The organism is Mumia sp. ZJ430, assembly GCF_011751845.1.
In the GTDB taxonomy this organism is placed as follows: domain Bacteria; phylum Actinomycetota; class Actinomycetes; order Propionibacteriales; family Nocardioidaceae; genus Mumia.
The window spans coordinates 681616-794730 of sequence record NZ_JAAHFK010000004.1; the positions used below are offsets into that span (position 1 = coordinate 681616).

The 113115-nt window shown below is 70.1% G+C and carries 121 protein-coding genes, 4 tRNA genes and 1 riboswitch (2 of these 126 cut by a window edge); of the genes, 90 read left to right on the top strand and 35 right to left on the bottom strand.

Annotation, left to right across the window (positions count from 1 at the left end):
- Both ribA and HCT63_RS19430 read left to right on the top strand, forming a co-directional pair.
- On the top strand, positions 1–298 hold the end of the coding sequence (gene ribA, locus HCT63_RS19425; RefSeq protein ID WP_167008802.1) for a GTP cyclohydrolase II. 323 nt of this gene lie to the left of the window's left edge; the window shows 298 of its 621 coding nt (coding positions 324–621); its start codon lies beyond the left edge, outside the window; the stop codon is at positions 296–298.
- 152 nt (positions 299–450) lie between these two features.
- On the top strand, positions 451–642 hold the full coding sequence (locus tag HCT63_RS19430) for a hypothetical protein (RefSeq protein ID WP_167008805.1): 192 nt from the start codon (positions 451–453) through the stop codon (positions 640–642).
- 14 nt (positions 643–656) lie between these two features.
- Here the strand turns inward: HCT63_RS19430 and HCT63_RS19435 are convergent, their stop codons facing one another.
- From HCT63_RS19435 to HCT63_RS19450, 4 genes are all read right to left on the bottom strand, one after another.
- Positions 657–1046: a hypothetical protein gene (locus tag HCT63_RS19435; RefSeq protein WP_208322524.1), complete on the bottom strand. Its 390-nt coding sequence runs from the start codon at positions 1044–1046 to the stop codon at positions 657–659.
- A 75-nt stretch (positions 1047–1121) separates the two neighbouring features.
- Positions 1122–1193, bottom strand: a tRNA-Val gene (locus HCT63_RS19440).
- A 39-nt stretch (positions 1194–1232) separates the two neighbouring features.
- Positions 1233–1303 (bottom strand) — tRNA-Cys (locus HCT63_RS19445).
- A 43-nt stretch (positions 1304–1346) separates the two neighbouring features.
- A tRNA-Gly gene (locus tag HCT63_RS19450) sits at positions 1347–1418 on the bottom strand.
- Between the two features lie 94 nt (positions 1419–1512).
- On the opposite strand from HCT63_RS19450, the gene HCT63_RS19455 reads away from it, so the two are divergent.
- On the top strand, positions 1513–2346 hold the full coding sequence (locus HCT63_RS19455; protein WP_167008808.1) for an aminotransferase class IV: 834 nt from the start codon (positions 1513–1515) through the stop codon (positions 2344–2346).
- A 379-nt stretch (positions 2347–2725) separates the two neighbouring features.
- Positions 2726–2797 (top strand) — tRNA-Val (locus HCT63_RS19460).
- A 94-nt stretch (positions 2798–2891) separates the two neighbouring features.
- On the opposite strand, the gene HCT63_RS19465 is transcribed toward HCT63_RS19460, so the two are convergent.
- Positions 2892–3089 carry a helix-turn-helix domain-containing protein gene (locus HCT63_RS19465; RefSeq protein WP_167008811.1) on the bottom strand — a complete coding sequence of 66 codons (198 nt, stop codon included), beginning with the start codon at positions 3087–3089 and terminating at the stop codon, positions 2892–2894.
- A gap of 261 nt (positions 3090–3350) precedes the next feature.
- On the opposite strand from HCT63_RS19465, the gene HCT63_RS19470 reads away from it, so the two are divergent.
- The 3 genes from HCT63_RS19470 (at position 3351) to HCT63_RS20595 (ending at position 5002) form a co-directional block, all read left to right on the top strand.
- The gene (locus tag HCT63_RS19470) at positions 3351–3767 is read left to right on the top strand and encodes a hypothetical protein (RefSeq protein WP_167008814.1); all 417 of its coding nucleotides are present in this window, start codon (positions 3351–3353) and stop codon (positions 3765–3767) included.
- 103 nt (positions 3768–3870) lie between these two features.
- Positions 3871–4362: a hypothetical protein gene (locus HCT63_RS19475; protein ID WP_167008817.1), complete on the top strand. Its 492-nt coding sequence runs from the start codon at positions 3871–3873 to the stop codon at positions 4360–4362.
- Positions 4355–5002, top strand: coding sequence for a hypothetical protein (locus HCT63_RS20595; RefSeq protein WP_243843131.1), 648 nt, complete (start codon positions 4355–4357; stop codon positions 5000–5002). Before HCT63_RS19475 ends, HCT63_RS20595 begins: the two co-directional genes overlap by 8 nt.
- Before the next feature lie 761 nt (positions 5003–5763).
- On the opposite strand, the gene HCT63_RS19485 is transcribed toward HCT63_RS20595, so the two are convergent.
- From HCT63_RS19485 to HCT63_RS19535, 11 genes are all read right to left on the bottom strand, one after another.
- On the bottom strand, positions 5764–6312 hold the full coding sequence (locus HCT63_RS19485; protein WP_167008823.1) for a hypothetical protein: 549 nt from the start codon (positions 6310–6312) through the stop codon (positions 5764–5766).
- Positions 6313–6485: 173 nt separating this feature from the next.
- Positions 6486–8642 (bottom strand): GDSL-type esterase/lipase family protein, encoded by a 2157-nt coding sequence (locus HCT63_RS19490; protein WP_167008825.1) that lies wholly within the window; start codon positions 8640–8642, stop codon positions 6486–6488.
- The gene (locus HCT63_RS19495; protein WP_167008829.1) at positions 8639–9340 is read right to left on the bottom strand and encodes a hypothetical protein; all 702 of its coding nucleotides are present in this window, start codon (positions 9338–9340) and stop codon (positions 8639–8641) included. The genes HCT63_RS19490 and HCT63_RS19495 overlap by 4 nt, the downstream gene beginning before the upstream one ends.
- Positions 9341–9817: 477 nt before the next feature.
- Positions 9818–12934, bottom strand: coding sequence for a LysM peptidoglycan-binding domain-containing protein (locus HCT63_RS19500; RefSeq protein ID WP_167008832.1), 3117 nt, complete (start codon positions 12932–12934; stop codon positions 9818–9820).
- A complete protein-coding gene (locus HCT63_RS19505; protein WP_167008836.1) occupies positions 12931–13350 on the bottom strand; it encodes a pilus assembly protein TadG-related protein in 420 nt (139 codons plus the stop codon). The genes HCT63_RS19500 and HCT63_RS19505 overlap by 4 nt, the downstream gene beginning before the upstream one ends.
- Complete coding sequence (locus HCT63_RS19510; protein WP_167008840.1) at positions 13347–13784, bottom strand: TadE family protein; 438 nt, start codon at positions 13782–13784, stop codon at positions 13347–13349. Before HCT63_RS19510 ends, HCT63_RS19505 begins: the two co-directional genes overlap by 4 nt.
- Positions 13781–14191, bottom strand: coding sequence for a TadE family protein (locus HCT63_RS19515; RefSeq protein WP_167008843.1), 411 nt, complete (start codon positions 14189–14191; stop codon positions 13781–13783). The genes HCT63_RS19510 and HCT63_RS19515 overlap by 4 nt, the downstream gene beginning before the upstream one ends.
- Positions 14160–14336: a hypothetical protein gene (locus tag HCT63_RS19520; RefSeq protein ID WP_167007272.1), complete on the bottom strand. Its 177-nt coding sequence runs from the start codon at positions 14334–14336 to the stop codon at positions 14160–14162. The genes HCT63_RS19515 and HCT63_RS19520 overlap by 32 nt, the downstream gene beginning before the upstream one ends.
- A 52-nt stretch (positions 14337–14388) precedes the next feature.
- Positions 14389–15288, bottom strand: a complete 900-nt coding sequence (locus tag HCT63_RS19525; RefSeq protein WP_167008846.1) for a type II secretion system F family protein — start codon at positions 15286–15288, stop codon at positions 14389–14391.
- Positions 15285–16148 carry a type II secretion system F family protein gene (locus tag HCT63_RS19530; RefSeq protein WP_167008849.1) on the bottom strand — a complete coding sequence of 288 codons (864 nt, stop codon included), beginning with the start codon at positions 16146–16148 and terminating at the stop codon, positions 15285–15287. The genes HCT63_RS19525 and HCT63_RS19530 overlap by 4 nt, the downstream gene beginning before the upstream one ends.
- Complete coding sequence (locus HCT63_RS19535) at positions 16145–16972, bottom strand: CpaF/VirB11 family protein (protein ID WP_243843132.1); 828 nt, start codon at positions 16970–16972, stop codon at positions 16145–16147. Before HCT63_RS19535 ends, HCT63_RS19530 begins: the two co-directional genes overlap by 4 nt.
- On the opposite strand from HCT63_RS19535, the gene HCT63_RS19540 reads away from it, so the two are divergent.
- The 7 genes from HCT63_RS19540 to HCT63_RS20770 all read left to right on the top strand — a co-directional run bounded on the left by HCT63_RS19540 (position 16919) and on the right by HCT63_RS20770 (position 24055).
- The gene (locus HCT63_RS19540) at positions 16919–17377 is read left to right on the top strand and encodes a relaxase domain-containing protein (RefSeq protein ID WP_208322547.1); all 459 of its coding nucleotides are present in this window, start codon (positions 16919–16921) and stop codon (positions 17375–17377) included. The two genes, HCT63_RS19535 and HCT63_RS19540, sit on opposite strands and share 54 nt — an antisense overlap.
- Positions 17284–18357, top strand: a complete 1074-nt coding sequence (locus HCT63_RS19545) for a helicase C-terminal domain-containing protein (RefSeq protein WP_167008852.1) — start codon at positions 17284–17286, stop codon at positions 18355–18357. Before HCT63_RS19540 ends, HCT63_RS19545 begins: the two co-directional genes overlap by 94 nt.
- 114 nt (positions 18358–18471) lie before the next feature.
- Positions 18472–18792, top strand: coding sequence for a sulfate permease (locus HCT63_RS19550; RefSeq protein WP_167008855.1), 321 nt, complete (start codon positions 18472–18474; stop codon positions 18790–18792).
- 482 nt (positions 18793–19274) lie between these two features.
- Positions 19275–19997: a SprT family zinc-dependent metalloprotease gene (locus HCT63_RS19555; RefSeq protein WP_167008858.1), complete on the top strand. Its 723-nt coding sequence runs from the start codon at positions 19275–19277 to the stop codon at positions 19995–19997.
- A gap of 67 nt (positions 19998–20064) precedes the next feature.
- Positions 20065–22632, top strand: coding sequence for an AAA family ATPase (locus HCT63_RS19560; RefSeq protein ID WP_167008861.1), 2568 nt, complete (start codon positions 20065–20067; stop codon positions 22630–22632).
- Entirely contained in the window at positions 22629–23726 is a 1098-nt protein-coding gene (locus HCT63_RS20765; RefSeq protein WP_167008864.1) for a hypothetical protein, read from the top strand. Before HCT63_RS19560 ends, HCT63_RS20765 begins: the two co-directional genes overlap by 4 nt.
- Before the next feature lie 86 nt (positions 23727–23812).
- Positions 23813–24055, top strand: a complete 243-nt coding sequence (locus HCT63_RS20770) for a hypothetical protein (protein ID WP_167008867.1) — start codon at positions 23813–23815, stop codon at positions 24053–24055.
- Positions 24056–24818: 763 nt separating this feature from the next.
- Here HCT63_RS20770 and HCT63_RS19575 read toward each other — a convergent pair.
- Both HCT63_RS19575 and HCT63_RS19580 read right to left on the bottom strand, forming a co-directional pair.
- The gene (locus tag HCT63_RS19575; protein WP_208322525.1) at positions 24819–26003 is read right to left on the bottom strand and encodes a site-specific integrase; all 1185 of its coding nucleotides are present in this window, start codon (positions 26001–26003) and stop codon (positions 24819–24821) included.
- 596 nt (positions 26004–26599) lie between these two features.
- The gene (locus tag HCT63_RS19580; protein ID WP_167008871.1) at positions 26600–27466 is read right to left on the bottom strand and encodes a class I SAM-dependent methyltransferase; all 867 of its coding nucleotides are present in this window, start codon (positions 27464–27466) and stop codon (positions 26600–26602) included.
- Positions 27467–27673: 207 nt separating this feature from the next.
- On the opposite strand from HCT63_RS19580, the gene HCT63_RS19585 reads away from it, so the two are divergent.
- Positions 27674–29302, top strand: a complete 1629-nt coding sequence (locus HCT63_RS19585) for a helix-turn-helix transcriptional regulator (RefSeq protein WP_167008874.1) — start codon at positions 27674–27676, stop codon at positions 29300–29302.
- A 34-nt stretch (positions 29303–29336) separates the two neighbouring features.
- Here HCT63_RS19585 and HCT63_RS19590 read toward each other — a convergent pair whose 3' ends face one another.
- From HCT63_RS19590 to HCT63_RS19600, 4 genes are read right to left on the bottom strand one after another with little or no spacing between them, the layout of a single operon-like run.
- Entirely contained in the window at positions 29337–30077 is a 741-nt protein-coding gene (locus HCT63_RS19590; protein ID WP_167008877.1) for an ABC transporter ATP-binding protein, read from the bottom strand.
- Positions 30074–30745, bottom strand: a complete 672-nt coding sequence (cbiQ, locus tag HCT63_RS19595) for a cobalt ECF transporter T component CbiQ (RefSeq protein WP_167008880.1) — start codon at positions 30743–30745, stop codon at positions 30074–30076. Before cbiQ ends, HCT63_RS19590 begins: the two co-directional genes overlap by 4 nt.
- Before the next feature lie 13 nt (positions 30746–30758).
- Entirely contained in the window at positions 30759–31082 is a 324-nt protein-coding gene (locus tag HCT63_RS20315) for a PDGLE domain-containing protein (protein ID WP_208322526.1), read from the bottom strand.
- Positions 31079–31774, bottom strand: coding sequence for an energy-coupling factor ABC transporter permease (locus HCT63_RS19600; RefSeq protein WP_208322527.1), 696 nt, complete (start codon positions 31772–31774; stop codon positions 31079–31081). The genes HCT63_RS20315 and HCT63_RS19600 overlap by 4 nt, the downstream gene beginning before the upstream one ends.
- A 120-nt stretch (positions 31775–31894) precedes the next feature.
- On the opposite strand from HCT63_RS19600, the gene HCT63_RS19605 reads away from it, so the two are divergent.
- The 23 genes from HCT63_RS19605 to HCT63_RS19715 all read left to right on the top strand — a co-directional run bounded on the left by HCT63_RS19605 (position 31895) and on the right by HCT63_RS19715 (position 51473).
- Positions 31895–33466: a LuxR family transcriptional regulator gene (locus HCT63_RS19605; protein ID WP_167008883.1), complete on the top strand. Its 1572-nt coding sequence runs from the start codon at positions 31895–31897 to the stop codon at positions 33464–33466.
- A gap of 110 nt (positions 33467–33576) precedes the next feature.
- On the top strand, positions 33577–34728 hold the full coding sequence (locus HCT63_RS19610) for an NAD(P)-binding domain-containing protein (RefSeq protein WP_167008885.1): 1152 nt from the start codon (positions 33577–33579) through the stop codon (positions 34726–34728).
- A gap of 80 nt (positions 34729–34808) precedes the next feature.
- Complete coding sequence (locus tag HCT63_RS19615; RefSeq protein ID WP_167008887.1) at positions 34809–35000, top strand: hypothetical protein; 192 nt, start codon at positions 34809–34811, stop codon at positions 34998–35000.
- Positions 35001–35039: 39 nt separating this feature from the next.
- On the top strand, positions 35040–37037 hold the full coding sequence (gene thrS / locus HCT63_RS19620) for a threonine--tRNA ligase (RefSeq protein ID WP_167008889.1): 1998 nt from the start codon (positions 35040–35042) through the stop codon (positions 37035–37037).
- Positions 37034–37576 carry an HIT domain-containing protein gene (locus tag HCT63_RS19625; RefSeq protein WP_167008891.1) on the top strand — a complete coding sequence of 181 codons (543 nt, stop codon included), beginning with the start codon at positions 37034–37036 and terminating at the stop codon, positions 37574–37576. The genes thrS and HCT63_RS19625 overlap by 4 nt, the downstream gene beginning before the upstream one ends.
- A complete protein-coding gene (gene pgsA / locus HCT63_RS19630) occupies positions 37576–38184 on the top strand; it encodes a phosphatidylinositol phosphate synthase (protein WP_167008894.1) in 609 nt (202 codons plus the stop codon). Before HCT63_RS19625 ends, pgsA begins: the two co-directional genes overlap by 1 nt.
- On the top strand, positions 38181–39143 hold the full coding sequence (locus tag HCT63_RS19635; RefSeq protein WP_167008897.1) for a phosphatidylinositol mannoside acyltransferase: 963 nt from the start codon (positions 38181–38183) through the stop codon (positions 39141–39143). The genes pgsA and HCT63_RS19635 overlap by 4 nt, the downstream gene beginning before the upstream one ends.
- Positions 39140–40246, top strand: a complete 1107-nt coding sequence (locus tag HCT63_RS19640) for a glycosyltransferase family 4 protein (protein ID WP_167008903.1) — start codon at positions 39140–39142, stop codon at positions 40244–40246. The genes HCT63_RS19635 and HCT63_RS19640 overlap by 4 nt, the downstream gene beginning before the upstream one ends.
- The gene (locus HCT63_RS19645) at positions 40243–40845 is read left to right on the top strand and encodes a hypothetical protein (RefSeq protein WP_167008905.1); all 603 of its coding nucleotides are present in this window, start codon (positions 40243–40245) and stop codon (positions 40843–40845) included. Before HCT63_RS19640 ends, HCT63_RS19645 begins: the two co-directional genes overlap by 4 nt.
- A gap of 34 nt (positions 40846–40879) precedes the next feature.
- Positions 40880–41809 carry a pyridoxal 5'-phosphate synthase lyase subunit PdxS gene (gene pdxS / locus HCT63_RS19650; RefSeq protein WP_167008908.1) on the top strand — a complete coding sequence of 310 codons (930 nt, stop codon included), beginning with the start codon at positions 40880–40882 and terminating at the stop codon, positions 41807–41809.
- Between the two features lie 4 nt (positions 41810–41813).
- Positions 41814–42398 carry a hypothetical protein gene (locus HCT63_RS19655; protein ID WP_243843135.1) on the top strand — a complete coding sequence of 195 codons (585 nt, stop codon included), beginning with the start codon at positions 41814–41816 and terminating at the stop codon, positions 42396–42398.
- Positions 42395–42997 carry a pyridoxal 5'-phosphate synthase glutaminase subunit PdxT gene (gene pdxT / locus HCT63_RS19660; RefSeq protein WP_167008911.1) on the top strand — a complete coding sequence of 201 codons (603 nt, stop codon included), beginning with the start codon at positions 42395–42397 and terminating at the stop codon, positions 42995–42997. Before HCT63_RS19655 ends, pdxT begins: the two co-directional genes overlap by 4 nt.
- 133 nt (positions 42998–43130) lie before the next feature.
- A complete protein-coding gene (locus tag HCT63_RS19665; RefSeq protein ID WP_167008914.1) occupies positions 43131–43892 on the top strand; it encodes a YebC/PmpR family DNA-binding transcriptional regulator in 762 nt (253 codons plus the stop codon).
- A gap of 23 nt (positions 43893–43915) precedes the next feature.
- Positions 43916–44386: a hypothetical protein gene (locus HCT63_RS19670; protein ID WP_167008917.1), complete on the top strand. Its 471-nt coding sequence runs from the start codon at positions 43916–43918 to the stop codon at positions 44384–44386.
- Positions 44387–44424: 38 nt separating this feature from the next.
- On the top strand, positions 44425–44808 hold the full coding sequence (locus HCT63_RS19675) for a hypothetical protein (RefSeq protein WP_167008920.1): 384 nt from the start codon (positions 44425–44427) through the stop codon (positions 44806–44808).
- Between the two features lie 59 nt (positions 44809–44867).
- Positions 44868–45293 (top strand): hypothetical protein, encoded by a 426-nt coding sequence (locus tag HCT63_RS19680; protein WP_167008923.1) that lies wholly within the window; start codon positions 44868–44870, stop codon positions 45291–45293.
- Between the two features lie 60 nt (positions 45294–45353).
- Entirely contained in the window at positions 45354–45536 is a 183-nt protein-coding gene (locus HCT63_RS19685; protein ID WP_347877951.1) for a CsbD family protein, read from the top strand.
- Positions 45537–45689: 153 nt separating this feature from the next.
- A complete protein-coding gene (gene ruvC / locus HCT63_RS19690; RefSeq protein ID WP_208322549.1) occupies positions 45690–46304 on the top strand; it encodes a crossover junction endodeoxyribonuclease RuvC in 615 nt (204 codons plus the stop codon).
- A complete protein-coding gene (ruvA, locus tag HCT63_RS19695) occupies positions 46301–46924 on the top strand; it encodes a Holliday junction branch migration protein RuvA (RefSeq protein ID WP_167008926.1) in 624 nt (207 codons plus the stop codon). Before ruvC ends, ruvA begins: the two co-directional genes overlap by 4 nt.
- A 17-nt stretch (positions 46925–46941) precedes the next feature.
- The gene (ruvB, locus tag HCT63_RS19700) at positions 46942–48024 is read left to right on the top strand and encodes a Holliday junction branch migration DNA helicase RuvB (RefSeq protein WP_167008929.1); all 1083 of its coding nucleotides are present in this window, start codon (positions 46942–46944) and stop codon (positions 48022–48024) included.
- Positions 48025–48086: 62 nt separating this feature from the next.
- Positions 48087–48416 (top strand): preprotein translocase subunit YajC, encoded by a 330-nt coding sequence (gene yajC, locus HCT63_RS19705; RefSeq protein ID WP_167008932.1) that lies wholly within the window; start codon positions 48087–48089, stop codon positions 48414–48416.
- Positions 48416–48955 (top strand): adenine phosphoribosyltransferase, encoded by a 540-nt coding sequence (locus HCT63_RS19710; protein ID WP_167008935.1) that lies wholly within the window; start codon positions 48416–48418, stop codon positions 48953–48955. The genes yajC and HCT63_RS19710 overlap by 1 nt, the downstream gene beginning before the upstream one ends.
- Positions 48956–49235: 280 nt before the next feature.
- Positions 49236–51473, top strand: a complete 2238-nt coding sequence (locus HCT63_RS19715) for a bifunctional (p)ppGpp synthetase/guanosine-3',5'-bis(diphosphate) 3'-pyrophosphohydrolase (RefSeq protein ID WP_243843136.1) — start codon at positions 49236–49238, stop codon at positions 51471–51473.
- A 53-nt stretch (positions 51474–51526) separates the two neighbouring features.
- On the opposite strand, the gene HCT63_RS19720 is transcribed toward HCT63_RS19715, so the two are convergent.
- A complete protein-coding gene (locus HCT63_RS19720) occupies positions 51527–52771 on the bottom strand; it encodes a DUF349 domain-containing protein (RefSeq protein ID WP_243843137.1) in 1245 nt (414 codons plus the stop codon).
- Between the two features lie 155 nt (positions 52772–52926).
- Here HCT63_RS19720 and HCT63_RS19725 point away from each other — a divergent pair, with 155 nt between their 5' ends.
- From HCT63_RS19725 to aspS, 3 genes are read left to right on the top strand one after another with little or no spacing between them, the layout of a single operon-like run.
- Positions 52927–53637 carry an MBL fold metallo-hydrolase gene (locus HCT63_RS19725; RefSeq protein WP_167008941.1) on the top strand — a complete coding sequence of 237 codons (711 nt, stop codon included), beginning with the start codon at positions 52927–52929 and terminating at the stop codon, positions 53635–53637.
- Position 53638: 1 nt separating this feature from the next.
- A complete protein-coding gene (hisS, locus tag HCT63_RS19730) occupies positions 53639–54994 on the top strand; it encodes a histidine--tRNA ligase (protein ID WP_167008944.1) in 1356 nt (451 codons plus the stop codon).
- Positions 54991–56769, top strand: a complete 1779-nt coding sequence (aspS, locus tag HCT63_RS19735) for an aspartate--tRNA ligase (RefSeq protein WP_167008946.1) — start codon at positions 54991–54993, stop codon at positions 56767–56769. The genes hisS and aspS overlap by 4 nt, the downstream gene beginning before the upstream one ends.
- A 21-nt stretch (positions 56770–56790) precedes the next feature.
- Here the strand turns inward: aspS and HCT63_RS19740 are convergent, their stop codons facing one another.
- From HCT63_RS19740 to HCT63_RS19760, 5 genes are read right to left on the bottom strand one after another with little or no spacing between them, the layout of a single operon-like run.
- Positions 56791–57420 (bottom strand): hypothetical protein, encoded by a 630-nt coding sequence (locus HCT63_RS19740; RefSeq protein WP_167008949.1) that lies wholly within the window; start codon positions 57418–57420, stop codon positions 56791–56793.
- Positions 57417–57980, bottom strand: a complete 564-nt coding sequence (locus HCT63_RS19745; RefSeq protein ID WP_167008952.1) for a hypothetical protein — start codon at positions 57978–57980, stop codon at positions 57417–57419. Before HCT63_RS19745 ends, HCT63_RS19740 begins: the two co-directional genes overlap by 4 nt.
- Positions 57977–59296 (bottom strand): hypothetical protein, encoded by a 1320-nt coding sequence (locus HCT63_RS19750; protein WP_167008955.1) that lies wholly within the window; start codon positions 59294–59296, stop codon positions 57977–57979. Before HCT63_RS19750 ends, HCT63_RS19745 begins: the two co-directional genes overlap by 4 nt.
- Positions 59293–60624: a putative T7SS-secreted protein gene (locus HCT63_RS19755; protein ID WP_167008957.1), complete on the bottom strand. Its 1332-nt coding sequence runs from the start codon at positions 60622–60624 to the stop codon at positions 59293–59295. The genes HCT63_RS19750 and HCT63_RS19755 overlap by 4 nt, the downstream gene beginning before the upstream one ends.
- Positions 60621–60929 (bottom strand): hypothetical protein, encoded by a 309-nt coding sequence (locus HCT63_RS19760; RefSeq protein WP_167008960.1) that lies wholly within the window; start codon positions 60927–60929, stop codon positions 60621–60623. Before HCT63_RS19760 ends, HCT63_RS19755 begins: the two co-directional genes overlap by 4 nt.
- 154 nt (positions 60930–61083) lie before the next feature.
- On the opposite strand from HCT63_RS19760, the gene HCT63_RS20610 reads away from it, so the two are divergent.
- The 8 genes from HCT63_RS20610 to HCT63_RS19795 are packed head-to-tail and all read left to right on the top strand — an operon-like array spanning position 61084 to position 70279.
- Entirely contained in the window at positions 61084–62901 is a 1818-nt protein-coding gene (locus HCT63_RS20610; RefSeq protein ID WP_243843138.1) for an ABC transporter substrate-binding protein, read from the top strand.
- A gap of 22 nt (positions 62902–62923) precedes the next feature.
- Entirely contained in the window at positions 62924–64318 is a 1395-nt protein-coding gene (locus HCT63_RS19765; protein ID WP_243843139.1) for a replication-associated recombination protein A, read from the top strand.
- Positions 64319–64347: 29 nt separating this feature from the next.
- Entirely contained in the window at positions 64348–64896 is a 549-nt protein-coding gene (locus HCT63_RS19770; protein WP_167008966.1) for a hypothetical protein, read from the top strand.
- On the top strand, positions 64893–65183 hold the full coding sequence (locus HCT63_RS19775) for a DUF6167 family protein (RefSeq protein ID WP_167008969.1): 291 nt from the start codon (positions 64893–64895) through the stop codon (positions 65181–65183). Before HCT63_RS19770 ends, HCT63_RS19775 begins: the two co-directional genes overlap by 4 nt.
- A 15-nt stretch (positions 65184–65198) precedes the next feature.
- Positions 65199–67865: an alanine--tRNA ligase gene (gene alaS, locus HCT63_RS19780; RefSeq protein ID WP_167008972.1), complete on the top strand. Its 2667-nt coding sequence runs from the start codon at positions 65199–65201 to the stop codon at positions 67863–67865.
- A gap of 1 nt (position 67866) precedes the next feature.
- Positions 67867–68325: a Holliday junction resolvase RuvX gene (gene ruvX / locus HCT63_RS19785; protein ID WP_220471295.1), complete on the top strand. Its 459-nt coding sequence runs from the start codon at positions 67867–67869 to the stop codon at positions 68323–68325.
- Complete coding sequence (gene mltG, locus HCT63_RS19790) at positions 68322–69455, top strand: endolytic transglycosylase MltG (RefSeq protein ID WP_167008978.1); 1134 nt, start codon at positions 68322–68324, stop codon at positions 69453–69455. Before ruvX ends, mltG begins: the two co-directional genes overlap by 4 nt.
- Positions 69455–70279, top strand: coding sequence for a shikimate dehydrogenase (locus HCT63_RS19795; protein WP_167008982.1), 825 nt, complete (start codon positions 69455–69457; stop codon positions 70277–70279). The genes mltG and HCT63_RS19795 overlap by 1 nt, the downstream gene beginning before the upstream one ends.
- A 95-nt stretch (positions 70280–70374) precedes the next feature.
- Here HCT63_RS19795 and HCT63_RS19800 read toward each other — a convergent pair whose 3' ends face one another.
- Complete coding sequence (locus HCT63_RS19800; protein ID WP_167008985.1) at positions 70375–71775, bottom strand: HNH endonuclease signature motif containing protein; 1401 nt, start codon at positions 71773–71775, stop codon at positions 70375–70377.
- A 506-nt stretch (positions 71776–72281) separates the two neighbouring features.
- Here HCT63_RS19800 and HCT63_RS19810 point away from each other — a divergent pair.
- From HCT63_RS19810 to nusB, 7 genes are all read left to right on the top strand, one after another.
- The gene (locus HCT63_RS19810) at positions 72282–73052 is read left to right on the top strand and encodes an A24 family peptidase (RefSeq protein WP_167008988.1); all 771 of its coding nucleotides are present in this window, start codon (positions 72282–72284) and stop codon (positions 73050–73052) included.
- A 60-nt stretch (positions 73053–73112) separates the two neighbouring features.
- Entirely contained in the window at positions 73113–74291 is a 1179-nt protein-coding gene (aroC, locus tag HCT63_RS19815) for a chorismate synthase (protein ID WP_167008990.1), read from the top strand.
- On the top strand, positions 74288–74800 hold the full coding sequence (locus HCT63_RS19820) for a shikimate kinase (protein WP_167008993.1): 513 nt from the start codon (positions 74288–74290) through the stop codon (positions 74798–74800). The genes aroC and HCT63_RS19820 overlap by 4 nt, the downstream gene beginning before the upstream one ends.
- A gap of 38 nt (positions 74801–74838) precedes the next feature.
- Complete coding sequence (aroB, locus tag HCT63_RS19825; RefSeq protein ID WP_167008996.1) at positions 74839–75933, top strand: 3-dehydroquinate synthase; 1095 nt, start codon at positions 74839–74841, stop codon at positions 75931–75933.
- A 71-nt stretch (positions 75934–76004) separates the two neighbouring features.
- Entirely contained in the window at positions 76005–77081 is a 1077-nt protein-coding gene (locus HCT63_RS19830) for a Xaa-Pro peptidase family protein (protein ID WP_167008999.1), read from the top strand.
- Complete coding sequence (efp, locus tag HCT63_RS19835) at positions 77078–77644, top strand: elongation factor P (RefSeq protein WP_167009378.1); 567 nt, start codon at positions 77078–77080, stop codon at positions 77642–77644. The genes HCT63_RS19830 and efp overlap by 4 nt, the downstream gene beginning before the upstream one ends.
- Entirely contained in the window at positions 77644–78057 is a 414-nt protein-coding gene (gene nusB, locus HCT63_RS19840) for a transcription antitermination factor NusB (protein ID WP_167009002.1), read from the top strand. The genes efp and nusB overlap by 1 nt, the downstream gene beginning before the upstream one ends.
- Positions 78058–78110: 53 nt before the next feature.
- Here the strand turns inward: nusB and HCT63_RS19845 are convergent, their stop codons facing one another.
- A complete protein-coding gene (locus HCT63_RS19845; RefSeq protein ID WP_167009005.1) occupies positions 78111–78581 on the bottom strand; it encodes a hemerythrin domain-containing protein in 471 nt (156 codons plus the stop codon).
- A gap of 221 nt (positions 78582–78802) precedes the next feature.
- Here HCT63_RS19845 and pyrR point away from each other — a divergent pair, with 221 nt between their 5' ends.
- The 15 genes from pyrR to HCT63_RS19920 all read left to right on the top strand — a co-directional run bounded on the left by pyrR (position 78803) and on the right by HCT63_RS19920 (position 95429).
- Complete coding sequence (pyrR, locus tag HCT63_RS19850; RefSeq protein WP_167009008.1) at positions 78803–79402, top strand: bifunctional pyr operon transcriptional regulator/uracil phosphoribosyltransferase PyrR; 600 nt, start codon at positions 78803–78805, stop codon at positions 79400–79402.
- Positions 79399–80382 (top strand): aspartate carbamoyltransferase catalytic subunit, encoded by a 984-nt coding sequence (locus tag HCT63_RS19855; RefSeq protein WP_167009010.1) that lies wholly within the window; start codon positions 79399–79401, stop codon positions 80380–80382. The genes pyrR and HCT63_RS19855 overlap by 4 nt, the downstream gene beginning before the upstream one ends.
- Positions 80379–81692, top strand: a complete 1314-nt coding sequence (locus tag HCT63_RS19860; RefSeq protein ID WP_167009013.1) for a dihydroorotase — start codon at positions 80379–80381, stop codon at positions 81690–81692. The genes HCT63_RS19855 and HCT63_RS19860 overlap by 4 nt, the downstream gene beginning before the upstream one ends.
- Before the next feature lie 77 nt (positions 81693–81769).
- Complete coding sequence (carA, locus tag HCT63_RS19865) at positions 81770–82921, top strand: glutamine-hydrolyzing carbamoyl-phosphate synthase small subunit (protein ID WP_243843140.1); 1152 nt, start codon at positions 81770–81772, stop codon at positions 82919–82921.
- Positions 82921–86259, top strand: coding sequence for a carbamoyl-phosphate synthase large subunit (carB, locus tag HCT63_RS19870; protein ID WP_167009019.1), 3339 nt, complete (start codon positions 82921–82923; stop codon positions 86257–86259). The genes carA and carB overlap by 1 nt, the downstream gene beginning before the upstream one ends.
- Positions 86256–87101: a dihydroorotate dehydrogenase electron transfer subunit gene (locus HCT63_RS19875; RefSeq protein ID WP_208322528.1), complete on the top strand. Its 846-nt coding sequence runs from the start codon at positions 86256–86258 to the stop codon at positions 87099–87101. Before carB ends, HCT63_RS19875 begins: the two co-directional genes overlap by 4 nt.
- Positions 87098–88054, top strand: a complete 957-nt coding sequence (locus HCT63_RS19880; protein WP_167009023.1) for a dihydroorotate dehydrogenase — start codon at positions 87098–87100, stop codon at positions 88052–88054. Before HCT63_RS19875 ends, HCT63_RS19880 begins: the two co-directional genes overlap by 4 nt.
- A complete protein-coding gene (gene pyrF / locus HCT63_RS19885; protein ID WP_167009026.1) occupies positions 88047–88862 on the top strand; it encodes an orotidine-5'-phosphate decarboxylase in 816 nt (271 codons plus the stop codon). The genes HCT63_RS19880 and pyrF overlap by 8 nt, the downstream gene beginning before the upstream one ends.
- 149 nt (positions 88863–89011) lie before the next feature.
- Entirely contained in the window at positions 89012–89377 is a 366-nt protein-coding gene (locus HCT63_RS19890; RefSeq protein WP_167009029.1) for a hypothetical protein, read from the top strand.
- A gap of 201 nt (positions 89378–89578) precedes the next feature.
- Entirely contained in the window at positions 89579–89899 is a 321-nt protein-coding gene (gene mihF / locus HCT63_RS19895) for an integration host factor, actinobacterial type (RefSeq protein ID WP_167009032.1), read from the top strand.
- Positions 89892–90515, top strand: coding sequence for a guanylate kinase (gene gmk, locus HCT63_RS19900; RefSeq protein ID WP_167009035.1), 624 nt, complete (start codon positions 89892–89894; stop codon positions 90513–90515). The genes mihF and gmk overlap by 8 nt, the downstream gene beginning before the upstream one ends.
- Positions 90516–90524: 9 nt before the next feature.
- On the top strand, positions 90525–90803 hold the full coding sequence (gene rpoZ / locus HCT63_RS19905; protein ID WP_167009038.1) for a DNA-directed RNA polymerase subunit omega: 279 nt from the start codon (positions 90525–90527) through the stop codon (positions 90801–90803).
- A gap of 42 nt (positions 90804–90845) precedes the next feature.
- Entirely contained in the window at positions 90846–92066 is a 1221-nt protein-coding gene (coaBC, locus tag HCT63_RS19910) for a bifunctional phosphopantothenoylcysteine decarboxylase/phosphopantothenate--cysteine ligase CoaBC (RefSeq protein WP_167009041.1), read from the top strand.
- A 63-nt stretch (positions 92067–92129) separates the two neighbouring features.
- The gene (gene metK / locus HCT63_RS19915; RefSeq protein WP_167009044.1) at positions 92130–93323 is read left to right on the top strand and encodes a methionine adenosyltransferase; all 1194 of its coding nucleotides are present in this window, start codon (positions 92130–92132) and stop codon (positions 93321–93323) included.
- 81 nt (positions 93324–93404) lie between these two features.
- Entirely contained in the window at positions 93405–95429 is a 2025-nt protein-coding gene (locus HCT63_RS19920; RefSeq protein ID WP_243843141.1) for a primosomal protein N', read from the top strand.
- 6 nt (positions 95430–95435) lie between these two features.
- On the opposite strand, the gene HCT63_RS19925 is transcribed toward HCT63_RS19920, so the two are convergent.
- A complete protein-coding gene (locus tag HCT63_RS19925) occupies positions 95436–96488 on the bottom strand; it encodes a S66 peptidase family protein (protein WP_167009046.1) in 1053 nt (350 codons plus the stop codon).
- Positions 96489–96560: 72 nt separating this feature from the next.
- Between HCT63_RS19925 and fmt the strand changes: the two genes are divergently transcribed.
- Together fmt and HCT63_RS19935 are read left to right on the top strand one after the other, a co-directional pair.
- Positions 96561–97487 carry a methionyl-tRNA formyltransferase gene (gene fmt, locus HCT63_RS19930; RefSeq protein WP_167009049.1) on the top strand — a complete coding sequence of 309 codons (927 nt, stop codon included), beginning with the start codon at positions 96561–96563 and terminating at the stop codon, positions 97485–97487.
- Positions 97480–98865, top strand: coding sequence for a transcription antitermination factor NusB (locus HCT63_RS19935; RefSeq protein WP_208322529.1), 1386 nt, complete (start codon positions 97480–97482; stop codon positions 98863–98865). Before fmt ends, HCT63_RS19935 begins: the two co-directional genes overlap by 8 nt.
- 76 nt (positions 98866–98941) lie before the next feature.
- On the opposite strand, the gene HCT63_RS19940 is transcribed toward HCT63_RS19935, so the two are convergent.
- Positions 98942–99676, bottom strand: coding sequence for an SDR family oxidoreductase (locus tag HCT63_RS19940; protein WP_167009053.1), 735 nt, complete (start codon positions 99674–99676; stop codon positions 98942–98944).
- A 38-nt stretch (positions 99677–99714) separates the two neighbouring features.
- On the opposite strand from HCT63_RS19940, the gene rpe reads away from it, so the two are divergent.
- From rpe to HCT63_RS19985, 9 genes are all read left to right on the top strand, one after another.
- Positions 99715–100386 carry a ribulose-phosphate 3-epimerase gene (gene rpe / locus HCT63_RS19945; RefSeq protein ID WP_167009056.1) on the top strand — a complete coding sequence of 224 codons (672 nt, stop codon included), beginning with the start codon at positions 99715–99717 and terminating at the stop codon, positions 100384–100386.
- Between the two features lie 82 nt (positions 100387–100468).
- A riboswitch (FMN riboswitch) is annotated at positions 100469–100599 on the top strand.
- Between the two features lie 122 nt (positions 100600–100721).
- On the top strand, positions 100722–101726 hold the full coding sequence (ribD, locus tag HCT63_RS19950; protein ID WP_167009389.1) for a bifunctional diaminohydroxyphosphoribosylaminopyrimidine deaminase/5-amino-6-(5-phosphoribosylamino)uracil reductase RibD: 1005 nt from the start codon (positions 100722–100724) through the stop codon (positions 101724–101726).
- Complete coding sequence (locus HCT63_RS19955; RefSeq protein WP_167009059.1) at positions 101726–102334, top strand: riboflavin synthase; 609 nt, start codon at positions 101726–101728, stop codon at positions 102332–102334. The genes ribD and HCT63_RS19955 overlap by 1 nt, the downstream gene beginning before the upstream one ends.
- Positions 102331–103029 (top strand): nicotinamide riboside transporter PnuC, encoded by a 699-nt coding sequence (gene pnuC / locus HCT63_RS19960; protein WP_167009062.1) that lies wholly within the window; start codon positions 102331–102333, stop codon positions 103027–103029. The genes HCT63_RS19955 and pnuC overlap by 4 nt, the downstream gene beginning before the upstream one ends.
- Positions 103026–104318, top strand: a complete 1293-nt coding sequence (locus HCT63_RS19965; protein WP_167009066.1) for a bifunctional 3,4-dihydroxy-2-butanone-4-phosphate synthase/GTP cyclohydrolase II — start codon at positions 103026–103028, stop codon at positions 104316–104318. Before pnuC ends, HCT63_RS19965 begins: the two co-directional genes overlap by 4 nt.
- Before the next feature lie 13 nt (positions 104319–104331).
- Positions 104332–104805 carry a 6,7-dimethyl-8-ribityllumazine synthase gene (ribH, locus tag HCT63_RS19970; RefSeq protein WP_167009068.1) on the top strand — a complete coding sequence of 158 codons (474 nt, stop codon included), beginning with the start codon at positions 104332–104334 and terminating at the stop codon, positions 104803–104805.
- A 6-nt stretch (positions 104806–104811) separates the two neighbouring features.
- Positions 104812–105075 (top strand): phosphoribosyl-ATP diphosphatase, encoded by a 264-nt coding sequence (locus tag HCT63_RS19975; RefSeq protein ID WP_167009082.1) that lies wholly within the window; start codon positions 104812–104814, stop codon positions 105073–105075.
- A gap of 103 nt (positions 105076–105178) precedes the next feature.
- On the top strand, positions 105179–106024 hold the full coding sequence (gene hisG, locus HCT63_RS19980) for an ATP phosphoribosyltransferase (protein WP_167009085.1): 846 nt from the start codon (positions 105179–105181) through the stop codon (positions 106022–106024).
- Positions 106021–106482, top strand: coding sequence for a PH domain-containing protein (locus HCT63_RS19985; RefSeq protein WP_167009088.1), 462 nt, complete (start codon positions 106021–106023; stop codon positions 106480–106482). The genes hisG and HCT63_RS19985 overlap by 4 nt, the downstream gene beginning before the upstream one ends.
- A 4-nt stretch (positions 106483–106486) precedes the next feature.
- Here HCT63_RS19985 and HCT63_RS19990 read toward each other — a convergent pair whose 3' ends face one another.
- A complete protein-coding gene (locus tag HCT63_RS19990) occupies positions 106487–106951 on the bottom strand; it encodes a cellulose synthase (RefSeq protein WP_167009091.1) in 465 nt (154 codons plus the stop codon).
- 75 nt (positions 106952–107026) lie between these two features.
- On the opposite strand from HCT63_RS19990, the gene HCT63_RS19995 reads away from it, so the two are divergent.
- Positions 107027–107500 (top strand): SseB family protein, encoded by a 474-nt coding sequence (locus HCT63_RS19995; protein WP_167009094.1) that lies wholly within the window; start codon positions 107027–107029, stop codon positions 107498–107500.
- Positions 107501–107532: 32 nt separating this feature from the next.
- Here HCT63_RS19995 and HCT63_RS20000 read toward each other — a convergent pair whose 3' ends face one another.
- Both HCT63_RS20000 and HCT63_RS20005 read right to left on the bottom strand, forming a co-directional pair.
- Positions 107533–107844 carry a DUF4333 domain-containing protein gene (locus tag HCT63_RS20000; RefSeq protein WP_167009097.1) on the bottom strand — a complete coding sequence of 104 codons (312 nt, stop codon included), beginning with the start codon at positions 107842–107844 and terminating at the stop codon, positions 107533–107535.
- Positions 107845–107891: 47 nt separating this feature from the next.
- Positions 107892–108272 carry a GNAT family N-acetyltransferase gene (locus HCT63_RS20005; protein WP_167009100.1) on the bottom strand — a complete coding sequence of 127 codons (381 nt, stop codon included), beginning with the start codon at positions 108270–108272 and terminating at the stop codon, positions 107892–107894.
- A gap of 243 nt (positions 108273–108515) precedes the next feature.
- Here HCT63_RS20005 and infC point away from each other — a divergent pair, with 243 nt between their 5' ends.
- From infC to pheT, 7 genes are all read left to right on the top strand, one after another.
- Positions 108516–109247 (top strand): translation initiation factor IF-3, encoded by a 732-nt coding sequence (gene infC / locus HCT63_RS20010; RefSeq protein ID WP_167009103.1) that lies wholly within the window; start codon positions 108516–108518, stop codon positions 109245–109247.
- A gap of 1 nt (position 109248) precedes the next feature.
- Positions 109249–109446, top strand: a complete 198-nt coding sequence (locus HCT63_RS20015) for a 50S ribosomal protein L35 (RefSeq protein WP_167009107.1) — start codon at positions 109249–109251, stop codon at positions 109444–109446.
- Positions 109447–109502: 56 nt separating this feature from the next.
- Complete coding sequence (gene rplT, locus HCT63_RS20020; RefSeq protein ID WP_167009110.1) at positions 109503–109898, top strand: 50S ribosomal protein L20; 396 nt, start codon at positions 109503–109505, stop codon at positions 109896–109898.
- Positions 109899–109929: 31 nt separating this feature from the next.
- Positions 109930–110757: an RNA methyltransferase gene (locus tag HCT63_RS20025; protein WP_167009113.1), complete on the top strand. Its 828-nt coding sequence runs from the start codon at positions 109930–109932 to the stop codon at positions 110755–110757.
- Between the two features lie 10 nt (positions 110758–110767).
- Positions 110768–111817: an ATP-binding protein gene (locus HCT63_RS20030; RefSeq protein ID WP_243843142.1), complete on the top strand. Its 1050-nt coding sequence runs from the start codon at positions 110768–110770 to the stop codon at positions 111815–111817.
- A 71-nt stretch (positions 111818–111888) separates the two neighbouring features.
- On the top strand, positions 111889–112992 hold the full coding sequence (gene pheS / locus HCT63_RS20035) for a phenylalanine--tRNA ligase subunit alpha (RefSeq protein ID WP_167009118.1): 1104 nt from the start codon (positions 111889–111891) through the stop codon (positions 112990–112992).
- On the top strand, positions 112992–113115 hold the 5' portion of the coding sequence (gene pheT / locus HCT63_RS20040) for a phenylalanine--tRNA ligase subunit beta (RefSeq protein WP_167009121.1). The gene runs 2372 nt beyond the window's last position; only the first 124 of its 2496 coding nucleotides appear in the window; the start codon lies at positions 112992–112994; the stop codon falls past the right edge of the window. The genes pheS and pheT overlap by 1 nt, the downstream gene beginning before the upstream one ends.

The following is a 113115-nucleotide window of genomic DNA, read 5'->3' on the forward strand; positions in this document are numbered from 1 at the left end:
GAAGCTCGACGCGTACCTCCTGCAGGACGCCGGCCTCGACACGTACGACGCGAACGTCGCGCTGGGCTTCGGCGCGGACGAACGCGACTACACGGTCGCCGCGCAGATGCTCGGTGCGCTCGGTCGTACGTCCGTGCGCCTGCTGACCAACAACCCGGACAAGGCGGACCAGCTCGTACGGCTCGGGATCGACGTGGTCGCGTGCGTCCCGACCGGGGTGCACCGGCGAGACGCGAACGTGCGCTACCTCGAGGCGAAGGCCCGCCGCGCCGCGCACACGATCGAGGTGGCGGGCTGATCGTGCCGTACCCCTGTGGTCGACGTCATGGCGCCCCACGTGTGCGGCGTGCAAACCTGCCGAGGTGAACCGGTCTCAGCGCCTCCCGTGTGCGCTCGGCCTCGTACGACCTCGTGTTCTCCGACGGACGGATGGAGCGGGTCAGGCTCCGCATGCCCGCGACGGTCGTCGCCTCGAGGCTCCTCGACCCGACGTACGACGAGATCGACTCGTTGTCGGACGACCTCATGACGCTCTTCCCGTACGAGGCACGCGAGGGGTCGGGCTCGACGGACGCAGACGTCCAGGACTGGGTCAGCCGCGCACGTCCCCTCTGGCAGGCGGGGGTCACGCACGGGCCGTGAGGCGGGTGGGCTGCCTACACAGTCGGGGTCGGCTCGGCGGCGGTCTCGCCGCAGGCGGCGCAGAGCGTCCGGTACCAGTGGTCGCTGGCACTGCGCCGTCCTGGCGCTCCACAGCTCTCGCAGGTCCTCGAGGAGCGCTTCTCCGCCGAGGCGATCAGCGCGCGGAACTCGTCATCGACGGCGCGGTGATCCTCGCAAGGCTCGGCGTAGTAGCGCAGCGACCCGTACTTCTGCTTGACCTGCCGCAACTCGTACTCCGGGCACACGGCGGCGAGATCGGCGTCGAGCGCGGCGAGCAGCGGGAACCAGCCGCGGTCGCAGTCGATCCACTGCCCCCATCCGTCCGGGAAGCGCTGGAGCAGGGAGCTGAGGGCGTCTTCGGGGAGGTGGCCGCCGTCATCCATGCGCTCGATTGTGGGCCACTGCCGCCGGAAACAGAAAGAGCCCCTCGAAGGGGCTCTGTCCTGCGTACTGCTGAGTGGGCGATACTGGGTTTGAACCAGTGACCTCTTCCGTGTCAGGGAAGCGCGCTACCGCTGCGCCAATCGCCCGTGAGCCCGAGGGACTCGTCAGGAGCGTGAGCCCCATCGAGGTGGAGACGGGATTTGAACCCGTGTAAACGGATTTGCAGTCCGTTGCCTCGCCTCTCGGCCACTCCACCGGACATCTACGATGTCTGAGAAGGGGCCCTGGGACCCACTCCGAGCGGACGACGGGATTCGAACCCGCGACCCTCACCTTGGCAAGGTGATGCTCTACCACTGAGCCACGTCCGCGCTTTCCGGGCTTCCCCGGTGCGAGAGAAACATTAGCGGATGGGGTGAGGGCGTCCAAACGGGGGGTACCCCCCCGGCGCGTTAACGTGGTCACATGCGCGCGTGGATCAACGGAAGAACACTGGAATCACCGGACCAGCCAGCCCTCGGAGTCCTCGATCACGGGCTCGTCGTCGGCGACGGAGTCTTCGAGACCGTGAAGGTGGTCGACGGTCAGCCGTTCGCCCTCACGCGACATCTCGAACGACTCGCACGCTCGGCGGCCGGTCTCGGGATCGGCGAGCCTGACCTCGACCTCGTACGGGCGGGGGTGGAGGCGACCGTCGAAGGGCAGGAGCTGCCGTTCGGCCGCATCCGCATCACGATCACGTCCGGGCCGGGCCCGCTCGGCTCGCCGCGCGGGAACCAGGGGCAGACCCTCGTGGTCGTCACCGAGCCTGCAGCCCGCCCCGAGCCGACGACCGCGATCGCGACCGTGCCGTGGGTACGCAACGAGCGCGGGGCACTCAGCGGCCTTAAGACGACCTCGTACGCGGAGAACGCGCTCATGGTCGAGTACGCCCTCCGACAGGGCGCGTCGGAGGCGGTGATGGCCAACACAGCCGGTCTGCTGTGTGAGGGCACGGGCTCCTGCATCTTCTACGTGCTCGACGGACAGCTCGTGACCCCGACGCTGGAGTCGGGCTGCCTCGCGGGAGTCACTCGGGCACTTGTCCTCGAGTGGTGCCGCGACGAGATCGACGTGGTGGAGCGCGACGAGCCGATCGAGGCGCTGCAGCGGGCGGAGGAGATCTTCCTCGCCGGGACGACACGCGACGTCCAGGGCATCCACCGCGTCGACGACCGGGCTCTGGTCGCCCCCGGCCCGGTCACGACGCTGGCTGCGTCGATCTTTGCGCAGCGCTCGAAGGAGCAGGTCGACCCGTGACGCGGGCGCCGAGCGAGCCGAGCGAAGGGTCGCCAAGGGTGTCGGTGTAGGCCGCCGAACCACCAGACCGAGTCGAACAGGTCCAGCCGGTTGCCGAGCGTGTCGGTGAGCCAGGGGAGGGTGACGAGCCACCACCACAGCAGCGGGATGATGACAGCCCCGAGCGGGTAGGCCACCGCGCGGAAGCCCATCGCCGTGCCCCGAAGGTTGCCCAGATCGGGGTAGGTGACGGCGACGACGAGGAGGACGAGGAGGAGGAGCTTGGCGGCGACGTCGAGCGTCGCCACGAGCGGGCGCGGCGACCTCGACCCGGTTTACGGAGTGGTCGTGCGCGTACGCTATTCTCTGTGAAGTCCCGGCTGAGACGGGACGGCACAGCGGGCGATTGGCGCAGTGGTAGCGCGCTTCGTTCACACCGAAGAGGTCACTGGTTCGAACCCAGTATCGCCCACCGCATTCGAAACCGCCTCTGACCTGCGGAAACGCCGGTCGGAGGCGATTTTCATTTCCGGCCTCGTGGTCTATACGTGGTCTTGAGACCCGCTTCACCAGCCGACCGTGGGGATCCGTCGGAGCGATGCTTCGAGGTCGTCCAGGCGGATCATAATGTGACGAGATCCACACTGGTAGGCGGGGATGGTGCCGTCGCTGATTCGTCGACGGATGGTCTTCGTCGAGACCGACATGACCTCGGCGGCTTCGGTGATGCTCAGGTAGGTCGGCAGGTTCTTCGCGTGCTGCATGGTTTTCTCCTTTTCGTGGCCGCCGCTGGGCAGTGCTGGATGGCCCGTGGGTTGCGCTGTCATGTGCTGGGAGGTGTGCCGGGCAATCCGAATGCCCGTACTCGTGCCCCGCTTGGTGCTTCCAAGCGGCAGGCTGACGGTGCGGCGCGCAACAGCCGAAGTCTGTCGGCGCTCTTCGATAGCGTTGTCCCTGTGATTCAGGGAATTGAGGCTGCGGTGCGAGCGGTGCTCGGCTTCGAGCGGCAGGGATAGGCGGCTGCGGTGGAAGTGCGCCTCCTCTCGGGCTCGGGTGCCGCCTTCGCGTTGATTGCGGTTCCCGACCTGTCAAGGGCAGTCGACGATGGAGTCCGCCTCATGGATGTCGAGCTTCTGTCACCTGATCGGCTTGTCCGGTATCTCAACCGGCCCGTGCCGCGTCGGTTCTTCGAGCAGCTTGCTGAGGCGTGGATGAGTTGCGCGCAGGACGCTCACCCGGAGCAGTCAGTGGCGACGGTCGAGGATGTGGAGGCGGGCCTCGCGTTCGCGGTCACCGCCTCGACGCCGTTCACTGTTGCAATCGAAGTGATCATCGTCCCCGACCTTGAGGACGACGTGGTAGAGCACGACGGTCTTGACATCGAGGTCGCTCGCGCGTCCCTGATCGGTGCGGCGCATACGCTCCACGATTGGTTGGCATGAGTTACCTCGGTACGTTGCTGGACGTCGAAGAGGGGCGCGGCTCACGGGCATCACGCTTCAGCCGTTCGCGTACGAGATCACTGACGTCGATGGGTTCGCCGTCGTGCACATCGTGAGGCTTCGCGGCGCGCATGACGCTGACGCGACCGCGAGCGCGGTCGCAGCATTCCTCCCGACCGCTATTGCCTCCCTCCATGGCGTCGAGCCGGACGGCGGGAGCTGGATTGCGGAGTTCCAGTACGCGCCGGCGGGTTTCGGTGTCCAGCCCGCGGAGGAGACAGCAGCGGCTGCCATCGTCCGTGCCCTCGCACTCACGGGTGTCAGTGCCGATGATGTGTCGATGGTTCCGTTCACGGCGGGCGAGCTTCGCGAGCCATACGAGTCGGCCGGATCCTCCGACGTGTCCGACTGGAGTGTGCCCGACCTCATGATCGGCCTCATCGTCGACCTGACCAACGCCAACCTTTCCGAGGTTGTCGAGTCGGCCACGGATCGCGCACTGTCGGGCGATGCGCTGGCCGAGCACAGGCAGCAGACCCTGCGCGCCGTGCTCCATGGCTGGGCGGCGACGTACGAGGGACCAGAAGATGGTTGAGAGTCGGAAGGCGCGGTTCTCGTGGGACTGCGTCGATGAGCGACTGATCCGCAAGTTGCTCCGAGCCGCCTATGACGCCCATCATCAGGCCGAAGACGCTGGCGCGGTCGCGTCCCTATCGCCCGAGCAGCTCCGGCGGAGCGCCGGGCACGTGCTAGGTCGGCCGCCGAAGCTTGGTCTGCGACGCAAACTCACTGACACCCTTCGCGACGGCTGGCTTCCGAAGGCAAGTGCTGAGGAGCTGGCGCGACTCACCGGCATGGTCAACCGCTTCGATTCGCTGACGACACGGGAGCAGCGCATCGAGTTTCTGCGCACGCGCAACCGCACCGACGCGTTCGTCGCAAACCTCTGGTCGGCCTTCATCGCCGCCCAAAAAGAATCGGTCGTAGCCGTAGGACCCCAGGGGGGCGCGCCGACGCACGCGCGCGTGTCCGCGGTTGAGTTGGTTGGCGAGGGGGCCACGGGGCGCCACACTGCGTACGCTCACCAGACTGAAGCCTGGGAGAATCTCGATCGGCTTCGCGGCGCTGGTGGACAGCGCTCGGGGCTGATCGTGATCCCCACCGGTGGCGGCAAGACGTGCATGCCGGGCACCTGCCACGGGCGCTGGTTGCGATCGGGTGGGTGGAGGAAGTAGGCGTGCATGCCGCCAGAGGGGGTTCGAACCAGCCAGGCCCAGTGGCGGACGAACCCGGCCTGATGGGCGCGTTCGAACGCTGCGTACCCGGTGCCGTTCGAGTGGACGTCGACGTCGACTACGTCGATGCCACCGGCCGCTCCCGTGGGGACGCCGATGTTGGCGTCGGGGGAGCGGCGCCACCAGTCACGGATAGTCGCCGAGTCGGTGTTAGCTTCCTGGAAGCCGTGGCCTGTCGCCGGGCGTTTGGCGCCGTGGACGCACGGGAAGACCGGGACTCCCACACTCCCGAGGAGCCCTGCTGCCGTTGCGAGATCCGGCGCGTTCGCGACGTCGTGTAGCAGCCGTGAGTTCCATCGGGCCGCCGCAGCTCGGATTGACTGCCTGTCCATGCGTTTGACTGTCCGCCCGCAGCGCACCACTCCGCGCCCGTCCCACCTCCGCGGTGCGCCCGTTCCGCCTCCGTGATGCTGGACGGGCGGGCTGTACACCAATGTCGAGCAGAGTCTGTAGCCAGCGCGTGTTCCTCGCGATTACGGCACTCGCGTGCGGAAGCCTCTACGGTCTTTCACCATCCAGCGCAGAGCAGGTTGCTGTGCCGGTACCCAGCTCGGCGGGATGAGCCACCTCGACTTGATGGTAGGGCTCGGCGATGGCCGCGCGGCCGAAGAGGGCTCGAGCTCTGCTGCTCGAGCCCTCCCGCTCAGATCGATCTCACCGCCAACCGATCGTCACGCGGCACCTTCCATCTGAGGACGTCGTCACGCCGGGGGCAGCCGGACCCAACCAGCCCCTTTGACGCTACCGTCCTGCGATGGCTGAACCTCGGGTGAGTTGGCCACCGCGAAATCGAGCCATTGCCACTCCTCGCCGTCCCAGACAACCTCATACGTGTAGCGACTGAAACTCACCTCGTCGGTCGCATACTCTGGCGCATCGGCAGTCGTTGCGGCTACCAACTCAAGCGTGACGGATGGGGATTCACGATTCCCTGTCGCGCTCGCCCGGACAAACCCGCCTCCAGCGGGATCGTAGAACCGCTTCGTCCCAAGGTCCTGTTGCGCCCAGCGATCAGACGCGAGGAACCTCCAGAGTTCTTCCGACATATCTGGATCGCTGAGTTCACGCAACTCCTCGTCGACAACCACCTCATGCCGGGTGTCGTGCCAGTACGAAGCGAGGGCAAGGACGTACTCCGCGCCCTCGATCGGCGATGGTCCCGTAGCCCGGAGCTCGAAAAGGTCCTCGCGGTCGACGTCCTCAGGAATCGGTGCCGACTCTAGAGGGAGCCATGCGCTCGATTCGTCCAAGGGCTGGAAGCTTGGCACGAAGTCGACCGGTGGCGCTGCCCACGACGGCGCCGACGAGCTCGCGTTCGTCTCGCTGGCCCCGGCTGGTTCACGAGGAGACCCAGCGTCGCAGCCGGCGAGAATCAGGCTGGCCAGCAAGGCGACTCCGGCCGCTGCCACTTGTACCGTGCGCATCATCCACCCGCCGAGAGTTGAGAGATCAGGTTGTTGAACTCGATAGCGTACGCCGTCTGACCTGACCTATTTGGATGGAAGCTCTCTACGAGATAAGCGGCAACCTGGGCATGAATCCACTCATGGATACCTCCGACGCAGGCGTTGTGCCCAGCGAACCGGGTTACTAGGCCGTTGCCGATTGCGAAGACACCGCCACCCGCGTCGTTTGCGGCGTATGAGATGACGTTGTTGAGCCTCCTTGCGAGCCGCTGCACCATCTCGCGCTCTGGACGAGTGATCGGGATGCACGCTGCTGCCAACGAAGTTCCTGCGGGCTCAAGCAGGCCGGGATACCCACCTACGTAGATGTCCGCATATGGGGCGTCGGCCACAATCTGTCGATAGACCGCAGCCAATGTGGGGCGCATAGCGTCGATCTTCGTGTTCATCGCGCTCTCGCGACTCGTGCAATCACTGGTGATGCATCGTTTCAGCTCGTCGGAGAATCCCACGTCATTGCCGCCAACGGTCATCGTGACCACGGCAGGCCTACCTGGATGCTTGGCGAACTTCTGACGGAGGTACGTCCGCTGGTTCGCAATGCCCGCGACTACCGCGCCGGTGCACGCCCAGTTCTCACGATTCGTGACGGAGTACTGCAGAATCTTGTACGGCCAAGCCTCGCCGCTTCGGTAGCAACTGCCGTCAAAGTAGACATGGTCTTCTTCAGCACCAACCCCTGCCGAGTAGGAGTCACCTAGCCCGACGTGCACCTGCTCACCAGGTGTGCCGAGGGTCCGCTCCTTGTTACTCACCTTCCAAGCGCTATTCAAGAAGCCACGGACACCCCGCACACGCATCTCGTGCCAGCGCCCCGGATAGAGCGGCTCCCACGTCCACGTGCGGGTGTCAGAGACTGGATACGGAAGATTGGACCATGCCTCGGCGCCCGTGGTTCCGCCCATACGCGATGAAAGCAGGTAGCCAGTCGAGTTTGCGGACGCAGACCAGTCCGCCGTGATTCGCATCCCGCCATAAATGGACTCACCTGTCGACCGAGCCGCCAAACTCGCGATCGCCCCCGGTTGCGGCCCTCCAACCGTGACAGTCGATGCGGGGCCAGGGAGCCCGGTGTTCCACCCCTTGGCGGGCGCGTTGCGGAACTGGTATGTCCCTCCGGCGGCCAAGAGTTCGGCTGTCCAGCCACTGCCGCCAACAGCATACGGTAGGGGGTTCCACGGCTCGTCCGTGTCGACATTTCGGACGTGGATGTACATGCCCGTAGCACCGGTCGATGTTCTGTTCCACGACAGTGTCGCCTGTTCGCTGCCCGGCGTAAGCCCGGTCAGAGCGGGCGCTGCGACGTTCCAAGCCTTTGCCCCTGAAATGTCGGGGGTGGACGTTCCGATGCCGATCGACGCGAGGGCCTGGGACATGCGTTGGGCGATCAGAGCTTCCCCGGTCGGGTTGGGGTGAGTGCCGTCCCAAGTGTGGTCTCTGGCGTCCCACCCGGTGCGGGTGGATGCGACGACGACGCGCTCGGATGCGGTGTTGAGTTGCGTAGCCAACGTCCGGAGTCGGGAGGCGTAGTCGGCGCCTTCGGACTCGAGGGAGTAGACGCCGGTCCACGGGTCGTACTTGTTGACGACCTCGCCGACCACCACGTCGATTCCGGGCATGGCGGCACGGGCTGTCTGGATGTAGGTGCGGACATTGTCGATCGTCGCCGCTGGACTCGTCGCGTAGGACAGGTCGTTGCTGCCAAGCATGACCACGAGCGTGTTAGCCCCACTGGAGGTCACCTGGTTCTGGATGTTAGCGAGCTCCTGCCAGTAGGTGCTGCCCCACTTGGCTGCGTGCTTCTCGCCGGCGAAGTTGACGGCGTAGTGCTGGGATCCGAAACCGTCGTTGACGTTGTCGTAGAGGTCGGACCTTGTGCCGACGAATTCGACCTGCCCGGCTTCCGTGGACTGGAGTTTGTCCCAGAGGCGATAGCGCCACGTGTAGTCGCCTGAGGAGCCTTGCGTGATCGAGTCGCCGGTAATGAGGACCCTGTCGGTGGCCGCCGCCGACGCAGGCGAGTTGCTGACGAGCAGGAGGACCGATGCCGCTGCAAGGGCGAGGAGTGCGGACAGGACCGCACCACGGTATTGGCGCATAATGGTGCGCCTCACTGGCCCTGCTCGGCGAACAGCTTCCAGCCGAGTCCGTCGAACACCTTGCCCTGATCTGAGGCGGTCAGCTCTTCAGCTTCGGTGTCGACCTCCTTGGGCTGTTCGACCTCCTTGGGCATGATGCTCACCAAGTGCCAGGCGCCGTCGCGCCAAGCGACCACTCCGCCGGCGATGATCCAGCGGGTCTTGCCGGCGTTCCGCAGCGGCGCGGCGACCTCGAGCATCACCTGATCGGGGCGATCCGCGTCGCCGGAGTGCGCGAGAATGCGGTAGCCGCCAGCCCCGAGGTCGAAGTACATGTCATCAGCGCGTTGCATGTTGGCGAGCATCTGAGCCTCACCCGGGTTGAGCAGGTCCTCTCCGATCGCCGAGACGGCCAGCTCGGGCTCCTTCTTCACCGCGGGTGAGGAGGTAAGCCAGCCAGCGAACGCGGTGAATGCTTCCACCGCGCCGTCACGAGTCTGCCGAGTATCTGGCACCACTTCCCGCGCCAGTTCGGTGGCGGTGACGTCCGCTGCAGCGGTGCCCTGACCAACTACTTCGGTCGGCGCCGGATTTGGAGTTGCCGCCGATACTGCACCGGCGGCAGATGTCTGCTCTGCCCGTGCCGTACTTGCCGCTCCCGCGCCTCCGAGCACGCCGGCCCCTAGCGCCAGCGCCGCCGCAGCAGCTGTGAGATGCCTTTTGCGAAGCTTCATGTTGATTCCCCGATCTCGGACGGCTGAGTTGCCGTGAGATGAGGGTGGGTCACATCACATCGCGGAAACCGGGCGTATCTACCTATTGACAAAAGGCCTTGCTACTCAACTTGAATCCTCCAAGGGAGCTATTGCCTTCTCCCGGAGTCTGTGAGCCGCAGAGTCCGGCAGTCGCCGGACCACCACGCCCCGCGCGGTGAAGACAGGGCGGGCGCCGGCTTCGCCGGGAGAAGCAGTCTGATCGAGGAGCGGTGGGGCCCCGGAATGACGCGCCGGCCCGCCCGCCGCTCATCGGCCGGACCGTGACGACTCCGCCGGCGATGTAGCTACGCCGTAGGCGATGATTGATGTAGCCGACGAGGGCCCAGGAGAATCGCGATCTCTTGCCGAGCGGCGGCCCTGTGATCAGGTGGGATCGACTCCCTTGAGGCTCGTTGCGATTTGGTCACCCAGTTCTCTCACAGACGGCGCCGAATCTTACTTCCGGTGCGGCGTCGTCCGGCCATCCGGGGCGTCGCCGTCGAGCGCCGCCGACGTCCGTTCTGGGAGGGTGACGGGTGGTAGGTGGTCGTCGGTGCGGTTGACGACGCCGTCGGCGAGCATCTTCTCCGCTGCCTCCTCATGGCCTTCGGCGGCGGTGACCTTGACGAGGTCGAGTCGGCAGATTTCGTCGTACGGTGCCGCCGTGCATGCGGTCTCAGCGGCTTCGCGGGCGGCTGGCAGGTCGTTTTTCTCAAGTGCATCGACCACGAGGATGTGGGCGGTGTCGACGATGGCGCATCCGATGGTTTCGTGGAGGCGCTCGTCGTCGAGCAGCCAGCTCCACCCGCGTTCGCGGAGCAGGCTGAACGGCTGGCCAGCGACGAGCGTGGTGGCTGTCTTCAGGTCCGCGATGCCTTCTGCGCCGCGTGCCTCTCCTCGGGCTCGGAGTCGGCGGAACAGGTCGGCGTCGACGAGCACGTCTTCGACTTGGTATGCCTTCACGCCCGTCTCGCGGAATGTCGCCGACTCGTTGGCGGCCGGAAGGTGCGGCGTGCCTGTACGCGGATTGGTGCCGAGCCAGGTGCGCAGGATGCCGAGGTCCGTCCGCGCGCGGGAGGCGGCGATCGAGAACGCGTCGGAGACCGCGCCCCCGGTGACGCCGCCCGGGTGGAGCGCGAGATAGGCGAGCATCTCGACGAAGTACGGCCTGCGCTTGGCAATCGCCGGGACGGTCTCGCCGAACACATAGGCCTTCACCGGACCGAGGACGGTGAGGCGGGGTCGAACGCTGTCGGGGTCGAACCACTCGGCGACATCCTCGTCGAGTGCCGGATCTGCGTCTTCGACCTTCCGTCGGACGGATGCTGGCACCACCGGGGCAAGGGTCTCGACATCCGCAGCCGTCGTTGCGGCAACCTCGACGTACTCCTCCGTCGAGCGGGGGAGTAGAGACTCGTTTCCGGCGGGGTCCGTCCCGCGGGGGTCGGTCACTTCCGCGCGGAGCAGGCCAGCGTGGTCGGCGAGCGCTTTCCAGCTGCCGGCCGCCTCGTCGAAGGGTGGAATCCGCTCGGGTTCGCTTTCACGTGTCAGGTCGACGATGGCCGCGCACGCCGCTGCCTCGTCTGCCATGAGGCCAGCCGCCTGGAGGTTCCGTCGGAGCGAAGGGGCGTGAAGGTGGCCGTCGTGGTCGATTTCGATGAGGGTTGAGCCGGGGACGGGCGCACCGAGCGAGATCACGGCCGCACCCAGGCGGGGCACGGGTGAGGCGAGCAGGTCGGCGAGCTCCGCCGTTCCCGGCCCGGCGGTGACGACCGCCCGGTACGGGTCGGGGTCGTCGCCGCCAGCCTCTCGCGCCGCGGTCAGGTCCCGGGCGATCGACGCGACGACTCCATCATCGTTGACGTGGTGGTGCAGTCGGAGCGGGTCGAGCGGGGCCAGTTCCTCGCCGAGGCCGATCACGGTGACGTCGACGAGCACCGCCCACGGGTTGAGCGCAAGCTCGGCGGCGATGTGGCGGCCGAGCGCGGTCGTCGCGTTCGAGTCGCCGGCCAGGTTGGTAACCCGCAGGTGTTCGAGGTTCACGAGGTGGAGGGCGCCCGAGCCGTCTTGGCCGACCGAGACCAACATCGGGTACGGCGGGAGGACATCGGGTCGGTCAGGCACGTCTGTGCCGAGGAGCGTCGACCACTCCGCGCCTTCACCCGTCCACGGTGCGGGCAGGTCGGCGTCCGTGGCGAGGTGAAGGGTTGCGATGTCTCGCGCAAGCGTGACGGTGACGGCTGGTGGGAGTGTGCGGCTCTCGTCTTCGCAGGCGCCGGCCAGATGGCGGAGTGCGCGATCGAGGTGCTTGATGGCGTCTGTGAGTGGAGCGCCGGAGGCGAAGGCGGTCTTCTCGACGTTGCGGAGCTCTGGTGGGGGAGCGGCGACCCTCTGCCCGGGTCGCCGGTACCGGAGCTGGGTGTTGCGATGGGCACGCACCGCGAGCAGCACGACCGCGGCCAGGACCGCCCCTGAACCGGTGAGTCCGGGGAGCAGCCAGCCGGGGGTGGAAGCTTCGGCCTCACTGTTGCCGTCGGCGTGGTCGGCGGCGGGCGCCGGCTCAGGCGGAGCCGTCTTCGCGGGCGTTGGCGTGAGCGCGGGCTCAGGCCGAGGAGTGACAGGTGGTGGTGCCGCGGGGGCGGGCGGCCCGACGTCGACTGGCTTGTCTGGCACGTCGGCGACGCGGTTCGCCGGTCCGGGAATCGTGATTTCCCACCCTGGTCGGATCAGGTTTGGATCGGTGAGTCTGGAGCCGTCGGATTGGACGGTGCCGCGTGACGCTTCGGCCAGCTCGCCGTATCGGGCGGGGTCTCCGAGCTCCGCCTCGGCAATTCCGGAGAGGGTGTCGCCGGGCTTCACCGCGTACCCACCGGGCGGAGAGTCGCCTGCCGGCTCGTCTGCCTCGTGAGGCACTTTGAGCACGGTTCCCGCCAGGATGAAGTCGGGTCGCCCGTTGAGTACGGCGTGGTTGAGTTCGACGATCTCGGGGAACCGTGCGCCGTCGCCGAGTAGCTGGTCGGCGATCCTCCAGAGGCTGTCGCCGCGCTTGACCGTGTAGTCGACGGTCGATCGCTCCTTGGGCGAAGTCCCGGCCGCAGCAGGGACGGGCGCAGCTACGGAAGGGACGGCCGCAGTCTCGACTGCCGCTGGGACGGGCGCTGCTCGCAGCGGCGCGGCAGCCGCGTGAGCGGGCGGCGCCGGGAACCCCGCCGCGACCGTTGGCGCGGCGACGAACAGCAACGCTGCGACGGCGACGAGCTCCCCGGCTGCACGTTGCGGCGCGCCGAGACCTGGCAGCGTCGGCGCGGGAAGACCTCGCACCTGCGCGAGGACCTCGACGACCACGGAGACGGCGACGACGAGCCACGCGATCCAAGCGACCGCCGCGATGACGACCACGGCGAGCGTGCCGTCGTCAGGGGACGAAAGCAGCGTGCGGAGGTCGCCGAGGTCAGCCCGCCATGGCGTCGCACCGAGGGCGACGAGGACGACGGGGATCCCGGCGACGAGCAGCAGGATCGCGAGCGTCGCACCGAGTCCGAGGAGTCGCTGCCGGATCGTGGGCTGGGTCATTCTTCGTTTCCTCCGATGTTGCGAATCAGGCGGGCTGAGGCTTCGCCGGTGACCGTCATGTCACCGAGGCCGATGAGGCTGAGGAACTTGGGACTGTAGGTGTCGATCACGCTCACGGTGATGGTGTCTCCGCCGGTGACGGTGACCGTCCCGGCGACGTCGGCGGCGGCCAGGTAGTCCTCGGCTGCGCGGTGCGCTGCTGCGGTGTCGACGGCGAGGTAGCGCCCCTCGATCGCCGGTGCTTGTACTCGCTCGCCGCCTGTGCGCGCCGCCTGTGCTGCGATGTCGTGAGCGCGCTGCTGGGCGTGGACTTGTCCACCGAGGTCGACGGCGAGCCCCACACACGTCGTCGTCACGATGCTCGCGGTGATCAGCCAGAGGCTGATGGATCCGCGTTCGTCGGTACGGCGCCTCATCTGCGCTCCCTCCAGGTGTCGATCGGGCTGCTGATCGTCGCCTCGATGAGACGGCTGCCGGGCACGCCGGGTACGGAGAGGTCGGAGAGTGCGAGGACGCAGCCGACGGTGGCCGCGACGGCACCGGGCTCCCCGGCGGGCTTGGAGAAGTCGGACACGTCGACGTTCACGTTCACCCGTAGGCAGCGGATGTCCTGGTCGGCCAGGCTCGCCTGCGCGGCAGCGCTTGCATCGTTCGTCGCCGCGCTCGAGGTGCGCGCGATGGAGGCGGAGCGGGCGGCGTCGGCGGCAGCTGACTCGACGGCCGAGTGCGTCGTCGCCATGCGTCCACCGGCGATGATCAGCCCGATGAAGAGCACGAACGCAGGCACACCGATCGCGGCCTCGATGGCTGCCGAGCCGTGATCATCCCTCCACCGCTTCCAGGCCGTCATGGCGCTGTGAGTCTCTCCACCGGCCGCGACGCGGACTGGACCACCCTGGGGCGCCAGCCGGGGATCACGCTCAGGCTCCGTCCTTGTACGGTGACCGTCACATTGGTCGTGGCGCGCCGCGCGGTCGTGCGAGTTCGGGTGATGACGTCGCTGCCGCCGGCCTTGGCGAGGAATCCGTTCGCTGCCCGCACGCCGTCGCTCGCCGTACCTTCCTCGCCGCCAGCCGCGCGTGCGCCCTCCTGCACGGCGGCGATCGCGACGCTCTTGGCGTGGTGGATCAGCGCGGCCTGGACTCCGAGGAACATCACCGCGAAGAGCGCGGGCAGCACGATGAGCAGCTCGATGGATACCGAGCCGCGCTCGTCGCGCCGTGCGCTAGCTGAGCTTGCCGGCCTGGCTTTCGACATACGCCTTTACCGCCGCGACCACGATGCCGACGATGGCGATGACGGCCACCGCCCACAGCACGTGCTCGGTTGTAACTGAGCCGCGTTCCTCCCGGTCGTGCAGCCGGGCGTCGCCGCTGGGGCCGAGGGCCAGCAGAAGTGCCACTATTCGGTTCATTCGCGTTCCTTCCTTCGAGGAGTCCTGGAGTCGTTGACGGTCAGGTGCTGCTGAACATCCGCAGCAGGGACGGGGCGACGAGGAGCGCCATGAATATGACGCCGAGCAGCGAGCCGGGGATCGTCATCCGCTCGCCGACGGCGTTGGCTTCGGCGACCTCGTCGTTGAGCATCGCGGTGCGCATGGCGGCCGAGCGGGCGCGCAGGCTGGCGTACACCGACGCACCCTCCTCACCGGACAGCCGCATGATGTCGGCGAAGTCGTCGAGCTCGGGCAGGCCCAGTTCGTCGGCCAGCGTGTGCAGCGCATCCCAGGGCGGCTGCCCCGACCAGCGGGAACGCGTCAGCTCCTCGGAGATCCGGGTGAAGACCCACGAGTCGCCGACCTCGGCCGCGGCCTCCATCGCCTGCCGGACGCCGGAGCCGTTGTTGCGTTCCAGCGCCACCAGATCGATGTACGCGCCGAGCGCGCGGGCGAACTCGAGCCGCGCTTTGCGGGCATCGTCGACGGCGTTGTAGTTCGGCAGGAAGAACATCACCACGGCCAGCCCGACCGAAGCGATCGCAGGGATCGCGAACGGCAGCCCGATGCCGATCTGGGCGAAGAACACCGCCAGTAGTGGCGGGAGCACAAGCCCCGTCAGCGCCATCGTGATCTTGTCGCCGTAGAACCGGGCGAGCGGGATCCGCAGCAGCGCCAGCTCGCGGGTCGGGGTCCTGACCCAGACACCCGGCGGGAGCACGCGGATCGCCCAGACCCCGATCCGTTCCTTGCCCATCGCTGTGGTCACCGCCGAGCTCGCCCGCGTCCGGGTGGGCGACAACCTGCCGAGCGACTCGGCAAGGTCCGGTTCGGCAGGCAGCAGTCGGGCGACGACCAGCACGACGCCCAGGCCGAGCAGGGCGCCGCCGAGCAGCGCGAGCTGGAGTCCCGTCGTCATGCCGCACCACCATTCGCCGGCGAGGAGGACGCGGTTGACAAGAACCGCGGCATCGCCCGCCCCAACGCCATCCGCTTCATCCATACGAGCGTCGCGACGTACGCCGACAGCAGTGCCACGAGGATGACCTGTCCGAACGGACTCCGGTACGGCTCGACGTACGTCCCCGACGTGGCGAGGACCACCAGCACACCGACGCTGATCAGTGTCACCCAGCGAGCAGTCGCACGGGGCTTCGCCCTGTCGGCCTCGACCTGACGGCGGGCGCGTACGTCAGCGGCGACGGACTCGGCGAGGCCGTCGAGGACGCTCGCCAGCCCCGCGCCCCTGCGCCGTGCGCCGAGGATTAGGTTCGCCGCGACGAGGTCGCCCGTAGCGTCATCGAGCTCATCGGCGAACGCACGCAGCGCGTCCTCGGTGACCCACCGCGCGCGCAAGCGGGCAACGAGCCGCGTCACCTCAGGAGCAATCGCGGTCGGTGTCGAACGCAGTGTCGCCACGAGCGCCTGCTCGAGCCCGACGCCGACCGTCAGGACCCCGGCCAGCGACCTGGTCCATTCCTCCATCGCCTCCAGCCGCTCGATCCGTTCGGCCGCCGCGGACGACGACAGCAGGACCGGGAGCCCGACGAACGCGACCGGCACGACAACGAGTGCTAGGACCCATCCGGTCACCAGGAGCGCCACGGCGCCCGAGCCGACGCCTGCGATGGCGAGCAATCGTGTTCGTCGGGACAGTCCGCGGAACCGGCGCAGCCGGGACGGGCGGTCGACCGCGGGGGACGGGCGCAGGCCGAGGAAGAGCGCGATCAGCCCACCGATCACGAGTGCGCCGGCGACGGCGGGGACGAGCGCGGTCACGGCCGTACCCCTTGCTGGGCAAGGTAGCCGCCGAGGTCGAATCCGTACGAGGCGAGCGCGCGGTACGCGTCAGGGAGTACGCCGGCCATCGCCGTACCGTCGGCGTCGGGTGCGAAGACGTGAGTGGTGGCGTAGCCGGTCTCGCGTTCGCCGGGGTCGAGCGCGATGATCTCCGCCACCCGCCGTCGCCGGGTCGACCCGCTGGCGCTCTGAACCGTACGGAGGTCGAGGTGCACGATCAGGTCGATGGTCGACGCCAGCTTGCTGGTCGCGAGGGCATGGGTGATGTGCGGCCCGGCTTCCATCGCGCAGGTGACGAGCTTGCGGATCGCCGCGACCGCGTCGGAGGCGTGGGTGGTGGAGATGGAGCCGGTACCGGACTCCATCGCCTTGATCATCGCCCAGATCTCCTTGCCGCGGACCTCGCCGACGATCTGGCGGGAGAGGTTGAACCGGAATGAGTCGACCAACGCATCGTCGAGAGTGAACTCGCCGGCTTGGCGGCCGTCGGCGCCGCGCTCGCCGGATCCGGGACGTGCCTCCCACGGGTGGACGACGCGGTGTCGGTCGCGCAGCTCGTGCAGGTGCAGCTCGTACTCGGTCTCGAAGGTGCCGATCGCCTCCAGCGGATCGATCTCGGCACACAATGCGCGTACGAGGGTCGTCTTGCCAGCGCCCTGCGATCCGGAGACGGCGATGCTCTTGCGGGCGCGGACTGCGGCGCGCAGGAACGACGCCGCTATCGGGGTGAGCATCTGCCGGGCGACGAGATCGTCGAGGGTGAGGCAGACGTCGTCGGCGTCGCTGCCACAGCGTACGACCACTGGGATTCGCGCCTAGGCGACCCGCAGCTCCACACTCATGTCGTCATCTCCAACAAGGTGAAGACGGTGGCGGACAAGCGATGGCGGAGCCTCGACGGGCGACCGATGCACGCCGCTGTCGTCGCGATCTCCGAGCACTACAACGCCGTCCTGGCCGATCGCCTGACGCAGGTCCTGGGCGTTGAGTGGGAGCAACGGGACCGGGGGAGGGACCGCAATCTCGCGTGGGAGCTTGCGCCGGTCCCAGAGGAGGCGGGTGGGTCCGCAACGGCGACGGCTGGCGCGTCACCCGCGTCGGCAAGGACGGCTCGATGGACGTGCGGCGAGTCGGAACCGGACTCGAGGAAGCGGCGTCGCTGCCGGCCAGCTACGTCGCCGAGCACGTCGAGCTCGGGTACGCCGTAACCGCCCACCGCGCCCAAGGCATCACCGCCGACACCTCTCACGTTGTCGTCACCAGTTCGACCACGCGCGAGAACCTCTACGTCTCCATGACCCGCGGCCGAGACTCCAACGTCGCCTACGTCGCCCTCGACAAACCCGACGAGGGCCACTCCCCTCCCGAGCCCGACAAGGTGAACGCCCACACCGTCCTATACGGCGTGCTCCAGCACATCGGCGGCGAAGTGTCGGCCCACCACATGATCGAGGCGGAGCAGGAGCGCTGGACGTCCATAGCCCAGCTCGGAGCGGAGTACGAGACGATCGGCGCCGTCGCCCAGCGCGAGCGGTGGGTTGAGGCGGTCAAGAACAGTGGGCTGACCGACGCCCAGGTTGAGCACGTGCTGGCGTCCGAGTCGTTCGGCCCGCTCACGGTCGAACTGCGCAGGGCCGAGGCCAACCACCACGACGTCGGCCGACTCTTGCCGCCACTCGTCAAGCGTCGGTCCCTCGACGATGCCGAGGACATCGGCGCCGTACTCATCAGCCGACTCCAGAAAGCAGCCCAGTCGAAGCAACGTAAGCATCGCCCGTCGCCGAAGCTGGTCGTCGGGCTGATTCCCGTCGCCGGCGGCCCGATGGACGAGATGATGGTCAAGGCGCTTACCGAGCGCGCCGACCTGATGGAGGGACGGGCGCTCGCCCTCGCAGAGAAGGCCGTCGAAGAGAGGCAGCCGTGGCTCAAGCGGCTCGGCACATTGCCCGCGACCGAGGCCGCACGTCGTCGCTGGCTCCACCAAGTGAGGACCGTCGCCGCCTACCGCGACCGCTACCAGGTGGAGGGGCACAGAACTCTCGGCGATCCCCGCACGCTGGCGCAGAAGCGAGATGTCGCTCGTGCCGAGCAGGCGATTCGTCGTGCCCGGGCGATCTCCGAGGGAGCGGCTGTGAGCCAGGAGCGGCGCAGTCGAACGGTCGAGCAGCAGGGACGTGCGCTTGCGTAGCGGTGCACAGCGTCAGCGCCGGCTGGGTTATCCCCAGGACGGGCGATGGTGCGCCCGTCCTGTCGGATATCAGGCGTAGGGAAGGAGGGTGTGCCCCGACTGAAGGAGACCCTCATGCTCACCGCACTCTGGCACCTCAGCGCCGCGATCCGCGGCTACCTCCGCTTCTACATGCCCACCAACCGCGCAGTCGACTGGCTGCGCTCGCCACGCGGCCTCAAGTGGGCCATCCCCGTCGCCCTCGTCGCCACCCCTGCCTACCTCGGGCTGACCGCGCTCGCCATCGAGGTCGCCGCCCGCCCCGGCCTCGGCTGGCTGAACGTGCTGGTGTTCCTCTTGTTCTGGAACGCCATGAAGTTTGGCTGGACGGCTGTGATCGGCCCGCTTCGTGGACTTCGGCTTGCGGTCGCGTGGCGGGTGCGACCGCTTTCGTAGGCTTCCCTTGTGACGGACGACATGGCTCTCTTCGGCGACGATCCGCACGTAGAAGCGACTCGTGCTGTTTCCCCGCCGACGCCCATCGCGGATTGGCAGCGCGACCTGATCCGGAGGGCGCTCGACGGCCGGAGGCTCACATCGATGGAGGACCGTCAGCAGGCAGTCGAGGCTGCTGTCGGCCGCACGGTGTCTTCGCTGCGAGACCTCACTCACGACGAGGGCTATTCGCATGCTGAATCGACGCGGCGGGTCTCGGCAGGGGGGAGAGCGCTCCACTTTGCTCTGGGTGTCGGCGACGATCGAAAACTGAACAGTTTCGTCGCGGTGGTTTCCAGCGACCGTTGCAAACAGGGACAACCCGAAGGGAGTTCTCGTCTGTCGCCTCGTCGTGTCAAGAAGGGGCCCGGCCGGCGGCCGATGACGGAGAAGCGGCGTCGGTTCCAGGAGCTGATCGCCCAGGGTTGGCCATTGGATGGCGCGTGCCGGGAGGTGTGGATCGGGCGGTCGACTGGTCACCTCTGGAAGAACGGCGCGGTGGTGCGTCGCAAGGATGGGACAGTCAAGGTCGTGCCACCGCTCGAGCCGCTCGCCGCCCGTGTCATCTCGCCTCGCTTCCTTTCACCGTCCGACTCGCGATCGTCCAGCGACTCCCGTGGATCAAGCGGCAGCGCGAACAGCTCCAGAAGGCTGAGCGGCAGACCAAGCGGCAGATGCTGTCGGGAGAGACCCACTACGTGTGGGGCGAGCGCTACATCCTCGACGTGTCCCGCACGAGCGGGCACTTCAGCGTCGAGCCGAAGGGCAAGACGCTCTGGGTCGTGACGCCCGAGGGCACAGATGCTGACGGGCGACTGGCCGCGCTGGATCGCTGGTACCGGCGAGAGCTGAAGGCCGCCGTGCCGCCGATCCTGGAGAAGTGGCAGCCGATCATCGGGGTGGAAGCCGACAAGGTCGTCGTCCGGCGCATGAAGACCAAGTGGGGGACTTGCGTCGCCAACTCCCGCACGATCTGGCTCAACCCCGAACTTGCCAAGAAGAACCCGCGCTGCCTGGACTACATCGTCGTCCACGAACTGACGCACCTGCTTGAGCGCGGCCACGGCGAGCGCTTCGTGGCCCTGATGGATCAGTTCATGCCAGACTGGCGGAACCGCCGCGACGAGCTAAACGAGGCGCCACTGGCCGAGGAGACGTGGACGTGATCGGTGCCGGCTTTGCTGGGGGCAGCGGGTGCGGTTCTGGACAGAGCTCGAACGAGGACCCGGCCGAATGACACTCGAGGAGGATCTTGCCGAGTGGGTCGCCAGCAGGTTCTTCTGGCAGAAGGATGCCGTCGCCCGCTTCTGTCGCAACGAGGGCCTGTCCGCGGAGGACGTCGCGACCATCGCCGACCACCTCATCGCCCGCACCTTCCCACCTTCGCCCGGAATCACGGCACAGGACGTGCCCGGTACGTCCGAAAACGGTGAGCCCGTCCGACTCCTGGCCGTAGCCGATGTTTCCGGTGTCAACGCCCTGCTGCCAGAACAACGACTCGCCTTCGGAGAATCTGGACTCACGATCATCTACGGCGACAACGCCAGCGGAAAGTCGGGCTACGCCCGCCTCATCCGTCAGGCGGTCACCGCCCGTGTCAAGGCCGAGCTGCTTGGCGACGTCTTCGCCAGCCAGCAGAGCGATCAGAGTGCCTCGTTCACGTTCAAAGTCGGCGACAGGTCGCGAGACTGGTCACTGGGGAACTCAAGCTCCCACGAACTCTCGGCCGTTCGCTTCTACGACGAAGAGTGCGGCGACGCCTACGTAACGGCAGCGTCCGAGATCAGCTACAGGCCGTCCGCGTTGACCCTCTTGGACCGACTGTCCCACGCATGCGAAGAGGTCCAGCAAGAACTGACCCGGCGCCTCTCGGCTAACGCCGCATCACGCCCGGAGCTGCCATTGCTCGCCAGCGGCACCCAGGCGAGGGCCTTTCTGGATTCGCTCAGCGCTGAGACGACGCAGGCCCAGATCGACGAAGCGACGGCGCTTGAAGCGGGGCACGACACCGCCCTGTCGCAGAAGCTCCAGGAACTGGCGCGCCTGGATGGAAGCGATCCCAACAACGAGAAGGCCCGTCTGCGCCAACTCGCGGCGCATTGGGGCACGGTCAATGAATACGTCGACCGGCTCAGTTCGGCTGTGGACGGCGACGCGCTCAACCAGCTGAGCGAGGACAAGAAGAAGGCGCTTGAACTGCGTGCCGCTGCGAAAATCGCTTCGGAGAGGACGTTCGATGCCGAGCCCCTGCCGGGCGTCGGGTCTGCCGCGTGGCGTGCACTCTGGAATGCTGCTCGCACGTACTCGACAACGGCCGCGTATCACGAGCACACGTACCCCGCTACCCAGGACGGGGCGGTCTGCGTTCTCTGTCAGCAGCCGCTCTCCCCGGAAGGCGCTGACCGCCTAATTCGCTTCGAAGCGTTCGTCATGGACACCACTTCGCGCGAAGCGGACGCTGCCGAGCGCGACCTGACACGGCAACGGGATCGGGTGGCGCTGCTCCAGGCACCTCCCGTCGCAGTAACGACGGCCCTGGGGCACTTGCAGGCAGGCGGTCAAGACGTCGCTGCCATCGAGACCTGGATCGCCACCGCAGCCACAGTCGCAGCCGAGTCAGTCGAATGGCTCGACGGCAGTCGCGAGGACCAGCCGGCGCCCTGCTCCGCCTCACCAACTGCAGCGATCCAGGAACGTCAGCAGGCGCTTACGGATGCCAGCGCGGCCATCGACGCGGAGACCTTCAACGAGAAGGTTCGTGCCCTGAAGGTCGAGGTTGCCGAGGCGCAGGCGCGCCGGCAGTTCGCGGAGGCTAAAGAGAACCTCGCCGCCGAGGTGGAGCGACTGAAGGCGCGTGCCAAGATCGAAGCCGCCCGGCGACAAACTGATACGACCGGCATCACTCGCAAGGCCACGACGCTCACGACGGAGCACGTCACGAGCGTGGTCCGCGACCAGTTCACCCGTGAGACCGAGCGACTCCATCTTCGCAAGGTGACGCTCGATCCAACCGGCGGTCGTCGTGATGCAACCTTGGAGCACCAGCCGAGATTGTTGGGGGCGACGCTCAACGCCGACATCGACGACGTTTTCTCCGAGGGCGAACAAACAGCCCTCGGCCTGGCTGGCTTCCTCACCGAGGTGGAGTTCGACGGCTCCAAGTCCGCCGTCGTATTCGACGACCCAGTCTCTTCGCTTGACGCGGGCCGACGCTCGCGCGTCGCCAGACGACTCGTGGAGTTGGCTCAGGATCGACAAGTCATCGTGTTCACGCACGAAGCCACGTTCGTCAATGGGCTCAACAAGGCTGCGCGTGATCTTGGCGTCGCGGTGACCGAGCGCGCCATTCTCCGCCAGGGCGAGCGCCCAGGACTCGTAGCGGACAAGCACCCATGGAACGTGAAGGACATTCCGTCGCGCATCGACTGGCTGACGGCTGAGCTCGCTCGCCTACGGGGACAGCGGGACCAGCTCGACTCCGACGAGTACACGCGTCGCGCCCAGGAGTGGGGTGGTCGTTTGTCTCAAGCGTGGGAGCGGGCAGTCAACCTCAACGTTGTCAACGAACTGGTCGACCGTGGCACAAACGAGGTCAGGCCGCGAATGTTCAAGATGCTCGTCGGGATCACCGAGCAGGATGACAACGACTACCAGTCCGGCTACGCCCAGGCGTCGGAGTGGGCGCCGCGCCACGATCAGGCTCCAGAGACGAACTTCATCGCGCCGGAGCCTGACGAACTCGAGGCAGAACTTGTCCGCTTCAAGGACTGGGTGGCTCGCATCAAGCGGTATGGACGATGACTCGTAAAGCCGCCCTCAAGCTGTCGTTTGCGCCGGACGACTACCTCGCGACGTGGCAGCTCCCGACCGCCGCGGGCGGGACGTTCGAGGCGTATGGGGCGCTGACCGTCGAAGCCGGGAAGCCACCGAAGGGCACGACTCACGGCGACTTCGACGATGCGCTTGAGCACATGGCTCCCGGTGTGACCGGGTTCCCGCAGCACGTCGACGCGCCCGTCGTGACGGGCAGGCTGTCGAACGGCGCGAGCGTCATCCTCATCAACGCTCGCGTGACCTACTGGGTGTCGGACCAGGCGATCATCAACGCGGCGGCCGCAATCATCACCCTCGCTGACGTGGCGTCCGAGGGGGCGCTCTTTACGCAGTGCGAGGTGCAGATCGGTGGACTCGATGCCATCGCCGGTGTCCCGCCGATCAAGAACACCAAGTTCCCGAAGGGGATCGCGGGGACGTGGGCGGCCGAACTGGATCCGAAGGACTTCCGGCAGGAGTGGAATGACACGGACGCCACGGTCGGCCTGACGTACTTCGGCTCGTTCCGCTCGTTTGATCCCTACACCTTCGGCATGGGCTTCAGCCCGGTGGCGTGGTGCAGGCTCGAGCAGCCGGTGCCGCTTCGCCAGCTTCTCGACGACTGGGTGACGCCGCTGCGCCGGGTGGTTTCGATCGCCACCGGCCGCGCCGAAGAGATCACCTACCTGAGCCTCTACCCCGGCTCCGACGATGGGCCGGAGCACAAGGCCAGCTGTTCGGCCTGGGGATTACGCAGGAGCCGTTCGAGTCCTCGCGTGACGAGATCGAGAAGATCATGTCACCCTTGCGACTCAAGGCCGATGGCGTCTCGCTGCTCCAGTTGGTGCGAACCTGGCAGAAGCTTGAGTCAGATCACCACCCGCTGGTGGAGACCTATGGGGCGATGCTGCACGCGCGCGACCAACATCCGCGCTCGCGCTTCCTCCTGCTCCTTCAGGCAATCGAAGGCGCCCACGGGTACGAAACGAAAGCCTCGTATGCCAGACGTCAGAAGAAGCACGCCGAAGATCGCGACCAGGTCATCGCGCTGGCGAAGGGTTCGCTCGACGCCAAGCAGCTGAAGTTTCTGGAGCGCAACATCAGCAAGCGGCCGCCAGGTGGGCTTGAACCGGCGATCAACTGGCTGGCGAGGAGGCTCCCGGGCGACGTGAAGGGGCAGTTGGAGGCAACGCCGCTGGTTACTGCGACCAAGGCGGCGCCAGTCAACGCCAGGAATGCCGCCGATGCGCTCCGGATCATCCGCAACGATCTTGCCCACGGCACGAAGGGGTACGACGCCTACGAGCTGCAGCAGGTCGTCGCGGTGCTAGAGCGAATGGTGCGTGCCCATGCCCTAGACCTGCTTGGTTGCCCCGACAAGGTAGTTGGCCGGGTTCTTACGGCCTCGTGAAGGCGGCTGCGGCGGGCCTCGGTGAGCAGGTGATACCCGCGTCGCTGCAGTCTTACCGCCTCCGGCCTTCCGCGACGACCAGGTCAGGCTGGCCCGTTGCCCCAGCGCCCGGAGACCTCCGGTTGCGCTGCTGCAGGGCCGTGTCCGCGTTCCTTTGTGATCGTCGGACCTCGCCTGGGACTGCTGCACGGGACAGTCGTTCCATGCAACGTCAATCGAGTTCCGTGCCCGCCGGACCTTCTCAGCACCTCTCGCAAAGGGCCTGATTTCTCGCAGGGGTCGCGGGTTCAAGTCCTAGGGTCGGATCCGGCGGACGACAGCGCCGCAGGCGCTGAGGAATCGACACCCGCTGCGGAACTGTCGGGCTTCTCGTACGAGCATCCGACTCGCGGGACGCGCTCCCACCAGGTCACGGATGACTCGCTGCCGATCGCGCGATGTGCATTCAGCGCGTGGAAACTGGAGAGGAGAGGACGAGTGCGCTCATGCGCGTCGTGAATCGCAGCCTCCGACGCGGCGAGTGCTTCGCCGGCGAAAGGGCTACTGACTAGCGTGCAGGGTGGCGGGGCCGCGTGGGCGATGTCCTCCGTGATCGGCGTGCGCGTCTCGTACTCGCCTTACTTACAGGCGACGACGACGTTTCCATCCAGGACTGTTGGTCAGGGTCCGAGGTTTGGCCGAGTCCGTTGCGGAGCCAACCGGTATACATGGGCTTCTGAGAGGTGTCCGAGGTCGTCGGTCGTGCCTGGCATAAGTGACGACATCAGCTGCCGGTCCATCCGCGGGCTTCGGCGCGCTTGCGGGCGAGGTCGGCCAGGCGGTCGGAGGCGGCCTGTTGGTAGCGCATCGCCGCGTGGCTCGTCGAGTGGCCGCCGAGGGCCATGAGTTCGGCGAGGGTTGCGCCATGTCGGGCGGCTTCGGTGAGTGCACCGTGGCGGAGGTCGTGGAAGCGGAGGTCGTCGCGGCCGGCGATGCGGCGGGCCTCGTACCAGCCCCAACCCTTTGTCGGGATCTTCCCGCGGCGCTTCTTCGCCGCCTTGCCGTAAAAGGCGCTGGGGGAGAGGTGGCCGCCGTTGGCGCCGGGAAAGATGAGGCCGAGCACGCCTGGCTCGGCGTGGCGCTTCTTGTGCTCGATGACGGCGTCGACGATGTCGGGTGGGATCGGGACGTCGCGGATTCCGGCTTCGCTTTCTGGTGCCTTCGCGATGACGCCGGCTGACGTGGAACGCACGACGCCGCGGCGAACGTGGATGATGGCGTTCTTCGTGTCGACATCGTGCCGACGCAGCTCGGCCAGCTCGCCGAAGCGGAGGGCGCAGCCGTCGGCGAGCAGGACCATCAACCGATGGCGTTCCGGCATGTTGACGAGGATCGTGGTGATCTCGTCCAGGCTGGCGGGCCGGACCAAGCGTTTGCGGCTAGCGGACCCGCCGCCGGAGATGCCGCACGGGTTGAAGGGGATCAGCGGCGTGCCGTTGTTCTTGGTCGGGTCTGCTGCCGTGCGCATGATCGCGCGGAGAAGCGAGTAGGCGTGCGCCTGGTAGGTCGGTGTCTCCGGCGCCGCCGCGTCGTACCACCGTGCCACAAGCTCGGGAGAGATGTCCTTGAGAGCGATGTCGCCGAAGGTCGGAAGGATGATCCGATCGAGCAGATCCTGGTAGTGATCCCGCGTGCGGTCGGCCAGTGGCTGACCTTTCACCTTGCGGGCTGCTAGCCATCGCGCGGCATACTCGCCGAACGTCAGGCGCGAAGCGCTTCTCGCGGCGCCACGCACCGACGGGGGAGACCAGGTCCCTTGCGAGATTGCACGGCGTTCGTCCACAAGCCACGCTTCAGCGTCGCCTCGGGTGGTGAAGGTGTGCGGGGCGTTGTGGCGCAGCTGGGAACCGTCGTCGGTGACGCGTCCGGTGGGGTCGGTATAGCGCGCGCGAAATCGTCCGCTCGGCAACCGCTCGATCTGGCCGAACTGGCGCTTCTCAGGTGCGCGAGGCATACCGACCCTCCCCGTGTCGTGGTCTATGCGTGGTCTTGGGATGGCCACTCGTGGTCTTGAATGAGCACCTTTGGGCCGCTCCGTTTGAGGGCTAAAGGCACAGGTCAGATTATTAGTATGCGAAGTTTCGACGAACGAAGCAAGGCGGGTCGCACTGGTTCGAACCCAGTATCGCCCACCGCTACAGGGCCCCTGACCTGCGAAATCGCAGGGTCTGGGGCCTTTCGTCTGCCCTCGTGGGCACGTGGCGTGTTGCGGCAGTTCCGCACATGGGAGCGTGGACCGTCGGGGCTACCTCGCGCGGCGCGTCGGACGTTGCGTGGAATGTCCGTCACGAGACGGCACGGCAACCAGCGGACGGTCGTGGCAAAAGCGCGGTTCGCGCCTGCTCGCCGACGGGCTGACGCTCACGGACATGACCAGGTATCCCCAGCCGGTCGGGTTCCCCGCGGTGTGAGGTTAGGCGTCGCATGGACGGGCTCGACATCGAGGAGCTCAGGCTCAAGCGGGCCGAACCCCTCGAGTGACGCCGACGACGAGGACGGAACCGGTCATCGGTCGTCGACCTTGCGGCCCCATCCGATGTTAAGGGGGGCCGTGAGAACGGCAACACCGGCTTCACCCGCCCGGTTGCGGATCGTCTCGTCCAAGGTGGAACGCATCCTGGCGCGATCATGCTCGCTGACGCCGACGTCGTCCAGGATGATCCCGGCGATCGGGTTGCTGGAGAGCATCCAGTCCCAGGCTTCCTGGCCCGTGGACAACATGAGTCGTTCCTGCTGGGTGGTGTCGACCTGCACATTCTGGAGGCCCGCGGCAACAAGGCGCTCACGCAGGACGTCGGGGTCGGAGAGCTGGAACTCCAACGGGGGTGGATCGGGCAGCCCTTCGAAGTCGGGGGCTACGGTCTGCAGGGCGGAGATGAAGCCCTGCAGAGCCTCGAATTCCGCGGGCGAGCCGTAAGCGATGACCAGGACATGCCCGCCGGGCTTGGTCACCCGCACCATCTCGCACAGGGCCTCCGCCTGGTCCGGGACGAGCATGACCCCGAACTGGGACCCGGTCACGTCGAAGCGATCGTCCTCGAGATCGAGGGCGTGGGCGTCCATCACCCGTGCGGTGGCGTTGGTGAGTCCCTCGGTGCGGGCTCGTTCCTCGAACTGGGCGACCATCGCGGGTGCCCAATCGGTCGCCAGGACGGTGGCTCCCAGGCGGGCGGCGGTCAGTCCCAGGCCGCCCGGGCCCGCGGCGACGTCGAGGAACGCTTCGTCAGGAGTCAGCCCGACTAGGCGAAGTGCAGCGGCCGAGAGCGACTGTTCGCCCGGCGCGACGTGCTCGGCGTACGCGGCGGCGATCGCGTCCCACGCCTCGGCAGGCGCGAACTCCGCGTGCTCGGCGGAGGTGTCGTGGACGGTCATCTCAGTGACCCCCTTCGGCGTCGTGGGCTTTCGCAATCTCAGCCCGGGTGTCGGTCGTGATCGACGCTAGGCGGCGGAGGCGCGGGTGTGCATCGGACGAACCAACCAGCACAGTGGACCGACAATGGGTAGGACGGCCGATGCGTTGCCGCCGTTCGCCTGGCTCGAAGGTCGCCGGGAGTGCCGTCGGACAGGGAGGTGTCCCGCGTGGGCGTGGTCGAGGATCTGGTGCGGGCGCGAAGGGACTTCGAGCAGGGGGAGTGGACTGCCGCCCTCGACATCTGGTCCGACTCCGCGCCCGACGAGATGAGCGCGGATGACCTGCACGCGGCAGGGCTGGCGGCGTACCTGCTGGGGCGCCGCGACGCCTGTGTCGACTTCCACCAGCGCAGCTTCGCGCTGTACGAGCAGGCGGGGGAGACGTCTGGTGCGATGCGCTGCTGCTTCCACCTCGCGATGATCTTCGGCAGTGGCGGTGAGCATGCGCTGGAGAGTGGCTGGACCACCCGCGCCGAGCGGCTGCTCCAGGGCGTGGACGACGACGCGGTCGAGCATGGATATGTCGCTCTCCTGCACATGTACCGCCACCTGGGAGCGGGGGACGTTCCCGCCGCGGCTGAGTCCGCGCAAGAGGTCACCGTCGTGGGGAGGCGGTGCCGGGACGCCGACCTGCTCGCACTCGGCCTGAGCAGCCAGGGAAGGCTTGCGATCTACTCGGGTCGTGTCGGCGACGGGTTGGCGCTCCTTGACGAGGCGATGGTCGGTGCTGCGGCTCATGAGCTGACGCCGGTGGTCTTCGGCCACGTCTACTGTGCCGCCATCGAGGGGTGCCAGGAAATTGCCGACTTCGGCCGCGTGGCCGAGTGGACGTCGGGCCTGCACCGTTGGTGCAGCGCGCAGCCCGGCCTCGTGGCTTTCACCGGCCAGTGCTCGGTGCACCGAGGACAGCTGATGCGCGTGCATGGCGCCTGGCCCGAGGCGCTGGACGAGTTCGGGAGCGCGATCGACCGCTACCGCCTGGCCGACTCGCCGGCCGCGATAGGTCTCGCGGAGTCCGAGCGGGGGGACGTCCTACGCCAGTGTGGGGAGTACGACGAGGCCGAGGCGGCCTACCAGCGGTCGAGTGAGCACGGTCACGACCCGCAGCCAGGGCTGGCGCTGCTGTGGCTCGCGCAGGGGGCGGACGACGCCGCGCTGGTCGCCGTACGGCGGCTCGTCGCCGAGGAGTCGGAGCTGGTCGCCGATTGCCGGCTGCTGCCACCGGCGGTCGACGTCCTGGTCGCCGCTGGCGCCCTGGAGGAGGCCCGTGCCGTCGTCGCCCGGCTGCACCGCGTGGCCGCGCACGTGGGCACCGAGGCGCTGCATGCGTACGCGGCGTTCGCCTCGGGCCTGACGGAGCTCGCCTCGGGACACGCCGCTGGGGCATTGCCCCTCCTGCGCAAGGCGCGCCAGCTCTGGACCCGTGCGCAGAACCCCTACGAAGTCGCGCGAGTGCGACTCGTGACTGGTCGCGCCCTGGGCGAGCTCGGGGATGCACAGTCTGCTCGCCAGGAGCTAGAGACCGCGCGCGCCACGTTCCGCGAGCTGGGGGCGGCGCCGTCCACCGCGGAGGCCGACCGACTGCTGCGCCCGGCTGACCGTCCGGCTGGTCTGACGGAACGCGAGGTCGAAGTCCTGCGATTGGTCGCGTCTGGCCGGACCAACACCCAGATCGCGAGGGCGCTGGTGCTGAGCGAGAAGACGGTGGCTCGTCACCTCTCGAACATCTTCGTCAAGTTGCAGGTCGAGTCCCGCACGGCCGCGGCGGCGTACGCCTTCGAGCACCGACTCGTGTAGGCGCTGACACCGTCTGTCGCAATCGGACCGCCCGTCACACCGTCCGCGGGTCGAACCCGAACGGCAGCTCGAGTCGATGGGCGCGCATGAAGTCCTCGTCGGCGAGCAGCTTCCGAGTGTCGCTGTCGGCGACCACGATCCCGTCGGTGAGCACGACGGACCGTGGGCACAGCTCCAGGGCGTACGGGAGGTCGTGCGTCACCATCAGAACGGTGACCGACAGCGACCGCACGATGTCGGCGAGCTCGCGACGCGCCATCGGGTCGAGGTTCGAGGACGGTTCGTCCAGCACCAGGATCTCCGGCTCCATCGCCAGGACCGTGGCGACGGCCACCCGTCGCCGCTGCCCGAACGAGAGATGGTGCGGCGGGTGGTCGGCGTATGCGGCCATGCCGACCTGCTCCAACGCGTGCTGGACCCGACGTTCGAGGTCCTCGCCCCGTAGTCCGTGGTTGGCCGGGCCGAAGGCGACGTCGTCGCGGACGGTGGCGGAGAACAGCTGGTCGTCGGGATCCTGGAAGACGATGCCGACGCGCCGCCGGATCTCCCGGAAGTTCCGCTTCTCGACGGCCAGGCCCGAGACCGCGACCGTGCCGGCGCCGGGGAGCAGGATTCCGTTGAGGTGCAGAACGAGCGTGGTCTTGCCCGCGCCGTTTGGCCCCAGGAGGGCGACCCGCTCACCGGCATGGATGTGCAAGTCCACGCCGTACAGGACCTGGCTGCCGTCGGGGTAGGCGTAGGCCAGCCCCCGGACGTCGATGACCGGGACGCTCACGACCCACCACCGTGCGGGTCGTGACCACGCGACAGCATCGCGAGGTGGACCCGTTCGCCGCGCTCGTACGAACGGATGAAGAGCGCCGAGGCGGTACGACCGAGCACCCCCCACTGGCGGAACGAAGAGGCGCGAAACCCCCGTGACTCGCGCGCGATGCGCATGCGGCGCATCTCGTCGGTGACGACGTCGAGGTAACGAATCATGAAGGACATGATCTGGACCATCTCGTGAGGCAGTCGCAGCCGACCCAGGCCGGCAAGGAGGTGGTGCGGTTCGGTGGTCGCCGCGAGCGTCAGGCTCGCCACGACGCCGATCGTCGCCTTCATCAGCAACGACGCGGCCGCCTCGAGCCCGTGCTCACTCACTGTCAGGCCGAGGAACGTCGTCTTCGGTCCGGTCGCGATGAACGGCATGAGGACTGCGAACAGGACGATCGGGACCTCCACGAGCATCCTTGGGAGCAGGAAGCCGAACGGCACGCGCGCCACGACGATCAGCGCGAGCAGGAGGGTGGCGTAGACCCCGAAGACGGGGTACGCCGACCCCGGAGTGGCGACGACGACGATCATGAACCCCAGCAGCGCAAGGACCTTGAGGTGTGCGGGGACGCGGTGGACCGGGGAGTCTCCTGAGAAGTACAACCTGTGTCCGTGCGCTGCGGCCATCTCGAGGCGGGTCTCAGGCGGAGTGATGGCCGCGGCGTCGCGCGACCAGGGCGACACCCCCGGCGATCACCAGGACCAGGACGGTACCGGTGACGCCGGCGACCGCGCCGGAGAGTCGGGGGTCGTCGACGCCCTTGGTCGAGTAGTCCTCCATCGGGCTGCCGGCCGAGGACTTGTGCTCCTTCGCTGTGTCGAACCCCTTGTCGGTGGCGACGTACTCGAGCCCGTCCGGGCGGCTCGAGGCGTAGTAGCTGACGAAACCGGCGAGTACGAGTGCGATCAGCAGACCGACGAGGACGACGGCACGGGTCGAGACCGACTTCCGGTGTGACCTCATGCCGCCGACCCGCTCGGATGGCGCAGCTCGAGGGTCCGCGTCTCCATGGCAGGGCGTGCGCCGTACACGAGGTCGGGGCGCACCGCGAGCACGGTGCTGACGACGAGCCCCGTGATGAATGCCTCGCCCACCCCGATCAGGCTGTGCCAGCTGACCATCGCGGTGGCGAGGGATCCCAGCGGGATCGGCGCCTCGCCGCCGATGGCGTAGAGGCCGGTGAACGCGAGAGCGGCGACTGGGACCGAGACCAGCGCGGCGAGCGCCGCAGCCGGGGCGACCAAGGTCAGCCGGTTCGGCAGCACGGCCCGGAGCAGCAGGAAGACGAGCCATCCGACCCCCACGCCGACGAGCGCCATCAGCGTGATGTTGGTGCCGAGGGCCGTGATGCCCCCGTCGGCGAAGAGGAGGCACTGGACCAGCAGAACCGTGCTGATGCACAGCACCGCGGTCCAGGGCCCGACCAGGACGGCCGCGAGAACACCGCCGAGGAGGTGCCCGCTCGTACCGGCGCCGACCGGGAAGTTGATCATCTGTGTCGCGAACACGAATGCCGACACCAGTCCCGCCATCGGGGCAGTCCGTTCGTCCAGCTCACGGCGCGCGCCCCGGAGGGCGAGGCCGACGCCGACGACGGCGACGACACCCGTGGCAACCGAGGTCGGCGCGTCCAGAAAGCCGTCGGGTACGTGCATCTGTCGACTGTACGGCGAGGGGTCCGGCCGGGCCATCCGACACGAAACGGCCCTCGTGCAGGTGCCGTGGCATTCGTCAACGGAGCACCACGGTGCCATGCGCGGTCGTACGCTGAGCACGTGCCGGACTGGCCTGCAGAGTACGAGACGTTGCGCGACGCCGACCGCGAGCACGATCTGCCGGCCGAGGACCTCGAGCGCCTCGCGGTCGCTGCCTTCATGCTCGGCCGCGACGACGAGGTCGTGCCGTTGCGCGAGCGTGCCCTGCACGACTACGTCGCGGGCGGACGCCGTGCGGACGCCGTCGTGTGCGGGTTCTGGATCGGGTGGCACCTGATGATGCGCGGCGACATCGCGCAGGCGCAGGGATGGACGGCGCGATTGCGGCGGCTCGCGGACGACAACGACCCGCGGGTGCAGGGCATGCTGGCGCAGCAGGCCGCGGTGGCACGCATGTGGAGCGGAGACCCCGCCGGCGCGCTCCCGGACTTCGAGCGCTCGGTCGAGATCGCGGCGCGTGACCGCGAGACCGACGTCCTGGTGCTCGCGCTGCTCGGACGTGGGCGGTGCCTGCACCTGCTCGGCCGCGACGCGGAGTGCACGGCCGTGATGGACGAGGCGATGACCTACGTCTCCGCGGGCCGGGTCCAGCCTCAGGTCGCCGGCCTGCTGTACTGCGCGGTCATCGACATGTGCATGGGCCACTTCGACCTCGCGCGTGCGCAGGAGTGGACGCGTGCCCTGACCGCGTGGGTCGACGATCACCGCGGTGCCGTCGCCTACCGCGGGACCTGTCTCGTCCACCGTGCGGAGATCCTTCAGCTGCGGGGCAACTGGAGCGAGGCCGCCGAGCGAGCCGACGAGGCGTGCGTGCTCCTCGACGTACGGCCGGAGCCGGCCGTGGCCGCGGCCCACTACCGCGTGGGCGAGCTCGCGCGACTGCGCGGACGCCTGGCCGACGCGGAGTCGGCTTACCAGCGGGCGTCCGAGCTCGGCCTCGAGGTGCAGCCCGGGCTCGCGCTCCTGCGGCTGGCCCAGGGGAGGCCCGATGTGGCGCTGGCCGGACTCGATCGCGTGCTCGGGGAAGAATCTGACGATCCCCGTGCACGTCCGCTGCAGCTCGCGGCACGGGTCGAGATCTGCCTCGCTATGGCTGACGTCGGAGCGGCCGAGGACGCCGCCGCCTCGCTCGCATCGATGGGTGGACCCGACGCTCCGCCGTTCCTGCGGGCGCTCGTCGAGCACGCGAGCGGCGCCGTCCTCCTCGCTCGTGGGGACGCGCGAGCAGCGTTGCCGAGACTGCGACGGGCGTGGACGCTCTGGCGCGACGTCGATGCGCCGTACGAGGCGGCACGGGCACGCAGCCTCGTCGCGCGGGCCTGCGGCGGTCTGGGGGACACCGACGCCGCCGTGATGGAGGCCGACGCCGCACGCGCGGCGCTCGACCGGCTGGGAGCCGTGGGGACCCCCTTCGGCGTCGCAGGCGACGCCGCGGCGTCCGGCCCCCTCTCCCCGCGTGAGCGGGAGGTGCTCCGGTTGGTCGCGACCGGTGCGACGAACCGTGCCATCGCGGCCGAGCTCGTCCTCTCGGAGAAGACCGTCGCGCGGCACCTGAGCAACATCTTCGGCAAGCTCGCACTCCCGAACCGTGCCGCCGCGACCGCGTACGCCTTCGAGCACCGCCTCGTCTGAGCACCTCGTGGGCAGAACTACCCATGTGCCCGGCGTCGGATTGGTGCGTCCGACGGAAGCGGCGCCGCTCCCTGCGCTCCTAGCGTCGAACCCGACGACGAGGGGGAGCCATGAGCACGCAGGGAACCGAGACGCGGGGCAGTGAACAGCAGGTTGGCACGGTCGTTATCGGCGCCGGTCAGGCCGGACTGGTGATGGGATACCGCCTCCAGTGCGCCGACGAGGACTTCGTGGTCCTGGAGGCGGCGCCTCGGGTCGGCGACTCGTGGCGCCGCCGGTACGACTCGCTGCGGCTCTTCAGCCTGCCGCGGTATGCGAGCCTGCCGGGCTGGCGGATCCCCGCGCGGGGGTTCCCGACGCGCGACGAGATGGCCGACTATCTGGAGGCGTACGCGCGCCGTTTCGAGATCCCGGTCAGGACCGGCGAGCCGGTCCGCCGGGTGACCCGCGAGGGGGAGGGGTTCCGGGTGGAGACGGACGCGGGGGCTTACCTCGCCGACAAGGTCGTCGTCACCACCGGCGCGCACGCGGTTCCGATCGTCCCCGCGCTCGCGGCGGACCTCGATCCCGCCGTCCGGCAGATCCACTCGCTCGACTACCGCGGACCGGTCCAGCTCGCGCCCGGCGGCGTCCTGGTGGTCGGTGCCGGCAACTCCGGGACTGACGTCGCGCTCGAGGCCGCGGACGCCGGGCATCGGACCTGGCTCGCCGGACGGCACCCCGGTCAGGTCCCCTTCGACATCGACGGCGTCGCCGGCCGCGTGATGACGCCGATCGTGATGTTCGTGTTTCGGCGCGTGCTCACGCGGCGCACGCCGATGGGGCGACGCTTCATGGCGAAGGCCGAGGGCCACGGCGTGATGCTCGTCCGCAACAAGCTGGCCGATCTCGAGGACGCTGGGGTCGTCCAGATCGACAGGATCGAGTCGGTCGTGGGTGGCCGGGCGGTCTCGTGCGACGACGAGGTGCCCGACGTGTCGACGGTCGTCTGGTGCACCGGGTCGCGTCCGGACCACCGGTTCCTGGACGTGCCCGGTGCCTTCGGCGACGACGGCGAGGCCCTCCACGACCGCGGCGTCTCGTCGATGCCCGGCCTGTCCTTCCTCGGGCTCGAGCTCCAGTACGCGGTCTCATCGACGATGATCCAGGGCGTCGACCGCGACGCCCGCCATCTCCTCCGCAGGATGCGTGCCGCGCAGCCCGCGCGCCGCGATTCGCGGGACGTCGCACCCGAGCCGGTTGCTCCGGTGACGGGGGCGTGACGCTCGACGCCATCTCTGTCGCGGCGCTTGCGACGCCGTTCACGGCGCCGATCGCCGATCGAGGGAGACACCGTGGATACGTGGAACCTGACCGCGCTCGTCGTGACTCCTGGGCCTTGGTCGCCCTGCTCCTCGGCATCGGTGTCGGCCTCGGCTTCCGTGACGACGTCGACCTCCTCGCGCCCCTCGGTCGCGTCTACATCAACCTCCTTCTGGCTGGCTGGCTGGCTGGCGCCGAATCGGGTGCGCGGCGTGACGGCCGGGGCGGATAGCATCGAGCCAACCTGTCTTGAACCTCCCGAAGGAGCACCGTGTCCGAGCTCAACGTCACCGTCGTCGGTCCCGCGCGTCGACAGGACCGCACCGTGGCGACGGGTACGAAGGCGTGGGAGCTCTTCGCCGAGGATCCCGACGTCATCGCCGTCAAGGTCGACGGGGCCCTCAAGGACCTCGCGTACGACCTCGAGCCCGACGACACGATCGAGCCCGTCGCGATCTTCAGCAAGGACGGACGCGACATCCTGCGCCACTCGACCGCGCACGTGATGGCCCAGGCGGTCCAGGACCTCTTCCCCGAGGCCAAGCTCGGCATCGGCCCGCCAGTCGAGGACGGCTTCTACTACGACTTCGACGTCGAGAAGCCGTTCACTCCTGAGGACCTCGACAAGATCGAGTCCCGGATGCGCAAGATCGTCAAGGAGAACCAGCGCTTCTCCCGTCGCCCGATCGACGACGACGAGGCGCGCGTCGAGCTCGCGGACGAGCCGTACAAGCTCGAGCTGATCGGCCTCAAGAGCACCGCCGGCGACGGCGACCTGGAGGGTGCGGCCGAGGGCGCGAGCGTCGAGGTCGGCTCCGGCGGGCTCACGATGTACGACAACCTCAACCGCAAGGGCGAGGTCGCCTGGACCGACCTCTGTCGCGGCCCGCACCTGCCGACGACCAAGCGCATCCCGGCATTCACGCTGATGCGCAGCGCCGCCGCGTACTGGCGTGGCAGCGAGAAGAACAAGCAGCTCCAGCGCATCTACGGCACCGCCTGGGAGAGCAAGGAGGCGCTTGCCGAGCACCTCCACCGCATCGAGGAGGCGCAGCGCCGCGACCACCGCAGGCTCGGCAACGAGCTCGACCTCTACTCGTTCCCCGACCTCATCGGCCCGGGGCTGCCGGTCTTCCACCCCAAGGGTGGCGTGATCAAGCGCGAGATGGAGGACTACGTCCGCCGGCGCCACATCGAGGAGGGTTTCTCCTACGTCGGCACCCCGCACATCGCCAAGGAGGACCTCTACTTCACGTCGGGCCACCTGCCGTACTACGGCGAGGGCATGTTCCCCCCGATGGACGTCGACGGTCAGAACTACCGCCTCAAGGCGATGAACTGCCCGATGCACAACCTCATCTACTCCTCGCGAGGCCGCTCGTACCGTGAGCTGCCCCTGCGCCTCTTCGAGTTCGGCACGGTCTACCGCGACGAGAAGTCGGGCGTCCTGCAGGGCCTGACCCGTGTGCGCATGATCAGTCAGGACGACTCCCACTCGTACGTCACCGAGGAGGGGGCCGCCGACGAGGTCCGCCACCTGCTCGACTTCATCCTCGGACTGCTGCGCGACTTCGGGCTCGACGACTACTACATCGAGCTGTCGACGCGCGACGACCAGAACCTCGAGAAGTTCATCGGCTCCGACGAGGAGTGGGAGGTCGCGACCAAGGTCCTCCACGACGTCGCGGTCGCCAGCGGTCTCGAGCTGGTGCCCGACCCGGGTGGTGCCGCCTTCTACGGCCCCAAGATCTCCGTCCAGACCCGCGACGCCATCGGCCGGACGTGGCAGATGTCGACGATCCAGTACGACTTCAACCAGCCGAAGCGCTTCGGCCTGGAGTACACCGCGGCGGACGGCTCCCGCAAGCAGCCGGTGATGATCCACTCGGCGAAGTTCGGGTCGATCGAGCGGTTCCTCGGCGTGCTCGTCGAGCACTACGCGGGCGCCTTCCCTCCGTGGCTGGCACCCGTCCAGGTCGTCGCGATCCCGATCGCGGAGCGCCACGTCGACTACCTGTACGAGGTCGCTGCGCGCCTGAAGGCGCACGGGATCCGGGTGGAGGTCGACGAGTCTGACGAGCGGATGCAGAAGAAGATCCGTACCGCCCAGACCCAGAAGGTCCCGTTCATGCTGATCGCGGGCGACGACGACGTCGAGGCCGGTGCCGTCTCCTTCCGCTACCGCAGCGGCGACCAGGACAACGGCGTGGACGTGGACGACGCGGTCGCACGGATCGTCCAGGCGGTCACCGACCGGGTTCAGGTATGACCTCGGAGGTCGGGGCGGGTGATCCGTGGGGCCGTCCCGATGCGGGATTCGAGGGGTTCGACCGTCTGTGGACCCCTCACCGGATGGCGTACATCACCGATGAGGGTCCGCGCGAGGAGGGCTGCCCGTTCTGCCGGATGCAGGAGCGCGCCGACGACGAGACGCTGATCGTCGCGCGGGGAGCGCACGTGTACGCGGTGCTCAACCTGCACCCGTACAACCCGGGCCACCTCATGGTCGTCACCAACCGGCACGTGGGCGAGCTCGAGGAGCTCTCCGACGACGAGGCGCACGAGCTGACCGCGATGACCCAGCAGGCCGTGCGGGTCCTCAAGCGGGTGAGCGGGCCGGCGGCGTTCAACGTCGGTCTCAACCTCGGCGCGGTCGCCGGCGGGTCGTTGTCGCAACACCTCCACCAGCACGTCGTGCCGCGATGGATGGGCGACTCCAACTACATCACCGTCACGGGACACACCAAGGTGCTGCCGCAGCTGCTCGCCGAGACCCGTGACCTGCTCGTGAAGGCGTGGGACGCCTGATGCTCGAACGCTTCCGGGCGACCTGGGCCAAGATCATGAGCCCGATCGCCGACCTGTTCCTCAAGCTGGGCATCAGCCCCGACGTCGTGACGTTCGTCGGCACGCTGGGCGTCACGGCCGGTGCGCTGTGGTTCTTCCCGCGAGGCGAGTTCTTCGTCGGTGTCCTCGTCGTGACCGCCTTCGTCTTCTCCGACATGGTCGACGGCCTGATGGCCCGCAAGTCGGGTCGCTCGAGCGCATGGGGCGCGTTCCTCGACTCGACGCTCGACCGGATCGGCGATGCGGCGATCTTCGGCGGCCTGGTCCTCTGGTACGCCGGTGACGGCAACGACCTCCTGATGACGAGCGTCGCGCTGTGGTGCCTCGTCGGAGGCCAGCTCACCTCGTACGCGCGAGCGCGCGCCGAGGCGCTCGGCATGGAGGCCAAGGGCGGGATCGCCGAGCGGTCCGACCGACTGGTCGCGGTGCTCGCGATGACCGGTCTCTCGGGTCTGTTCGACCTTCCCGTGCTGAGGACGATCGTGCTGTGGACTCTCGCGGTGGCGAGCACCATCACCGTCGTGCAACGGATCCTCATGGTTCGCAGACAGGCGCTGGCGCAGGCATGATCCGACCCACCCAGGCCGCAAGGACGGCGGTCGCGAGGACCCGCACCCACGTCGAGGCGGCGGCGTACCGGGCTGGGTGGAACCTCGCCGTGCACGTCCCGCAGCCCGTGGTCGACCGAGCGCTGCGGGTGACTGCCGACCAGCTGTACGGCCGTGGCGGCAGCGGCATCGAGCGCCTCCGCTCGAACCTTGCGCGCGCGGTGCCGGACGCCGATGCGGCCACGCTCGACGCGGTGACGCGCGACGCCATGCGGTCTTACCTGCGCTATTGGGGCGAGGTGTTCCGCCTGCCGCGCTTCACCGGCGACGTCGCGGCCGTCGACGACGCGATCGTGGTCGACCATGCCGAGCGTGTGTACGCGTTGCGCGACGCGGGGCGCGGGATGATCGCGGCGCTGCCGCACATGGGCAACTGGGACCTCATGGGGGCGTGGGCGTGCACCCACGAGGTCCCGCTGATGACGGTGATGGAGCGGCTCAAGCCCGAGCGCCTGTACGACGAGTTCGTGGCGTTCCGTGAGCGCATCGGCATGACCGTGCTCCCGCTGACCGGTGGCCCGCCAACGATGCCGCAGCTCGCTGAGCACCTGCGGGCGGGCGGGTTCGTATGCCTGCTCGCCGACCGCGACATGTCGCGCAGCGGGATCCCCGTCGACCTGCTCGGCGAGAAGGCGCGGATGCCGGTGGGCCCCGCCCTCCTCGCGCAGCAGACGGGTGCGACGCTGTTCGTGGCGACCTCGCGCTACGACGACGACGCGGGCCGGCTGCGCATGACCGTGCACGAGCCGATCGAGACGCGGTCGGGCGAGGACGGCCTGGTGGCGATGACGCAGGACGTCGCCGACGTCTTCACCACCGACATCCGGCGCAGTCCCGCCGACTGGCACATGCTGCAGCGCGTCTTCGAGGTGGACCGGCGCGACGACGGAGGGCGGCCGGGCAAGGGGGGAGCACGATGAGGATCGGGATGGTCTGCCCGTACTCGTTCGACGTGCCAGGCGGCGTCCAGAACCACGTCCTGGACCTGACGCGCTCGATGAGCGAGCTGGGGGTCGACGTCTCCGTGCTCGCCCCGGCCGCGGACGACGACGACCTTCCCTCGTACGTGACGCCGGCCGGGCGTGCGCTGCCCGTCCGCTACAACGGCGCGGTCGCGCGGGTGTCCTTCGGACCGATCGCGATGGCGCGGACCCGGCGCTGGCTGCGCGACGGCAACTTCGACGTCCTCCACGTGCACGACCCGGCGACGCCGAGCGTGTCGCTGATCGCGTTGAGCCTGGCCAGCGGCGTCTCGATCGCCACGATCCACACGTCGATCGGCCGCTCGCGGGCCCTGGCGGCGACTGAGCCGCTGCTGCGTCCGGCGATGGAGAAGCTGAGCGCGCGCATCACCGTCTCGCGCGAGGCGCAGCGTGTGGTCGCGCACTACCAGGGCGGCGACTCCGTCATCATCCCCAACGGCCTGTTCGTCGACGACTTCAGCGGGACAGAGCGCCGTGCTGGAGAGAGCTCGACCTTCTCCTTGCTGTTCCTCGGTCGGTTCGAGGAGACCCGCAAGGGACTCCCGGTCCTGCTGGACGCGCTCCCGGCGGTGATCGAGAGGTTCCCGGGCCTGCGGCTCATCGTTGCAGGGGCCGGCGATCCGCGCGTCGGCACTGCGATGGTGCCCGAGCGCCTGCGTGAGCACGTCGAGGTCGTCGGGCGCGTCTCCGACGAGGAGCGTGCGCGGCTGCTGTCGGAGGCGGATGTCTACGTCGCCCCGAACACCGGGGGAGAGAGCTTCGGGATCGTGCTCATCGAGGCGATGGCCGCCGGAGCCCCGGTGGTCGCCAGCGACATCAGGGCGTTCGCCGACGTGCTCGAGGACGGGCGCCTGGGCGCGCTGTTCGCCAACGAGGACCCGGTCTCGCTCGCCAAGACGCTGGTCGACGCTCTCGACGACCCCGGACGCGAGGAGCGCGCGGGGGTGGCACGCGAGGCCGTACGGCGGTACGACTGGAGTGTGGTCGCTCCCCAGGTGATCAGCGTGTACGAGACCGTGCTGGGAGGAGGCGGAGCATGAGCACCCTGGAGTGGGTTCTCGTCATCGGGGCGGTCGTCGCCGCGATCACGGTCGCGCTGTCGTCGACGGCGGGTCGGCTCGACCGGCTGCACATCCGCCTCGCCACCGCCCAGGCCTCGCTCGATCGGCAGCTTCTCGACCGCTCGACCTGCCTGCGCAACGTCGCGACCAGCGGCGTCCTCGACCCCGCGAGCGCACTCGTCGCCGTGGAGGCCGCCGACGCCGCCCGCGCCGCGATCGGCCAGGTCGACCAGGAGGAGCGCGAGACGGCGCTGAGCGAGGTCATGCGGACCGTCTTCGGTGACGCCGACGACGTCGACGCCCTGTGGGCCTCGGCCGACGAGCCGCAACGCGAGATGCTCGGCGACCTCGGCGACGCCTGCGAGCGCGTCCAGCTCGCCCACCGCTTCCACGACGACCTGGTCGCGCGCACCGAGCGCATGCGCCGCAAGCGGATCGTCCGCTGGGCCCGGCTGGCAGGGCATGCGCCCTGGCCGTACCGGATGGCCTTCGACGACACCCCGCCCCCGCACCTCGTCGGCAAGGAGCGCCCGATCGCCGGACCGGATCAGGAGTCCTCCGCCGCGGACGTACGATGAGGCCGACTCCGCCGTCCGACCCGAGGTGACACCGATGACCGAGCACGCGACCACTCCTGCCGACACCGCCCAGAGCGTCGACCAGGGCACCGGCACGGCCCGCGTGAAGCGTGGCATGGCCGAGATGCTGAAGGGCGGCGTCATCATGGACGTCGTCGACGCGGAGCAGGCCAAGATCGCCGAGGACGCCGGCGCGGTCGCCGTGATGGCGCTCGAGCGCGTCCCGGCCGACATCCGCGCGCAGGGCGGCGTGGCGCGGATGAGCGACCCGGACCTGATCGACGGGATCATCGAGGCGGTGTCGATCCCGGTGATGGCCAAGGCGCGGATCGGTCACTTCGTCGAGGCGCAGGTGCTGCAGTCGCTCGGGGTGGACTACATCGACGAGTCCGAGGTGCTGACGCCGGCCGACTACGCCCACCACATCGACAAGTGGGCGTTCACCGTGCCGTTCGTGTGCGGCGCGACCAACCTCGGCGAGGCGCTCCGCCGCATCACCGAGGGCGCGGCGATGATCCGCTCCAAGGGCGAGGCCGGCACCGGCGACGTCTCCAACGCCACGACGCACATGCGGACGCTGCGCGACCAGATCCGGCGCCTGCAAAACCTGCCCGCAGACGAGCTGTACGTGGCGGCCAAGGAGCTCCAGGCCCCGTACGAGCTGGTCAAGGAGGTCGCGGCCGCGGGCAAGCTCCCGGTCGTGCTGTTCACCGCCGGCGGCATCGCGACCCCGGCCGACGCGGCGATGATGATGCAGCTGGGCGCCGAGGGTGTCTTCGTCGGCTCGGGCATCTTCAAGTCCGGCAACCCGGCCGAGCGGGCGACGGCGATCGTGAAGGCGACGACCTACTTCGACGACCCCGACGTGATTGCGAAGGTCTCCCGCGGGCTCGGAGAGGCGATGGTCGGGATCAACGTCGAGGACGTCCCGGAGCCGCACCGGCTCGCCGAGCGTGGCTGGTGAGCGCGTGCCCTTCTTCTCGGCCCCGAAGCTGACCGACGCCGAGGCCCTGCGCAGCTACGCGCGGGTCCTCGTACGGGCGGGTCTGACCGCGCCGGACGCCTGGGTACGGGACGTCGCCGTCGCTGCTCGCGAGGACGCCGGGCTCGACGACCCCGAAGGCGAGGCCCAGCGCCTGGTCGACGACGCGCGGCAGGCGCTCGCCGAGGAGCAGGCGACCTGGCCGCCCCGTACGGACTACGACGCCCTCCAGGCTGCGCTCGCGAGCCTGGAGTCCGCGGGCCTGGTCGTCCTCCAGGGCGTCGACGACCACTGGGCCGCAGCCGCCGTTCTGCGCGGGCCGTCCGGGCAGGGGAGCGCCGTACGAGGCGTCGTCTGGTTCACTCCGTCGGACGTCTGGCACGCCGTCGACCACGGCATGCTCGAGTTGAACGCGTGGCATCCAGACTCCGCGAACATCGCGGACGGCGATCCGCTCTGCGAGGAGGTGCTCGCCGCGCTCGACGCGCACGGTCTGGCGGCGCACTTCGACGAGGGCCGTATCGAGGTCCGAGCCTTCTGGCACCGGCGCGCGGGCGGCGGCGACGCGTGAGCGCCGTGCGCGTCGGCGTCCTCGCGCTGCAGGGGGACGTCAGGGAGCACCTGCGCATGCTGGCCGACAGCGGTGCCGAGCCGTCGACCGTACGACGGACGAGCGAGCTGGCAGCGGTCGACGCGCTCGTCGTCCCCGGTGGCGAGTCGACCACGATCGACAAGCTGTCGCGGGCCTTCGACCTGCGCGAGCCGATCCGGGAGCGGATCGCCGCGGGGATGCCGGTCCTCGGCACCTGCGCCGGCATGATCATGCTTGCCGACCGGATCGAGGGCGGCGCTGCGGGCCAGCAGACGTTCGGAGGGCTCGACGTCACGGTGCGGCGCAACGCGTTCGGGCGGCAGGTCGACTCCTTCGAGACCGACCTGCGCGTCGAAGGGCTCGACGCGCCGATGCACGCGGTGTTCATCCGTGCCCCGTGGGTCGAGAGCTGCGGTCCCGGCGTCGAGGTGCTCGCGAGCGTCGACCGGGGCGAGGACGGCGCGCACCCCGTAGTAGTCCGCCAAGGCGTGCTGCTTGCCGCGTCGTTCCATCCCGAGGTCGGGCACGACGACCGCCTGCACCGCATGTTCGTCCGTACGGTGCACGCGGCGCGCTGATCTGACCCCAGGCGCGGGGGAGCGGTCGCGCCCGCCGGTGGCGCGAGTGACGTCACACCCGCGGGCGATAGGATCGAGGGCGGTCGCGAGACGCGATCGTCCCGCAGTCGTAGAGCGAGAGCAGGTGGATCCCGTGTCAGGCCACTCCAAGTGGGCGACCACCAAGCACAAGAAGGCGGTCATCGACGCCAAGCGCGGCAAGATGTTCGCCAAGTTGATCAAGAACATCGAGGTCGCCGCGCGCACCGGTGGACCCGACCCCACGGGCAACCCGACGCTCTACGACGCCATCCAGAAGGCCAAGAAGTCCTCGGTCCCCAACGACAACATCGACCGTGCGGTCAAGCGCGGCGGCGGGCTCGACGGCGCAGGTGTCGACTACACGACGATCATGTACGAGGGCTACGCCCCCGGTGGTGTCGCGCTGCTCATCGAGTGCCTCACCGACAACAAGAACCGCGCGGCCATGGAGGTCCGTACGGCGATGACCCGCAACGGCGGCAACATGGCCGATCCAGGCTCGGTCTCCTACATGTTCTCCCGCAAGGGCGTCGTCATCGTCCCGGCCGAGCAGGAGGGCAAGACCCTCACCGAGGACGACGTCGTCGAGGTCGTGCTCGACGCCGGCGCCGAGGACGTCAACGACCATGACGGCTCGTTCGAGGTGATCAGCGAGGCCGGTGACGTCGTCGCCGTCCGTACGGCGCTGCAGGACGCAGGCATCGACTATGACTCCGCCGAGTCGTCGTTCGTGCCGTCGATGACGGTCGAGGTCGACGCCGACGCCGCTGGCAAGGTGCTCCGTCTCATCGACGCGCTCGAGGACTGCGACGACGTCCAGAACGTCTTCGCCAACTTCGACGCCTCCGACGAGGTCATGGCGCAGGTCGGCTGACCGGGGCCGGCGGAGATCCCCCGATGAAGGTCCGTGACGCCGACGGCGTGAAGTGGCGCGTGCGGCGGCGGTGGATGCCGTGGCGGATGCGCACCAAAGAGCTGCTCGACTATCTGCCTCCCACCGGCGGAGGGGGCTCGTACCTCCCCGACGACCCGATCCTGCTGACCCTGTGGCTGGTCTTCCTCCTGCCCGTGCTGATGCTCGGTGCGATCTGCATGATGGTGTTCGGCCTGGAGCTCGCGATCCTGCTCATGCTGCTGCCCGTCGTGGCGCTCGCCCGGGCGGTGTTCTTCGGGTGGACGATCGTCGTCTGCCGCGGCGGCACCGTCGTCGGGACGGAGCGCGTCAAGGGCTGGCGAGCCTCACGGGCGCGCATCCGGGCCCTCATCGAGGACATCAGCCGTCGCCCGCGGACGACGCTCGTCGACACGTCCGGTGACCCGTACCAGCTCGGCCCGGACTGGCAGGGCAGCTCGGGCGTTTCGTCCTGATCTCTTCCGCCCGCACGGTCGCGGTGTCACGATGAGGCATGGACATCCTGCGGACGGGAGGGACGTTCTGGCGGATCGCCCGGCGGCGGCGCGCCAACGTCGATGACCCTGTGCCGTGGATGCCGGAGTTCGCCGGCGGCGTGGCCGAGCCACCCACCTCGTCCGAGCTGGGGCGCCGCCCGATCGTCGTGACCTGCAACGGCGTCGTGATGCACGTGGAGCCCGCGCCGGGCCGCCGCGACACGGAGCGCCGGATCAAGGAGATCGCCGAGGCCCTGTACGCCCTGCCGTGGGCCGCCAGCACGGCGGACGATCCGTCGCACGTGCCGTACGGCCCGCGTCTCAGCCTCGGCACGACCAGCGCGTGGGGCGAACCTGGGCGCGGCCCGGGCTACACCTTCATCGGGTTCGGACCCCCGTGATCGGTTGACGCATTCTCCCGATCTCTTCCACTCGCACCGTCCCGGAGCCAGGATGACCCATGGACATCTTGCGAGCGGGAGGCACGTTCTGGCGGATCGCACGTCGGCGGCGCACTGACTTCGGTGATCCTGTGCCGTGGATGCCGGAGTTCGCCGGCGCGGCGGCCGGACCACCAGCGGTGGCCGAGCTCGGATGGCGCCCGATCGTTGTGACTTGCAACGGCGTCGTGATGCACGTGGAGCCCGCGCCGGGGCGCCGCGACACGGAGCGCCGGATCAAGGAGATCGCGAAGGCGCTGTACGCCCTGCCGTGGGGTGCGAGCACGGTAGACGACCCGTCGCACGCGCCGTACCGTCCCCGACGCAGCCCGGGCACCAGGGGAGGCTGGGGTGCGCCAGGGCAGGGGGCGGGACACTCCGACCGCGGCATCGGCGGCGGCGGTGGATTCGGCGGCGGCGACGGCGGTGGCGGTGGCGACGGCTGACGTGTAGTGCGGCGCCGGCTGGGTACCCCTCCTCTGTAACGGAGAACCGATCTTGAGGAGATGACTGCGATGGGTCTCGACGACAAGCTCAGCAACAAGGGCGAGGACCTCAAGGGCAAGGCCAAGGAGACCGCCGGCAAGGCGCGCGGTGACGAGGCGCAGGAGGCCGAGGGCAAGGGCGACCAGTCGAAGTCTGATCTGAAGCAGGCCGGCGAGAAGGTCAAGGACGCCTTCAAGAAGTAGTTGCTCCGCCACCGCCGTACCGACGACCCCTCCGCCCCGGCGGAGGGGTCGTCGGCGTCCTCGGCGCGTCGGCTCACCCGCTGGGCCGGTCGCCGCTAGGGTGTCGAACATGTGTTCGCTGTGGTGTGCGCCGGGAGGCCGCGCGTGACGGCCATGATCCGCGTCCTGGGCGTCGACCCCGGCCTGACGCGGTGCGGCGTCGGCGTCGTCGAAGGACGCGTCGGACGACCGCTGCGGGCGATCGCCGTGGACGTGATCCGGACTCCCGCGGGCGACGACGTCGCGTTGCGCCTGCTCGCGATCGAGCGCGCGCTGTCGGAGGCGATCGAGACGTACGAGCCCGACGTCGTCGCCGTCGAGCGCGTCTTCAGCCAGAACAACGTCTCCACGGTCATGGGCACCGCGCAGGCCAGCGGGGTCGCGATGGTCGCCGCCGCGCGCCGCGGTCTCCCCGTCGCGCTCCACACGCCGAGCGAGGTGAAGGCCGCCGTCACCGGCAGCGGCCGCGCTGACAAGGCCCAGGTCACCGCCATGGTCACGCGGATCCTCGGCCTGGAGGTGGCGCCGAGGCCCGCTGACGCCGCGGATGCACTCGCGCTCGCCATCTGCCACGTATGGCGTGGCACCTCGGTCAACCGGCTCGATGCCGCGCTCGCCGCCGCCCGGAAGCCGAGCGGCCCGACCCGTACCGCCGCCGAGCCCATCCGTTCACGGATCCCCAGCAGCCCCCCTGCTGCCCCCGCTCCCCACAGAAGGAAGGCCCGATGATCGCCTTCGTCCGCGGCACGGTCGCCGCCACCGCCCTCGACTCCGCCGTGCTCGACGTCGGCGGCATCGGCATGCTCGTCCAGTGCACGCCCGGCACCCTCGCCGGCTTGCGGCACGGCGAGCAGGCGCAGGTGGCGACGAGCCTGGTGGTGCGCGAGGACTCGATGACGCTGTACGGGTTCGGGGACGACGACGAGCGCGACACGTTCGAGCTCGCCCAGACCGCGAGCGGTGTCGGCCCGAAGGTCGCCCAGGCGATCATCGCCGTGCTCGGCCCCGAGGGGCTGCGACGGGCGATCGCCGAGGAGGACTTCAAGTCGCTCACGAAGGTGCCTGGCATCGGGACCAAGGGAGCGCAGCGGATCGTGCTGGAGCTCAAGGACCGCATCGGCGCCGTACGCACGGTGGCGGCTCCCGCCGCAGCGGCCGCCGCTCCGGGCGAGGCCGACTGGCGTCCCCAGGTCCACGGTGCGCTCGTCGGCCTGGGATGGAGCGCCCGCGAGGCCGATAACGCCGTCGCTGCTGTCGTGGCCGTCGCCGCCGAGCAGGTCGAGAACGCCGGGACGGTCGACGTGTCCGTCCTGCTGCGCGCAGCCCTGCGTACGCTCTCGAAGGCATGAGGGAGGAGCCCGCACCCATGGACGACCATGATCTCGACGCCCGACACCTCGACGCCGCCGAGCAGGCTGAGCTCGAAGCACGGCTCGTACGCCCCGAGGTCGTCTCGGAGGAGCAGGCGTACGAGGCGGCGCTGCGGCCGCGCTCGCTCGAGGAGCTGATCGGCCAGGAGCGTGTCCGCGAGCAGCTCACGCTCGTCCTGACCGCGGCCCGCGGCCGCGGGCGCACCCCCGACCACGTCCTTCTCTCCGGTCCACCGGGGCTCGGCAAGACGACGCTGGCGATGATCATCGCGGCCGAGCTCGGCACGTCGCTGCGGCTCACCAGTGGCCCGGCGATCCAGCACGCCGGCGACCTCGCAGCGATTCTCTCGGGCATCAACGAGGGCGACGTCCTCTTCGTCGACGAGATCCACCGCATGTCGCGGCCCGCCGAGGAGCTGCTCTACATGGCGATGGAGGACTTCCGGGTCGACGTCATCATCGGCAAGGGCCCAGGGGCGACAGCGATCCCGCTGCAGATCCCGCAGTTCACCCTCGTCGGTGCGACGACGCGCGCGGGGCTCCTGCCCGGGCCGCTGCGTGACCGGTTCGGGTTCACCGCGCAGCTGGAGTATTACGAGGCGAGCGAGCTCCACCGCATCGTCGAGCGCTCCGCCGCGCTCCTCGGTGTGCAGACCACCCCCAAGGGCGGCCTCGAGATCGCCTCGCGCTCCCGTGGGACCCCGCGTATCGCCAACCGTCTCCTGCGCCGCGTGCGCGACTACGCAGAGGTGCGGGGGAGCGGTGTCGTCGACCTCGACATCGCCCATCGTGCCCTCGACCTGTACGAGGTCGACCGGCTCGGGCTCGACCGCCTCGACCGCGCCGTCCTGGACGCGCTCTGCCGCAGCTTCGCGGGCGGGCCGGTAGGGGTGTCGACGTTGGCCGTCGCCGTGGGGGAGGAGCGCGAGACGGTCGAGGAGGTGGCCGAGCCGTTCCTCGTACGACAGGGGTTCTTGGCACGGACGCCGCGGGGCCGGGTCGCGACGCCCGCCGCATGGGAGCACCTCGGGCTGCGGGCGCCGAGGCCGGCGACCGATCCCACGCTGCCGTTGGACTGAGGGGCGACCGCTAGACTTTCCTACGCACGACATAGCCCCCGACCATCACGCCTGGAGCCACCGTGAACGACGTTGCAGCCCTGCTGCCGATCATCTTGCTCGTCCTCGTCTTCTACTTCTTCATCATGCGGCCGCAGAGCAAGCGGCGCCGCGAGTTCGTCGACATGCAGCAGAAGGTGCAGATCGGGTCGCGCGTGATGATCACGAGCGGCATCTTCGGCACCGTCGTGGGGCTCGGTGACGACTCGATGACGCTGTCGGTCGCGCCGGGTGTCGAGATCGAGGTCCACCGCAACGTGGTCGCGAAGATCATCGACGACTCCGCGACGCCCGCGGTCGACGAGACCGCCGAGCCGGCCGAGCGTCCCCAGGACGAGAACGGCACCGCCTGATGCCGTCGAGCCTCACCGAGGCGCTCGACACTCTCGTCCGTGACATCGCGGACTGGCCTGACGCGGGGGTCGTCTTTCGTGACGTGACCCCGCTGCTCGCCGACCCAGAGGGGCTGCGGCTTACTGTCGAGGGTCTGGCCGCCGCCGGCCGCGAGATCGCCGCCGGCGACATCGACAAGGTCGTCGGCATCGAGGCGCGCGGGTTCATCTTCGGGACCCCTGTCGCCCTCGCGCTCGGCGCCGGGTTCGTCCCGGCCCGCAAGGCCGGCAAGCTGCCGGCTGCGACGTACGGGGTCGAGTACGACCTCGAGTACGGCTCGGCGACCGTCGAGATCCACCAGGACGCGCTCGCGCCGGGCGACCGCGTCGTCGTCGTCGACGACGTCCTCGCCACCGGCGGCACGATGGCGGCGGTCGACGAGCTGATCTCGCGGGCCGGCGCCAAGGTCGTCGCCAACATCGTCGTCCTCGAGATCGGTGCTCTGGGCGGCCGTGCGCGCTTGTCACACGACCGCTTCGGGGCGCTGCGGACGTACTGACCGGTCGGGCGCCCGGGCGGTGCCCGGTACGATGCTGCGCGTGAGCCCTGAGAGCACCAAGCTGGTCGCCGTCGTCGTCGTTGTCGCCCTCGTCCTCGCAGGCGGCGCGACCGTCTTCGCGATGCTGCTCGGATAGTCCACCGCTCCTGCGGGACCGCCGCACGGTCCTGGCCGTTGCCCCCTAGGATGGCGGCCTACGATGGAGGCGGAGGTGCCTGTGGCCGATCGAGCGCGGACCGAGTCAGAGCCTCGCAAGGAGTCCGTCCCGACTCCGGCGAGGGTGCGATCCCGCCTGGCCAGGCTCGGCAGCGGCCGCTCGTCGGCGGACAACCCTGTCGTTCTCGACCCGCTTCTGCGCATCGTCCGCACCAACCATCCCAAGGCCGACGCGACGGTCATCGTCCGCGCCTACAAGATCGCGGCCAAGATGCACCGCGGCCAGAAGCGCAAGAGCGGCGACCCCTACATCACGCATCCGCTGGCGGTCTCGACGATCCTGGCCGAGCTCGGCATGACGCCGCCGACGATCGTGGCGGCGCTGCTGCACGACACCGTCGAGGACACCCCCTACACGCTCGACCAGCTCACCAAGGACTTCGGCGCGGAGGTCGCGCGTCTGGTCGACGGGGTGACCAAGCTCGACAAGGTCCGGTACGGCGAGAACGCCGAGGCTGAGACGATCCGCAAGATGATCGTGGCGATGAGCCGCGACATCCGGGTTCTCATCATCAAGCTCGCCGACCGCCTCCATAACATGCGGACGCTGCGCTATCTCCGCCAGGACAAGCAGGAGCGCAAGGCTCGCGAGACGATCGAGATCTACGCGCCGCTGGCCCACAGGCTCGGCATGAACACCATCAAGTGGGAGCTCGAGGACCTCTCGTTCGCGACGCTCCACCCCAAGGTGTACGACGAGATCGTGCGACTGGTCGCCGATCGGGCGCCGTCTCGCGAGGACTTCATGTCCCAGGTGATCACCCAGGTGACCGAGGACCTCAAGAACGCCAAGATCAAGGCGAAAGTCACCGGCCGCCCGAAGCACTACTACTCGATCTACCAGAAGATGATCGTGCGAGGCCGCGACTTCGCCGACATCTACGACCTGGTCGGCATCCGCGTGCTCGTCGAGTCGGTCGCGGAGTGCTACGGCGTCCTCGGTGTGGTCCACGCCCGCTGGAACCCTGTGCCCGGGCGGTTCAAGGACTACATCGCGATCCCGAAGTTCAACATGTACCAGTCGCTGCACACGACGGTCGTGGGCCCGCAGGGCAAGGCGGTCGAGCTCCAGATCCGGACGCAGCAGATGCACCGCCGCGCCGAGTACGGTGTCGCCGCCCACTGGAAGTACAAGGAGGACGGCGGCAAGGGTGCTGCCGACTCCGGTGGTTCGGGCACGGACGACCTCTCCTGGATCCGGCAGCTGCTGGAGTGGCAGCAGGAGAACGAGGAGTCCCAGGACTTCCTCGAGAGCCTCCGCTTCGACCTGTCCGACCAGGTGTACGTCTATACGCCGCGCGGCGACGTCATCGGGCTGCCGGCGGGGTCGACGCCGATCGACTTCGCGTACGCGGTCCACACCGAGGTCGGGCACACCACGATCGGCGCACGCGTCAACGGCCGTCTCGTGTCGTTGGAGTCCAAGCTCGAGAACGGCGACGCGGTCGAGGTCTTCACCTCGAAGGCTCCCGGCGCGGGGCCGAGCCGCGACTGGCTCGAGTTCGTCAAGAGTCCACGCGCCCGCAACAAGATCAAGCAGTGGTTCACCAAGGAGCGCCGGGACGAGGCGATCGAGCGGGGCAAGGACGCGCTGACCCGCCAGATGCGCAAGGAGGGCCTGCCGCTGCAGCGACTCCTCAAGCACGAGACGCTCGCGACGGTGGCGAAGGACCTGCACCTTGCTGACGTGTCGTCCCTGTACGCGGCGGTGGGCGAGGGGCGGGTCGGCCCTCAGAACGTCGTGGAGCGGGTGCTCGCGCTGCTCGGCGGCGAGGAGGGGGCGAGCGAGGACCTCGCTGAGGCCGTCATCGTCCCCGACGAGTCGTCGCGGCGTCGCCGGGTACGCCGCGGTGATGCCGGCGTCATCGTGAAGGGCATGGACGGCTCGGTGGCCATCAAGCTGGCGCGCTGCTGCACGCCGGTGCCGGGCGACGAGATCATCGGCTTCGTCACGCGCGCACAGGGAGTCTCGGTGCACCGGCGTACCTGCACGAACGCCACGAGCCTGCTCAAGGAGGAGGAGCGCCTCGTCGACGTCGAGTGGGCTCCGAGCGCGTCGAGCATGTTCCTCGTCGCGATCCAGGTCGAGGCGCTCGATCGGGCGCGGCTGCTGTCGGACCTCACCCGTGTGCTGTCCGACCAGCACGTCAACATCTTGTCGGCGTCGCTGTCGACGGGGCGCGACCGCGTCGCGAAGTCGACCTTCACGTTCGAGATGGGCGACCCCGCGCACCTCGGTCACGTGCTGAAGGCCGTCCGTACGGTCGAAGGCGTCTTCGACGTCTACCGCGTCAACCAGTAGCGCCGAGCCTTTCGGCGCTTCTCGACCACCGAAAGGCTCGGCGCGGCCGTGCGTCAGGTCAGGTCTTCGGCAGACTTCCGGGCCTGGTCGAGCCAGGCCTGGCGGGCCTCCAGCGACTCCTGCAGCTCCTTGAGCTTGCGGTCGTTGCCGGCCGCCTTCGCGGCGTCCACCTGGGCCTCGAGGTCGGCGACCGCCTTCTCGAGCTTGCTCACGGTGTCGTCGACGCGGGCCTTGGTCTCGGGGTTGGAGCGTCGCCACTCGTCGTCGGCGGCGTTGGAGATGGCCTTCTCGACGGCACGAAGCCGACCCTCGAGCTCCTTGATCTGGGCCCGCGGAACCTTGCCGGCCGCCTCCCACCGCTCGGTGATGCCGCGCCACGCGGTCCGGGCGGCGTCGAGATCGGTGATGGGGAGGAGCGCCTCGGCCTCGACGAGGATCTGCTGCTTCACCTCGGCGTTGGAGGCGTACTCGGCGTCGAGCGCCGCATTGGCGGCGTCCCTTCCCCCGAAGAACGTGTCCTGGGCGCCGCGGAACTTCTTCCACAGGCGGTCGTCGATGCCGCGCGGCGCAGGACCGGCGGCCTTCCACTGCGCCATCAGGTCGCGGAACTTGCCGGCGGTCGGCCCCCACTCGGTCGACTCGGCGAGCGCCTCAGCCTCGACGACCAGCTTCTCCTTGATCTTCTGGGCCTGACCGCGCTTCTCGTTCTGCTCGGCGAAGTGCGCCTTGCGGCGGCGCGTGTACGCCGTACGGGCCGTGGAGAACCGGTGCCACAGCTCGTCGTCGACCGCCTTGTCGAGGCGGGGGAGCGACTTCCACTGCTCGAGCATCTCGCGCAGCCGGTCGGCGCCGTGACGCCAGTCGTCGGAGGTGGCGATCTGCTCAGCGGTCCGTGCGATCTCCTCCTTCTGGACGGCCGCCTCGGCAGCGCGCTCGGCACGCTGGGCCTTGCGGCGCTCGCGCTGGGCCTCGATCACCGGGGCAAGGGCGTCGAGCCGGTCGCTCAGCGCCTCTAGGTCCCCGACGGCCGCCGCGTTGTCGACGGCTTCGCGCACCTGCGCGACGGCGCGCCGGGCGTCGTCGGGGGAGAGGCTGTCGGAGGCGATGCGCTTCTCGAGGAGCTCGACCTCGACGGCCAGCCCCTCGTACCGGCGGGTGAAGAGCGCCATGGCCTCGGCTGGATCACCGTCAGGCCATTGGCCGACGACCCGCTCGCCTTCGCGCGTGCGGACATAGACCGTCCCCTGGTCGTCGATGCGGCCCCAGGCCTCAGCAGGGTTCGAGGGAATCTCGCTCACGTCTCCACCTTGTCGCTTGTGTCGGGCACAGTCTAGGAGCACATCGGGCCGAAGGCGTCGAAGTCCGGACGATGGTCGCCTATGCGCCCGTGCGTCCTGGTCGTCGACCCCCAGCGATTCGCAGGCGCTGCGGCCGCTCGCGTACGCTGTCCCGTGTGCTGATCGCCGCTTTTCCCGCTGGCCCGCTGGCGGCCAACTGCTACTTCGTGGGGCGCGGACCCGGTGCCGAGTGCGTGATCGTCGATCCCGGCATGGACTCGCTCACGGGCATCCGCAACGTCGTCACCGAGCAGAACCTCACCCCAGTCGCCGTCTTCGTGACCCATGGCCACTTCGACCACATGTGGCAGGCGGCCGACGTCGCCGCGGAGTACGACGTGCCGGTGTGGATCCATCCCGCCGACCGTCACCTCCTCGCCGACCCGATGGCGGCGATCTCGAACGAGTCGGCGTCGATGCTGCGCGCCCAGTTCGGGCTGGAGGACGTCCCCGAGTTCCACGCGCCCGCCGACGTCCGTGACGCCACCGACGGCACAGTGATCGAGGCCGCGGGCCTGCGGTTCACGGTCGACCACGTGCCGGGTCACACGCCGGGCACTGTCGTCTACCGCGTCGACTACACGGGCGACGAGCCTGTCTCCCAGGTCGCGTTCACCGGCGACTTCCTGTTCGCCGGCTCGATCGGCCGTACGGATCTCGTCGGTGGAGACATGGACGAGATGGCCGCGAGCCTGCGGTCGTTCATGGGGCTCCCGGACGACGTCACAGTGCTCCCCGGACACGGCGGCCAGTCGTCGGTCGGGCGCGAGCGCGCGACCAACCCCTTCGTCGCGCAGTACGCGCCCAGCGGTGGAGAGGACGCCTGACGTGGCACGTCCGACACCACTGTCCGGGTTCCCGGAGTTCCTCCCCGCCGACCGCTTCGCCGAGCAGCACGTGCTCGACCACCTGCGGCGCACCTTCGAGCTGCACGGGTTCGCGTCGGTCGAGACCCGCGCGGTCGAGACGATGGACCAGCTCCTGCGCAAGGGCGAGATCGACAAGGAGGTCTACGTCCTGCGACGCCTCCAGGCGGCCGACTCCGAGGGCGACGCCGGGATCGGCCTCCACTACGACCTGACCGTGCCGTTCGCGCGGTACGTCCTCGAGAACGCCGGCAAGCTCGAGTTCCCGTTCCGGCGCTATCAGATCCAGAAGGTGTGGCGGGGCGAGCGTCCGCAGGAGGGCCGCTTCCGCGAGTTCGTGCAGGCCGACATCGATGTGGTCGCCAAGGACGAGCTGCCGTTCCACTTCGACGTCGAGATCGCGACGGTGATGGCCGAGGCGCTCTCGGGTCTGCCGGTGCCGCCGCTGCGCATCCAGGTCAACAACCGCAAGCTTCTCGAAGGCTTCTACCGTGGCCTCGGCGTCGAAGACACCGCTGCCGTCATGCGGGTCATGGACAAGCTCGACAAGCTGCCCGAGGACACGATCCGCGAGCTGCTCGCCAAGGAGGGGCTCGACCCCGCGCAGTCGTCGAAGTGCCTCGCGCTCGCCGCCATCCGTAGCCGCGACTCGTCCTTCGCCGGCCAGGTCCGGGCGCTCGGCGTGAGCGACCCCCTGCTCGACGAGGGCATCGACGAGCTGACCCAGCTCGTGGACGCGCTCGCCCAGGTGAGGCTGGAGGGCGTCTCGGTGACCGCCGACCTGCGGATCGCGCGCGGGCTCGACTACTACACGGGCACCGTCTTCGAGACCGAGCTGGAGGGCTTCGAGCACCTCGGCTCGATCTGCTCCGGCGGTCGGTACGAGAAGCTCGCCGACGACGGCCGCAACGTCTACCCGGGCGTCGGCATCTCGCTCGGAGTGACCCGACTGCTGGTCCCGCTGGTCTCGCGCGGCCACCTCACGACCTCACGCGCCGTCCCGTCGGCCGTCCTCGTGGCTCTTGTCGACGAGGAGTCGCGTCCGGCGAGCAACGCGATCGCCGGACGACTGCGCGCCCGGGGCATCCCCACCGAGGTCGCTGCCTCGCCGCAGAAGTTCGGCAAGCAGATCCGGTACGCCGAGCGCCGCGGCATCCCGTACGTCTGGTTCCCCGCGGCCGGCGACGGAGCCGACCAGGTGAAGGACATCCGCAGCGGCGACCAGGCCGATGCCGACGGCGACACCTGGACCCCGCCCGCGGACGATCTCCGCCCTGCCGTCATCACCCCACTCGACACCCGAGGAGCAACATCGTGATCCGCACCCACGACGCAGGGAGCCTGCGCGCCACCGACGCCGGGACCCGCGTCACGCTGGCCGGCTGGGTGGCGCGACGCCGCGACCACGGGGGAGTGGCCTTCATCGACCTGCGCGACGCGTCCGGCGTCGCCCAGGTCGTGATCCGCGACGAAGAGGTTGCGCGCCCGCTGCGCAGCGAGTTCTGCCTCAAGGTCGTCGGCACCGTCGAGCTGCGTCCCGAGGGCAACGACAACCCCAACCTTCCGACCGGTGAGATCGAGGTGATCGCCGACACCGTGGAGGTCCTCAGCGAGTCGGCGCCGCTGCCGTTCCCGGTCGAGGAGTTCCACGCGAGCCCGGTGGGCGAGGAGGTCCGCCTCAAGTACCGCTACCTCGACCTGCGCCGGGCCGAGATGGCCAAGAACCTGCGGACTCGCGCCGCCGTCACCCGGATCATCCGCGAGGTGATGGCCGAGCACGACTTCCTGGAGTTCGAGACCCCGAACCTCACGGCGTCGACGCCTGAGGGCGCGCGCGACTTCCTCGTACCGGCCCGGACGCGTCCCGGCACCTGGTACGCGCTGCCGCAGTCGCCGCAGCTGTTCAAGCAGCTGCTCATGGTCGCGGGGATGGAGCGCTACTACCAGATCGCGCGATGCTTCCGCGACGAGGACAGCCGGGCCGACCGTCAGCCCGAGTTCACCCAGCTCGACATCGAGATGAGCTTCCTCGAGGAGGAGGACGTCTACGCTCTCACCGAAGAGATCCTCGCGCGCCTCTGGCGCGAGATCCTCGGGTACGAGATCACGCTGCCGATCCCGCGGATGTCGTTCGCCGAGGCCGTCGCGCGCTTCGGCATCGACCGTCCCGACATGCGGTTCGGCTGCGAGCTTGTGGACTTCACCGACTACTTCACGGACACGCCCTTCCGCGTGTTCGCGCCGAAGGGTCGCCACTGGCACGTGGGCGCGGTCGTGATGCCCGGCGGCGCCGACCAGCCGCGCCGCACGCTCGACGCGTGGCAGGAGTTCGCGAAGGCACGCGGCGCGAAGGGGCTGGCGTACGTGCTCGTGAACGAGGACGGAACCCTCGGCGGGCCGGTCGCCAAGAACCTGTCCGAGTCCGAGCGCGAGGGCCTCGTGGCGCACGCGGGCGCGAAGCCCGGTGACTGCATTTTCTTTGCGGCCGACCAGTACAACACCGCCAAGGCGCTGCTCGCGGCGGTCCGCGTGGAGATCGGCGAGCGCTGCGGCCTGATCGACCACGACCGGTGGGAGTTCTTGTGGGTCAACGACGCGCCGATGTTCGAGTACGTCGGTGACGACTCGCACGAGGCCTGGACGTCGATCCACCACCCGTTCACGGCTCCCGCGCCCGAGTACGCCGACACGTTCGACAAGGACCCGGGCACCGCGCTGAGCCAGGCGTACGACATCACGCTCAACGGCAACGAGCTCGGTGGCGGCTCGATCCGTATCCACCGCTCGGAGATGCAAGAGCGGGTCTTCGAGGTGCTCGGGCTGACCCCGGAGCAGGCGCAGGGGCAGTTCGGCTTCCTGCTCGAGGCGTTCCAGTTCGGTCCGCCCCCGCATGGCGGCATCGCCCTCGGTATCGACCGTGTGGTGGCGTTGCTGACCGGCGCCGACACGATCCGCGACGTCATCGCCTTCCCGAAGACGGCCTCGGGCGCTGACCCGCTGACCGGTGCGCCTGCGCCGATCACGGCAGCGCAGCGCAAGGAGGCGGGCGTCGACGCGCCGCCGCCGGAGCCGAAGTCGGCGCCGGCCGAGTAGGGCGGTGTCGCGGCGGCTCGCTCAGCTGGCAGTGGGGGTCGCCGCGGCAGGGACGGGGTGCAGCGTCGCGGCGATGGCGTCGAACAGGAGCACCAGCTCGTCGCGCAGCGGCATCGTCGTCGTCGCGAAGGTGAGCAGGCCGAAGTGGGTGGCGTCCAGGCGCACGACGAAGTCGACGCTGAGGGTGTTGACCGGTTGCGGCTGGTCGGGGAACAGATCGGTCGCGACCTCCTCACGCACCCGGCGCAGCGCGCCGTGCTCGCCGACGTCGACGAACCCGACGTCGACCGCGGCGTCGCCCTCCCGAAAGTCCATCAGCAGCGTGTTGGCGAGCGAGTCGGTGTCCTCGACGACGAACTCGGTGGCGACCAGGCTGGCGCTGACCAGGGCACCGGCGATGGGCTCGAACAGCGAGTGCAGGTAGCGGGCACCCTGGCGGTGAGCCTGGTCGCACTGCTCGCGCAACGTCCGCTCGATCTCGATGCGCGTGGTGATGAGCTCGTCGCGGGGCTTGCCCTCGAGTGCGGCGTCGACCAGCCCCGTGATCGCCCGCGGCGCCTGCTCAGGGTCAGTCGGCAGCGAGATCCAGCCCGCTGGCAGGATCACCCGCCAGCCCGGTGCCACCACGACGGTGCGTTCGCGTGTGTTCACAGTCCCTCGATCCCCGCGGCGAGCTCCTCGAACGAGGGCTGCACCCGGTAGGAGGTGAGCAGGTCGGACTGGTAGGCCGCCAGCTGGTAGCAGATCCCCTGGTCCGGCCGCGACCACAGCACCATCAGGTGCTCGTGCACCTCGTCGCCCACGAACGGCCGGAACACGACGTTCACCGCGGTACCGGACTTGGTCTCCATCTCGGTGATCTCGGGTCCGGAGAACACCGGTTCGTCGCCGACGATCTGGGCCACGAGGTGCGCGGCGTCCAGGGCGGGGCTCGCGGGGAACGCCCGCAGGACCGCGTATGCCGACAGCCGCGACAGATCGTCGGGCTCGGTGGTCATCACCCAGCCGGCCAGGTTGAGCACCTGGCTCGCGTCCGCGTCGGCGTTGGCGCGCAGCAGGCTGGCCCGAACGCCGAGCATGAACGCGATCGAGTCGACGACCTCGCGGGCGTCGCCGAAGCGTTCGCGCCACCGAACGTCCAGGCTGTCGGCGTCGGCGTCGAGCGGGATCGGAACCCAGTCGACGTGTCCCGTGGCCTCGATGTCACTCAACGTGCACGCTCCTGCTCGTACTGTCCATGATCGCGTCCGACGCTGCGGCGCCACCTTCGCTGGCTGACCGCGCCCCACAGCACCGCCAGGACACAGGCGACGCCCGCGGCGACGAGGAGCCAGCCGAAGGCGTCGACCTTCGCCCCTGGACCGAGCGGTGCGACCAACCCGAGGACTGCGGCCAGACCACAGACGATCGGGACGCTGAGGCCCAGTGCTCCGGACTCTCGTTCGGTCAGCTCCCACCCTGCCCGGCCATCGATCGGTCGCAACGGAGTCGTCGCACCGGTGCCGACCTCGGCGTCAAGCCTCCCAGCCGTGACCTCGATGCCGGCCGTCTCGCAGCAGGCGCGCAACCGGTCCGCATCGGCGGTGGCGGGCACCAGCTCAGCGGTGTCGAATCCTGCCAACAGCGCGCCCTCGGCATCTCGCAGGTGCACCTGTGCGGCTCCGAGCTCGACCAGCGCCACCCCGCCCGTGGCCGGTCCACGGAGCCAGATCTCCTGAGCCTCGTACGGGCGGACGATCACGACGTCGTCACGCCCGAACTGCACCTGCGTCCCGGCAACGCCGCCAGGCACGTCGTACACCGACCGTCCGGCTGCCTCGAGCGGGGTGCGGGTGAGACGTCGGAATGCCAGGCGGCTTCGTACGAGGCCGGCGGTGGCGGCGACCGCGAGCAGGCAGGCCACGGCGTGCGGCCACGCGGGCCAGTCCACGCCGGCCTGCAAGGCGACCAGGACGATGACGACGGACACCACGGCCATCGTCCAGACGAGCCGGGCGAGCCTCAGCTGCCGACGTTGCGGCCGCAGCAGAACCCGGCTCTCCGCGGCCCGCTGCGTCCGGTCGAGCGGGGGGCCCTCCTGCAGAGTCAGCCCCAGCGCGCGGACCAGTGCCGCTGCACCGGAGGCCCGCAGAGCGTCGCTCGCAGGGGCTCCCGGCGGCACGACGTCGAGGAGCGGCACGGTGATCACCGGTCCGTCCGGGCCGGACAGGACCAGCGCGCCGCTGGGGGCGAGAGCCTCCTGACGGTCCCGCTCGGCCTCGATCCGGCGCACCACCCCAGACGCGGGCACCTGTCGGAGCAGGCTCTCGTCGGCAGGGTCGGCGGGCCACCGCCGTAGCGACCGCAGCTCGCTGTGGGTGCGCGGATGTGCGCGGGTGAGGGAGGCGGCCGTCCCCAGGAGCCGTGGCTCGGCGTCCGAGTCGTGGAGCCACAGCTCACCGCCGTCGGCGACGAGGCGGACGTGGCGCGCAGCGGGGATCGACAAGCCCCGTCCCGTCGCCCAGCTCACCTGGTGGGTCTCAGTCATTGAGGATCTTTGCCGCTGATCGTGTCGAACGTCTCAGGGAGCTTCGGGACCGACCCGACGGCGTCACGGACCTTGTTGGCGAAGTCGGTGGTGAACACGATCTGCTCGATCTTGATGTTGCGCGCGACCTTGTCGAGCTGCAGGGCATGGGCGGCGTCGTCGGTGGCGCGGCGCAGTGCGGCGAGCTGCTGGTTCAGCCCGGCCAGCTCGCGGCCACCGTTGCGCAGACTCTCGGCGACCGTGGCCGGCAGCTTCGTCGGGGCGGTGTTGATGAGCCCGATCAGGTCGTCGGCGGCACGTTGGCCCTCCTGCGCCGCGGCGCCGGTCAGCTTCTGCGTCCAGCGCGCGAGGTTGTTGCTCGGGTTGCTGATCTTCAGGGCGTTGTTGAACTGCGTCACCTTGCCACTGATGAGCCTGTTCAGTGCAGCGGCCTTGGTGGTCTGGCTCAGGCGCGAGGCGACCTGTGGCGCGAGGCTCTTGATCCCGCGCAGCGCAGCGGACGCAGCCTTGCCGCCCACGAGCGACAGAGCGACATCCACGAGGGCCCATCCGACGTCGGCACCGCTGTAGTGCCCGGTGTCGGCTGCGTACAGAAGCAGCGTGCCGGCCAGGATCGCGACGCTGAGGACGATAGCGGCGACGACGAGCGCGAAGGGTGCGCCGATCGTGAACACCAGCACGAGGATCAGGGCGCCAAGGACGAGCGCGATGATCTTCAGCACTTCCACGACGCGATGGATGACGTCGGCCATGTCGCGGACGGAGCCCTTGAAGTCGCCCCACCAGCCGTCGTCCCAGATCTCGGCGGCGTCCTCGATGTCGTTCTTGCGGTCGCGGGCGGCGCGGTTGAGCACCTCCATCGCCTCGCGCATCTGCGACACCGCGCGGCCCAGGTCGCCCTCGGCGCCCTCGCGGGTCTCGTCGGTCTTGTCCTGCCCGGTCGGCGCCTCGCCCTCACCCTCGAACGGCTTGTTCTCGTCGACGGTCTTCTGGGCGGCCTCGGCCTTCTTGAGGGCGCTCCAGGTGTCGTTGCGCCCGGTCTCGACGTTGGTCTTCCAGCTGTCAAGCGCCGTCGCGACGGCCTCGTAGCGCTGGACGACCTTGCCGAGGTCCTCGAGGACGTCGTCCGCCTTGTCGGCGAATGCCTCGGCGGCCTTGCCGCGCCAGCCGTCGAGGTCGGAGACGGCCTTCAGGATGCGCTTGATCTCGTCGGCCTCGTCGGCGCGGGAGCGCATCGCGTCGGCGACCGTCCGTACCTCCGACTCTGATGCTTCGATCGGGTCGGACGCGTGCCCGACGAGGTCCCAGTCTCCGCTGCGTTTGGTCACGGCTCCTTCTTCGCTTCCTTGATCGCTTTCACCAGCTCGGCGGCGAGCTTCTCGTCGGCCTCCTCGAACCCGTTGGCGGTCTCCGTGGCGAGCTCGCCCAGCTTCAAGAGCTTGTCGGCCAGGTGGTCACGGTTGTCGTCCCAGTTCTTACGGAACTTGTCCATGGCGTCGACGACATCCTCGTGCGCGAGGTGCTCCTTGCCGTACGAGGCTCTGCCGTCGGCGGACTTCAACCGGTCGCACAGTGTCGTCAGGCGGGTGCCGAGGTCGCGCAGCTCCTGGGTGGCCACTTGGAGATCGTTCATGGGACCCACATGTTAGGGGCCCAGAGGGCCACGGCGGGTGCAGGGCGCGTACGGATCGTTATCGTCGTGTGGTCGTCACGTGTCGGGGGTCTCGCCTAGGCTCCTGTGAGCGCCCGCCGTCGTGTCGGCGGGCGAGACGACGAGGGAGGTCAGGGTGGGACGCCGGCTCGGGCGCATGATCGCCCTGTGCTGTGTCGGTGCGCTCGTCGTGGGCTGCACGGTGGCCGACGACGCACGATCCTCCCCGACGGTGACGACGCTCGACCACGTCGCTGCAGGGCGCGAGGGCAGCGCACGCGATCCCGACGCGCCGGCGCCCGCACCCGAGATCAAGGGCGCCACCCGCGGAGGCACCCTGACCGTCCTCAGCTCGCACGTGCCCGAGTCGCTCGATCCGGCCAGGTCGTCGTTCACCGACACGCGGGGCATCTTGTCGGGCCTCGTCACGCGGTCGTTGACGCAGTTCCACCGCGACCCCGACACCGGGCGGATGGTGCTGGTCCCCGACCTCGCCACCGACCTCGGCACCCCCAACGACGACAACACCGCATGGACGTTCACGCTGCGCCCCGGCGTCAACTTCGAGAACGGTGCGCCGATCACCGCCGCCGACGTCGCGTACGGGGTCAAGCGCGCGTTCGCCAGCACGGAGCTGCCGGGTGCCCCCGCGTACCTCCAGACGTTCTTCCTCGACGGCAACCGCTACCGCGGCCCGTACGCGACGAAGGCCGAGCTGAAGCAGCGCGAGGGGTACGAACCCGACTGGTACGCCGGCGACGACTTCCGTGCGATCGAGGTCACGGGCCGCAGGATCACGTTCCACATGCGGCGCCCGTTCGCCGACATGCCCTATCTCGCGTCGTTCCCCCAGTTCTCACCGGTGCCGCGCAGCGCCGACGCCGACCCCGCCGCGTACGGTCGGCGGCCGGTCGCCACCGGTCCTTACGCGGTCTCGACCTATCGCGACGGCACGACCCTGACGCTCGAGCGCAACTCGCGGTGGGACCCGGCGACCGACCCGGCACGCCACCAGTACGCGGACGGGTGGACGTTCCTGTGGGGCCAGGATCCCGACCGCATCGACGGGCTGATGGTCGACGACGCCGGCGACGCGCAGTACGCGCTCTCGTACGACTCGGTGGCGGCCGACACCTTCGAGCGGATGCGCGACGACGCGCCCGAGCGGCTGGTCGCGGCCGGGACGCCGTGCACCTATCTCTGGTACCTCGACACCCGCTCGATCTCCGACCGCCGCGTCCGGCAGGCGCTCGGCTGGGCGTACCCGTACGACGCCGCCTGGAAGGCCGGCCGCGAGAGTGTGGGGACGACAAGGCTCCCCGGCACGACCCTGCTCCCGCCGGGGACTGCTGGCCGTCGCTCGTACGACCCGCTCGGCAACGGCGGCCGCCGGACGGACGCGCAGCGCGCACACGCCCTGCTCGAGGAGGCGGACGCGCTCGGGTTCGCCGTCCGCTGGTACTACGCGAGCGACGTGCCCGAGAAGGTCGCGATCAAGGACGCCGTGGTGACAGCACTGCGGCGCGCCGGGTTCGAGCCGCAGCCGGTCGCGACCACCGCCAAGCAGATCCGCGCGATGCAGTTCGACCCGGACGGTCCGCACAACGTCGTCGACTCCGGCTGGTGCTCCGACTGGCCCACCGGCTCGTCGTGGTTCCCAGCACAGTGGTCGAGCGAGATCGTCGACGACCCGAGCCGCCCGAACCCGTCGATGCTCGCTGCCGAGGACGTCGACGACGCGATCGACAAGACCCTCGACACCCTCAGTGGTGCCGACGCGGCCCGCGCGTGGGGCGCGCTCGATGAACGGGTCGGGCGCAAGCACTATCCCGCGGTCGTCCTCGGCCACGGTGGTGTGGTGCTGGCTCACGGCAGCAGGGTCGGCGGCATGGCCGTCAACCAGCTGCTCGCGATGCCCGTCTTTGCTGACATGTACGTCGACCAGAGCGGCTGACCGGGCCGCGTACCCTGGGCGGGTGGACTCAGACGGCGCACCCCCGGACGGGCTCTTCGACGTCCCCGACGTCGCCCCTGCACCGTCAGGTGGCGGCAGCCTGACCGACGCGGCCCACCGCGCCGCGCCGCTGGCGGTCCGGATGCGGCCGCGCACGCTCGACGAGCTCGTCGGCCAGGAGGCGCTCCTGCGCACCGGCACACCCCTGCGGCGGATGGTGCACGGCGACCAGTCGATGTCGCTGATCCTGTGGGGTCCGCCCGGGACGGGAAAGACGACGCTCGCCTCCCTGGTCAGCCATCAGACCAACCGCCGCTTCGTCGAGGTGTCGGCGGTGTCGGCCGGCGTCAAGGAGGTGCGTGAGACGCTCGCGTCCGCCCGCCGGATGCTGGCGCAGGGCGGGCGCGAGACCGTGCTGTTCGTCGACGAGGTCCACCGCTTCTCCAAGGCGCAGCAGGACGCGCTCCTGCCCGGCGTCGAGAACCGTTGGGTCTCGCTGATCGCCGCCACCACCGAGAACCCGCACTTCTCCGTGATCTCGCCGCTGCTGTCCCGCTCGCTGCTGCTGACCCTCGAGCCGCTGAGCGACGATGACATCGCCACCCTCGTGGAGCGTGCGGTCGCCGACGAGCGCGGCCTCGCGGGGGCGGTGGTGCTCGAGGACGAGGCCCGTGACCACCTCGTACGCCTCGCCGGGGGTGACGCACGACGGGCTCTGACCTACCTAGAGGCGGCGGCCGGTGCGGCGCAGGCCCAGGACCGTGACCGCATCACCGTTGACGATGCCGCGAGCGCCGTTGACCGGGCGGCCGTCCGGTACGACCGGCAAGGCGACCAGCACTATGACGTCACGAGCGCGCTCATCAAGTCGATCCGTGGATCGGACGTCGACGCGGCGCTGCACTACCTGGCGCGGATGGTGGAGGCGGGGGAGGACCCCAAGTTCCTCGCGCGCCGACTGATGATCTCGGCCAGCGAGGACATCGGCCTCGCCGACCTGACAGCGCTGCAGACTGCGGTGGCTGGCGCACAGGCGGTGCAGATGATCGGCTTCCCGGAGGCGGCGCTCACCCTCTCGCAGGTCGTGATCACGTTGGCGCTCGCGCCGAAGTCCAACGCCGCGTACAAGGCGATCGCCGCCGCGAGCGCCGACGTCCGGGCGGGCAAGGCAGGGGCGGTGCCGCCTGCGCTGCGCGATGCCCACTACGCCGGAGCCAAGAAGCTCGGCCACGGGCACGACTACAAGTACGCCCACGACGACCCGCGGGGGGTGGTGGGCCAGCAGTACGCGCCGGACGAGATCGACGGCGCGGAATACTACCGGCCGACCGGCCGCGGCGCGGAGGCCGCGTACGCGGAGCGGGTGGCGCGGCTGCGCGAGATCCTGCGCGACCCGGCGGAACGCTCGGGTGACTGACCGCGGACCCGGTCGGTAGGGTCGAGCCCATGCCGATCGAGACCTGGGTCACCGCCCTGGCCTGTGGCGTCGCGCTCGTCGCCCTGGCCGCCGCCCTGCTGGCCGTGCGCGCCCTCTCGCGGCTGCGCGCCGAGGTGCGCGGGCTGGCCGGGCGGACCGAGCTGAGCGAGGGGAGCAGTCGGGCGACCCCCCTTGTCGAGACCCCCTCCACCGAGATCGTCTACGCCCCCACACCGCTCGCCCACGTCGGCGGCGCCGAGCGCCAGGTCCTCCCGCACGAGCGGGCGGTGGTGACCCAGGAGGGCACCGTCATCGTCCTTCCTTCGGAGCAGCAGGTCGTGGCGGCTACCATGGGACGTCCGCTGGTCCGTGGCGCCGTGCTGAGCCATGGGCTGATGCACGCGCTACGGCCGGAGAGCCGGGATCGGATCCGAGGGATCGTCCGTCGCGAGTTCCGCCGTCGTCGCAAGATCCGGCGGCGCGCCGCGCGCCAGGCGGCCCGTTCGGCGTCGGTGGCCCCGGAGGTCCCGTCGTGGCCCGGCAGCACCACGACACCCGAGCAGGAGGGCACACGATGAAGAGCCGCGTTCTGTGGTTCGTCGCGGGCACCACCGCAGGGGTGTACGGGACCTTCAAGGCGAAGCGGATGGCCGACCGGTTCACCCCGACCGGGATGACCGACCAGGTCGCCGCGTGGCAGGTCGGTCTCCAGGCGTTCGCCGAGGAGGTCCGCTCCGGCATGAGCGTGCGCGAGGCCGAGATCGCTGAACACCTGGGTCTGCCGCCCGACGCGCTCGCCCGCGCTCTGCCCCCCTCCGCGGGACGACCCCCCGCCACGCGCCAGCTTCCCCCGTACGACGAGTAAGGACTGCTTCCCCATATGGACACAGCGGAGATCCGCCGCCGGTTCCTCGACCACTTCGAGTCGAACGGCCACACGGTGGTGCCCTCGGCATCGCTGATCCTGGACGACCCCAACCTGCTCTTCGTGAACGCGGGCATGGTGCCGTTCAAGCCGTACTTCCTTGGTCAGGAGACCCCGCCGTTCAAGCGGGCGACCAGCGTTCAGAAGTGCGTGCGCACCCAGGACATCGAAGAGGTCGGCAAGACCACCCGGCACGGCACGTTCTTCCAGATGAACGGCAACTTCTCGTTCGGCGACTACTTCAAAGAGGGCGCCATCGAGCTTGCCTGGTCGCTGGTGACCGGCGCGGTCGAGTCCGGCGGGCTCGGGTTCGACCCCGAGCGCGTGTGGGTGACGGTGCTGCCGAGCGATGCCGAGGCGCGCGACGCGTGGCGGAGGATCGCCGGCCTGCCCGACGAGCGGATCCAGGATCGCGGGCTGGAGGACAACTACTGGCACATGGGCGTGCCCGGACCCGGTGGCCCGTGCTCGGAGATCTACATCGACCGCGGCGCCGAGTACGGCCCGGACGGCGGCCCCGTCGTCGACGAGGACCGCTTCCTCGAGATCTGGAACCTCGTGTTCATGCAGGAGGAGCTGAGCCAGGTCCGCAGCAAGGCCGACTTCGACGTGCTGGCTCCGCTGCCGAGCAAGAACATCGACACCGGCATGGGCCTCGAGCGCGTCGCGTACCTGCTGCAGGGCAAGCAGAACATGTACGAGATCGACCAGGTCTTCCCGGTCATCGAGAAGGCCTCGGCGCTCTCGGGCAAGCGGTACGGCGCGGTCCACGAGGACGACGTGCGCTTCCGCGTCATCGCCGACCACGTCCGCAGTGGACTCATGCTGATCGGTGACGGTGTCACCCCTGGCAACGAGGGGCGCGGCTACGTGCTGCGCCGTCTGCTGCGCCGTGCGGTGCGCTCGATGCGCCTGCTCGGTTATGAGGACCCCGCCCTGCCGGAGCTGCTCCCGGTGAGCCGCGACGAGATGGTGCGCTCGTACCCGGAGGTCGGGACGGACTTCGCCCGCATCGCGCAGGTCGCGTACGCGGAGGAGGAGACGTTCCGCCAGACCCTCGCGAAGGGTACGCAGATCTTCGACCTGGCCGCGGACACGGCCAAGGCTGAGGGGGCGACCGTCCTCACGGGCGACAAGGCGTTCCAGCTCCACGACACGTACGGGTTCCCGATCGACCTGACGCTCGAGATGGCCTCTGAGCAGGGGCTTGCCGTCGACGAGCAGGGCTTCCGTGCGCTGATGTCCGAGCAGCGTGCGCGTGCCAAGGCGGACGCGAAGTCCAAGAAGGGTCGCCACGCCGACACCACGATCTACCGCGACGCGCTCGACGCGAACGGACCGACCGAGTGGCTCGCGTACGAGCGCCTGAGCACCGAGTCGCAGGTCCGGTCACTGATCCAGGAGGCCGGACGCACCCCGGCCGTGGGAGAGTCGCAGGTCGCCGAGGTGGTCCTCGACCGCACCCCGTTCTATGCGGAGTCCGGTGGCCAGAGCGCCGACGCCGGTGTCCTCGTGTGGGATGGCGGTCGCGCCGAGGTGCTCGACGTCCAGCGCCCGTTGCGCGGCCTCGTCGTCCACCAGGTGCGCGTGCTGGAGGGCGAGCTGACCGAGGGTACGGCGCTGCAGGCCGACGTCGACCCGCAGTGGCGCGTCGGGGCCTGCCAGGCGCACTCGGGGACGCACGTCGTGCACGCGGCGCTGCGCGAGGTCCTCGGCCCGACGGCGCTGCAGAGCGGTTCGTACAACCGTCCCGGCTATCTGCGCCTCGACTTCGGCTGGTCGAGCGCGCTGTCGCCGACGCAGATGCACGACGTCGAGCAGGCCGCGAACATCGCCCTGCGTGAGGACCTGTTGGTCACCGCCGCCGTGATGCCGCTCGAGCGGGCCAAGGAGCTCGGTGCGCTCGCCTTGTTCGGTGAGACGTACGGCGAGGACGTCCGCGTCGTCGAGATCGGTGGCCCGTGGTCGCGCGAGCTCTGCGGTGGCACGCACGTGGCTCACTCGTCGCAGATCGGCACGATCGTGCTCACGTCCGACAGCTCGGTGGGCGCGGGCAATCGCCGCGTTGAGGCCGTGGTCGGTCTCGAGGGCTTCTCGTACCTCGCTCGCGAGCGCGATCTTGTCGCGCAAGTCAGTGATCTCCTCAAGGTCCAGCACGACGACGTCCCGGGCCGGGTGGCGGACCTGGTCGGACGTCTGCGGACCGCCGAGAAGGAGATGGAGAAGCTGCGTGCTGCGCAGCTGCTGTCGTCGGTTGCCGACCTCGCTGGGGACGCGGTGGACGTGGACGGCGTCGCGTACGTCGGGCACGTCGCCGACGGCCTCCCTGCGAAGGACGTCCGTACGCTCGCCCTCGACGTCCGCGGACGTCTCGACTCGTCGCGGCCGGCCGTCGTGGCCATGATCGGCACGGCCGACGGCAAGGCCGCCTGCGTGGTCGCCGTCAACGACGCAGGCCGCTCGGCCGGTCTCGCGGCGGGCGACCTCATCAAGGCGGTGATGGAGCCGCTGGGTGGTCGCGGAGGCGGCAAGGCCGACATCGCCCAGGGTGGTGGCACGGAGGTCGCGGCCGCACCGCAGGCGATCGAGGCGGTCCGTCGCGCGATCCAAGGCGCGGTCTGACGTGCGGCACGGGGTCCGCATCGGCGTCGACGTGGGTGACGTCCGCATCGGCGTGAGCGCCAGCGATCCGTCGGGCATCCTCGCGACCCCGGTGGAGACCGTGGCGGCGGGCCCGGACTCGATCCGCGACATCCTGAGCATCGCGAATGATCGTCAAGCCTTCGAAATTGTGGTTGGCTTGCCACGGTCGCTCTCGGGGGGCATGGGGCCGGCGGCTCGCAAGGTGCGGGCGTACGCCGAGGAGCTGGCGGCAGCGTCCGCTCCTACCCCCGTCCGGCTCGTGGACGAGAGGATGTCGACCGTGACCGCACAGCAGAGCCTGCGTCAGGCCGGGCGCAAGGCCAAGCAGCAGCGCGCTGTGGTGGACCAGGCTGCCGCCGTCGTGATCCTTCAGTCGGCCCTCGATGTGGAGCGGACCAGCGGGCGGGTGCCCGGCGAACTGGTCGAGGCCGCTCGATGAGCGACATCGGACTCATGCCCGAGCGCGAACGCCGCCCCGCAGGTCACCGGGCGGCACGACGCGCCAAGAAGAAGCGGCGTGGTCCGGGGTGCTTCCTCGTCCTGCTGCTGGTCGCCGTGGTGTGCGTCGTCGGCTACCTCGGCGCCTCCAAGCTCGTCGGGATCGCTGGCGACCTCCTCGGCGGGCCGGAAGACTACCCCGGGCCCGGCAGCGGAAGTGTCGTCATCGAGGTGAGCGAGGGCGACACGGTCGCCGCGATGGGGCGTGAGCTCAAGGCCAAAGACGTCGTCGCGAGCGTTGACGCGTTCCTCGACGCCGCCGCGGGTGCGCCCGAGATGAACCAGGTGCAGCCGGGCTTCTACGAGCTGCGCAAGCAGATGCAGGCCTCGGCGGCCGTGCAGGCGCTCGTCGACCCGAAGAGCCGCGTCGACGCGTCGATCGGTGTCCCCGAGGGCGCACGTCTCGACCAGGTCGTCGGGCAGATCGTCAAGAAGACCGAGTTCACCAAGAAGGAGGTCAACGCCGCCCTGAAGGACCCTGAGCTGGGGCTCCCGGCGGCGGCCGACGGCAATGCCGAGGGCTACCTCTTCCCGGCGACGTACACCGTCGGGCCTGACGCGACGCCGCTCTCGCTGCTGCAGGAGATGGTGAGCAAGGCTGTCGCTCTCGAGACCGAGCTCGACATCGAGGCACGGGCGAAGGCGCTGGGCATCTCCGCGCACGACGCGATCGTCGTCGCGAGCATCGTGCAGGCCGAGGCCGGCACTGCGGACTACGACAAGGTCGCGCGGGTGATCTACAACCGTCTCGACGAGGGCATGGCGCTCCAGATGGACTCCACCATCCACTACGTCAGCGGCAAGGACGGCAGCGTCTGGACGAGTGCCGAGGCGCGGGAGATCGACTCGCCCTACAACACGTACAAGTACGCCGGTCTGCCTCCAGGCCCGATCGGCAACCCGGGCAACAAGGCGCTCGAGGCTGCTCTGAACCCTGCCGAGGGTTCGTGGCTCTACTTCACGCTCGTCGACGCCGAGTCGGGTGAGACGAAGTTCGCGGAGAGCTACTCAGAGCACCAGCAGAACGTGGAGGAGTTGCGCCAGAACTGCCGTGAGCAGGGGGGCTGCTGATGCCGCGCTGCGCGGTGCTCGGCAGTCCGATCGCACACTCGCTGTCGCCGGTCATGCACCGGACGGCGTACGAGGTGCTCGGGCTGCACGACTGGAGCTATGAGGCGTTCGACGTGGACGAGGACGGCATCGGTACGTTCTTGGCGGGTCTGGACGAGCAGTGGCGCGGGTTGTCGCTCACGATGCCGCTCAAGCGTGCGGTGCTCCCGTACCTCGACACCGTCGAGGCCTCGGCGCGTGGGGTCGGCGGGGTCAACACCGTGATCGTCGACATCGAAGGTCGCCACGGGTTCAACACCGACGTGCCCGGGGGGATCGCCGCCCTGCGGGAGCGCGGGGTCGAGGCGGTCGAGGACGCGGTGGTGATCGGTGCCGGTGCGACGGCCGAGGCGATGATCGCGTCGTTGCGGCACCTCGGGCTGCGTCGCGCGACGTTGGCCGTACGAGACCTGGACCGTGGCATGGAGCTCGCGCGCCGCCTCGAGAAGGGGAGCGAGGACGCTGCTCCGGTCGCCGTCGAGGTGACCGGGATTGGGCCCGATCTCCCACGGTCGACGCAGGTCGTGGTCTCGACGGTTCCGGCCGCTGCCATCGCTACGTACGCGCCGAGGCTCGCGACGAGGTGCGACGCGGTCTTCGACGTGATCTACGACCCGTGGCCGACGCCGCTGGCCCGCGCGGCGCAGGCGGAGGCGGTGCCGGTCGCGTCGGGGCTGGACCTGCTCGCCCACCAGGCGGCGGCACAGGTGCGGCTGATGACCGGCCGCGAAGTCAGCGCGTCGCTGCTGCGCGACGCGGCGCTCGGAGCGCTCGCTGGGCACTGACCCAACGGGGGACGCAGAAGCCTCCGGCGTCCGGATGGGGAAGTGCCTGCTCCGGGCGTGCTTGGGCTGCTGTCGTCAGCGCGGGTGTCCGGTTGTCAGGCGCACAGCAGCTGCTCCAGCCGTCGTTCCAGGATGGACTCCGGCAGGCCGGAGGGCGGGGACTCCGACGGTGGCACCCCGGTGCGGGGAACGCCGAGGGGGGTACGGCGCTGGTTGGCGTAGGTGTGCCCCGTGGGCGTGCGCCAACCGAGCACCGGCGCAAGGATGTCGTCGTCGGAGGCGACGAGCGGGTCGGCCGGTGTTACCCGCCAGCCTGGAGCCTCCTTGGCAAGGTTGTCGGGTCGGCACACCCCCTGAGCGTTCTGCGGGGTGGTTGGGCCGCCCCGCGCGTACGGCACGGCGTGGTCGAGGTCGCGGATGCGGCAGTCGCACCACGGGCGCTGGCACTGCCCGTCGACGGTCCGGATCAGGCGCCGCACCGCGGCGCTGAACCGTCGGGCCCGTCTGTCGGACCCGGTGAGGCCGTCACCGTTGGGTGTGGTGAAGAACCGTCGTACCCAGGAGTGCTCGCCTGTGGCAAGGCGACGCGCGAGCTCTGCAGGGATCGGACCGTAGCCGGTGAGCGAGGCGGGCGCTGTGTCGGCGGCGAAGAGGACCTCGGGCCGCATCACGACGCCGATCTCGGTGCGGAGGTCGCTCGTGCCGTCGGCGTCGACGCGTGCGCCGGTCATCGCCTCGATGGCAAGGTCGGCCATCAGCTGGCGGATCGTGCGCGGGTCCCCGTCGGCGCGACGCGCGGACGCCTCGTCGTCGAGGCGACGGAAGGCGGCGGTGAGCTGCTCGGCCGGTCCGACGACCGTCAGGGACGCCATCGCGTCGAGCTCGGGCGAGAAGGTCACCACGCGGTCTTCGCGCGCCCGCAGCGTGCGCTCGTACGCGGCGTGCGGGTCGACCGCGAGGACGAGCCGGCGTGCCTCGGCCGCAGCCCTGCGAGGGGAAAGGTCGGCGAGCGACGACGCGATCTCGGCGTCGATGCGGGTGCGGTCGTCGACGGCGGCGTAGGTCGTCTCTCGGCAGACGGCGCTCGCGACGGCTGACGAGATGGTGCCGTCTCGGAGCAGCGCGTGGGTCTGAGGATGGAGCTCGAGCGCCTGCGCGAAGGCGTAGGTGCGCTCGCCCGAGGGCGTCGACACCTGGCGCGCCAGGGCGATCTCGGTGAACAACGATCGGGTCAATGTCGTCTCGTCGACGGTCGTCATCGCGCGGCGACGACGCGAGTCGAGCGCAAGCACCGCATCGGCCTGAACACCCTGAGCGATGCGCACCGCCTCCTCGCACACCGCGACGACGTCGATCTCGGCGGCACCGAGCTCGGCCTCGTACGGGTCATGTCCTGCGGCACGCGACCGCGCAGACTCGACCGCGCCGAGAACCCGCTCGACGAGGGTGTCGAGCAGATGGTCGGAAGTGCCGCCGGTGGTCGTGACGTCGAACATGTGTGCGAGGCTATCGCCTCGTACCGACACTCAGCGGCGATCTGTACGTGCTCTCCACAGGCCCGCCGCCGACGTCATTCTGTGGATGAGTCAGGCACCCTCCGGCGTCGGCTGCGACCAGCAGGCTCGGCCATTCCTGCTGCCACCGCGCCGCCTTCGCCTCGCCGACCTCGCGTGGTGCGAGGACGGGGTCGGGACGAAGCACCATGGCGAAGACGTCGTCCAAACCCCTACGGGTTGAGACCTCCGGGCGCTCGTCCGTGCTCAGCCGAACTCCGACGGAGCAGGTCGTGGCGGCAACGTGGTGCGCAGGTCGACGTCCGCGGCGAGGCTGGAGAATGCGTCGGCGCGCCCGCCGGATGACCGCATCTTCTGCCCTCCACGACAGGTCGGAGTCGCAGGAGAAGATGCCATGGTCTGCTGAGCGTCTGTGGACGTGGTCTGATCGTGGCAGACCCCTGGGGATGACGCCGCGGGCCGGCGTGCAGCCCGGCTATCGTTCCTGCGTGCCCGAAGCCGCGTTCGCCGCCCTCCTCGCCGCTGTCGTCGGGGCGCTCGGCGGTCTGCTCGCGCCTCGCGTCATCGCCCGGCTCCCCGAGCCCGACCCGGCCCCCGGCGGGCCCGGGGGAGTGGTGACCGACGGCGAGGCGGGTCACGGCGTCCCGGTGCCCGTGCCCGCCGAGGCACCGCGACCACCGAAGGTCCCGTACGCCGACCTCGCCGCCCGTCCCGGCCTCGGCGCGCGACTCGCGCTCATCTCCGCCGTCCTCGCGGGCGCGCTCGGCTGGCAGCTCGGCCTCGACCCGGCGCTGCCGCTGTGGGTGGGCTTCGCCGTCCTGGGCGTGACCCTGTCGTACGTCGACTGGCACACCCGGCTGCTGCCGAAGCGGCTCGTTCTCCCCGCCTACCCGGTCGCCGTCCTTCTGGCCCTCCTCGCCGCGGGCCTGGCCGGCGACACCGCGGTGCTCGCGCGGGCGGCGGCAGGCTGGGCGATCGTCTCGACGCTGTACGTCCTCCTGTGGCTGATCGCGCCGCGTGGCATCGGCTATGGCGACGTCCGGCTGTCCGGTCTGCTCGGCATCGCCCTCGGCGTCCTCGGCTGGGCCGAGCTCCTCGTCGGCACGTACGCGACGTTCGTCGTCGGCGCCGTCGGTGGCCTCGCGCTCGGCGCTCTCGGCCTCGTCGACCGCAAGGCGTTCCCGTTCGGTCCGTTCATGGCGCTGGGCGCCTGGTCCGGTGCGATGCTCGGCCCGGCCCTCGCGGGTTGGTGGGCCTGACCCGATCCGCGCTGCGAGACCGTGACGGAGCGTCGCGGCACGCATGACAGACTTGCCCCCATGCTTCGTTGGTTGACGGCTGGGGAGTCCCACGGCCCCGCACTGGTCGCTGTCGTGGAGGGGATGCCCGCGGGCGTCGCCGTATCGAGCGCGACGATCTCGGACGCGTTGGCGCGCCGCCGGCTGGGATACGGACGCGGGGCGCGGATGAACTTCGAGGCCGACGAGCTCGAGATCGTCGGCGGCATCCGTCACGGGCTCACCCTCGGCAGCCCGATCGCCCTGCGTATCGGCAACAGCGAGTGGCCCAAGTGGGACAAGGTGATGTCCGCCGACCCCGTCGACGCCGACGAGCTGCAGGGCATCGCCCGCAACGCGCCGCTGACACGACCGCGACCCGGCCACGCCGACCTGGTCGGCATGCAGAAGTACGGCTTCGACGAGGCCCGCCCGATCCTCGAGCGCGCCAGCGCCCGCGAGACCGCTGCGCGCGTGGCGCTCGGCTCGGTCGCCGCTGCCTTCCTTGAGCAGGCCTGCGGTGCGAGCATCGTCAGCCATGTCGTCGAGTTCGGCTCCGTCAAGGCGCCCGCTGGCCTCGTCCCGACCGCCGCCGATGTCGAGCGCCTCGACGCCGACCCGGTCCGTACGCTCGACCCCGCCACTTCCGCGGCGATGGTCGCCGAGGTGGATGCCGCCCGCAAGGACGGCGACACGCTCGGCGGTGTCGTCGAGGTCGTCGTCCACGGCCTCCCGCCGGGCCTGGGCAGCCACGTCCACTGGGACCGCCGCCTCGACGCCAGGCTCGCGTCCGCACTCATGGGCATCCAGGCGATCAAGGGCGTCGAGCTCGGCGACGGGTTCGACCTCGCCCGTACGCGCGGCTCGCTCGCGCACGACGAGATCGTGAGCACCGACGACGGCATCCGCCGCACCTCCGGCCGTTCCGGCGGCACCGAGGGCGGCATGTCGACCGGTGAGGTGCTGCGCGTCCGCGCCGCGATGAAGCCGATCGCGACCGTTCCTCGCGCGCTGCGCACCGTCGACGTCCGTACGGGCGCCCCGGCGCAGGCGCACCACCAGCGCTCCGACGTCGCTGCCGTGCCGGCCGCAGGGATCGTCGCCGAGGCGATGGTCGCCCTCACCCTCGCCGACGTGATGCTCGAGAAGTTCGGTGGCGACTCGGTCACCGAGACCGCCCGCAACGTGGCCTCGTACCTCTCGGCCCTGGCTCCCGCGTGAGCCCCCAGGACCGCCCGGTCGTCGTCCTCGTCGGCCCTCCAGGCGCCGGCAAGTCCACCGTCGCCGCTGTGCTGTCGGAGGCGCTCGGCGTGCCGGTGCGCGACACCGACACCGACGTCGAGGCGCTGACCGGCCGGACGATCGCCGACGTGTTCGTCACCGACGGCGAGGAGCGGTTCCGCGCGATCGAGGCGCAGGCCGTACGCGACGCGCTCGCCGAGCACCGTGGCGTCCTCGCACTGGGTGGTGGCGCGGTCGTTCGCGAGGAGACCAGGCGCGCCCTCGACGGCCACGTCGTCGTGTTCCTCGACGTCGGGCTGGCCGATGCGGCGGCACGCGTCGGCCTCGGCTCGACCCGCCCCCTGCTCCTGGGGAACGTACGCTCGCAGATGAAGACCCTGCTCGACGCGCGCCGGCCCGTGTACGAGTCCGTCGCGACGCACGTCGTCGGCACCGACGGACGCACTCCCGAGGACGTCGCCGAGGAGATCTTGGCCCTGCTCGCCTGAGCAGCGACCGACCGCACGCACGACCGAGGAGACCGCCCGTGGCCGAACACACCCGCATCCACATCGCCACCGACGCCCCGTACGACGTCGTGGTCGGCACCGGCCTCAGCGCCGAGCTTCCTGGGCTGCTGCCCGAGGGGGCCGAGCGGGTCGCCGTCATCCACCCGGCCTCGATGCGTGGGCTAGGCGAGGCCATCCGTGCCTCGCTGGCAGCCACCGGGCGTGCGGGGCACGCGATCGAGATCCCCGACGGCGAGGCCGCCAAGACGAGCGACGTCGCCGCGTTCTGCTGGTCGGTGCTCGGCCGCGCGGGCTTCACGCGCTCCGACGCCATCGTCGGTGTCGGAGGGGGAGCGGCGACCGATCTCGCTGGTTTCGTTGCCGCCACGTGGCTGCGCGGCGTCCAGCACGTGCTGATCCCAACCACCGTGCTCGGCATGGTCGACGCGGCGGTCGGCGGCAAGACCGCCATCGACACGCCGGAGGGCAAGAACCTCGTCGGTGCCTTCCACGAGCCCGTCGGCGTGCTCTGCGACCTCGCGCTGCTCACGACGCTGCCGCTCAACGAGGTCCGCTCCGGGCTCGCCGAGGTCATCAAGTGCGGGTTCATCGCAGACCCGGTCATCTTGGACCGCGTCGAGGCAGACCCCGCCGGGGTGCTCGACGTCCGTAGCGATGTCCTGCGCGAGGTCATCGAGCGCGGCATCCAGGTCAAGGCCGGGGTCGTGGCACGTGATCTCAACGAGACCGGCGCCGACGGCACGGTCGGGCGCGAGGCGCTCAACTACGGCCACACGCTCGGGCACGCGATCGAGCGGTACGAGGCGTACGCGCTGCGTCACGGCGCGGCCGTCGCGATCGGCATGGTCTATGCCGCCGAGCTGTCGCGCCTCGACGGCCGGATTGACGCCACGCTCGTGCAGCGGCACCGCGACGTGCTCGGCTCGGTCGGTCTTCCGACCGGATACCGGCCGGGCGTGTGGGACGAGCTGGTGGCCGGCATGCGGCTCGACAAGAAGTCGCGTGGGTCGCAGCTGCGGTTCGTCGTGCTCGACGCGCTCGCGGAGCCGACGATCTTCCCCGGGCCCGACCCGGCGCTGCTCACCGCCGCGTACGCGGAGATCTCGCGGTAGGTCTCGACACGGCGCTCGTTCCTCGCGCCTGCTCGAACCGGCGGAGGGGGACCGCCACGTACGCTGGCGGCATGCCTTCCGAGCACCTCTCACGCCGCGAGCGGCTGGCCGCGATCCTGCGCGAGCGGGGTCTCGCGGCGGCGGTCGTCACCGATCTCGTCAACGTCCGCTACCTCACCGGGTTCACTGGTTCCAACGGCGCCGTACGCGTCGGTGAGGACGGCTCGGCGGTCTTCGTGACCGACGGGCGGTACGGCGACCAGGCGGCCGAGGAGGCCCCGGACGTCGAGGTGGTCGTCGACCGCGACCTGCTCGGTGCGCTCGCCTCCGGCACCGGAGGCGCCCAGCGGATCGGCGTCGAGACCCACGCCCTCACTGTCGACGACTACGACCGTGCGCGCGAGGCGTTCGACGGCGTCGAGCTGGTCTCGCTCGGCGCCGCCGTCGAGCAGCTGCGCGTCGTCAAGGACGACGGCGAGCTCGATGCCCTGCGGCGCGCGTGCGACATCTCCGTCCAGGCGCTCGCCGAGGTGCTCGCCGGACCGCTGCTCGGCCGTACCGAGCGCGAGATCGCCCGTGACCTCGAGTGGACGATGTACGGCAAGGGTGCCGAGGCGATCGCGTTCGAGACGATCGTCGCCTCCGGCCCGAACACCGCGATCCCGCACCATGACCCGACCGACCGCCCCGTCGGGCGTGACGAGCTGCTCAAGATCGACTTCGGCGCCCGCGTCGACGGCTATCACGCCGACTGCACCCGTACGGTCGTGGTCGGCAAGGCCGATGCCTGGCAGCGTGAGGTGTACGAGGTCGTCCGGACGGCTCAGCAGGCCGGTGTCGACGCGTGCGTCGAGGGCGCGATCTGCGCGGACGTCGACGCGCTCGTCCGCCAGGTCCTCGCCGACGCCGGGTGGCTCGAGGCGTTCACGACCGGCCTCGGTCACGGGGTCGGACTGCGGATCCACGAGGACCCGTTCCTGAGTGCGAGGGCGCCCGCTAGACTGGAACGTCGCACAGCCCTGACGATGGAGCCTGGCATCTACGTGGCCGGTCTCGGTGGCGTGCGCATCGAAGACACCCTCGTCGTGACCGATGGCGCTCCCGAGCTGCTCACGGTCGCGACCAAAGACCTCCTGGAGCTCGCCTGATGGCAACGACGAACGACCTCAAGAACGGCATGGTGCTCAACCTCGACGGGCAGCTGTGGTCCGTCGTGTGGTTCCAGCACCACAAGCCCGGCAAGGGCGGGGCCGTCGTCCGCACGAAGCTCAAGAGCGTGCTCTCGGGCAAGGTCGTCGACCGCACGTTCAACGCCGATGTGAAGGTCGATGTGGCCAACGTCGACAAGCGCAACATGCAGTTCCTCTACCACGACGGCACGTCGTACGTGTTCATGGACACCGCGACGTTCGACCAGTACGAGCTGTCCGACAGCGTCGTCGGTGACGCCGCCGGCTTCCTCCTCGACAACCAGGAGGCGGTCGTCGCGATGAACGACGGCAACCCCCTCTACATCGAGCTCCCCGCGTCGGTCGAGCTCACCATCGAGTACACCGAGCCGGGCCTGCAGGGCGACCGCTCGTCGGGCGGCACGAAGCCGGCCAAGCTCGAGACCGGCCGCGAGATCCAGGTCCCGCTGTTCATCACCACCGGCGAGAAGGTCAAGGTGGACACCCGAGACGGTTCCTACCAGGGCCGCGTCAGCTCCTGATGGCGGGTTCACGCAGCAAGGCCCGCAAGCGCGCGCTCGACGTCCTGTTCGAGAGCGAGCTGCAGAGCCGTTCGGTCGGCGCCACCCTCGACGGGCGCGTCGCCGCGGGCGACCCGCCGGTCAACCCGTACACGATCGAGCTCGTCGAGGGTGTCCGTGAGCACGGCGCGCGCATCGACGCGCTGCTCTCGGAGTACGCGCAGGGCTGGACGCTCGACCGGATGCCCGCGGTGGACCGCAACCTCCTGCGGATCGGCGCGTACGAGGTGCTCTACCGCGACGACGTCCCGGACGCCGTCGCGGTGTCCGAGGCCGCCAACCTCGCCTCGGAGCTCTCGACCGACGACTCGCCGACCTTCGTTCGCGGGCTCCTCACCCGCCTCGTCGAGGTCAAGCCGACGCTGTCGGCCTGACCCCCACGCTCACGCCACTCGGGTGGTGAGCGCTGCCGGCCCGGCGCACCCCGTCACAGCGGGCCGAGCACGTCCCTCGGGTTGGCGTCGAGGGCGAGCCCCTCGAGCACGGTGAGCAGCGCGCGCTCCTCGTAGCGGAAGTGGCTCTCCATGATCGCCGCGACGCCTTCGAGGTGGCGGTCGAGCTCTGCCGGCGACGCAGCCCGGTCCGCGGCAGCCTGCAACCCCGACAGCAGGTGCGCGATCATCGAGTGGTCCTGCTCCAGCGCGCGCAGCGTGTCACGGAGCTCGGGGTGAGCCGCGGCGATCGCCGGGAACAGCTCGCGGTCCTCGCCCTCGTGATGGCCGGTCAGTGCGGCGCAGAACCCGTGGCAGAACAGCAGCAGGTCGCGCGTCGCAGGCTCGGCACGCTCGCCGGCGCCGAGCGCCGTACGCATCACCTCGAGGGCGTCGCGCAGGCGTGCGTGGACGGTGCGGAGCTCGTGGTTCCAGGCGATGAGCCTGGTCTTGTCGCCCTCAGTCACGTGAGGGCGAAGGGGATGACGTCATCGTCATGCTCCTTCGGGATCTGGCGCCTCCATGCCTGACACGGCCTGCCACCGGCACGCGACGCTCGCAGGAGCGTATCCATATCGGCCCGTACCGCTCACCCCGGACTCTAGGAGACGGGGCTCACACGTGTAGGCTGAGGCGCGAAAGACATCCTTTAACCACCGTCCCGTGAGGCGGAGAAGGAGGTCAGCCGGTGTCTGCGCACACCTCTGATTCCGGACCCTCGTCCACTGTCGTCCTCGATGCAGGCGACATCTCCCGTGCTCTGACGCGGATCACCCACGAGATCATCGAGAAGAACCGCGGCGCCTCGCAGGTCGTCGTCCTCGGGATCCCCACCCGCGGCGTCGAGCTCGGCCGCCGGGTCGCCGAACGGATGAGCGACGTGGCCGGCCACCCCGTCCCGTACGGGTCGCTGGACATCACGATGTACCGCGACGACCTGCGCATGAAGCCCGCCCGCGCGCTCGAGAAGACCGACATCCCCGTCGACCTCGACGACCGCGTCGTGGTCCTCGTCGACGACGTCCTCTTCTCCGGCCGGACGATCCGCGCCGCCCTCGACGCGCTTAACGACCTCGGGCGCCCTCGCGCCGTCCAGCTCGCCGTCCTCGTCGACCGCGGCCACCGCGAGCTGCCGATCCGCGCGGACTTCGTCGGCAAGAACCTGCCGACCTCGCTGGCGGAGCAGGTCAAGGTCGCTGTCTCCGGACTCGACGATCGTGACGAGGTCCGCATCGTCTCGGCCCCCAAGGTCGCCGAGGCCGCACCTGCACAGGACGGTGCGCGATGAGGCACCTGCTGTCCACGGGCGACCTGACCCGCGACGAGGCCGTCCTTCTCCTCGACACCGCCGAGGAGATGCGCTCTGTCGCCGAGCGCCCCATCAAGAAGCTGCCGACGCTGCGCGGCCGTACGGTCGTCAACCTCTTCTTCGAGGACTCGACCCGTACGCGCATCTCGTTCGAGGCCGCCGCCAAGCGTCTGTCCGCCGACGTCATCAACTTCGCCGCCAAGGGGTCGAGCGTGTCCAAGGGCGAGAGCCTCAAGGACACCGCGCTGACCCTGCAGGCGATGGGCGCCGACGCGGTCGTCATCCGCCACGGCGCGTCCGGCGCACCGGCCCGCCTGGCCCGCGCCGGCTGGATCGACTCCGCGATCCTGAACGCGGGCGACGGCTCCCACGAGCACCCGACGCAGGCGCTGCTCGACGCGTTCACGATGCGCCGCCACCTCGCACCTGGCCAGAAGGGCCTCGATGGGCGCCGTGTCGCGATCGTCGGCGACGTCCTGCACAGCCGGGTCGCCCGGTCCAACGCCCTGCTTCTCGCGACTCTCGGAGCGGAGGTGACGCTGGTCGCGCCCCCGACGCTGATGCCGTACGGGGTCGAGCGCTGGCCGGTCGACACCTCGTACGATCTCGACCCGGTGCTGGCCAAGACCGACGCCGTCATGATGCTGCGGGTCCAGCGCGAGCGGATGAACGCGGCCTACTTCCCAAGTGCCCGCGAGTACAGCCGCCGCTACGGCCTCGACGCCAAGCGCATGGCCAAGCTCCCCGAGCACGCGATCGTCATGCACCCTGGTCCGATGAACCGCGGCATGGAGATCTCCGCCGACGTCGCCGACTCGGCACGCTCAGTGATCGTCGAGCAGGTCACCAACGGCGTCGCCGTACGGATGGCTGCGCTCTATCTGCTGCTCAGCGGCGCCCGCGAGAGCGAGACGTCCGCGCCCGACACCACCCCCGACACGACAGAAGGGCAGGCATGACCGCCTACGTCATCCGCAACGCGAACGTCCTCGGCGTGCAGGTGGCCGACCTGCGGATCGTCGACGGCGTGATCACAGACATCGGTCCCGCGATCGGCGCCGACCTGGACACGACAGACGCCGAGACCCTCGACGCGTCCGGCCTGATCGCGCTCCCCGGCCTGGTCGACCTGCACACGCACCTGCGCGAGCCCGGTCGCGAGGATGCCGAGACGGTCGAGACCGGCACGCGCTCGGCGGCCACCGGCGGCTTCACGCTCGTCCACGCGATGGCCAACACCGACCCCGTCGCCGACACCGCCGGCGTCGTCGAGCAGGTGTGGCGCCTCGGTCGCGAGCACGGCTACTGCGACGTCGCGCCGGTTGGCGCCGTCACCGTCGGCCTGGGCGGCGAGCAGCTCGCCGAGCTCGGCGCGATGGCGGACTCCGCCGCTCGCGTCCGCGTCTTCTCCGACGACGGAAAGTGCGTCTCCGACGCGGTGCTGATGCGACGAGCGCTGGAGTACGTGAAGGCGTTCGACGGCGTGATCGCTCAGCACTCGCAGGAGCCCCGCCTGACCGAGGGCGCACAGATGAACGAGGGCGAGCTCTCCGGCATCCTCGGCCTCACCGGCTGGCCCGCGGTCGCCGAGGAGGCGATCATCGCCCGCGACGTCCTGCTCGCCGAGCACGTCGGCTCGCGCCTGCACGTCTGCCACCTGTCCACCCGCGGCTCGGTCGAGATCGTGCGCTGGGCGAAGTCGCGCGGCATCGACGTCACCGCCGAGGTCACCCCGCACCACCTGCTGCTGACCGACGAGCTCGCGGCTACGTATGACCCGCTCTACAAGGTCAACCCGCCGCTGCGCACGGCCGACGACGTCGCCGCGCTGCGCGAGGGGCTCGCCGAAGGGATCATCGACATCGTCGCCACCGACCACGCCCCGCACCCCAGTGAGGACAAGGAGTGCGAGTGGGCGGCGGCCGCGTTCGGCATGACCGGGCTCGAGACCGCACTGTCGGTCGTCCAGCACGCGATGGTCGACACCGGCCTGCTCGACTGGGCCGGGGTCGCTGAGCGGATGTCGGCCAAGCCCGCCGAGATCGGGCGTGTCGCCGCGCACGGGCGCCCGCTGGCGGTGGGGGAGCCGGCGAACGTCGTCCTGTACGACCCGGCCGCGACCCGCGTCGTGCGCCGCGAGGACTCCGTCTCGCGCTCGCGCAACACCCCGTACGCCGGGATCGAGCTGCCGGGCAAGGTCGTCGCCACGTTCTTGAGAGGGCGACCGACAGTCCTGGGCGGCGCGATCGTCGAGGAGGTCTCGGCATGAGCGGGGTTTCGACAGGCTCGGTTTCGACAGGCTCAACCAGCGGGGTTTCGAGAGGCTCAACCAGCGGTGGGAGGAGGGTGCCTGCGATCCTCGTGCTCGAGGACGGACGCACCTTCCACGGTGATTCGTACGGCGCGCTCGGTGAGACCGTCGGCGAGGCCGTCTTCTCCACCGGCATGACCGGCTACCAGGAGACGCTCACCGACCCCTCGTACCGGCGCCAGGTCGTCGTCATGACCGCCCCGCACGTCGGCAACACCGGCGTCAACTCGGAGGACCCGGAGTCGGGCCGCATCTGGGTCGCTGGGTACGTCGTCCGCGACCCCGCCCGCGTCGCCAGCAGCTGGCGCGCCACCCGCACGCTCGAGGAGGACCTCGTCGAGCAGGGCGTCGTCGGCATCAGCGGCATCGACACCCGTGCGCTCACCCGCCACCTGCGCGACCGCGGCGCCATGCGCGTCGGGATCAGCTCGCTCTCGCACGACGTCGACGCGCTGCTCGCCACCGTGAAGGCGGCGCCCTCGATGGCCGGCGCCGACCTCGCCGGCGAGGTGACGACGGCGGAGCCGTACGTCGTGCCGGCGATCGGCGAGAAGCGACTGACCGTCGCCGCCGTCGACCTCGGCATCAAGGCGATGACGCCGCACCGGATGGCCGAGCGCGGCATCGAGGTCCACGTGCTGCCCGCCGACACGACCCTCGACCAGGTCCGCGCGACGGGCGCTGACGGCGTGTTCTTCTCCAACGGGCCCGGCGACCCCGCCGCGACCACCGACGCCGTGGCGCTGCTGCAGGAGGTGCTGGACGACGGCACGCCGTTCTTCGGGATCTGCTTCGGCAACCAGATGCTGGGCCGCGCACTCGGCCTGGAGACATACAAGCTGAAGTACGGCCACCGTGGCATCAACCAGCCCGTGATGGACCGGACGACCAGCAAGGTCGAGATCACGGCGCACAACCACGGGTTCGCCGTCGCCTGGCCCGGTGACCTCGACGCGCCGCACGAGACCCCGTACGGGCGCGCGAGTGTCAGCCACGTCTGCCTGAACGACGACGTCGTCGAAGGCCTCGAGGTCCACGACGCCGACGGCGACCTGCTGGCGTTCAGCGTCCAGTACCACCCGGAGGCCGCGGCCGGCCCGCACGACGCCGAGTACCTCTTCGACCGGTTCGCCGAGCTCATGCAGACCCGACGAACCTCCTCCGACGCAGAAGGGACGGTGCGCTGATGCCCCGCCGCGACGACATCTCCTCCGTCCTGGTGATCGGGTCCGGCCCGATCGTCATCGGCCAGGCCTGCGAGTTCGACTACTCCGGCACCCAGGCGTGCCGCGTGTTGCGCGCCGAGGGCCTGCGCGTCGTCCTGGTCAACTCCAACCCGGCGACGATCATGACCGACCCGGAGTTCGCCGACGCCACGTACGTCGAGCCGATCACGCCGGAGTTCGTCGAGCGCGTGATCGCCAAGGAGCGCCCAGACGCGCTGCTGGCGACGCTCGGCGGCCAGACCGCCCTCAACACCGCGATGGCGCTCGACGCCGCCGGTGTCCTCGAGAAGTACGGCGTCGAGCTCATCGGCGCATCGGTCGAGGCGATCGAGAAGGGCGAGAACCGCGAGTCCTTCAAGGCGATCGTCGAGGGTCTGCCCGAGGTGTGGGGCGCCGAGGTGGCACAGTCGCTGATCTGCCACACGATGAGCGACTGCCTCGCGGCCGTCGAGTCGCTCGGCTACCCCGTCGTCGTACGCCCCTCGTACACGATGGGCGGCGTCGGCTCGGGCATCGCCCGCGACGAGGCCGAGCTGCACCGCATCGCCGGTGCCGGTCTCGCCGCCAGCCCGACCACCGAGGTGCTCCTGGAGGAGTCGATCCTCGGCTGGAAGGAGTACGAGCTCGAGGTGATGCGCGACAGGTCCGACAACGTCGTCATCGTGTGCTCCATCGAGAACCTCGACCCCATGGGCGTCCACACCGGCGACTCGATCACTGTGGCGCCCGCGATGACGCTCACCGACCGCGAGTACCAGCGGCTGCGCGACATCGCGATCGGCGTCATCCGCGAGGTCGGCGTCGACACCGGCGGCTGCAACATCCAGTTCGCCGTGAACCCCGAGGACGGCCGCATCGTCGTCATCGAGATGAACCCGCGCGTGTCCCGCTCGAGCGCGCTCGCGTCGAAGGCGACCGGCTTCCCGATCGCCAAGATCGCCGCCAAGCTCGCGATCGGCTACACGCTCGACGAGATCCCGAACGACATCACCTCTCGAGAAGACGGACACAGCACGCCGGCGAGCTTCGAGCCGACGCTCGACTACGTCGTCGTCAAGGTGCCGCGGTTCGCGTTCGAGAAGTTCCCCTCCGCCGACGAGCGCCTCACCACCCACATGAAGTCGGTCGGCGAGGCGATGGCGATCGGGCGCAACTTCACCGAGGCCCTCCAGAAGGCGCTGCGCTCGCTGGAGCGCCTGAACGCCGCCTTCGACTGGCATCGCGAGTGGGTCGACCTCGACAAGGACGCGCTCCTCGCTGAGATCGCCGTACCGCACGACGGACGCCTCAAGAAGGTCATGGACGCGATGCGCGCCGGCGCCACGCTCGACGAGCTCTTCGAGGCGACCAAGATCGACCCGTGGTTCCTTGACCAGCTCGCGCTGATCAACGAGATCGCCGCCGAGGTCACCGCTGCCGACGAGCTCACGCCCGGCCTGCTCCGCAAGGCCAAGCGCCACGGGTTCTCCGACGAGCAGCTCGGCAAGATCCGCGGGATGAGCGCCGACGTCGTCCGCGGCGTCCGGCACGCGCTCGGGATCCGCCCGGTCTACAAGACGGTCGACACCTGTGCCGCCGAGTTCGCCGCCCGCACGCCGTACCACTACTCCTCGTACGACGAGGAGACAGAGGTCGAGCCGCGTGACAAGCCCGCCGTGCTGATCCTCGGCTCCGGCCCGAACCGCATCGGTCAGGGCATCGAGTTCGACTACTCGTGCGTCCACGCCTCGCTCGCACTGTCCGAGGCCGGGTACGAGACCGTGATGGTCAACTGCAACCCCGAGACGGTCTCGACCGACTACGACACGTCCGACCGCCTCTACTTCGAGCCGCTGACGCTCGAGGACGTGCTCGAGGTGATCCACGCCGAGCGCCAGGCCGGACCGGTCGTCGGCGTCATCGTCCAGCTCGGCGGCCAGACCCCGCTCGGGCTCGCGGCGGCGCTGGAGCGCGAGGGCGTCCCGATCGTCGGCACGTCGCCGGCGGCGATCGACCTCGCCGAGCACCGTGGCGCCTTCGGTCAGGTGCTCGCCGACGCCGGCCTGCCCGCGCCCAAGCACGGCACCGCGATCTCGTTCCCAGGTGCCAAGGCGGTGGCCGACGAGATCGGCTACCCGGTGCTCGTGCGTCCCTCGTACGTGCTCGGCGGACGCGGCATGGAGATCGTGTACGACGAGGCGTCGCTCGCCGACTACATCGAGCGCGCGACCGAGATCTCGCCGGAGCACCCGGTGCTCGTCGACCGCTTCCTCGACGACGCGGTCGAGATCGACGTCGACGCGCTGTTCGACGGCACGGACCTCTATCTCGGTGGCGTGATGGAGCACATCGAGGAGGCCGGCATCCACTCCGGCGACTCCTCGTGCGCGCTCCCTCCGATCACGCTGGGCGCCGAGGACCTCGCCAAGATCCGTACGTCCACGCGCGCGATCGCCGAGGGCGTCGGGGTGCGCGGGCTGATCAACATCCAGTTCGCGCTGAGCTCGGACGTGCTCTACGTGCTCGAGGCCAATCCCCGCGCGTCGCGTACGGTCCCGTTCGTCTCCAAGGCCACCGGCGTGCCGCTCGCGAAGGCCGCCGCGCGCCTCATGCTCGGCGAGTCGATCGCCGAGCTGCGCGCCGCGGGGGTCCTGCGGGCGACCGGCGACGGTGGCGACCTCGGTCCCCACGCGCCGATCGCGGTCAAGGAGGCCGTGATGCCGTTCAACCGGTTCCGGACTCTCGAGGGCAAGACCGTCGACACGCTGCTCGGTCCCGAGATGCGCTCGACCGGCGAGGTCATGGGCATCGACGCGCTGTTCGGCACCGCGTTCGCCAAGGCGCAGGCGGGGGCCCAGGAGGGCCTGCCCACTTCCGGCAAGGTCTTCGTGTCGGTCGCCAACCGCGACAAGCGTCACATGATCTTCCCGATCAAGCGCCTCGCCGACCTCGGCTTCGAGATCGTCGCGACCGCGGGCACCGCCGAGGTCCTGCGCCGCAACGGCGTCGAGGCCACCATCGTCCGCAAGCTCAGCGAGGTGCCGGACGCTGGCGGCTCGCGGCTCAACGAGCTGATCTCCTCCGGCCAGATCGGCCTGGTCGTCAACACGCCGCACGGCTCGACGTCCGGCGGCAGCCCGCGTGTCGACGGCTACGAGATCCGTACGGCGGCGATCAGCGCGGGCGTCCCGTGCATCACCACCGTCCAGGGCCTGGCCGCTGCGGTGCAGGGCATCGAGGCTGCCCGCGAGGGCGGCGTCGGGGTCCGGTCGCTGCAGTCGTGGGCACGGGCCGTGCAGACGGAGGGGAGCGCGCAGTGAGCGCCACCCAGGTCCGGGGGACGGTCGTCTCCCGGATGCCGGTCGGTGACTACCACCACCTCGTCATCGCCGCCGAGGGCATCGCGTCGAGCGCGCGCCCCGGGCACTTCGTCGCGCTGGCGGTCGGAGGAGCCGACAGCGGGATGCTGCTGCGGCGTGCGTTCTCGATCTACCGCACGTCGGCCACGGGTCGGCACGGAGAGACGGTCGAGATCGTCTTCGCCGCGCACGGCAAGGGCACCCGATGGATGGCCGACCTCGAGTCGGGCGACCCGATCGACGTCGTCGGCCCGGTCGGTCGCCCGTTCGCGTTGCCGAAGGAGCCCGTCTCGTGCGTGCTCGTCGGAGGCGGCTACGGCTCGGCGCCGATGTTCACCCTCGCCCACGCCCTGCGCGAGCGCGGGTGCGCCGCGCACCTCGTCCTCGGCGCGGCCACGACGCCGCGCCTGTTCGGCGTGCTCGAGGCCCACAAGGTCGCGACCAGCGTCCACGTGACGACCGAGGACGGGTCGACCGGCACCCGTGGGCGCGTCACCGACGTGCTCGCGGACCTGGTCGACGACACCGATGCCGCCGTCGTCTATGCCTGCGGGCCGATGGGGATGCTGCGCGCGGTCTCCGACGTCGCCGAGGAGAACGGTGCCTGGAGCCAGTGCGCCGTGGAGGAGTCGATGGCGTGCGGCATCGGCGTCTGCATGACCTGCGTCCTGCCCGTGGAGGGTGAGGACGGCATCGTCCGCATGGTACGAAGCTGCGTGGAGGGCCCCGTCTTCCGTGGGGACCGGGTGCGCTGGGACGCGGTCGGGACGATCCCGGCCGGGACACTGGGAGGCCCGCGATGACCGCCGTACGAGGTGATGCGATCGCGCCCGCCGACGTCGACCTGTCGGTGGACCTGTGCGGACTCGCCCTGCCCAACCCGGTGATGACTGCCTCCGGGTGCGCGGCGGCCGGCCGTGAGCTCGACCAGTTCTTCGACGTCGCCGCACTCGGCGCCATCGTCACGAAGTCGATCATGCTCAACCCGCGCTCGGGTCGCCCGACGCCGCGGATGGCCGAGACACCCTCGGGCATGCTCAACTCGATCGGGCTGCAGGGCCCGGGCATCGACGCCTTCCTCGCACGCGACCTGCCGTGGCTCGTGCAGCGTGGCGCGAGGGCGGTCGTGTCGATCGCGGGGGAGAAGCCGGCCGACTACGTCGAGCTCGCCCGCCGCGTGGGCCAGGCGCCCGGCGTTGCCGCGATCGAGGTCAACATCTCCTGCCCGAACGTCGAGAACCGCGGCATGGTCTTCGCGTGCGACCCCGAGTCCTCGTACCGGGTGATGGAGGAGGTCCGCCCGCACATCCCGCGTGACATCCCCGTCTTCGCCAAGCTGACGCCCGACGTCACCGACATCGCCTCGATCGCGGGCGCGGTCGCCGATGCGGGCGCTGACGGCGTCACGGTGATCAACACGCTGCTGGGGATCGCGATGGACCCCGACACGCTCAAGCCGCGGCTCGGCGGCGTGACCGGAGGCCTCAGCGGGCCTGCCGTCCGCCCCGTCGCCATACGCGCGGTCTGGCAGATCCGCAAGGCCCTGCCCGACCTCCCGATCATCGGCGTCGGCGGCATCCGTACGGGGTTCGACGCGCTCGAGTTCGTCCTCGCGGGAGCCGACGCTGTGCAGGTCGGCACCATCATCTTCCACGACCCCACCGCGCCGTTGCGGATCGTCGGCGAGCTGCGCGACGAGCTGGCGCAGCGGGGGATCAGCACGCTCGACGAGGTGAGAGGGGCAGCGCATGCCTGAGGCATTCGGAGCGCGGCTGAGTGCCGCTGTGGCGCGGTACGGGCCGCTGTGCGTCGGGATTGACCCGCACGCGTCCCTGCTGGCCTCGTGGGGCCTGCCTGACGATGTGTCGGGGCTCGAGCGCTTCGCCGCGACCACTGTCGAGGCGATGGCCGGGCAGGTCGCGGTCGTGAAGCCGCAGTCGGCGTTCTTCGAGCGGCACGGCGCCGCCGGGGTCGCCGTCCTGGAGCGGACGATCCGTGAGGCGCGCGACGCCGGGCTGCTCGTGCTGCTGGACGTCAAGCGCGGCGACATCGGGTCGACCGCCCAGGCCTACGCGGACGCCTACCTCGACGCGGCGTCGCCGATGCAGGCCGACGCCGTCACGGTCAGCCCGTACCTCGGCTTCGGGTCGCTCGATCCGTTCCTCGAGAGCGCCGAGCGCAACGGCGGCGGCGTCTTTGTGCTCTCCCTCACCTCCAACCCGGAGGGCCCCGAGGTGCAGCACGCCCGCGTGGGGGAGCGTTCGGTGGCCGGGGTGATGCTCGACCACCTGCGCACGCGCAACGGCGCTGCGGACCCGCAGGGTTCGTACGGTGCGGTCGTCGGCGCGACGGTCGGAGACCTCACCGAGGACGTCGCCATCAACGGGCCGCTCCTGGTGCCCGGCTTCGGCGCGCAGGGCGGGACCGTGGAGGACCTGCGGCGGCTCTTCGGGCACGTCTGGGACCACATCGTCCCGGCGAGCTCGCGGGGCGTCCTGGCCGCGGGCCCCGACGTGGCCTCGTTGCGTGCGGCCGCTGCGGCCACCGCCGACCAGCTTCGCTGACGGGCCAACCGGTCGATCCTGAGCCAGGCGGACGCTAGGGTGACACACGCCCTGCGGTGACGTCCCGGCCCCGGTCGCCGCGCCGGTCCGTCGCGCGGACCCACGACACCTAGGGTCGCCGTCTGCGGCCCGACGACAAGGAGCACCTCATGCGCCGACTCACGTTCGCCTTCGCGAGCGCCACGCTCGCCCTGGCCGCCCTGACCGGATGCGGCGGTGGTGGTGGTGGCAGCGACACCGACACCTATTGTGACGAGGTCGAGACCGCCGGCAAGAAGCTGGGCGACACCGCCTCCGCCGAGGATCTCGACGAGGTCATGAGCAACCTCAAGAAGGTGCGCGACGCGGCGCCGGACTCCGTCAAGGAGAACTGGGCAACCCTCGTCGAAGCCTACGAGTCGGCTCAGAAGGGCGACGTCGCAGACCTCGACCAGGACGCCCTCCAGAAGGCCGGCGAGGCCATCGACAAGCAGGTCAAGGCCGACTGTGACCTCGATCTCGACAACCTTTCCTGACCCAGATCCGCGTCGAGTCGGCCCCACCTGCATGCGGGTGGGGCCGTCCGCGTTCCCAGGGCAGGGCCGCGCGGTCGGACGCGGACCGCGCCCCTTAGGCTGGCCCGCGGCCCGTGCAGCGTGGGCGGCTTCCTGTTGCCGCTGCGCGGATGCCCTCGCTAAGTTCACTCCATCGAACCAACCCCTACGAGGTGACCCACGTTGGCTCTTCCTCCGCTCACCCCTGAGCAGCGCCAGGCGGCGCTGGAGAAGGCGGCGGCCGCGCGCCGAGAGCGCGCCGAGATCAAGAACCGTCTCAAGCACTCAGGTGCCTCCCTTGCCGATGTCCTGGAGGAGGGCCAGACCAATGAGGTCGTCGGCAAGATGAAGGTCTACGACCTCCTTCAGTCGATGCCGGGACTCGGCAAGGTCCGTGCCCGCCAGCTGATGGAGCGCATCGGGATCGCTGAGTCCCGCCGCGTGCGCGGCCTGGGCGTCAAGCAGATCGCGGCGCTGGAGCACGAGTTCGCCAACCGTGGCTGACGCGACGACGACCAGGGCCGCCGGCAACCGCCGGCGGCTGGTCGTCCTCGCCGGCCCCACGGCCGTCGGCAAGGGCACCGTCGCCGCGTGCGTGCGCGAGGAGCACCCCGAGATCTGGATCTCCGTCTCGGCGACCACCCGGGCGCCGCGCCCGGGCGAGATCGACGGCGTCCACTACCACTTCGTGTCGCCGGAGGAGTTCGACCGGCTCGTCGACGAAGGCCAGATGCTCGAGTGGGCTGTCGTCCACGGCAGCAACAGGTACGGCACGCCGCGCTGGCCGGTCGAGGAGCGGCTCGCCGCCGGTTCGCCCGCCCTGCTCGAGATCGACCTCCAGGGCGCGCGTCAGGTGCGTGAGGCGATGCCCGAGGCGCTCTTCGTGTTCCTCAAGCCGCCGTCGTGGGACGAGCTCGTCAGCCGTCTGGTCGGCCGCGGCACGGAGGACGAGGCCGAGCGTGAGCGCCGCCTGGCCACCGCTCGCGTCGAGCTCGCGGCGGAGGACGAGTTCGACGTGACGATCGTGAACGCCGACGTCGGCCAGGCCTGTGCCGAGTTGGTAGCATTGATCGAGAATCCGCCCGACTCCGTTCGGGCATCATCCACGACTTCTCTGTGAGGCCACCACGTGTCCGGCACCCAGGCTGCCCCCGAAGGCATCACCTTCCCCCCGATCGACGACCTGCTGACCAAGGTCGACTCCAAGTACGAGCTGGTGCTCGTCAGCGCCAAGCGCGCCCGCCAGATCAACGCCTACTACTCCCAGCTGGGCGAGGGTCTCCTGGAGTACGTCGGCCCGCTCCTCGACACCCACGTCCAGGAGAAGCCGCTCTCGATCTCCCTGCGCGAGATCAACGAAGGCCTGCTGAAGACCGAGGCCGTGGAGCCCGACGCCGAGCAGGAGTGAGTCCCCGTCACCGGGGGCACGGACCACAGTGAGCGCGGTCAGATGAGCACTATCGTGCTGGGAGTCGGCGGGGGGATCGCGGCCTACAAGGCGGCAGAGGTCCTCCGCCGTTTCAGCGAGTCCGGCCACAGCGTTACGGTCGTGCCGACCGCGGCGGCGCTCAAGTTCGTGGGAGCGCCGACGTGGGAGGCCCTCTCGGGCCGCCCGGTGAGCACGGACGTCTTCGAGTCCGTCCCCGAGGTTCCGCACGTGGCGATCGGCCAGTCGGCCGACCTGGTGGTGGTCGCTCCGGCGACCGCCAACCTCCTTGCGAAGGCCGCCCACGGTCTGGCCGACGACCTCCTGACCAACACGTTGCTCACCGCGCGCTGCCCCGTGGTCATGGCACCGGCCATGCACACCGAGATGTGGGAGCACCCCGCCACGCAGGCCAACGTCGCCATGTTGCGCGCGCGAGGCGTGGTCGTGCTCGAGCCCGCCGTCGGTCGTCTGACCGGCAAGGACACGGGCAAGGGTCGACTTCCTGACCCCGCCGACATCGTCGACGCCGCGCTGGCGGTGCTCGCGCGGGGCGCTCACGGCGGCAGCGACCTCATTGACGTCCGCCTCCTGGTGAGTGCGGGCGGCACCCGTGAATACCTGGACCCCGTCCGCTTCCTCGGCAACCGCTCGTCCGGCCGGCAGGGGGTCGCGCTCGCGCAGGCCGCCGCCAGCCGAGGGGCAAAGGTCACCCTCATCGCCGCCAACGTCTCGATCCCCGTTCCCACCGGGATCGACGTGGTCCGCGTCGAGACGACCGCGGAGCTGCACGACGCGATGCTGGAGCGCTCGGCTGCGGCCGACGTCGTCGTGATGGCTGCCGCTCCGGCGGACTTCCGGCCCGAGAGTTCTGCTCGTACGAAGATCAAGAAGAACGACACGGGCACGGTCCCTGACCTCACGCTCGTCCAGAACCCGGACATCCTTCGGGACCTCGTGGAGCGCCGCGGCGACGCCGCCACCCCGCTGATCGTGGGGTTCGCGGCCGAGACCGGTGACTCCGACGCGTCGGTCCTCGACCACGCCCGAGCCAAGCTGGCCCGCAAGGGCACCGATTTTCTCGTGGTCAACGACGTCAGTGGGGGCAAGGCCTTCGAGCGCGCCGACAACGAGGTCGTGATCCTCGGGAGCGACGGCAGCGCCACCGAGATCCCGTACGGGCCCAAGATCGCTGTCGCGCACGCCATCTGTGACACGATCGCCCATCGACTGGACAACGGCTGATCCGCGCTCCTGGTGCGGTATAGGCTGGATCGACTGCCCCACCGGCTGCTGAAAGGACACCCTGTGAGCCGCCTGTTCACCTCCGAGTCCGTGACCGAAGGTCACCCCGACAAGATCGCCGACCAGATCAGCGACAGCGTGCTTGACGCCTTGCTCGCACAGGACCCTCAGTCACGTGTCGCCTGCGAGACCTTCGTGACCACCGGTCTCGTTCTCGTCGGTGGCGAGGTGACCACCCAGGCTTATGCCGACATCGCCCGGATCGCCCGTGACCGCATCCTCGAGATCGGCTACGACTCCTCGACCAAGGGCTTCGACGGCGCGTCCTGCGGCGTCCAGGTGACGATCGGTCAGCAGTCTCCCGACATCGCGCAGGGCGTCGACCAGGCGTACGAGGAGCGTGCCGAGGGCTCGGCCGACCCGCTCGACAACCAGGGTGCCGGCGACCAGGGCCTGATGTTCGGCTTCGCGAGCGACGAGACGCCCGAGCTGATGCCGCTGCCGATCACGATCGCCCACCGGCTCGCCGAGCGCCTGACCGCCGTGCGCAAGGACGGCACGGTGCCCTACCTCCGTCCTGACGGCAAGACCCAGGTCACCATCGAGTACGACGACGACGACGTCCCCGTACGTGTCGATACCGTCGTCGTCTCGACGCAGCACGCGGCCGACATCGACCTCGAGGCCATGCTTGCGCCCGACGTCAAGAAGCACGTCGTCGACGCGGTGCTCGACGGCTTCTCGATCGACCACTCCGACTACCGTCTGCTGGTCAACCCGACCGGCCGGTTCGAGATCGGTGGCCCGATGGGCGACGCCGGGCTCACCGGACGCAAGATCATCGTCGACACCTACGGCGGTTACGCCCGGCACGGCGGCGGTGCATTCTCCGGCAAGGATCCGAGCAAGGTCGACCGCTCCGCCGCGTACGCGATGCGTTGGGTCGCCAAGAACATCGTCGCGGCCGGTCTCGCCCGCAAGGTCGAGGTGCAGGTCGCGTACGCCATCGGCAAGGCACACCCGGTCGGCTTCTACCTCGACACCTTCGGCACCGAGACCGTTCCGGTCGAGCAGATCCGGGCGGCCGTCCTCGAGGTGTTCGATCTCCGTCCGGCCGCCATCGTCCGCGACCTCGACCTCAAGCGTCCGATCTACGCCAAGACCGCGGCGTACGGGCACTTCGGTCGTGAGCTCCCCGAGTTCACCTGGGAAGCCACCGACCGTGCCGACGCGTTGCGTGCGGCAGTTGGCGCCTGACCTGAGGAGCCACAGCCTGCGCACGACCGCCCTGGGGACGACGGCGGGCGCGTCGTCGGCCGGGCTTGGTAGAACTGCTTGGTGACCGACGAACGACATGACGCACAGCCGGCGCTGGTGGGGGAGCCTCCCCGACCAGCGCCTGCTGCGTCTGCAGGCAGGTTCGCCGGCGCGGCCGACGAGCTCCCGGTTGCGCGGGTCGCGGCCGACGTGAGCCTGGCCCACCTCGACCGGCCCTTCGACTACCTGGTGCCCGCGGCGATGGACGCGGAGGTCGTCCCCGGCTGCCGGGTCTCCGTGCGGTTCGCCGGCGTGGCGGTCACGGGGTTCGTGCTCGAGCGCGTCGCGACGACCGAGCACCAGGGCAAGCTCGCGAGGCTCTCGCGGGTGATGTCGTCAGAGGTGGTGCTGCGCCCCGACGTCGCAAGGCTGTGCCGTGCCGTCGCCGACCGCTATGCAGGGGTCTTCGCTGACGTCGCTCGCCTCGCGGTGCCCCCGCGGCACGCCCGTACCGAGAAACGGTCCTCCGCCGCCCCCGTCGCCGACCCGCTGGGCGCGCCGGCCGATGAGGCGTGGGCGCCGTACGACGGTGGCCGCGAGCTCGTCGCGGCGCTCTCCCGTGGCGGGTCTCCGCGCGCGGTCTGGAACGCGGTCCCGGGTGGCTCTCCCGAGCGGGCTCTCGCTCAGGCGGCCGACGCGACTCTGCGGTCGGGTCGCGGGGTCGTCGTGTGCCTGCCGGACGTCGCTGACGTCGAGCGCGCCGACGCGGCCTTCACCGAGGTGCTCGGAGCCGGTCGTCACGTCGTCCTCACCGCCGACCTCGGGCCGTCGGCGCGCTACGCGGCGTTCCTGGCGCTGGCCCGCGGGCACGTCCGCGCGGTGATCGGCACGCGCGCGGCGGCATTCGCGCCCGTGCACGACCTCGGGCTGGTGGCGATCTGGGACGACGGCGACGACCTCTTCGCCGAGCCCCGCGCGCCGTACCCGCACGCGCGCGAGGTGCTGCTCATGCGCGCGTGGGACACCGGCTGCGGCGTGCTCGTCGGTGGCTACGCGCGTACGGCGGAGGCCGAGCAGCTCGTGACCTCGGGGTGGTGCACCGCCGTCACGGCCACGATGGCCGACCGGCGTGACAGCTGGGCACGCCTCTCGGTCGACGAGGGCACGGGCGCCTCTGCGGGGTCACGGCTGCCAGCGTCGGCGTTCCGGGCGGTGCGGGCCGCGTTGGCCACGGGGCCGGTGCTCGTCCAAGTCCCGCGCACCGGCTACCGCGCGGCGCTCGCCTGCCAGGACTGCCGTACGCCGGCCCGGTGCACGCACTGCTCCGGCCCGCTCGCGCAGGACCGCTCCGGCGCCGACCCGCAGTGCCGGTGGTGCGGGCGCGCCGTCGAGGAGTGGACCTGCCCGTCGTGCGGGAGCCACCGGCTCCGCGCCCCGGTGATGGGGGAGCGGCGGACCGCCGAGGAGCTCGGGCGTGCGTTCCCCGGCACCCTCGTCCGTACGTCGGCGTCGGGCTCGGTTCTGCGGACCGTGCCCGAGACACCCTCCCTCGTCGTCGCCACGCCGGGGGCCGAGCCGCACGCCGAGGGGGGCTACGCGGCTGCGGTGCTGCTCGACACGTGGGTCGCACTGTCTCGGCCCGACCTGCGGACAGACGAGGAGTCGCTCCGGCGCTGGCTCAACGCGGCGGCCCTCGTCCGCGGCCGGAGCGCCGGTGGGCAGGTCGTCGCGGTGGGTGACCCGGGCATCGCGGTGCTCCAGGCGCTGGTGCGTGCCGATCCCGCCGGTCATGCCGCCCGCGAGCTCGCCGCGAGACTCGAGGCCCGCCTGCCGCCGGCCGTACGACTCGCGACCGTCGAGGGCGAGCTCGACGCCCTGCGCACGCTCGCCGAAGGGCCGTGGCCGCAGCCCGCCCAGGTGCTCGGGCCGGTCGAGCTGCGGCCGGCGTCGGAGGACGAGGCGCAGCCGTGGGGCCGCCTCATCGTCGCCGTTCCCCGCGCAAAGGGCGCGGCGCTCGCTCGGGCGCTCCAGGTCGCGCAGGCCGCGCGCTCGGTCCACAAGCTCCGCCCGTACCGGATCTCCGTCGACCCGCAGTCGCTCGGCTGAGCCGTCCTAGTCGTACGAGGCGACGACGCGCTGCTGTGCGCCGTCGACGGTGACCTCGCCGCCGTACGGGACGATCCACTGCGGGCGGGTGTGCCCGAACGGGACACCGACGACCACGACTGCCTCGGGGTTGTACGCCGCGATCGTGCCGACGGCCACGTCCCGCTGTGCCTCTCGCAGTCGCCGGCGCTCGTCTGCCGATGGTCGGTGCTGCAGGTCCGACGTCGGGGGACGGCCCACGAGCACGGCGTCGACCGCGGCGAGGAGACCGCGCTCGCCCATCGAGCGCAGGATGCGTCCGACCTCCTGGGTCGAGGGCAGCTCTTCGGAGGTCTCGACGAGCAGGACCCCGCCGTCGAGCGCCGCCGCGGGGAACGGGAAGCGGTCGGCCGTCAGGATCCACTGCAGGATCTCCAGGCAGCCTCCCCACGTACGGCCAGTGGCCGAACGGGCGGGACCGTGCCACGTCCACGGCTCGGTCGGCTCGCGCACGCCGTACGAGGTCAGCGCGGCGGGGTCGTCCCACGGCAGGCCGGTGTCCTCGGACTCGCCGGGTTCGGTCAGCTCGAGCGACCCACCCGTCAGCAGCGCCGCGCGCAAGGACGCCGCATGGACGGGGTCGACCGCCGGGCCCGGGCCGAGGTGGACCTGGGTCGCGCCGCCGTAGAAGCCGGCGACGCCGTTCGACCACAGCCAGCTCAGGAGGTTCGTGTTGTCGCTGTAGCCGAGGAACGGCTTCGGGTCGGCCCGTACGAGGTCGGCATCGAGGTGCGGGATCACCGTGATCTGGTCGTCGCCGCCGATCGTGGCCAGCACGGCCCGGATGCCCGGGTCGGCGAACGCGGCGTTGAGGTCGGCGGCGCGTCCCTCGGGCGAGGCGTCTGCGCGCGTCGTCGGGTACTCGACGGGCTCGAGGCCCGTCAGGGCGCGCAGGCGCTCCATCGCCTGCTCGTGCACGGCGGGGAAGTGCGCGGGACCCGCCCACGAGGGGGAGACGACGGCGACGCGGTCGCCAGGACGTGCCTTCGGCGGGCTGACGGGGCGCGGTGTGGTGTCCATACCCCACCCCACCATCTGCGGGCAGGGGTGAGCGACCCGATTCCGCGTGACCGCGCCCCCTAGGCTGGGTGCGTGAGACTCGTGTTCGCCGGCACCCCCGAGGTCGCCCTGCCCTCCCTCGACGCGCTCGTCGCCAGTGACCACGAGGTCGTGGCCGTCGTGACGCGCCCCGACGCCCGTGCCGGCCGGGGACGGACCCTGCGTCCGTCACCGGTCGCCGAACGCGCGCTCGACCTCGGCATCGAGGTGCTGCGACCGCCGAAGCCGAGCGACCCCGACTTCGTCGCGCGCCTGCGTGAGATCGCCCCTGACTGTGCCCCGGTCGTCGCGTACGGGGGGTTGGTCCCCGCCGACGTGCTGGCCATCCCACGGCTCGGGTGGATCAACCTGCACTTCTCCGTGCTGCCGGCGTGGCGCGGCGCTGCTCCCGTGCAGCACGCGTTGATCGCCGGCGACGAGGTCACGGGCGCGTCGGTGTTCTCGTTGGTGCCCGAGCTCGATGCCGGGCCCGTGTACGGGCTGTTCACCGAGCGCATCCGACCCGAGGACACCGCAGGCACGCTGCTGACCCGGCTCGCCGACCTTGGAGCGGGCCTCCTCACCGACGTCGTCGACCACCTGGCGCTCGGCGACATCGAGGCTCGCCCGCAGCCGGAGGAGGGCCTCTCGTACGCGCCGAAGCTCACCACCGACGACGCGCGGATCGACTGGACCGTGCCCGCGTTCGGCGTCGACCGCCGTATCCGCGGGTGCACCCCTGCCCCTGGCGCCTGGACGACGTACGAGGGCGAGCGCCTGAAGGTCGGCCCGCTCTCGGTCGCCGAGGGCCCTTCGACGCTGGCGCCCGGTGAGCTCGCGGTGACCAAGTCTGAGGTGCGTGTCGGGACGGGGACGTCGGACGTGATCCTCGGCGACGTCCAGCCGCACGGCAAGAAGGCAATGGACGCGGCCGCTTGGGCGCGTGGCGTCCGCCCGGAGGCGGGTGTGCGTCTTGGCTGACCGCCGCTCGCGCCCGGACCGCCCGCAGCTGCGGCAGCGCGTCGACCCCACCCGCAAGGTCGCGTGGGAGGTGATGCGCGCGGTCGAGGAGCAGGATGCCTACGTCAACCTGCTCCTTCCCGTGCTGCTGCGGGAGAACGGCATCGCCGGCCGCGACGCCGCCTTCACCACCGAGCTCACCCACGGGACGATCCGCCGGTCGCGCACGTACGACGCGGTGCTCGACACGCTCGCACCGAAGGGCATCGACGCGCCCGTACGCGATGTCCTCCGCCTCGGCACGCACCAGATCCTCGCGATGCGGGTGCCGAGTCACGCGGCGGTCTCGACCAGCGTCGACCTGACGCGTGCCGTGATCGGGCACCGACCGGCGTCGTTCGTCAACGCGGTGCTCCGCAAGGTCGCGGCCTCCGACCTCCCGACCTGGCTCGAGCGGGTGGCGCCGTCGTATGAGGACGACCCCGTCGGGCATCTCGCCGTCGTCCACGCGCATCCGCGGTGGATCGTGGAGGCGTTGCGCGACGCGGTCGGCGCACCGGCAGCCGAGGGCGAGCTGGCCGCACTCCTGGAGGCCGACAACGCGGCACCGCAGGTCACGTTGGTCGCCCGGCCGGGACTTGCCGACGCCGACGACCTCGCAGGCCTGTCGGGATCGCCGGGGGAGTGGTCGCCGTACGCGTTCCGCCTCGAGGGCGGTGACCCCGGTGCGATCGAAGGTGTCCGTGAGGGACGGATCGGCGTGCAGGACGAGGGGTCGCAGCTGGTCGCGATCGCTGCCGCTGCGGTGCCGGTCGCCGGGCCGGACGCGCGATGGCTCGACCTGTGCGCGGGGCCTGGCGGCAAGGCGGCGTTGCTTGGTGCGCTCGGCGCCGCCCGTGGTGCGGAGCTGGTCGCCAACGAGGTCACCCCGCACCGCGCCGAGCTCGTCCGCTCGGCCGTGCGGCTGCTCGACAACACCGAGGTCGTCGTCCACGACGGGCGGACGCTGGAAGCGGACGCGCCGTACGACCGGGTCGTCGTGGACGCGCCGTGCACGGGGCTCGGCGCGCTGCGTCGCCGCCCCGAGGCGCGGTGGCGGCGTCAGCCCTCGGACCTCGTGGGTCTCGTGCCGCTCCAACGGGACCTGCTGGCGCATGCGCTGGATCTGGTCCGTGTGGGCGGCGTGGTCACGTACGCGACGTGCTCGCCGCACCTCGCCGAGACGCGTGGCGTGGTCGAGGCGATGCTCGGGGCGCGCGACGACGTCGAGCTGGTCGACGTGACCTCCGTGCTTCCGGAGGTGCCGTACCTCGACCGCTCCGCCCCGTACGTGCAGCTCTGGCCGCACCTGCACGGGACTGACGCGATGTTCGTCGCAGCCCTGCGCCGCACCGCCTGACGCCCGCGAGTGACCTGCCTTGCGTCGGTGACCTGGCGTCCACCTCAGGGCGTGCGGTGGACGCCGCGGCACCGACTCAGATCACGTGGCCGCCATTGACGGTGATCTGCTGCCCGGTGACGAAGGCGCCGGCGTCGGAGCACAGGTAGGCCACCATGCCGGCGACGTCCTGCGGCGTTCCCATCCGCCTGAGCGGGACCTCGGCGGCGTAGTCCGCCGTGTCGAGGCCGGCATGGCGCTCGACCGGGATCCAGCCCGGCTGGACGAGGTTGACGGTGACGCCGTCGGGCCCGAGCTCCTTCGCCCACACCTTTGTGAGTCCGACCTGGGCATACTTCGCCGCGACGTACGCCGACGCCCGGGGCAGCGCCCGCGCGGTCATGTCGGACCCGATCAGGACGACCCGCCCGCCACCCGCGGCGCGCATGCTCGGGAGGGCTGCCTGGACGAGCAGCGTGGGGCTCTTGACGAAGAACTCGAGCTGGTCGAGGTGCCCTCTCCAGGTGAGCTCCCCGACACCGGCCGAGGGCTGCGGGCCGGTCGCGTTCGCGACGACGGCGGTCACCGGACCGAGCGCGTCCTCGACGCTGCGGAACAGGTCGGCAACCCCGTCCTCGTCGACGACGTCGGCGGCGAACGCCTCGGCAGTGCCGCTGGATGCGCGAATGTCCGCGACGACCGCCTCGGCGGCGTCTCGACCCTGGCGGTAGTTGACTGCCACAGCCCATCCGTCGGCCGCGAGCCGCAGGGCGATGGCGGCGCCGAGGCCGCGGGAGGCCCCGGTCACGACGGCGACGCCTCGGGGACTCACGCGTCCACCCTAGGACGGCGGCGGTTAGCCTGGGCGGCATGGGCCTGCGCATCTCCCCGAGCATCCTGTCCGCGGACTTCGCCAACCTCGAGCGTGAAGTGAAGCGCATCGACAACGCCGACTGGCTGCACGTCGACGTGATGGACAACCACTTCGTCCCCAACCTCACGCTCGGGCTGCCCGTGCTCGAGGCGATCGGCAAGGTCACCGACACCCCCATCGACGCGCACCTGATGATCGAGGACCCGGACCGGTGGGCCCCGTCGTACGCCGAGGCCGGCGCGCGCAGCGTGACGTTCCACATCGAGGCCGCAGGTGCTCCCGTTCGACTCGCCCACGAGCTGCGGACGCTCGGCGCCCGCGCGTCGATGGCGCTCAAGCCGGCGACGCCGATCGAGCCGTACGAGGACCTCCTCCCTGAGCTCGACATGGTGCTGCTGATGACGGTGGAGCCGGGGTTCGGTGGCCAGTCGTTCCTCGACATCATGCTTCCCAAGATCCGGCGGACCCGCGCGATGCTCGACAAGCACGGCGGCGACATCTGGCTGCAGGTCGACGGAGGCGTCTCGGCCGCCACGATCGAGCGCTGCGCCGAGGCCGGTGCGGACACCTTCGTGGCCGGATCTGCGGTCTTCGGCGCCGACGACCCCGCAGCAATGGTGGACCAGCTCCGCGAGCAGGCCGCGAGCGCGACCCACCGCCACGCCTGAGCCAGGAGAGTGGCGTACGTCTCACCGTTCGTCAGGGTGATGCGGGCTCCGGTGCCCCTCTCGTACACTGGGACGGAGAGCATTGCGTGCTCCGGGGTCGGTGCAATTCCGAGCCGGCGGTGACAGTCCGCGACCCAGAAGCCTTCGGGTGACTGGTTGACCTGGTGGAACTCCGGGACCGACGGTGAAAGTCCGGATGGGAGGATCGCGCAAACCCTCGTGTCGTCGGGCCTTCACGGGTCCGGACGGGACGAGGTGTCCTTCTCGTTGCCCCGGAGCCCACGTCATCACGACGAGAGGGCGGAACGGTGGCCGATCACCACGAGCAGGCGGCGATGCGCCGGGCGCTCGATGCTGCCCGCGAGGCGACCGAGAACGCCCTTCCGAACCCGCGCGTCGGCTGCGTCCTCCTCGCGCCGGACGGCTCCGTCCTTGCGGTCGGCGCCCACCGTGGCGCCGGCACGCCGCACGCGGAGGTCGACGCACTGAGCCGTGCGGGCGACGCCGCACGTGGCGCGACCGCCGTCGTCACCCTGGAGCCGTGCCACCACACCGGCCGTACGGGGCCGTGCTCGGAGGCGCTGATCCTCGCCGGCGTCGCCCGTGTCGTCTATGCGCAGGACGATCCCAACCCCGCCGCGGCCGGAGGCGCCGACCGTCTGCGCTCCGCCGGCATCGAGGTCGAGTCCGGGCTCCTCGCCACTGAGGCCGAGGCGCTCAACGTCGCGTGGACCCATGCCGTACGGACGGGACGCCCGTACGTCACCTGGAAGCTGGCGGCCACGCTCGACGGGCGCAGCGCCGCCGCCGACGGCACCAGCCAGTGGATCACCGGCCCCGACGCCCGCCTCGACGTCCAGCGCCTGCGGGCGAGGTGCGACGCGATCCTCGTCGGCACCGGCACCGTGACCGCTGACGATCCGCGGCTGACGCTGCGCGACGACGAGGACGCCCCGCTGCCGTACGAGCGCCAGCTGACGCGTGTCGCGATGGGGGAGCGGGAGGTGCCCGAGGACGCGCGCGTCCGTGATGCCGAGGCGCCGTTCCTGCACCTGGCCACGCGCGACGTCGACGCGGCGCTCGCCACCCTGGCCGCGCGCGAGATCCGTCACGTGTGGCTCGAGGGCGGCCCGCGGCTGGCGGGCGCGTTCCTGGGCGCCGACCGGATCGACGAGGTCGTCGCCTACGTGGCGCCGGCCCTGCTCGGCGCCGGCACCCCCGCACTGAACGGCTCCGGCATCGAGACGATCGCCGACACCGTCCGTCTCGACCTCACCGACGTCACGCAGCTCGGACCCGACCTGCGGATGACCGCCCTCGTACGAAAGGAAGGCGCCTGATGTTCACCGGAATCGTCGAGGAGCTCGGCGAGATCGCCGCCATCGAGGAGCAGGCCGACGCGATCAGGCTGACCGTACGGGGCCCGTTGGTGGTCTCCGATGCCGCGCACGGCGACTCGATCGCCGTCAACGGCTGCTGCCTCACCGTCACCGAGAGCGACGGGGACGCCTTCACCGTCGACGTGATGCGCGAGTCGCTCGACAAGACCTCGCTCGGCACCCTCCGCGTCGGCGACCCGGTCAACCTCGAGCGGGCGATGCCGGCGACCGGGCGCTTCGGCGGCCACATCGTCCAGGGCCACGTCGACGCCACCGGCACCATCCGATCGCGGACGCCGAGCGAGCACTGGGAGGTCGTCGAGATCGGCTTCCCGGCCATGCTCGGCCGCTACCTCGTCCCCAAGGGCTCGATCACCGTCGACGGCACGTCACTGACGGTCGTCGACGTCGGCGACGATGCGTTCACCGTGTCGCTGATCCCGACCACCCTCGCAGCGACGACGCTCGGCACCAAGCAGCCCGGCGACCCGGTCAACCTCGAGGTCGACGTGCTCGCGAAGTACGTCGAGAAGATGCTCGCGAGCGACGGACCAGGCGAGGCGCGATGAGTCTCCTCACCACGCTGTACGACGCGCACCTCACGATCGGCGGCCACCCGATCGCGTGGCGCGAGATCATCGGCAACCTCTTCGGGCTCGCCTCGGCCGTCGGCGGGATGCGGCGCCGCGTGTGGGCATGGCCGGTCGGGATCGTCGGCAACGTCCTGCTCTTCACCGTCTTCCTCGGCACCGCGCTCGGCGGGCACGGCGCCCCGCTGTTCGGGCAGGCGGCGCGGCAGGTCTTCTTCGTGGCGGTCGCCGTGTACGGCTGGTACCGCTGGCGCCAGACCCGTACGGGCGAGGGCGCCCCGGCGATCGTCCCGCGATGGGCGACCGGGCGCGAGCGCCTCGTGCTGCTGAGCGCGGCCGCGATCGCGATCGTCTTCTGCACGTGGCTGTTCACCCAGGTCGGCGCGGGCTGGCCGGCCCCCCGCTGGTACTACCTGGCAGATGCCTGGATCTTCGTCGGCTCCATCCTCGCGACCTTCGCGATGGCGCGCGGGTGGGTCGACTTCTGGCTCGTGTGGATCGCCGTCGACCTCGTCGGCATCCCCGAGCTCCTGTACTTCGAGTACTACCCGTCGGCGGTGCTGTACGCGGTCTACGCGGGCTTCGTCGTCTGGGGCCTGGTGGTGTGGCTGCGTGCCGCGCGCGACGAGGCTCCGCAGGTGGATCAACCGACGAGCAAGGCGGTGGGCGCATGAACGCGACGACAGAGGCGTACGAGGAGCTGGACGCGGTCCGGCTCGATCCGGTGGAGCGTGCGATCGACGACATCCGCGCGGGCAAGGCGGTGGTCGTGGTCGACGACCCCGGCCGTGAGAACGAGGGCGACCTGATCTTCGCCGCGAGCAAGGCGACGCCGGCCCTGATGGGGCTCATGGTCCGCTACTCCAGCGGGTACGTGTGTGCGCCGGTGACGGGGGAGATCCTCGACCGGCTCGGCATCGCGCTCATGACGCCGCACAACCGAGACCGGCTCAAGACGGCGTACACGATCTCCGTCGACGCCCGTGACGGCGTGACGACGGGCATCTCCGCCGCCGACCGCGCCAAGACCGTACGGGTCCTGGCAGACTCGGCGACCGAGCCGTTCGAGCTCATCCAGCCCGGCCACATCCTGCCGCTGCGCGCGAAGCCCGGCGGCGTGCTGGCCCGGCCCGGCCACACCGAGGCCGCGGTCGACCTGACACGCCTGGCGGGCCTGACCCCGGCGGGAGTGATCGGTGAGCTGATCAACGACGACGGCAGCCTGATGCGGGCGCCGCGCCTGCGTGAGTTCGCCGACGAGCACGGTCTCGCGATGATCTCGATCGAGGACCTCATCACCTACCGCCGCCGCCACGAGACGCAGATGGAGCGTGCGGTCGAGACGCGGCTGCCGACGGAGTTCGGCACGTTCACCGCGTACGGCTACCGCAACGTCGTCGACGACAACGAGCAGGTCGCGCTCGTGCTCGGAGACCTCGGTGACGGCTCCGACGTCCTCGTCCGCGTGCACTCCGAATGCCTCACCGGCGACGTCCTCGGCTCGCAGCGCTGCGACTGCGGCCCGCAGCTCCAGGCGTCGATGGCGGCCGTGACCGAGCACGGGTCCGGTGTCATCGTCTATCTGCGCGGCCACGAGGGGCGGGGGATCGGGCTCCTCGCCAAGCTTGCCGCGTACGGGCTGCAGGACGCCGGGCAGGACACGGTCGACGCCAACCTGGCGCTCGGCCTGCCGGTCGACGCTCGCCACTACGCCGACGGCGCCCAGATCCTGCGTGACCTCGGGGTCACGTCGGTCCGGATGCTGACCAACAACCCTGACAAGGTCGCCGCGATGGCGCAGTACGGCATCGCGGTGTCCGAGCGTGTCCCGCTCTCCATCACGCCGACCGAGGACAACCTGCGCTACCTGCAGACCAAGGCCGAGCGGATGGGGCACCACCTGCCCGACCTGGTCGCGATCGAGAACACGGTGGTCGACATGGACGAGGAGACGGCCCGATGAGGAAGGCAGCACGATGAGCGGAGCAGGATCCCCCGACCTGGCGAGCACCGACGGGAGCGGCCTGAGGGTCGCGATCGTCGCGTCGTCGTGGCACACGGTCGTGATGGACGGCCTCGTCGCCGGCGCCACGAAGGCGCTGGCCGAGATGGGCACGTCGGAACCGACGCTGGTCCGCGTACCGGGCGCGTTCGAGCTCGCGCCGGTCGTCGCGGCGTACGCGCGCGCCGGCTACGACGCTGTGATCGCCCTCGGGGTCGTCATCCGCGGTGGCACGCCTCACTTCGAGTACGTCTGCCAGGCGGCGACCGACGGGCTCGCGAAGGTCGCGCTCGACACGGGTGTCCCGGTCGGGTTCGGGCTCCTGACGTGCGACGACGAGGCGCAGGCGCTGGACCGTGCCGGGCTGGCCGACAGCCGCGAGGACAAGGGCCGGGAGGCCGCACAGGCAGCCGTCGCGACGGCGCGCGTGCTGGCCTCGGTACGCTAGGGCGCGATGAAGACCTTCGACACGCTCTTCGCCGAGCTCAGCAGCAAGGCGGCCGACCGCCCCGAGGGCTCGCGCACGGTCGCCGAGCTCGACGGCGGCGTGCACGCGATCGGCAAGAAGCTGGTCGAGGAGGCCGCGGAGTCCTGGATGGCGGCGGAGCACGAGTCGCGCGAGCGCGCGGCCGAGGAGCTCAGCCAGCTGCTCTACCACGTCCAGGTGATGATGCTGGCCAAGGGACTGACGCTGGACGACGTGTACGCGCATCTGTGACGGTCAGGCAAACGCCTCCGTCCTGCCTGCCCGTGCCTCCGCCTCCAGCCGACCGCCGGGCCACCCCGCTCGGTGGGCACCAGAACCGACCGGGAAGACCGTCATGCTGAAAGTCGCCGTACCCAACAAGGGCTCGCTCGCGGAGTCCGCTGCGCAGATGCTCGCCGAGGCGGGATACCGCCAGCGCCGCAGCACCCGCGACCTCGTCACCGTCGACGCCGACAACGACGTCGAGTTCTTCTACCTCCGCCCGCGCGACATCGCGATCTATGTGGGGGAGGGCACCCTCGACGTCGGGATCACCGGCCGTGACCTCCTGCTCGACTCCGGCGCCGCCGCCGAGGAGATGGTCTCGCTGGGGTTCGGCGCCTCGAGCTTCCACTTCGCCGCTCCGGTCGGTTCGCTGCCCGACGTCGAGGCGATCGCCGGCCGTACGGTCGCCACCTCCTACCCGGGAGTCGTCCGGGCCTGGCTGGCCGAGCGTGGCATCGACGCCAAGGTCGTCCGTCTCGACGGTGCCGTCGAGTCATCCGTACGCCTCGGCGTCGCCGACGTGATCGCCGACGTCGTCGAGACCGGGTCCACCCTGCGGCAGGCCGGCCTTGAGATCGTCGGAGGCCCGATCCTCGCCTCGGAAGCGGTGGTCATCCGGCCCGAGGACCGGCCCGCGTCGCCCGGGCTCGACGTCTTCGAGCGTCGTCTTCGTGGTGTCCTCGTGGCGCGCAGCTACGTGATGATGGACTACGACATCCGCGTCGAGCAGGTCGAGGCGGCCGTCGCGCTGACACCCGGCATCGAGTCGCCGACGGTCTCGCCCCTTCATCGCGAGGGGTGGGTCGCGGTCCGGTCGATGGTGCCGCGCGACGCCGCCCAGAAGGTCATGGACGAGCTGTGGGCCCTCGGAGCGCGCGGCACCCTCGTCACCGACATCCTGGCGTGCCGGCTGTGAGCGCGAAGGACGGCGCTCCGGTCGACGGGCGGCGGGTGTTCAAGCCCGTCGGCCCGCGGATCGTCGGGATCGTCGCAGGCGTGTGCCTGTGGGTGCTCTTCTTCGCCGTCGCGCTGACGCTCCCGGCCGAGGTCCGGGCAGGGTTCACCGGTCTGCAGACGGGCACGCTCGTGCTCTTCCTGCTGTTCGCGGATGCCGTGCTGTGGGGCATCGGGCGCAGCCGGGTGATCGCCGACGACGACGGCCTGCACGTGCGCAACGGCTACCGGACGCACCACCTCGCATGGACGGACGTGCTCGACATCGCGTACGCGCAGGGTGCGCCCTGGCCATCAGTCGCCACCCGTGACGACCGCCGCATCATGATGCTCGGGATCCCGTCGTCGGACGGTCCGAAGGCACGCGATGCCGTCTGGTACCTCCGCGAGCGCATCGTCCAGGCCGACGGCGAGAGCTGAGCGCCTACTCGATGCCGTGACGGCGCAGGATGTCCTCGATCTCGGCGAGGTCGTCGTCCTTGCCGGCCTTCGCGGGGCGGCCCTTGGCGGCGGCCTTGCGCGACGGCCCCTGCTCGACCTGGGCGGGGCCGGAGCGCGCACCGAGCCTGCCGGAGCCGGCGCCGGGCGCCTTGTCGCGCATGCGCGAGCCGATCGCGATGAGGAGGACCGCGACGACCGCGATGCCGATGCCGAGCCACACGCTCGGGCGGAAGACGAACCCGGCAGCCCAGTCCGCGACGGCCGAGCCGATCCTGACGACGAGCCGCAGCGCACCGACGAGCCACAGCGCCCACGGGACCAGCGCCCAACCGGCCCGGCGTACGGCCGCCGCCCGGTCACCTGCTCTCCACGCCCGCCAGGCGAAGAAGCCGGCACCGGCGGACAGGAGGGCGGCCCAGGGGAGCCAGGCGATCGTGTCGGTGCTCATGCCTCCAGTCTGCCCCATCACCGCACCTCCGGACCTCCGGCGAAGGGCACCACGACCACCGGTTAGCGTGGAGCCGTGGCATCCCTGGCAGAACCCGCCTTCCCCGGTGACGACGGCGCGGTCTACCCCGCGCTCGCACACGCGCTGACGGCGTACGACGGCGACCACGCGCTTGCCCCCGTCCTGGTGGCGCTGGGCAGCGCCCGTGTGCTCGTCCCCGTCGTGGCCGTACGCGGTGAGAGCGCCGTCGGCTCCGACAAGGAGGCCGACATGGCGACGGTGATGATGACCGGCGCCGACGGCCGGCAGGCGCTGCTGGCGTTCAGCGCGCTCGAGACCCTCCAGCGCTGGCGACCCGACGCGCGCCCCGTCCCGGTGTGGGCGCGCGAGGCAGCGAGCGCCGCCCTGGGTGACGGGGCGACGGCGCTGCTGCTCGACCTCGCAGGACCCGTACGCGTAGTGGTCGAGACTGACGACCTCCGTCACCTCGCGGCCGGCGACGAGCTCGTCGCTGTCGGCGGCAGCTGGGCCTGGACGACCGCGGCCTAGGTGCCCGTACGGCCGGCGCCGGGTGGCGGCGCTCAGTCGTCTGCGGGCTTGCGCAGAGCCCGCGCGACCTTCCACTCGATCTTCTTGTCCTCGCGGACAGCGATGTCGACCTTCCCTGAGACGCCGGTGGACAAGGTGAGACGGCACGTCGCGGTGACACCCGGCTCACGCTTGAGGTTCTTCGGGCAGGTCACGGAGTCGACGGTCGCGCCCGCAATCTGGCGCTCGTAACCGGCCTTGATCTGTTGCTCGACCTCATCGGTGTCGATCGGATCGCTGCCGCAGGCGGTCAGGAGCGTGAGTGCCGCGCAGCACCCCACCGCCGCTCGTACGGAGATGCTCAAGGCTGCTCCTCGGTTGGGTCCCGGTCGGGGTCGGGACGCCGGGCAGCCTAACAAAGCGTGACGTCGACCGTGATCCGGACCGTGGCGTCGGCACGGGTGATCCGGGCGAGGAACCCGGCGCTCCCGATCGTACGGAGGATCGCGTCGTTGCCCGGCTGCGTGACGAGGACGACCTCGTCGGCTCCGCACTCGCGGGCCCGACGCGCCCCACGGCGTACGAGCGCGGTGCCGACACCGCGTCGCTGCCACGCGTCCTCGACGATCACCCCGAGCTCCTGCGTACCGGGCGTCTCCTCGTCGGTCACCCCGTCGTGCGAGGGGAAGACGTGAAGGCTCAGGATGTTGATCCCGCCCTCACCACACGAGCGAGCGAGGCTCGCGAGAACGCCGGGCCTGTCCTTGATCGTGGTGCGGACGCGGTGGAGCATGGACCAGCGTCGCGGGCGCGGGTTACCGGGCGGGATCAAGGACGTTGCTGGGCGATTTCGGTCCCGTACGGACGTCTGCTACGGTTGACCCTCGAAGTGGAGTCCACTCCCACCTGGGCGATCTTGTGATCGTCGGGTCCCTGGCCGTGAGGCACCCTCCGGGGTCGTCACGCGGCGGGCGTGTCGCAAGGCACGGATCCTGGTGGCCTTCGCTTCGAAGCGAAGGCCATTTTTTGTTCGTAGGTGGTCGTCGCACGACGACCATCCGGTACGAACCCAGGAGGACCCATCACCACAGAGCTTCGCGTCAACGACCGCATCCGCGCCAACGAGGTCCGTCTCGTCGGTCCTAACGGCGAGCAGGTCGGCATCGTCCGACTCGAGGATGCGCTGCGGCTGGCTCAGGAGTCCGACCTCGACCTCGTCGAGGTTGCCCCGACAGCCCGTCCGCCGGTCTGCCGACTCATGGACTACGGCAAGTTCAAGTACGAGGCTGCCCAGAAGGCCCGTGAGTCTCGGCGCAACCAGACGAACACGATCATCAAAGAGATGAAGCTGCGTCCGAAGATCGACCAGCACGACTACGACACCAAGAAGGGTCACGTCGAGCGGTTCCTCCGGCAGGGCGACAAGGTCAAGATCACGATCATGTTCCGTGGTCGTGAGCAGAGCCGCCCCGAGCTCGGCTTCAGGCTCCTCCAGCGTCTCGCGGCAGACATCGAGGAGCTCGGCTTCATCGAGGCGTCGCCACGCCAGGACGGCCGCAACATGACGATGGTCGTGGCCCCGCACAAGAAGAAGTCCGAAGCGCGCGTGGAGGCCAAGGAAGCCAAGGAGGCGAAGGCTGCTGAGCGGGCAGCTGAGCACGCCGCTGACGCCGCCTACGAAAAGGCTCAGCGCGACTCAGTCGAGCAGGTCGCGGCCAAGAAGCCGCGCAAGCGCTCGGAGAACATCGACCCTGACATGGAGGCATGAGATGCCGAAGATGAAGCGCAACTCGGGCATGAAGAAGCGCGTCAAGGTGACCGGCACCGGCAAGCTCGTGCACAAGCACGGCCGTCGCCGTACGCACATGATGCAGAAGCAGAACACCGCGCGCACGCGCCTCGAGAGCGGCGACCAGCCGATCGCCAAGGCTGACGTTCCCCGCGTGAAGAGGATGCTCGGCCTCTGAGCCGTCACCTCCACGCCGTACGCCGCACCCGAGACACACCGAACGAGGAGTAACCCATGGCACGCGTCAAGCGTTCCGTCAACGCAGCGAAGAAGCGTCGCGAGACGCTGGAGCGCGCATCCGGCTACCGCGGACAGCGCTCGCGTCTCTACCGCAAGGCCAAGGAGCAGGTCACTCACTCGCTGGTCTACAGCTACCGTGACCGCCGGGCCAAGAAGGGCGACTTCCGTCGTCTCTGGATCACCCGCATCAACGCGGCGGTGCGTCAGCACGACCTGACGTACAACCGCTTCATCCAGGGCCTGCGTCTGGCCGGTGTCGAGGTCGACCGCAAGATCCTTGCCGACCTCGCCATCTCCGACCCGAACGCGTTCGCGGCGCTGGTCGAGTCCGCGAAGGCGAGCCTTCCGGCCGACGTCAACAAGCCGAAGGCGTCGGACGCCGCGGCCTGATCGGCTGCCTGCCCGACTGAGCTCCGCACACGTGGCGAGTCCCGAGCACGTCCTCACCCCCCGTACCGGGCGGGTGAAGGCTGCCCGGAGGCTCGCCACGCGGCGTTTCCGGGAGAAAGAGCGGGCCTTCCTTGCGGAGGGTCCGCAGGCGGTCCGCGAGGCGCTCGCCGCCGGCGGTGAGCGTCCTGGCCTGGTCCACGACGTGTACGCCACGGCGGCCGTGACGGCGCGCTACCCCGACCTGGTCGAGGCCGGCGGAGCGCGCTGGCACGTCGTCGACGACGAGGTCGTCGACGCGATCAGCGAGACCGTCTCCCCGCAGGGCGTCGTCGCCGTGTGCGGCTACCTCGACGTCGCGCTCGACGCGGCGCTCGCGCGCGAGCCACGGCTCGTCGCCGTCTGCGCCGACGTGCGCGACCCGGGCAACGCCGGCACGGTGATCCGCTGCGCGGACGCCGCGGGCGCGGACGCCGTGGTGCTCCTCGGCGACTCCGTCGACCCGTACAACCCCAAGGCTGTCCGCGCCAGCGTGGGCAGCCTCTTCCATCTCGACGTGGTCGTCGAGCGCGACACGGCCGGAGCCGTCGCCGCACTCCAGCGCGCCGGACTGCGCGTCCTGGCCGCCGACGGTGACGCCGACGTTGACCTGCCGGAGGCCGAACGCACGGGGCTCCTCGACGGCCCGACCGCCTGGCTCTTCGGCAACGAGGCCTGGGGACTGGCTGCCGCGACCCGAGCCCTCGCCGACACGGTCGTCGCCGTCCCGATCTACGGGCGTGCCGAGAGCCTCAACCTTGCCACCGCCGCGGCCGTCTGCCTGTACGCCTCCGCCCGCGTCGCCCATGACAGACGAGCCTGAGGAGCGCGCCGTGATCGACGTGGACCTCCTCCCCGACGGGATCGTCATCGCCGATGCCGACGGCCTCGTCACCCGGGTCAACCGTGCGGCGTCACGGATTCTGCGCCGGCGACCCGACGAGCTCATCGGCCTCCACATCGAGGCAGCGCTGCCGCTCGACGACCTCGCCGGCAACTCGTGGTTCACGTGCCTTCGCCCGTACGACGGGCTCTCGACCCGGACCCGGCTGTCGGAGGGCAGCTGGCACACCTCGGACGGCGTCGAGCTGCTCGTCACGGCGAGCCTCGTGCGGGAGGCGCCCCGCCAGCCGGTCAAGAAGCTCGTGGTGTCGCTGCGCACCGCCAAGGCGCGCGCTCACCGTGACCGTGCCCGCTCCGACCTCGTGGCGACCGTCGCGCACGAGCTGCGCTCACCGCTCACGGGTGTCAAGGGGTTCACCGCGACCCTGCTCAACAACTGGGACCGCTTCTCCGACGAGCAGCGCCAGCTCATGCTCGAGACGGTCGACTCCGATGCCGACCGGCTCTCGCGCCTCATCACCGACCTGCTCGACGCCGCGCGCATCGACTCCGGCCGGCTCACCCTGCGTCCCGAGCCGCTCGACCTCGCCGAGGCCACCCGCCGCGTGCTCAACAACGTCTCGGCCGGCACCGGGCTCAAGCTCGACGTCACCGCCGAGGAGGGCCTGCCGCGGGTCTGGGTGGATGCGGACCGTTTCGCCCAGGTCGTCACCAACCTCGTCGAGAACGCCCAGCGGCACGGGATGGGGGTGCGTGACGTCGTCGTGCGCCGCCCGACACGGTTCCCCGACGGTGTGGCCCTCGAGGTGTTCGACTTCGGCCCGGGGATCCCCGAGGAGATCCGCACGCGGGTCTTCACGAGGTTCTGGCGCTCGGGCGACCGTGGCGGGACCGGGCTCGGCCTGTACGTCGTCAAGGGGGTCGTCGACGCGCACGGTGGCGAGATCGAGGTGTGCGACGGCGACCGCGGTGGCGCCTGCGTCGGTGTGTGGTTCCCGGAGAACGTGCCCGAGGTGCTCCGCGACGTACCGCAGCCCTAACCCGTTCGACAACCTCCCTAGACTGGATCAGTGCTCGGCTGCAGCCGCCGCGCGCCCGAAGAAAGGTGACCATGTCCGGACCCAACAGCGACTACGACCCGGTCGAGGTCTCGCCGCTGCACGCCGACGAGGTCGAGGCGATGCGCGACGCCGCCCTGGCCGCGATCGCCGCTGCGGACTCCCTCGACGCGCTCAAGCAGGTGAGGATCGAGCACACCGGTGACCGCTCCCCGCTCGCTCTGGCCAACCGCGAGATCGGAGCGCTCCCGCCGCAGGCCCGCAAGGATGCCGGGATGCGCGTCGGACAGGCCCGCAAGGCCGTCTCCGCCGCGATCGCCGACCGTACGGCGGTGCTCGAGGTCGAGGCTGAGGCGCGGATGCTCGCCGACGAGCGTGTCGACGTGACGTTGCCGACCGATCGCGAGCCGGTCGGGGCGCGTCACCCGCTCACGACGGTCCAGGAAAAGGTCGCCGACATCTTCGTCGCGATGGGCTGGGAGGTCGCCGAAGGTCCCGAGGCCGAGGCCGAGTGGCTCAACTTCGACGCGCTCAACCTGGGCCCGGACCACCCGGCACGCACGATGCAGGACACCTTCTGGGTCGCTCCCGAGAAGGCCGCGATGGTGCTTCGCACGCACACGTCGCCGGTGCAGGCACGCACGATGCTCACCCGCAAGCCGCCGATCTACATCATCGCGCCCGGGCGTGTCTTCCGGACCGACGAGCTCGACGCCACGCACTCACCGGTCTTCCACCAGGTCGAGGGGCTCGCGATCGACGAGGGTCTCTCGATGGCTCATCTCAAGGGCACCCTCGACCATTTCGCGCAGGCGATCTACGGCGAGGGCATGACGACGCGGTTCCGCCCGTCGTACTTCCCGTTCACCGAGCCGAGCGCCGAGATGGACCTGCTCTGCTACGTCTGCCACAACGATCCGGCCGAGGTCGCCGACTGCCGCACGTGCCGTGGCGAGGGCTGGGTCGAGTGGGGGGGCTGCGGTGTCGTCAACCCGCGTGTCCTGATCGCCAACGGCGTCGACCCCGAGCGCTACTCGGGCTTCGCCTTCGGCATCGGCCTGGACCGCACGATTACGGGCAGGTACGACATCGCCGACTTGCGTGACCTGTTCGACGGTGACATCCGGTTCACCGAGCCGTTCGGAGTGGAGATCTGATGCGCGTCCCCGTGTCGTGGCTGCGCGACTACGTCGACCTGCCCGCCGACCTCACGACGGCCGAGCTTGCGGACCGTCTGACCATGCTCGACCTCAAGCTCGAGGAGATCGACTCCGTCGGTG

Coding starts and splice junctions, on each gene's coding strand:
- HCT63_RS19430 (WP_167008805.1), top strand. CDS start 451: ATGCCCGCGACGGTCGTCGCCTCGAGGCTCCTCGACCCGACGTACGAC.
- HCT63_RS19435 (WP_208322524.1), bottom strand. CDS start 1,046: ATGGATGACGGCGGCCACCTCCCCGAAGACGCCCTCAGCTCCCTGCTC.
- HCT63_RS19455 (WP_167008808.1), top strand. CDS start 1,513: ATGCGCGCGTGGATCAACGGAAGAACACTGGAATCACCGGACCAGCCA.
- HCT63_RS19465 (WP_167008811.1), bottom strand. CDS start 3,089: ATGCAGCACGCGAAGAACCTGCCGACCTACCTGAGCATCACCGAAGCC.
- HCT63_RS20595 (WP_243843131.1), top strand. CDS start 4,355: ATGGTTGAGAGTCGGAAGGCGCGGTTCTCGTGGGACTGCGTCGATGAG.
- HCT63_RS19495 (WP_167008829.1), bottom strand. CDS start 9,340: ATGAAGCTTCGCAAAAGGCATCTCACAGCTGCTGCGGCGGCGCTGGCG.
- HCT63_RS19500 (WP_167008832.1), bottom strand. CDS start 12,934: ATGACCCAGCCCACGATCCGGCAGCGACTCCTCGGACTCGGTGCGACG.
- HCT63_RS19505 (WP_167008836.1), bottom strand. CDS start 13,350: ATGAGGCGCCGTACCGACGAACGCGGATCCATCAGCCTCTGGCTGATC.
- HCT63_RS19510 (WP_167008840.1), bottom strand. CDS start 13,784: ATGACGGCCTGGAAGCGGTGGAGGGATGATCACGGCTCGGCAGCCATC.
- HCT63_RS19515 (WP_167008843.1), bottom strand. CDS start 14,191: ATGTCGAAAGCCAGGCCGGCAAGCTCAGCTAGCGCACGGCGCGACGAG.
- HCT63_RS19525 (WP_167008846.1), bottom strand. CDS start 15,288: ATGACGACGGGACTCCAGCTCGCGCTGCTCGGCGGCGCCCTGCTCGGC.
- HCT63_RS19545 (WP_167008852.1), top strand. CDS start 17,284: ATGGACGTGCGGCGAGTCGGAACCGGACTCGAGGAAGCGGCGTCGCTG.
- HCT63_RS19550 (WP_167008855.1), top strand. CDS start 18,472: ATGCTCACCGCACTCTGGCACCTCAGCGCCGCGATCCGCGGCTACCTC.
- HCT63_RS19560 (WP_167008861.1), top strand. CDS start 20,065: ATGACACTCGAGGAGGATCTTGCCGAGTGGGTCGCCAGCAGGTTCTTC.
- HCT63_RS20765 (WP_167008864.1), top strand. CDS start 22,629: ATGACTCGTAAAGCCGCCCTCAAGCTGTCGTTTGCGCCGGACGACTAC.
- HCT63_RS19580 (WP_167008871.1), bottom strand. CDS start 27,466: ATGACCGTCCACGACACCTCCGCCGAGCACGCGGAGTTCGCGCCTGCC.
- cbiQ (WP_167008880.1), bottom strand. CDS start 30,745: ATGGCCGCAGCGCACGGACACAGGTTGTACTTCTCAGGAGACTCCCCG.
- HCT63_RS20315 (WP_208322526.1), bottom strand. CDS start 31,082: ATGAGGTCACACCGGAAGTCGGTCTCGACCCGTGCCGTCGTCCTCGTC.
- HCT63_RS19600 (WP_208322527.1), bottom strand. CDS start 31,774: ATGCACGTACCCGACGGCTTTCTGGACGCGCCGACCTCGGTTGCCACG.
- HCT63_RS19610 (WP_167008885.1), top strand. CDS start 33,577: ATGAGCACGCAGGGAACCGAGACGCGGGGCAGTGAACAGCAGGTTGGC.
- HCT63_RS19625 (WP_167008891.1), top strand. CDS start 37,034: ATGACCTCGGAGGTCGGGGCGGGTGATCCGTGGGGCCGTCCCGATGCG.
- pgsA (WP_167008894.1), top strand. CDS start 37,576: ATGCTCGAACGCTTCCGGGCGACCTGGGCCAAGATCATGAGCCCGATC.
- HCT63_RS19635 (WP_167008897.1), top strand. CDS start 38,181: ATGATCCGACCCACCCAGGCCGCAAGGACGGCGGTCGCGAGGACCCGC.
- HCT63_RS19640 (WP_167008903.1), top strand. CDS start 39,140: ATGAGGATCGGGATGGTCTGCCCGTACTCGTTCGACGTGCCAGGCGGC.
- HCT63_RS19645 (WP_167008905.1), top strand. CDS start 40,243: ATGAGCACCCTGGAGTGGGTTCTCGTCATCGGGGCGGTCGTCGCCGCG.
- pdxS (WP_167008908.1), top strand. CDS start 40,880: ATGACCGAGCACGCGACCACTCCTGCCGACACCGCCCAGAGCGTCGAC.
- HCT63_RS19670 (WP_167008917.1), top strand. CDS start 43,916: ATGAAGGTCCGTGACGCCGACGGCGTGAAGTGGCGCGTGCGGCGGCGG.
- HCT63_RS19675 (WP_167008920.1), top strand. CDS start 44,425: ATGGACATCCTGCGGACGGGAGGGACGTTCTGGCGGATCGCCCGGCGG.
- HCT63_RS19680 (WP_167008923.1), top strand. CDS start 44,868: ATGGACATCTTGCGAGCGGGAGGCACGTTCTGGCGGATCGCACGTCGG.
- HCT63_RS19685 (WP_347877951.1), top strand. CDS start 45,354: ATGACTGCGATGGGTCTCGACGACAAGCTCAGCAACAAGGGCGAGGAC.
- ruvC (WP_208322549.1), top strand. CDS start 45,690: ATGATCCGCGTCCTGGGCGTCGACCCCGGCCTGACGCGGTGCGGCGTC.
- ruvA (WP_167008926.1), top strand. CDS start 46,301: ATGATCGCCTTCGTCCGCGGCACGGTCGCCGCCACCGCCCTCGACTCC.
- ruvB (WP_167008929.1), top strand. CDS start 46,942: ATGGACGACCATGATCTCGACGCCCGACACCTCGACGCCGCCGAGCAG.
- HCT63_RS19710 (WP_167008935.1), top strand. CDS start 48,416: ATGCCGTCGAGCCTCACCGAGGCGCTCGACACTCTCGTCCGTGACATC.
- HCT63_RS19750 (WP_167008955.1), bottom strand. CDS start 59,296: ATGACTGAGACCCACCAGGTGAGCTGGGCGACGGGACGGGGCTTGTCG.
- HCT63_RS19760 (WP_167008960.1), bottom strand. CDS start 60,929: ATGAACGATCTCCAAGTGGCCACCCAGGAGCTGCGCGACCTCGGCACC.
- HCT63_RS19770 (WP_167008966.1), top strand. CDS start 64,348: ATGCCGATCGAGACCTGGGTCACCGCCCTGGCCTGTGGCGTCGCGCTC.
- HCT63_RS19775 (WP_167008969.1), top strand. CDS start 64,893: ATGAAGAGCCGCGTTCTGTGGTTCGTCGCGGGCACCACCGCAGGGGTG.
- alaS (WP_167008972.1), top strand. CDS start 65,199: ATGGACACAGCGGAGATCCGCCGCCGGTTCCTCGACCACTTCGAGTCG.
- mltG (WP_167008978.1), top strand. CDS start 68,322: ATGAGCGACATCGGACTCATGCCCGAGCGCGAACGCCGCCCCGCAGGT.
- HCT63_RS19795 (WP_167008982.1), top strand. CDS start 69,455: ATGCCGCGCTGCGCGGTGCTCGGCAGTCCGATCGCACACTCGCTGTCG.
- HCT63_RS19800 (WP_167008985.1), bottom strand. CDS start 71,775: ATGTTCGACGTCACGACCACCGGCGGCACTTCCGACCATCTGCTCGAC.
- aroC (WP_167008990.1), top strand. CDS start 73,113: ATGCTTCGTTGGTTGACGGCTGGGGAGTCCCACGGCCCCGCACTGGTC.
- HCT63_RS19830 (WP_167008999.1), top strand. CDS start 76,005: ATGCCTTCCGAGCACCTCTCACGCCGCGAGCGGCTGGCCGCGATCCTG.
- nusB (WP_167009002.1), top strand. CDS start 77,644: ATGGCGGGTTCACGCAGCAAGGCCCGCAAGCGCGCGCTCGACGTCCTG.
- HCT63_RS19855 (WP_167009010.1), top strand. CDS start 79,399: ATGAGGCACCTGCTGTCCACGGGCGACCTGACCCGCGACGAGGCCGTC.
- HCT63_RS19860 (WP_167009013.1), top strand. CDS start 80,379: ATGACCGCCTACGTCATCCGCAACGCGAACGTCCTCGGCGTGCAGGTG.
- carB (WP_167009019.1), top strand. CDS start 82,921: ATGCCCCGCCGCGACGACATCTCCTCCGTCCTGGTGATCGGGTCCGGC.
- HCT63_RS19880 (WP_167009023.1), top strand. CDS start 87,098: ATGACCGCCGTACGAGGTGATGCGATCGCGCCCGCCGACGTCGACCTG.
- pyrF (WP_167009026.1), top strand. CDS start 88,047: ATGCCTGAGGCATTCGGAGCGCGGCTGAGTGCCGCTGTGGCGCGGTAC.
- HCT63_RS19890 (WP_167009029.1), top strand. CDS start 89,012: ATGCGCCGACTCACGTTCGCCTTCGCGAGCGCCACGCTCGCCCTGGCC.
- coaBC (WP_167009041.1), top strand. CDS start 90,846: ATGAGCACTATCGTGCTGGGAGTCGGCGGGGGGATCGCGGCCTACAAG.
- HCT63_RS19925 (WP_167009046.1), bottom strand. CDS start 96,488: ATGGACACCACACCGCGCCCCGTCAGCCCGCCGAAGGCACGTCCTGGC.
- rpe (WP_167009056.1), top strand. CDS start 99,715: ATGGGCCTGCGCATCTCCCCGAGCATCCTGTCCGCGGACTTCGCCAAC.
- ribD (WP_167009389.1), top strand. CDS start 100,722: ATGCGCCGGGCGCTCGATGCTGCCCGCGAGGCGACCGAGAACGCCCTT.
- HCT63_RS19955 (WP_167009059.1), top strand. CDS start 101,726: ATGTTCACCGGAATCGTCGAGGAGCTCGGCGAGATCGCCGCCATCGAG.
- pnuC (WP_167009062.1), top strand. CDS start 102,331: ATGAGTCTCCTCACCACGCTGTACGACGCGCACCTCACGATCGGCGGC.
- HCT63_RS19965 (WP_167009066.1), top strand. CDS start 103,026: ATGAACGCGACGACAGAGGCGTACGAGGAGCTGGACGCGGTCCGGCTC.
- ribH (WP_167009068.1), top strand. CDS start 104,332: ATGAGCGGAGCAGGATCCCCCGACCTGGCGAGCACCGACGGGAGCGGC.
- HCT63_RS19975 (WP_167009082.1), top strand. CDS start 104,812: ATGAAGACCTTCGACACGCTCTTCGCCGAGCTCAGCAGCAAGGCGGCC.
- hisG (WP_167009085.1), top strand. CDS start 105,179: ATGCTGAAAGTCGCCGTACCCAACAAGGGCTCGCTCGCGGAGTCCGCT.
- HCT63_RS19990 (WP_167009091.1), bottom strand. CDS start 106,951: ATGAGCACCGACACGATCGCCTGGCTCCCCTGGGCCGCCCTCCTGTCC.
- HCT63_RS20005 (WP_167009100.1), bottom strand. CDS start 108,272: ATGCTCCACCGCGTCCGCACCACGATCAAGGACAGGCCCGGCGTTCTC.
- HCT63_RS20015 (WP_167009107.1), top strand. CDS start 109,249: ATGCCGAAGATGAAGCGCAACTCGGGCATGAAGAAGCGCGTCAAGGTG.
- rplT (WP_167009110.1), top strand. CDS start 109,503: ATGGCACGCGTCAAGCGTTCCGTCAACGCAGCGAAGAAGCGTCGCGAG.
- pheS (WP_167009118.1), top strand. CDS start 111,889: ATGTCCGGACCCAACAGCGACTACGACCCGGTCGAGGTCTCGCCGCTG.